Origin of the sequence: Flavobacterium bernardetii (assembly GCF_011305415.1) — a bacterium.
Taxonomy (GTDB): domain Bacteria; phylum Bacteroidota; class Bacteroidia; order Flavobacteriales; family Flavobacteriaceae; genus Flavobacterium; species Flavobacterium bernardetii.
The window spans coordinates 115,344-230,686 of sequence record NZ_JAANOQ010000001.1 but is presented as its reverse complement, the minus strand read 5'-3'; the positions used below and the strand labels follow the sequence as shown (position 1 = coordinate 230,686).

Annotated in this window: 113 protein-coding genes (2 of these 113 cut by a window edge); 64 read left to right on the top strand and 49 right to left on the bottom strand. The window is 30.8% G+C overall.

Going from position 1 to position 115,343, the window contains the following annotated elements:
- The 4 genes from cobT to G6N05_RS15745 all read right to left on the bottom strand — a co-directional run.
- Nucleotides 1–1,158, bottom strand: partial view of a nicotinate-nucleotide--dimethylbenzimidazole phosphoribosyltransferase gene (cobT, locus tag G6N05_RS01095; protein ID WP_166124722.1) — the 5' portion only. 522 nt of this gene lie to the left of the window's left edge; the window shows 1,158 of its 1,680 coding nt (coding positions 1–1,158); it begins with the start codon at nucleotides 1,156–1,158; its stop codon lies off the left edge, out of view.
- A gap of 5 nt (nucleotides 1,159–1,163) precedes the next feature.
- Nucleotides 1,164–1,814, bottom strand: coding sequence for a Dph6-related ATP pyrophosphatase (locus tag G6N05_RS01090; protein ID WP_166124721.1), 651 nt, complete (start codon nucleotides 1,812–1,814; stop codon nucleotides 1,164–1,166).
- A gap of 1 nt (nucleotide 1,815) precedes the next feature.
- The gene (locus tag G6N05_RS01085) at nucleotides 1,816–2,322 is read right to left on the bottom strand and encodes a bifunctional adenosylcobinamide kinase/adenosylcobinamide-phosphate guanylyltransferase (RefSeq protein WP_166124720.1); all 507 of its coding nucleotides are present in this window, start codon (nucleotides 2,320–2,322) and stop codon (nucleotides 1,816–1,818) included.
- A 122-nt stretch (nucleotides 2,323–2,444) separates the two neighbouring features.
- A complete protein-coding gene (locus tag G6N05_RS15745; protein WP_166124719.1) occupies nucleotides 2,445–2,828 on the bottom strand; it encodes a DUF5522 domain-containing protein in 384 nt (127 codons plus the stop codon).
- Nucleotides 2,829–2,904: 76 nt separating this feature from the next.
- Here G6N05_RS15745 and G6N05_RS01075 point away from each other — a divergent pair, with 76 nt between their 5' ends.
- The 4 genes from G6N05_RS01075 (at nucleotide 2,905) to G6N05_RS01060 (ending at nucleotide 6,429) form a co-directional block, all read left to right on the top strand.
- Nucleotides 2,905–4,035 carry an ABC transporter substrate-binding protein gene (locus G6N05_RS01075; RefSeq protein WP_166124718.1) on the top strand — a complete coding sequence of 377 codons (1,131 nt, stop codon included), beginning with the start codon at nucleotides 2,905–2,907 and terminating at the stop codon, nucleotides 4,033–4,035.
- On the top strand, nucleotides 4,036–5,064 hold the full coding sequence (locus tag G6N05_RS01070) for an iron ABC transporter permease (RefSeq protein ID WP_166124717.1): 1,029 nt from the start codon (nucleotides 4,036–4,038) through the stop codon (nucleotides 5,062–5,064). It begins immediately after the preceding gene.
- Nucleotides 5,065–5,152: 88 nt separating this feature from the next.
- A complete protein-coding gene (locus G6N05_RS01065) occupies nucleotides 5,153–5,563 on the top strand; it encodes a GxxExxY protein (RefSeq protein WP_166124716.1) in 411 nt (136 codons plus the stop codon).
- A gap of 86 nt (nucleotides 5,564–5,649) precedes the next feature.
- On the top strand, nucleotides 5,650–6,429 hold the full coding sequence (locus G6N05_RS01060; protein ID WP_166124715.1) for an ABC transporter ATP-binding protein: 780 nt from the start codon (nucleotides 5,650–5,652) through the stop codon (nucleotides 6,427–6,429).
- Here G6N05_RS01060 and G6N05_RS01055 read toward each other — a convergent pair.
- Complete coding sequence (locus G6N05_RS01055; protein ID WP_166124714.1) at nucleotides 6,416–6,877, bottom strand: hypothetical protein; 462 nt, start codon at nucleotides 6,875–6,877, stop codon at nucleotides 6,416–6,418. The two genes, G6N05_RS01060 and G6N05_RS01055, sit on opposite strands and share 14 nt — an antisense overlap.
- Entirely contained in the window at nucleotides 6,870–7,442 is a 573-nt protein-coding gene (locus tag G6N05_RS01050) for a pseudouridine synthase (protein ID WP_166124713.1), read from the bottom strand. Before G6N05_RS01050 ends, G6N05_RS01055 begins: the two co-directional genes overlap by 8 nt.
- Before the next feature lie 262 nt (nucleotides 7,443–7,704).
- Here G6N05_RS01050 and rmuC point away from each other — a divergent pair, with 262 nt between their 5' ends.
- Genes rmuC through G6N05_RS01020 form a run of 6 tightly spaced genes read left to right on the top strand, consistent with a single transcriptional unit; the run spans nucleotide 7,705 to nucleotide 15,045 of the window.
- The gene (gene rmuC / locus G6N05_RS01045) at nucleotides 7,705–9,051 is read left to right on the top strand and encodes a DNA recombination protein RmuC (protein ID WP_166124712.1); all 1,347 of its coding nucleotides are present in this window, start codon (nucleotides 7,705–7,707) and stop codon (nucleotides 9,049–9,051) included.
- 22 nt (nucleotides 9,052–9,073) lie between these two features.
- Entirely contained in the window at nucleotides 9,074–9,451 is a 378-nt protein-coding gene (locus G6N05_RS01040; protein WP_205729721.1) for a 6-phosphogluconate dehydrogenase, read from the top strand.
- Nucleotides 9,451–9,996: an acyl-CoA thioesterase gene (locus G6N05_RS01035; protein WP_166124711.1), complete on the top strand. Its 546-nt coding sequence runs from the start codon at nucleotides 9,451–9,453 to the stop codon at nucleotides 9,994–9,996. Before G6N05_RS01040 ends, G6N05_RS01035 begins: the two co-directional genes overlap by 1 nt.
- Nucleotides 9,996–10,973 carry a hypothetical protein gene (locus G6N05_RS01030; RefSeq protein ID WP_166124710.1) on the top strand — a complete coding sequence of 326 codons (978 nt, stop codon included), beginning with the start codon at nucleotides 9,996–9,998 and terminating at the stop codon, nucleotides 10,971–10,973. The genes G6N05_RS01035 and G6N05_RS01030 overlap by 1 nt, the downstream gene beginning before the upstream one ends.
- Nucleotides 10,974–12,878: a transglutaminase-like domain-containing protein gene (locus G6N05_RS01025; RefSeq protein WP_166124709.1), complete on the top strand. Its 1,905-nt coding sequence runs from the start codon at nucleotides 10,974–10,976 to the stop codon at nucleotides 12,876–12,878.
- A gap of 10 nt (nucleotides 12,879–12,888) precedes the next feature.
- Nucleotides 12,889–15,045 carry a DUF3857 domain-containing protein gene (locus G6N05_RS01020; RefSeq protein WP_166124708.1) on the top strand — a complete coding sequence of 719 codons (2,157 nt, stop codon included), beginning with the start codon at nucleotides 12,889–12,891 and terminating at the stop codon, nucleotides 15,043–15,045.
- Between the two features lie 32 nt (nucleotides 15,046–15,077).
- On the opposite strand, the gene G6N05_RS01015 is transcribed toward G6N05_RS01020, so the two are convergent.
- The 5 genes from G6N05_RS01015 to G6N05_RS00995 are packed head-to-tail and all read right to left on the bottom strand — an operon-like array spanning nucleotide 15,078 to nucleotide 18,603.
- Nucleotides 15,078–16,034, bottom strand: coding sequence for an ion channel (locus G6N05_RS01015; protein ID WP_166124707.1), 957 nt, complete (start codon nucleotides 16,032–16,034; stop codon nucleotides 15,078–15,080).
- A 51-nt stretch (nucleotides 16,035–16,085) separates the two neighbouring features.
- Nucleotides 16,086–16,859 carry a T9SS type A sorting domain-containing protein gene (locus G6N05_RS01010; RefSeq protein ID WP_166124706.1) on the bottom strand — a complete coding sequence of 258 codons (774 nt, stop codon included), beginning with the start codon at nucleotides 16,857–16,859 and terminating at the stop codon, nucleotides 16,086–16,088.
- Nucleotides 16,849–17,364: an ankyrin repeat domain-containing protein gene (locus G6N05_RS01005; protein WP_166124705.1), complete on the bottom strand. Its 516-nt coding sequence runs from the start codon at nucleotides 17,362–17,364 to the stop codon at nucleotides 16,849–16,851. Before G6N05_RS01005 ends, G6N05_RS01010 begins: the two co-directional genes overlap by 11 nt.
- Nucleotide 17,365: 1 nt before the next feature.
- Entirely contained in the window at nucleotides 17,366–18,220 is an 855-nt protein-coding gene (locus G6N05_RS01000) for a DUF5777 family beta-barrel protein (protein WP_166124704.1), read from the bottom strand.
- Nucleotides 18,221–18,225: 5 nt separating this feature from the next.
- Nucleotides 18,226–18,603 (bottom strand): OB-fold protein, encoded by a 378-nt coding sequence (locus G6N05_RS00995; RefSeq protein ID WP_166124703.1) that lies wholly within the window; start codon nucleotides 18,601–18,603, stop codon nucleotides 18,226–18,228.
- 105 nt (nucleotides 18,604–18,708) lie between these two features.
- Here G6N05_RS00995 and G6N05_RS00990 point away from each other — a divergent pair, with 105 nt between their 5' ends.
- Genes G6N05_RS00990 through G6N05_RS00980 form a run of 3 tightly spaced genes read left to right on the top strand, consistent with a single transcriptional unit; the run spans nucleotide 18,709 to nucleotide 20,332 of the window.
- Nucleotides 18,709–19,062, top strand: a complete 354-nt coding sequence (locus G6N05_RS00990; RefSeq protein ID WP_166124702.1) for a c-type cytochrome domain-containing protein — start codon at nucleotides 18,709–18,711, stop codon at nucleotides 19,060–19,062.
- 42 nt (nucleotides 19,063–19,104) lie between these two features.
- Nucleotides 19,105–19,644 carry a YceI family protein gene (locus G6N05_RS00985; protein ID WP_166124701.1) on the top strand — a complete coding sequence of 180 codons (540 nt, stop codon included), beginning with the start codon at nucleotides 19,105–19,107 and terminating at the stop codon, nucleotides 19,642–19,644.
- A 31-nt stretch (nucleotides 19,645–19,675) separates the two neighbouring features.
- Entirely contained in the window at nucleotides 19,676–20,332 is a 657-nt protein-coding gene (locus tag G6N05_RS00980) for a hypothetical protein (protein ID WP_166124700.1), read from the top strand.
- A gap of 62 nt (nucleotides 20,333–20,394) precedes the next feature.
- Here the strand turns inward: G6N05_RS00980 and G6N05_RS00975 are convergent, their stop codons facing one another.
- From G6N05_RS00975 to tgt, 9 genes are all read right to left on the bottom strand, one after another.
- Entirely contained in the window at nucleotides 20,395–21,588 is a 1,194-nt protein-coding gene (locus tag G6N05_RS00975; protein ID WP_225875108.1) for an asparagine synthetase B, read from the bottom strand.
- A gap of 528 nt (nucleotides 21,589–22,116) precedes the next feature.
- Nucleotides 22,117–22,794 carry a response regulator transcription factor gene (locus G6N05_RS00970; RefSeq protein WP_166124698.1) on the bottom strand — a complete coding sequence of 226 codons (678 nt, stop codon included), beginning with the start codon at nucleotides 22,792–22,794 and terminating at the stop codon, nucleotides 22,117–22,119.
- A gap of 3 nt (nucleotides 22,795–22,797) precedes the next feature.
- Entirely contained in the window at nucleotides 22,798–23,589 is a 792-nt protein-coding gene (locus G6N05_RS00965) for a sensor histidine kinase (RefSeq protein ID WP_166124697.1), read from the bottom strand.
- Between the two features lie 647 nt (nucleotides 23,590–24,236).
- Nucleotides 24,237–24,536, bottom strand: a complete 300-nt coding sequence (locus G6N05_RS00960) for a hypothetical protein (RefSeq protein ID WP_166124696.1) — start codon at nucleotides 24,534–24,536, stop codon at nucleotides 24,237–24,239.
- Between the two features lie 81 nt (nucleotides 24,537–24,617).
- Nucleotides 24,618–26,180, bottom strand: coding sequence for a replicative DNA helicase (gene dnaB, locus G6N05_RS00955; protein ID WP_166124695.1), 1,563 nt, complete (start codon nucleotides 26,178–26,180; stop codon nucleotides 24,618–24,620).
- A 136-nt stretch (nucleotides 26,181–26,316) separates the two neighbouring features.
- Nucleotides 26,317–27,273 carry an acetyl-CoA carboxylase carboxyltransferase subunit alpha gene (locus G6N05_RS00950; RefSeq protein WP_166124694.1) on the bottom strand — a complete coding sequence of 319 codons (957 nt, stop codon included), beginning with the start codon at nucleotides 27,271–27,273 and terminating at the stop codon, nucleotides 26,317–26,319.
- A gap of 79 nt (nucleotides 27,274–27,352) precedes the next feature.
- Nucleotides 27,353–28,273 carry a DMT family transporter gene (locus G6N05_RS00945; protein WP_166124693.1) on the bottom strand — a complete coding sequence of 307 codons (921 nt, stop codon included), beginning with the start codon at nucleotides 28,271–28,273 and terminating at the stop codon, nucleotides 27,353–27,355.
- Nucleotides 28,260–29,336, bottom strand: coding sequence for an LptF/LptG family permease (locus tag G6N05_RS00940; protein WP_166124692.1), 1,077 nt, complete (start codon nucleotides 29,334–29,336; stop codon nucleotides 28,260–28,262). Before G6N05_RS00940 ends, G6N05_RS00945 begins: the two co-directional genes overlap by 14 nt.
- A 98-nt stretch (nucleotides 29,337–29,434) precedes the next feature.
- Nucleotides 29,435–30,565, bottom strand: coding sequence for a tRNA guanosine(34) transglycosylase Tgt (gene tgt, locus G6N05_RS00935; protein ID WP_166124691.1), 1,131 nt, complete (start codon nucleotides 30,563–30,565; stop codon nucleotides 29,435–29,437).
- 219 nt (nucleotides 30,566–30,784) lie between these two features.
- Between tgt and rplS the strand changes: the two genes are divergently transcribed.
- From rplS to G6N05_RS00905, 6 genes are all read left to right on the top strand, one after another.
- Nucleotides 30,785–31,135: a 50S ribosomal protein L19 gene (rplS, locus tag G6N05_RS00930; protein WP_166124690.1), complete on the top strand. Its 351-nt coding sequence runs from the start codon at nucleotides 30,785–30,787 to the stop codon at nucleotides 31,133–31,135.
- A gap of 215 nt (nucleotides 31,136–31,350) precedes the next feature.
- Nucleotides 31,351–33,561 carry an NADP-dependent isocitrate dehydrogenase gene (locus G6N05_RS00925; RefSeq protein WP_166124689.1) on the top strand — a complete coding sequence of 737 codons (2,211 nt, stop codon included), beginning with the start codon at nucleotides 31,351–31,353 and terminating at the stop codon, nucleotides 33,559–33,561.
- Between the two features lie 127 nt (nucleotides 33,562–33,688).
- Entirely contained in the window at nucleotides 33,689–36,067 is a 2,379-nt protein-coding gene (locus tag G6N05_RS00920) for a TonB-dependent receptor (protein ID WP_166124688.1), read from the top strand.
- A 4-nt stretch (nucleotides 36,068–36,071) separates the two neighbouring features.
- Nucleotides 36,072–36,890 (top strand): DUF4249 domain-containing protein, encoded by an 819-nt coding sequence (locus G6N05_RS00915; protein ID WP_166124687.1) that lies wholly within the window; start codon nucleotides 36,072–36,074, stop codon nucleotides 36,888–36,890.
- A gap of 186 nt (nucleotides 36,891–37,076) precedes the next feature.
- Nucleotides 37,077–37,739 (top strand): thiamine diphosphokinase, encoded by a 663-nt coding sequence (locus tag G6N05_RS00910; RefSeq protein WP_166124686.1) that lies wholly within the window; start codon nucleotides 37,077–37,079, stop codon nucleotides 37,737–37,739.
- A 41-nt stretch (nucleotides 37,740–37,780) separates the two neighbouring features.
- The gene (locus G6N05_RS00905; protein ID WP_166124685.1) at nucleotides 37,781–39,028 is read left to right on the top strand and encodes a T9SS type A sorting domain-containing protein; all 1,248 of its coding nucleotides are present in this window, start codon (nucleotides 37,781–37,783) and stop codon (nucleotides 39,026–39,028) included.
- A gap of 173 nt (nucleotides 39,029–39,201) precedes the next feature.
- On the opposite strand, the gene G6N05_RS00900 is transcribed toward G6N05_RS00905, so the two are convergent.
- Nucleotides 39,202–40,071 (bottom strand): PPK2 family polyphosphate kinase, encoded by an 870-nt coding sequence (locus G6N05_RS00900; protein ID WP_166124684.1) that lies wholly within the window; start codon nucleotides 40,069–40,071, stop codon nucleotides 39,202–39,204.
- A gap of 167 nt (nucleotides 40,072–40,238) precedes the next feature.
- Here G6N05_RS00900 and G6N05_RS00895 point away from each other — a divergent pair, with 167 nt between their 5' ends.
- From G6N05_RS00895 to G6N05_RS00875, 5 genes are all read left to right on the top strand, one after another.
- Nucleotides 40,239–41,060, top strand: a complete 822-nt coding sequence (locus G6N05_RS00895; RefSeq protein WP_166124683.1) for a DUF6929 family protein — start codon at nucleotides 40,239–40,241, stop codon at nucleotides 41,058–41,060.
- A gap of 2 nt (nucleotides 41,061–41,062) precedes the next feature.
- Nucleotides 41,063–41,647, top strand: coding sequence for a phospholipid scramblase-related protein (locus tag G6N05_RS00890; RefSeq protein ID WP_166124682.1), 585 nt, complete (start codon nucleotides 41,063–41,065; stop codon nucleotides 41,645–41,647).
- A gap of 212 nt (nucleotides 41,648–41,859) precedes the next feature.
- Nucleotides 41,860–42,396 carry an RNA polymerase sigma factor gene (locus tag G6N05_RS00885; protein WP_166124681.1) on the top strand — a complete coding sequence of 179 codons (537 nt, stop codon included), beginning with the start codon at nucleotides 41,860–41,862 and terminating at the stop codon, nucleotides 42,394–42,396.
- Nucleotides 42,397–42,475: 79 nt separating this feature from the next.
- Nucleotides 42,476–43,471 carry a hypothetical protein gene (locus tag G6N05_RS00880; RefSeq protein WP_166124680.1) on the top strand — a complete coding sequence of 332 codons (996 nt, stop codon included), beginning with the start codon at nucleotides 42,476–42,478 and terminating at the stop codon, nucleotides 43,469–43,471.
- Between the two features lie 30 nt (nucleotides 43,472–43,501).
- The gene (locus tag G6N05_RS00875) at nucleotides 43,502–45,598 is read left to right on the top strand and encodes a vWA domain-containing protein (RefSeq protein ID WP_166124679.1); all 2,097 of its coding nucleotides are present in this window, start codon (nucleotides 43,502–43,504) and stop codon (nucleotides 45,596–45,598) included.
- 52 nt (nucleotides 45,599–45,650) lie between these two features.
- On the opposite strand, the gene G6N05_RS00870 is transcribed toward G6N05_RS00875, so the two are convergent.
- Together G6N05_RS00870 and gyrA are read right to left on the bottom strand one after the other, a co-directional pair.
- Entirely contained in the window at nucleotides 45,651–46,730 is a 1,080-nt protein-coding gene (locus G6N05_RS00870) for a tetratricopeptide repeat protein (RefSeq protein WP_166124678.1), read from the bottom strand.
- A 57-nt stretch (nucleotides 46,731–46,787) separates the two neighbouring features.
- Entirely contained in the window at nucleotides 46,788–49,376 is a 2,589-nt protein-coding gene (gyrA, locus tag G6N05_RS00865) for a DNA gyrase subunit A (RefSeq protein WP_166124677.1), read from the bottom strand.
- Nucleotides 49,377–49,621: 245 nt separating this feature from the next.
- Between gyrA and G6N05_RS00860 the strand changes: the two genes are divergently transcribed.
- Entirely contained in the window at nucleotides 49,622–52,171 is a 2,550-nt protein-coding gene (locus tag G6N05_RS00860) for an ATP-dependent Clp protease ATP-binding subunit (RefSeq protein ID WP_166124676.1), read from the top strand.
- Nucleotides 52,172–52,202: 31 nt separating this feature from the next.
- Here the strand turns inward: G6N05_RS00860 and gcvT are convergent, their stop codons facing one another.
- The 4 genes from gcvT to thrA form a co-directional block, all read right to left on the bottom strand.
- Nucleotides 52,203–53,285, bottom strand: a complete 1,083-nt coding sequence (gcvT, locus tag G6N05_RS00855) for a glycine cleavage system aminomethyltransferase GcvT (RefSeq protein ID WP_166124675.1) — start codon at nucleotides 53,283–53,285, stop codon at nucleotides 52,203–52,205.
- Nucleotides 53,286–53,371: 86 nt separating this feature from the next.
- Nucleotides 53,372–54,661, bottom strand: coding sequence for a threonine synthase (thrC, locus tag G6N05_RS00850; protein WP_166124674.1), 1,290 nt, complete (start codon nucleotides 54,659–54,661; stop codon nucleotides 53,372–53,374).
- Nucleotides 54,662–54,678: 17 nt separating this feature from the next.
- Nucleotides 54,679–55,602, bottom strand: a complete 924-nt coding sequence (locus tag G6N05_RS00845; protein WP_166124673.1) for a homoserine kinase — start codon at nucleotides 55,600–55,602, stop codon at nucleotides 54,679–54,681.
- Between the two features lie 40 nt (nucleotides 55,603–55,642).
- The gene (gene thrA, locus G6N05_RS00840) at nucleotides 55,643–58,084 is read right to left on the bottom strand and encodes a bifunctional aspartate kinase/homoserine dehydrogenase I (protein WP_166124672.1); all 2,442 of its coding nucleotides are present in this window, start codon (nucleotides 58,082–58,084) and stop codon (nucleotides 55,643–55,645) included.
- 397 nt (nucleotides 58,085–58,481) lie between these two features.
- Between thrA and hutH the strand changes: the two genes are divergently transcribed.
- On the top strand, nucleotides 58,482–59,978 hold the full coding sequence (hutH, locus tag G6N05_RS00835; protein WP_166125413.1) for a histidine ammonia-lyase: 1,497 nt from the start codon (nucleotides 58,482–58,484) through the stop codon (nucleotides 59,976–59,978).
- A 113-nt stretch (nucleotides 59,979–60,091) separates the two neighbouring features.
- On the opposite strand, the gene G6N05_RS00830 is transcribed toward hutH, so the two are convergent.
- The 9 genes from G6N05_RS00830 to G6N05_RS00790 all read right to left on the bottom strand — a co-directional run bounded on the left by G6N05_RS00830 (nucleotide 60,092) and on the right by G6N05_RS00790 (nucleotide 67,426).
- Nucleotides 60,092–60,454 carry a DUF1304 domain-containing protein gene (locus G6N05_RS00830; RefSeq protein ID WP_166124671.1) on the bottom strand — a complete coding sequence of 121 codons (363 nt, stop codon included), beginning with the start codon at nucleotides 60,452–60,454 and terminating at the stop codon, nucleotides 60,092–60,094.
- Nucleotides 60,455–60,457: 3 nt separating this feature from the next.
- Nucleotides 60,458–60,655 carry a gliding motility protein GldL gene (locus G6N05_RS00825; RefSeq protein ID WP_166124670.1) on the bottom strand — a complete coding sequence of 66 codons (198 nt, stop codon included), beginning with the start codon at nucleotides 60,653–60,655 and terminating at the stop codon, nucleotides 60,458–60,460.
- The gene (locus G6N05_RS00820; RefSeq protein WP_166124669.1) at nucleotides 60,652–60,837 is read right to left on the bottom strand and encodes a DUF1272 domain-containing protein; all 186 of its coding nucleotides are present in this window, start codon (nucleotides 60,835–60,837) and stop codon (nucleotides 60,652–60,654) included. The genes G6N05_RS00825 and G6N05_RS00820 overlap by 4 nt, the downstream gene beginning before the upstream one ends.
- Before the next feature lie 3 nt (nucleotides 60,838–60,840).
- Nucleotides 60,841–61,023: a GldL-related protein gene (locus tag G6N05_RS00815; protein WP_166124668.1), complete on the bottom strand. Its 183-nt coding sequence runs from the start codon at nucleotides 61,021–61,023 to the stop codon at nucleotides 60,841–60,843.
- Nucleotides 61,023–61,523: a DUF421 domain-containing protein gene (locus G6N05_RS00810; protein ID WP_166124667.1), complete on the bottom strand. Its 501-nt coding sequence runs from the start codon at nucleotides 61,521–61,523 to the stop codon at nucleotides 61,023–61,025. Before G6N05_RS00810 ends, G6N05_RS00815 begins: the two co-directional genes overlap by 1 nt.
- On the bottom strand, nucleotides 61,523–62,881 hold the full coding sequence (gene rimK, locus G6N05_RS00805; RefSeq protein WP_166124666.1) for a 30S ribosomal protein S6--L-glutamate ligase: 1,359 nt from the start codon (nucleotides 62,879–62,881) through the stop codon (nucleotides 61,523–61,525). The genes G6N05_RS00810 and rimK overlap by 1 nt, the downstream gene beginning before the upstream one ends.
- 59 nt (nucleotides 62,882–62,940) lie before the next feature.
- Nucleotides 62,941–64,812 carry a M1 family metallopeptidase gene (locus tag G6N05_RS00800; protein ID WP_166124665.1) on the bottom strand — a complete coding sequence of 624 codons (1,872 nt, stop codon included), beginning with the start codon at nucleotides 64,810–64,812 and terminating at the stop codon, nucleotides 62,941–62,943.
- Between the two features lie 84 nt (nucleotides 64,813–64,896).
- A complete protein-coding gene (locus G6N05_RS00795; RefSeq protein ID WP_166124664.1) occupies nucleotides 64,897–66,492 on the bottom strand; it encodes a S8 family peptidase in 1,596 nt (531 codons plus the stop codon).
- 76 nt (nucleotides 66,493–66,568) lie between these two features.
- Nucleotides 66,569–67,426, bottom strand: coding sequence for an MBL fold metallo-hydrolase (locus G6N05_RS00790; RefSeq protein ID WP_166124663.1), 858 nt, complete (start codon nucleotides 67,424–67,426; stop codon nucleotides 66,569–66,571).
- A 139-nt stretch (nucleotides 67,427–67,565) separates the two neighbouring features.
- On the opposite strand from G6N05_RS00790, the gene G6N05_RS00785 reads away from it, so the two are divergent.
- The 6 genes from G6N05_RS00785 to G6N05_RS00760 all read left to right on the top strand — a co-directional run bounded on the left by G6N05_RS00785 (nucleotide 67,566) and on the right by G6N05_RS00760 (nucleotide 72,788).
- Nucleotides 67,566–67,895, top strand: a complete 330-nt coding sequence (locus G6N05_RS00785) for a HesB/IscA family protein (RefSeq protein WP_166124662.1) — start codon at nucleotides 67,566–67,568, stop codon at nucleotides 67,893–67,895.
- 50 nt (nucleotides 67,896–67,945) lie between these two features.
- Nucleotides 67,946–69,394 carry a Fe-S cluster assembly protein SufB gene (gene sufB, locus G6N05_RS00780; protein WP_166124661.1) on the top strand — a complete coding sequence of 483 codons (1,449 nt, stop codon included), beginning with the start codon at nucleotides 67,946–67,948 and terminating at the stop codon, nucleotides 69,392–69,394.
- A 132-nt stretch (nucleotides 69,395–69,526) separates the two neighbouring features.
- Nucleotides 69,527–70,291 carry a Fe-S cluster assembly ATPase SufC gene (gene sufC / locus G6N05_RS00775; protein ID WP_166124660.1) on the top strand — a complete coding sequence of 255 codons (765 nt, stop codon included), beginning with the start codon at nucleotides 69,527–69,529 and terminating at the stop codon, nucleotides 70,289–70,291.
- Between the two features lie 9 nt (nucleotides 70,292–70,300).
- Entirely contained in the window at nucleotides 70,301–70,669 is a 369-nt protein-coding gene (locus G6N05_RS00770) for a four helix bundle protein (protein WP_166124659.1), read from the top strand.
- Between the two features lie 85 nt (nucleotides 70,670–70,754).
- The gene (sufD, locus tag G6N05_RS00765) at nucleotides 70,755–72,074 is read left to right on the top strand and encodes a Fe-S cluster assembly protein SufD (RefSeq protein WP_166124658.1); all 1,320 of its coding nucleotides are present in this window, start codon (nucleotides 70,755–70,757) and stop codon (nucleotides 72,072–72,074) included.
- Between the two features lie 87 nt (nucleotides 72,075–72,161).
- On the top strand, nucleotides 72,162–72,788 hold the full coding sequence (locus G6N05_RS00760; RefSeq protein ID WP_166124657.1) for a hypothetical protein: 627 nt from the start codon (nucleotides 72,162–72,164) through the stop codon (nucleotides 72,786–72,788).
- A 49-nt stretch (nucleotides 72,789–72,837) separates the two neighbouring features.
- On the opposite strand, the gene bcp is transcribed toward G6N05_RS00760, so the two are convergent.
- Entirely contained in the window at nucleotides 72,838–73,287 is a 450-nt protein-coding gene (bcp, locus tag G6N05_RS00755; RefSeq protein ID WP_166124656.1) for a thioredoxin-dependent thiol peroxidase, read from the bottom strand.
- Nucleotides 73,288–73,498: 211 nt separating this feature from the next.
- Between bcp and G6N05_RS00750 the strand changes: the two genes are divergently transcribed.
- Nucleotides 73,499–74,161 (top strand): endonuclease III domain-containing protein, encoded by a 663-nt coding sequence (locus G6N05_RS00750; RefSeq protein WP_166124655.1) that lies wholly within the window; start codon nucleotides 73,499–73,501, stop codon nucleotides 74,159–74,161.
- A 260-nt stretch (nucleotides 74,162–74,421) separates the two neighbouring features.
- Here G6N05_RS00750 and G6N05_RS00745 read toward each other — a convergent pair whose 3' ends face one another.
- Complete coding sequence (locus G6N05_RS00745) at nucleotides 74,422–75,009, bottom strand: RNA polymerase sigma factor (RefSeq protein WP_166124654.1); 588 nt, start codon at nucleotides 75,007–75,009, stop codon at nucleotides 74,422–74,424.
- A 254-nt stretch (nucleotides 75,010–75,263) separates the two neighbouring features.
- Here G6N05_RS00745 and uvrA point away from each other — a divergent pair, with 254 nt between their 5' ends.
- The 9 genes from uvrA (at nucleotide 75,264) to G6N05_RS00705 (ending at nucleotide 84,065) form a co-directional block, all read left to right on the top strand.
- The gene (gene uvrA / locus G6N05_RS00740; RefSeq protein WP_166124653.1) at nucleotides 75,264–78,074 is read left to right on the top strand and encodes an excinuclease ABC subunit UvrA; all 2,811 of its coding nucleotides are present in this window, start codon (nucleotides 75,264–75,266) and stop codon (nucleotides 78,072–78,074) included.
- A 21-nt stretch (nucleotides 78,075–78,095) separates the two neighbouring features.
- A complete protein-coding gene (locus tag G6N05_RS00735; protein WP_166124652.1) occupies nucleotides 78,096–78,323 on the top strand; it encodes a hypothetical protein in 228 nt (75 codons plus the stop codon).
- Nucleotides 78,308–78,610 carry a type II toxin-antitoxin system RelE/ParE family toxin gene (locus G6N05_RS00730; RefSeq protein WP_166124651.1) on the top strand — a complete coding sequence of 101 codons (303 nt, stop codon included), beginning with the start codon at nucleotides 78,308–78,310 and terminating at the stop codon, nucleotides 78,608–78,610. The genes G6N05_RS00735 and G6N05_RS00730 overlap by 16 nt, the downstream gene beginning before the upstream one ends.
- A 34-nt stretch (nucleotides 78,611–78,644) precedes the next feature.
- Nucleotides 78,645–79,856, top strand: coding sequence for an acyloxyacyl hydrolase (locus G6N05_RS00725; RefSeq protein ID WP_166124650.1), 1,212 nt, complete (start codon nucleotides 78,645–78,647; stop codon nucleotides 79,854–79,856).
- 122 nt (nucleotides 79,857–79,978) lie between these two features.
- Nucleotides 79,979–80,341, top strand: coding sequence for a four helix bundle protein (locus tag G6N05_RS00720; protein WP_166124649.1), 363 nt, complete (start codon nucleotides 79,979–79,981; stop codon nucleotides 80,339–80,341).
- Between the two features lie 96 nt (nucleotides 80,342–80,437).
- Nucleotides 80,438–82,426, top strand: coding sequence for an excinuclease ABC subunit UvrB (gene uvrB, locus G6N05_RS00715; protein WP_205729719.1), 1,989 nt, complete (start codon nucleotides 80,438–80,440; stop codon nucleotides 82,424–82,426).
- An 83-nt stretch (nucleotides 82,427–82,509) separates the two neighbouring features.
- Nucleotides 82,510–82,638 (top strand): hypothetical protein, encoded by a 129-nt coding sequence (locus G6N05_RS15680; protein WP_262887779.1) that lies wholly within the window; start codon nucleotides 82,510–82,512, stop codon nucleotides 82,636–82,638.
- 138 nt (nucleotides 82,639–82,776) lie between these two features.
- A complete protein-coding gene (locus G6N05_RS00710; RefSeq protein WP_166124648.1) occupies nucleotides 82,777–83,364 on the top strand; it encodes a hypothetical protein in 588 nt (195 codons plus the stop codon).
- Between the two features lie 227 nt (nucleotides 83,365–83,591).
- Nucleotides 83,592–84,065: a hypothetical protein gene (locus tag G6N05_RS00705; protein ID WP_166124647.1), complete on the top strand. Its 474-nt coding sequence runs from the start codon at nucleotides 83,592–83,594 to the stop codon at nucleotides 84,063–84,065.
- Between the two features lie 336 nt (nucleotides 84,066–84,401).
- On the opposite strand, the gene G6N05_RS00700 is transcribed toward G6N05_RS00705, so the two are convergent.
- Nucleotides 84,402–85,619, bottom strand: coding sequence for an IS4 family transposase (locus G6N05_RS00700; RefSeq protein WP_166124646.1), 1,218 nt, complete (start codon nucleotides 85,617–85,619; stop codon nucleotides 84,402–84,404).
- A gap of 281 nt (nucleotides 85,620–85,900) precedes the next feature.
- On the opposite strand from G6N05_RS00700, the gene G6N05_RS00695 reads away from it, so the two are divergent.
- The 10 genes from G6N05_RS00695 (at nucleotide 85,901) to G6N05_RS00650 (ending at nucleotide 94,979) form a co-directional block, all read left to right on the top strand.
- On the top strand, nucleotides 85,901–86,251 hold the full coding sequence (locus G6N05_RS00695; RefSeq protein WP_166124645.1) for a DUF2200 domain-containing protein: 351 nt from the start codon (nucleotides 85,901–85,903) through the stop codon (nucleotides 86,249–86,251).
- An 86-nt stretch (nucleotides 86,252–86,337) separates the two neighbouring features.
- The gene (locus G6N05_RS00690) at nucleotides 86,338–86,793 is read left to right on the top strand and encodes a DMP19 family protein (RefSeq protein WP_166124644.1); all 456 of its coding nucleotides are present in this window, start codon (nucleotides 86,338–86,340) and stop codon (nucleotides 86,791–86,793) included.
- Between the two features lie 58 nt (nucleotides 86,794–86,851).
- On the top strand, nucleotides 86,852–87,745 hold the full coding sequence (locus G6N05_RS00685; RefSeq protein WP_166124643.1) for an ABC transporter ATP-binding protein: 894 nt from the start codon (nucleotides 86,852–86,854) through the stop codon (nucleotides 87,743–87,745).
- Nucleotides 87,746–87,838: 93 nt separating this feature from the next.
- On the top strand, nucleotides 87,839–88,693 hold the full coding sequence (locus tag G6N05_RS00680) for an ABC transporter permease (RefSeq protein WP_166124642.1): 855 nt from the start codon (nucleotides 87,839–87,841) through the stop codon (nucleotides 88,691–88,693).
- A gap of 16 nt (nucleotides 88,694–88,709) precedes the next feature.
- The gene (locus tag G6N05_RS00675) at nucleotides 88,710–90,701 is read left to right on the top strand and encodes a T9SS type B sorting domain-containing protein (RefSeq protein ID WP_166124641.1); all 1,992 of its coding nucleotides are present in this window, start codon (nucleotides 88,710–88,712) and stop codon (nucleotides 90,699–90,701) included.
- The gene (gene crcB / locus G6N05_RS00670) at nucleotides 90,698–91,069 is read left to right on the top strand and encodes a fluoride efflux transporter CrcB (RefSeq protein ID WP_205729718.1); all 372 of its coding nucleotides are present in this window, start codon (nucleotides 90,698–90,700) and stop codon (nucleotides 91,067–91,069) included. Before G6N05_RS00675 ends, crcB begins: the two co-directional genes overlap by 4 nt.
- Complete coding sequence (locus G6N05_RS00665) at nucleotides 91,069–92,091, top strand: DHH family phosphoesterase (protein ID WP_166124640.1); 1,023 nt, start codon at nucleotides 91,069–91,071, stop codon at nucleotides 92,089–92,091. Before crcB ends, G6N05_RS00665 begins: the two co-directional genes overlap by 1 nt.
- Nucleotides 92,092–92,104: 13 nt before the next feature.
- Nucleotides 92,105–92,653 (top strand): gliding motility-associated peptidyl-prolyl isomerase GldI, encoded by a 549-nt coding sequence (gene gldI / locus G6N05_RS00660; protein WP_166124639.1) that lies wholly within the window; start codon nucleotides 92,105–92,107, stop codon nucleotides 92,651–92,653.
- Between the two features lie 12 nt (nucleotides 92,654–92,665).
- Nucleotides 92,666–93,742 (top strand): peptidylprolyl isomerase, encoded by a 1,077-nt coding sequence (locus tag G6N05_RS00655; RefSeq protein ID WP_166124638.1) that lies wholly within the window; start codon nucleotides 92,666–92,668, stop codon nucleotides 93,740–93,742.
- 10 nt (nucleotides 93,743–93,752) lie between these two features.
- Nucleotides 93,753–94,979 carry a peptidylprolyl isomerase gene (locus G6N05_RS00650; protein ID WP_166124637.1) on the top strand — a complete coding sequence of 409 codons (1,227 nt, stop codon included), beginning with the start codon at nucleotides 93,753–93,755 and terminating at the stop codon, nucleotides 94,977–94,979.
- 76 nt (nucleotides 94,980–95,055) lie between these two features.
- On the opposite strand, the gene G6N05_RS00645 is transcribed toward G6N05_RS00650, so the two are convergent.
- A complete protein-coding gene (locus tag G6N05_RS00645; RefSeq protein WP_166124636.1) occupies nucleotides 95,056–95,499 on the bottom strand; it encodes a gliding motility lipoprotein GldH in 444 nt (147 codons plus the stop codon).
- A gap of 171 nt (nucleotides 95,500–95,670) precedes the next feature.
- On the opposite strand from G6N05_RS00645, the gene ruvX reads away from it, so the two are divergent.
- The 3 genes from ruvX (at nucleotide 95,671) to G6N05_RS00630 (ending at nucleotide 97,056) form a co-directional block, all read left to right on the top strand.
- A complete protein-coding gene (gene ruvX, locus G6N05_RS00640; RefSeq protein ID WP_166124635.1) occupies nucleotides 95,671–96,084 on the top strand; it encodes a Holliday junction resolvase RuvX in 414 nt (137 codons plus the stop codon).
- 108 nt (nucleotides 96,085–96,192) lie between these two features.
- The gene (locus G6N05_RS00635; RefSeq protein WP_166124634.1) at nucleotides 96,193–96,585 is read left to right on the top strand and encodes an SRPBCC family protein; all 393 of its coding nucleotides are present in this window, start codon (nucleotides 96,193–96,195) and stop codon (nucleotides 96,583–96,585) included.
- Between the two features lie 87 nt (nucleotides 96,586–96,672).
- Nucleotides 96,673–97,056 (top strand): DUF3887 domain-containing protein, encoded by a 384-nt coding sequence (locus G6N05_RS00630; RefSeq protein WP_166124633.1) that lies wholly within the window; start codon nucleotides 96,673–96,675, stop codon nucleotides 97,054–97,056.
- Between the two features lies 1 nt (nucleotide 97,057).
- On the opposite strand, the gene G6N05_RS00625 is transcribed toward G6N05_RS00630, so the two are convergent.
- From G6N05_RS00625 to G6N05_RS00605, 5 genes are all read right to left on the bottom strand, one after another.
- Nucleotides 97,058–98,092, bottom strand: a complete 1,035-nt coding sequence (locus tag G6N05_RS00625; RefSeq protein ID WP_166124632.1) for an o-succinylbenzoate synthase — start codon at nucleotides 98,090–98,092, stop codon at nucleotides 97,058–97,060.
- Nucleotides 98,093–98,182: 90 nt separating this feature from the next.
- Complete coding sequence (locus G6N05_RS00620; RefSeq protein WP_166124631.1) at nucleotides 98,183–99,373, bottom strand: tetratricopeptide repeat protein; 1,191 nt, start codon at nucleotides 99,371–99,373, stop codon at nucleotides 98,183–98,185.
- 42 nt (nucleotides 99,374–99,415) lie between these two features.
- On the bottom strand, nucleotides 99,416–100,093 hold the full coding sequence (locus G6N05_RS00615) for a metal-dependent hydrolase (RefSeq protein WP_166124630.1): 678 nt from the start codon (nucleotides 100,091–100,093) through the stop codon (nucleotides 99,416–99,418).
- A 44-nt stretch (nucleotides 100,094–100,137) separates the two neighbouring features.
- Nucleotides 100,138–101,028 carry a 1,4-dihydroxy-2-naphthoate octaprenyltransferase gene (gene menA, locus G6N05_RS00610; protein ID WP_166124629.1) on the bottom strand — a complete coding sequence of 297 codons (891 nt, stop codon included), beginning with the start codon at nucleotides 101,026–101,028 and terminating at the stop codon, nucleotides 100,138–100,140.
- A 73-nt stretch (nucleotides 101,029–101,101) separates the two neighbouring features.
- Nucleotides 101,102–101,941: a 1,4-dihydroxy-2-naphthoyl-CoA synthase gene (locus G6N05_RS00605; protein ID WP_166124628.1), complete on the bottom strand. Its 840-nt coding sequence runs from the start codon at nucleotides 101,939–101,941 to the stop codon at nucleotides 101,102–101,104.
- 142 nt (nucleotides 101,942–102,083) lie between these two features.
- On the opposite strand from G6N05_RS00605, the gene G6N05_RS00600 reads away from it, so the two are divergent.
- From G6N05_RS00600 to G6N05_RS00565, 8 genes are all read left to right on the top strand, one after another.
- Complete coding sequence (locus G6N05_RS00600; RefSeq protein ID WP_166124627.1) at nucleotides 102,084–102,515, top strand: PH domain-containing protein; 432 nt, start codon at nucleotides 102,084–102,086, stop codon at nucleotides 102,513–102,515.
- Complete coding sequence (locus G6N05_RS00595) at nucleotides 102,515–103,702, top strand: serine hydrolase domain-containing protein (protein WP_166124626.1); 1,188 nt, start codon at nucleotides 102,515–102,517, stop codon at nucleotides 103,700–103,702. The genes G6N05_RS00600 and G6N05_RS00595 overlap by 1 nt, the downstream gene beginning before the upstream one ends.
- A 251-nt stretch (nucleotides 103,703–103,953) precedes the next feature.
- Nucleotides 103,954–106,221: a S9 family peptidase gene (locus tag G6N05_RS00590; protein ID WP_166124625.1), complete on the top strand. Its 2,268-nt coding sequence runs from the start codon at nucleotides 103,954–103,956 to the stop codon at nucleotides 106,219–106,221.
- A 202-nt stretch (nucleotides 106,222–106,423) separates the two neighbouring features.
- Nucleotides 106,424–107,080, top strand: coding sequence for a hypothetical protein (locus G6N05_RS00585; protein WP_166124624.1), 657 nt, complete (start codon nucleotides 106,424–106,426; stop codon nucleotides 107,078–107,080).
- 57 nt (nucleotides 107,081–107,137) lie between these two features.
- Nucleotides 107,138–107,725 carry a peptide deformylase gene (gene def / locus G6N05_RS00580; protein ID WP_166124623.1) on the top strand — a complete coding sequence of 196 codons (588 nt, stop codon included), beginning with the start codon at nucleotides 107,138–107,140 and terminating at the stop codon, nucleotides 107,723–107,725.
- Nucleotides 107,726–107,797: 72 nt separating this feature from the next.
- Nucleotides 107,798–108,226 (top strand): DUF5606 family protein, encoded by a 429-nt coding sequence (locus G6N05_RS00575; protein ID WP_166124622.1) that lies wholly within the window; start codon nucleotides 107,798–107,800, stop codon nucleotides 108,224–108,226.
- A gap of 280 nt (nucleotides 108,227–108,506) precedes the next feature.
- Nucleotides 108,507–109,280, top strand: a complete 774-nt coding sequence (gene mazG, locus G6N05_RS00570) for a nucleoside triphosphate pyrophosphohydrolase (protein ID WP_166124621.1) — start codon at nucleotides 108,507–108,509, stop codon at nucleotides 109,278–109,280.
- A gap of 194 nt (nucleotides 109,281–109,474) precedes the next feature.
- Entirely contained in the window at nucleotides 109,475–110,545 is a 1,071-nt protein-coding gene (locus G6N05_RS00565; protein ID WP_166124620.1) for a serine hydrolase domain-containing protein, read from the top strand.
- A gap of 40 nt (nucleotides 110,546–110,585) precedes the next feature.
- Here the strand turns inward: G6N05_RS00565 and G6N05_RS00560 are convergent, their stop codons facing one another.
- The 4 genes from G6N05_RS00560 to hisS all read right to left on the bottom strand — a co-directional run bounded on the left by G6N05_RS00560 (nucleotide 110,586) and on the right by hisS (nucleotide 114,484).
- On the bottom strand, nucleotides 110,586–111,140 hold the full coding sequence (locus G6N05_RS00560; RefSeq protein WP_166124619.1) for a DUF4494 domain-containing protein: 555 nt from the start codon (nucleotides 111,138–111,140) through the stop codon (nucleotides 110,586–110,588).
- Nucleotides 111,141–111,278: 138 nt separating this feature from the next.
- Nucleotides 111,279–111,509: a hypothetical protein gene (locus G6N05_RS00555; RefSeq protein ID WP_166124618.1), complete on the bottom strand. Its 231-nt coding sequence runs from the start codon at nucleotides 111,507–111,509 to the stop codon at nucleotides 111,279–111,281.
- 138 nt (nucleotides 111,510–111,647) lie between these two features.
- Nucleotides 111,648–113,006: an MATE family efflux transporter gene (locus G6N05_RS00550; protein ID WP_166124617.1), complete on the bottom strand. Its 1,359-nt coding sequence runs from the start codon at nucleotides 113,004–113,006 to the stop codon at nucleotides 111,648–111,650.
- Between the two features lie 107 nt (nucleotides 113,007–113,113).
- A complete protein-coding gene (hisS, locus tag G6N05_RS00545; protein ID WP_166124616.1) occupies nucleotides 113,114–114,484 on the bottom strand; it encodes a histidine--tRNA ligase in 1,371 nt (456 codons plus the stop codon).
- A gap of 248 nt (nucleotides 114,485–114,732) precedes the next feature.
- Between hisS and G6N05_RS00540 the strand changes: the two genes are divergently transcribed.
- Nucleotides 114,733–115,343: the 5' end (the start) of an ABC transporter permease gene (locus G6N05_RS00540; RefSeq protein WP_166124615.1), read on the top strand. 631 nt of this gene lie beyond the right edge of the window; the window shows 611 of its 1,242 coding nt (coding positions 1–611); it begins with the start codon at nucleotides 114,733–114,735; the stop codon falls past the right edge of the window.

Sequence of the window (115,343 nt, the reverse complement as noted above, 5' to 3'; positions counted from 1 at the left end):
ACCCATTTCTCCAAAACCAATGCAATTACTTCCGTTTTGATGAATTTCATTTACCACTTCGGCACCATATTGAAAACATAAATTCATTTCATTGCTACTCATTGCTGAAGTAGTTAGAAAGGATTGCGTTCCTTTTGCAATTTTCTTATTCATGATTGGAGTATTCGTTGGAAAATCGTAATTAACACCTGCGTCAACAATCTTTAAATCGATATTGTTTTGTTTACAAAATACTGAAATTGCCGCGCCACCTTTTAAGAAATTTTCTACCATTTGTCGCGTTACTTCTTGCGGATAAGCACTTACACCGTGATTAGCAATTCCGTGATCAGCAGCAAAAACAACAATCGTTGGATTTACAATTTTTGGCGTTTCTGTTTGAAATACTAAACCAATTTGTAACGCCAATTTCTCTAAAACGCCTAATGAACCTAAAGGTTTTGTCTTCTGATTAATCTTATCATTCAATTGATCTTTTAAAACAGAAGAATGCGAATGTAAAACCGCAAAATTCTCTAATTCTAAATGATTAACTGGTGTGAAATTTTCAATTTTAGTAACGATTGGTTTATCCAATTTTTGTTTCCAATCTAATTGTTGTAACATCGGTTGTTTTCCGTAATCTGTTGCTGGTTTTCCGATACAGAAATAACCCAAAGGCTCAATATAATCGGGTAAATTTAATAACTTTTTAAAATGATGGTAATTGATAATCGAAACCCAACCCATAGAATAACCTTGTTCGGTCAACGACAACCAAATATTTTGAGCCGCACAAACCGAACTAAATTTTACAGATTCATTACTTCCAACAGTTCCAATAGTAAATTTATCTAAAACCGAACGGTCGTAAGCAATCACTAATCCGATTGGTGCTTCTTCAATCGCTTCTAACTTTAATTCTAAATATGATTTTTTTTGATTTTCAGAATCGGTTTGATTGGCTGATTTTTTATGATATGAAGTAAATAATTCTTTGACTTGCTTTTTAATTTCTTCAGATTCAATGATATAATATCTAGTCGCATCAGTTAATCCTACGGATGGTGCTTTGTGTCCGGCTTCTAATGCTTTTTCCAACACTTCAGCAGGAACTTCATCATTTGTAAAATGGCGTGTATCTCTTCGTTCGGAAATTATATCGTATAATGACTTCATTAAATTTATTTATTTTCTTGCCAAACGATAAAACAGTACTTTTCATACGTTTGTTTGTGATATTTTGGTAAATTAATTTTCTCTTTGAACAAAGGACAATTGATCACTAACGTATGATATTCTCCATTTTCTCCACAAGCATCAATTCCTTTTTGTTGTAAATCGAGTGCTAATTCTTTGGTTATGATTTTACCTAAATATGCTTCGCCCATTTCTAAATTACAGGAAACTATCATCGTTTCAATTCCAGCATCAATCATTTGAAAAACCAAATCTATTCTATCTTGTTGCCATAATGGTAAGAACGCTTTTAGTTCAGCCGCATTACAAACTTTTTCTTCCCATTCACGATGCGGTTCTAAATCTATATCACCAAAAACAACACCTTCAATTTCGTATTGTTTTTTTATATCGTGCAAAATTGCAATATAATTTTTCTCATAGTCATTCCAAGATGCCGGAACTGCTACTAAAGGCACACCAATTTGTTTAGCTTGTTGTTCTAATACAGAAAATGGAATACCGTGTGAACGCGAAACTTTTCCGTTTTCATTCATCATGTTTAGTAAAACGGTTGGCTTTAAACCTTGTTCAGCTGCTTTCATTAAGGCGAAACAACTGTCTTTTCCACCGCTCCAAGAACTTAGTACTCGCATCTTATTTGACTTGCATCGGTAAACCAGAAACCATAAAAGTCACTTTATCTGCTTTTTTAGCAATAAACTGATTGACCCAACCTTGTAATTCAACAAATTTTCTACCGATATGGGTTTCTGCATGAACGCCCATTCCGATTTCGTTTGTGATGATTAAGATGGTTGTATCTTCCATTAAAGCTAACTTTTCAATTTCAGCTTTAGCTAATGCTAAAGAAAGTTCTACATCATTTTTCGTATCTACAAAAAAGTTGGTTAACCATAAAGTCACACAATCTATAATGGCCACTCTTCCTTTAAAATCAATTTGAGACAAGTTTTTTTCTTCTTCAATATTAGTCCAATTTTCGTCTCTTTCACTTTGATGTCTGTCGATTCTTTTCTGAAAATCACCATCCCATTTTCGGGCTGTAGCCACATACATTGGGGTTGCAGAAAGTTCCAATGCTACATTTTGAGCATAACTACTTTTTCCAGAACGTTCTCCACCAGTAATTAAATATATCATAATTTTTTAAATATCAATGGCAATAACAATTTCAAAATTCAATGGCAATCACAATGGCAATGGCAAAATTCAATTTTAATAATGAAATTACTTTTTACTTTTTACTTTTTACTTTTTACTTTTTACTTTTTACTTTTTACAAAACCATATGGACAATGACGACAACCATTTTCGCAACACGTTCCTCTTTTTAAATGAAACCATTTTGTTAAAACATACTTTTCATTTTCGATATAATAATCAATATTTTCAATGAAATGAGTGGTGTTAGGTAAATCTTTCGCTTTGTTATCTTTCGCGTTTTCAGGAGTAATTGTTTCAATATATTCCTCAATTTTTGCAACAGTAGCATCTTTTAAACACGGCGGACATAAACAGTCAGAAATGCCATCTAAAGTAAATATAGGTGGTAAATCATTACACCAACATTTTTTTACTTCCGATTCATTTCCACAACCAAATGGAGATTCACAAACGGAGCAGTATTTTTGTCTAATTGTATTCACTTCGTAAAGATAGTATTTTTACGAATTTCAAAAATTAAACCCTCATTTTTTTTATACATTTGCAAAAACAACAACAATGAATCGCTTTTACTTATTTATTTTTACCTTTTTATCCTTATTCCTATTTAATTGTAAGAAAGAAACTTCTACAAATGAAATTGAACTTTCGAAAAACAACATCAAGTATGCTAAAAGTTTATCTATTGAAGAAGGTGATGATTTTACAATCGTAAAAGTTTCAAATCCTTGGCCGAATGCTAAAGAAACGTTTACTTATGTTTTAAGAAAAAATAATAGTAAAATCCCAAGTACTTATTCAAAATTTCCAGTTATTGACGTTCCTCTAAAAAATTCTATAGTTACTTCTACGACTATCATTCCATTTTTAGAGCAATTAGGAGTTGAAGAAAAATTAATTGGATTTCCTCATACCGATTACATTTCGTCAGAAAAAACAAGAGCGTTAATTGAGCAAAAAAAGATTGCTAATGTGGGTCAGAACGAGAGTTTAAATATTGAAAAAATCATAGAATTAAATCCGGATGTTTTAGTTTCTTTTTGTGTCGATAATGTAAATCCGACCTTAAAAAACTTAGAACGAAACGGAATCAAAATTGTCATTCAAGCGGATTGGATGGAACAAACCCCACTTGGAAAAGCAGAATGGATCAAATTATACGGCGCTTTATTCGGAAAAGAAAAAGAAGCCAATGATATTTTTAATTCGATTGAAAAAAATTATAATGAAACCCTAGCTTTAGTTCAAAATACAAAGAAACAACCTTCTATCTTTTTAGGTTCGTTGTATCAAGATCAATGGTTTGTGCCGAATGGAAATAGTTGGTTGGCGTATTATATGAAAGAGGCAAAAGGCGATTATTTATGGAAACAAACAGAAGGAACCGGAAGTACGCCTTTAGGTTTTGAAAAAGTTTTAGAAACCGCTCACTCCGCAGATAAATGGATAACAAGCAGTTTCAGTTCTTTAAATAACATGAAAACTACCAACCCAAATTATGCTGCTTTCGATGCCTTTAAAAAAGGAGAAGTATATAGTTTTGAAGTTAAGAAAGGAAAAACAGGTGGTGTAATTTATTACGAACAAAGTCCCTCTCGTCCTGACTTAGTGTTGAAAGATTTTATTAAAATTTTACATCCAGAATTGATGGAAAATTACGAATTTACCTTTGCTACAAAAATCAAATAAATGCAAAAAACTTTCAAAAACAGCTCGCTATTTATTGGATTGTTTACCATTCTTATTTTAGCTTTTCTAGCGAATTTAGCTTTAGGAAACGTATTAATTCCGTTAGGAGATGTGTGCGAAATTTTAATCCATCAATCTCATGAAAAGCAAACTTGGACGTATATCGTTTTAGAGTATAGATTTCCAAAAGCAATTGTTGCGATTTTAACTGGAGTTGGACTAAGCATTTCTGGGTTAATCATGCAAACACTTTTTAGAAATCCATTAGCTGGACCTTATGTTTTAGGTTTGAGTTCTGGCGCAAGTTTAGGCGTTGCCATTGTGATTATGGGTTCTTTCTTATTGCCCACTTTTGTAGCAGATTTTCTAGTCAATGATTACGGAATCTTAATTGGTGCTTTCTTCGGAAGTTTTTTAGTTTTATTATTGGTTTTCTTCGTAGCTTCAAAATTAAAAGACACCATGTCTATTTTGATTGTCGGATTGATGTTTAGCAGTTTAACGAGTGCAATTATCAATGTGTTAACTTCTTTTTCGAGTGCAGAACAATTACAAAAATTCACCTTTTGGACTTTAGGAAGTTTAGGTAATTTAAACCAAAATCAAGTGTACTTATTAGCTATCGTAGTTTTAATTGGTTTACTTTTAAGCTTTACGATTATCAAACCTTTAGATGGTTTATTATTAGGTGAAAATTACGCGAGAAGTTTAGGAATCTCAATCAAAAGAACACGAAATATCAGCATTATAGCTACTAGTATTTTAGCTGGAACAATTACCGCATTTGTGGGTCCAATTGCTTTTGTTGGATTAGCGATTCCGCATATGGCGAAGTTGATTTTTCAAACGAGTCAGCATAAAACACTTTTTGTAGCGACGTTGCTTTTAGGCGGAATAACGATGTTAGTTTGTGATACGATTTCGCAAATGCCCAATCAAGATTTCACTATTCCAATTAATGCGATTACTTCTATTTTAGGCGCACCGGTTGTGATTTGGTTAATTATTAGAAAAAAGGGAATTAGATAAATTTAATTATTTTTAACCACATAGGCACATAGATTTATTTAATAAATAAAAGCGCTTCGCTTAAAATAATAAACATAGAAAAATAAATATGATAACACAAAATTCTATTAATCAATTAACGTATGAAATAATTGGAGCAGCAATAGAAGTTCATAAAATTCTTGGTAAAGGTTTATTAGAAAGTGTGTATCACAAATGCATGATTGAAGAATTAAAAATAAGAAAGATAAATTTCAAATCAGAATTTAAAGTTCCAATTAATTATAAAGGAGTTGATTTAGACTTTGATTTTAAATGTGATTTATTTATAGAAGATCTGGTTATAGTAGAATTAAAAGCTGTAAATGAAATTTTACCAATACACGATGCACAATTATTAACTTATATGAAATTATTATCCGTTCCAAAAGGACTAATATTAAATTTTCATAGTAATAATATTTTTCGTGAAGGTCAAAAAACTTTGGTTAACGAACATTTTAAAAACATACCAAAATAGCTTATGTTTATTATTTAAAGCGGAGCGCCTTCCTTTAACCTCAATATAACTATGTGCCTATGTGGTTCAAATAAAAAAACTAAGTAATGAAAACCTCCATCTTAAAAACAGAAAATCTAAACATCGGATACACCTCTAAAAAAGGGAAAATCGAGATTGCTTCAAATATCAACATCGAATTAGAAGCCGGAAAATTAATTACTTTAATTGGAGGAAACGGAATTGGTAAGTCGACTTTATTAAAAACCATCACTTCCATTATTCCAGCATTGGAAGGCGAAGTTTTTCTTTCTGATAAAAAAATAGCGGAGTATTCTCCAGAAACTTTAGCGCAAAATTTAAGCATTGTTACGACTGAAAAATTACCAGCCAGTAATTTAACGGTTTCGGAATTAATTGCTTTAGGTCGACATCCTTATACGAATTGGATGGGTAACTATACAGAAACCGATTTGAATCATATTGAAGAAGCGATAAAAATCACAAATATTAGTCATTTACAATATAAAAAATACAACGAAATAAGCGATGGTCAATTGCAAAAAGTGATGATTGCAAGAGCTTTAGCACAAGATACACCGCTAATTATTTTAGATGAACCAACAACTCATTTAGATTTATTTCACAAAGTGACGGTTTTTAAATTGTTGAAGAAATTAGCCAACGAAAACAATAAATGCATCTTATTTTCGACACATGATATCGATTTGGCGATTCAATTAAGTGATGAAATGATTGTGATGACTGAAGATTTTTGCATTCAAGACCAACCTTGTAATTTAATAGAAAAAGGTATTTTTGATACTTTATTTAAAGATGAACATATCGTTTTTGATAAAACTTATGGTAAGTTTATTGTGAAATAGGGTTTTCAAAACGTTTTCTGTAAACTTTTAAAGCTGTTTCTAATTGCTTACTATCAAAATCTAAATCATCCGTTTTAAGTTTTATCTTTCTTCCCTCATAGTAGAAAGTTAAATATTGCACTGAAGTATCTCCATTTTGGATTATTTCAATTTTCTCACCACTTACATTTTGCCATTCATAACAATATTTTTCACGAATGTAAATTTCTTTATTTGAAATACTCAACAGAATAATATGTAACCTTTTCCTTTTTTTATTATTGAAAAATAAATTAATCAAAGAAATTAAAATAATTATTGCTCCTAAATAATTTTTATTTACAAGTTGATAAACCCCAAAAACGAAGAAAATTAGAGACAAAAGAAAACCCAACTGTATATTTGTCTTACTATAAAAAATATTTAATTTTTCAGGATACTGACTTTCGTTATAATATAAATTATTCATAATCAAATCCTTTAATCTCCTTCACTTCACCCGCTTTTAAATCTCCTAATTCAATATTTCCTACACGAACTCGGATTAATCGCAACGTTGGAAAACCAACAGCTGAAGTCATTTTTCGTACTTGACGGAATTTCCCTTCGGTTAAAGTTATCGAAACCCAACTTGTTGGACCATGACGTTCATCTCTAATTCTTCTACCTTCACCAATATGTGTTGGAACTGGAATTAACTTCGCATCACATTTTTTAGTGATGTATTTTTTACCGTGAAAACCGATTTCTACACCATTTTTTAATTGTTCGACAGCTTCTTCGGTAATAATTCCATCGACTTGCGCATAATATTCTTTTTCTACTTTTTTACTTCGAACTAATTCGCTCATCATGCCATCAGTGGTCAGTAATAACAAACCTTCCGAATCTTCATCTAAACGACCAATCGCCATAGTTCCTTCCGGAAAATCGTATAATTCACCTAGTTTTCGTTTGTTACGTTTTAGTTCGTAAATAAACTGACTGATAAATCCGTGTGGTTTGTGTAAAATAAAATGTTGATGTGACTCCATTTTGCAAAAATAGTTTTAATTTTTAATTTAAAACGCCACGAATTCACGAATATTTTTTGCCTCTTGGAATTAGTAAGATTCGAATTTCATCGAAAATGAACAAATTTCACAAATCAAGATTTTTTAATTCGATAATTCGTGGCAAACAATCATAAAAATAATTTCACGTAGATTAATAAAGATTAAAAAGGAAAATATAAAAACCTGCGGTAAAATTTAAAAAAAATACTATTTTTACTTTTTATAAAATTATATCCCAAAAATGAACACATCTATTCTCTTAGTATTCGCCATTTTAGTTTCGTTAGCCATTGGTTTTTACATTGGCAAACTGCTTTCAAAAACCCAATCTAATGCTGAAAAAAGCAATTTAGACGGACAATTAACTTCACAAAACAACCAACTTTCCGAATTAAAAATTACACTTCAGAATTTACAAATCGAGAAGCAAAAAGTACAAGCTGAAAAAGAAGAATTTGCCATTTTATTAGCGAAAAAGGAAAATGATTTCGATAATTTATTGGAAAGAAATAAAGAACAAAAACAAGAAGTAAACGAACTTCAAGAAAAATTCAGCAAAGAATTTGAAAACTTAGCAAATAAAATTCTAGAAGAAAAAACACAGAAATTTACCGAACAAAATAAAGAAAATCTAAAAAATATTTTATCGCCTTTACAAGATAAAATTTTACATTTTGAGAAAAAAGTTGAAGATACTCATAAAGAAAGCATTGATTATCATGCCGCTTTACGTCAGCAAATATTAGGCTTACGCGAAATGAATGCACAAATGAGTAAAGAAACCATCAACCTAACTAAAGCTTTAAAAGGCGATAGTAAAATGCAAGGAAATTGGGGCGAATTAGTTTTAGAACGTGTGTTAGAAAAATCAGGTTTAGAAAAAGGCCGCGAATACGAAGTGCAACAATCATTTACTAACGAAGAAGGAACTAGAATTTTACCTGATGTGATTATCAATTTACCTGATGGAAAAAAGATGATTGTAGATAGTAAAGTTTCGTTAACAGCTTATGAAAGATATGTAAATGAAGAAGACGATGCACAACAAAATATCTATTTAAAAGAACACGTAAATTCTGTAAAACGTCATGTGGAGCAATTGAGTGACAAACGTTATCAAGATATTTATCACATGGAAAGTCCGGATTTTGTCTTGTTATTTATTCCAATTGAACCCGCTTTTGCCTTGGCTTTACAAGAAGATTTAAATTTATACAACAAGGCATTTGAGAAAAACATTGTGATTGTAACACCTTCTACTCTTTTGGCGACTTTACGTACAATTGACAGCATGTGGACGAATCAAAAGCAACAAGAAAATGCGATAGAAATTGCGCGTCAAGCTGGAGCTTTATACGATAAATTTGAAGGTTTTGTTTCCGATTTAATTAAGATTGGAAAGAAAATGGATGAAGCCAAAGTAGAATATTCTTCAGCTATGAATAAGTTGACAGAAGGAAAAGGAAACTTAGTAATAAGTGCAGAAAAACTAAAGAAAATGGGTGCTAAAGCAAAAAAAGCTTTACCAGAAGCCATTTTAAAAAGAGCCGAAAACAACGAAGAATTACTAACTGAATCTGAAAACTAACTCAGATTAAAAACCAAACAATATGACTATAATACGAAAGATTTTAGTGTATGGAATATTAGCAATAGTTTTAGCTGCTTCAGCGTACATCGCCGCATTATATTACGCAACTTTTAGTGACGGAATTAGAACTGGCGAATTAATTAAATTTAGTCATAAAGGATATATTTTTAAAACTTGGGAAGGCGAATTAAGTCAAGGACTTTCAGGTTCACAAAAATTTGCATTTTCTGTAATGGACAATCAACCAGAAGTAATTGAACAAATGAAACTGAATCAAGGAAAATTTGTAAAAATTGAATATATCGAACGCTACGGAACCTTTTCATGGTGGGGCGAAACCAATTATTACATCACCAAAGTTACTCCAGAAAAATCACCTTATTTTAATGTCAAATAATGAATAAAACCAATACTGTTTCCGCTTCAAAAATCACATTATCGGAATTAATGTTGCCCTCACATAGCAATTTTAGTGGAAAAATTCATGGTGGTTATTTGCTAAGTTTGATGGATCAAATTGCGTTTGCATGTGCTTCCAAATATTGTGGAAGTTATTGTGTAACTGCTTCTGTTGATACCGTAAACTTTTTAAATCCAGTAGAAATTGGTGAATTGGTAACCTTAAAAGCTTGTGTGAATTATGTTGGAAATAGTTCTATGGTTGTTGGAATTCGAGTGACTTCGCAAAACATCCAAACTGGAAAAGTGAAGCATACTAATTCTAGCTATTTTACAATGGTTGCCAAAAACTCAGAAGGCGAAAATGTTCAAGTTCCGAAATTAATATTATCAAATTTAGAAGAAGTACGTCGTTTTTACGAAAGTATTAACCGAATTTCAGCTAAAAAAGCATCCTTACAAGACGAAATTACTTTAGATTTTTCATCGGATGAAGCATTAGAAAATTTAAAAAAATACAATATCATAATTAACCTAAAATAATGAAAAACGATACAATCAAAACTTTATTTCTTGCTTTGTTTCTTGTTTTTACTATAGAAAACTATTCTCAAACAAAAAAGGAAGTTGACACAACAAAGATTGCTTTTATTGCCTATTGGGCGAAAGGTGACAATCATAAATTTAAGATGGTTAAGTCTATAGAAAGACTTAAAAATGACAAATCAATTAGAAATGATTCTATAGTTTATGATGCGTTTTTTAAAGTTTTGGATTCTACTTCAACATCTTACAAAATAAGTTGGAAATATAATTGTGATATTTTGTATTCGTTAAATCTTCCAGAAAGACTTAAAAAAGATAAAAAATCAATTACTAATATTGAAGTTATTTACACAACTGATGAAACTGGAATGGGTGTTGATATTGAAAACTGGAAAACAATATCTGATATTTACACTAAAGTAATAAATGATGTAAAAAACAATCTAACTGCTGAAGAAGAAAAAATTTACACTAGCGTTTTAGATCCAATGCTAAATGCCTTATCAAAAAAAGAAGGAATTGAGGAATATTGTGCAAAAGAATTAAACTTGTTTCATTTTCCTTTTGGTGTAGAATTTGACCCAGAAGAAGAAATAACCTATGACCAAATTATTCCAAGTCCTTATTCAAAAGAAGGCTTAAAAGCTAAAACTAGAGTTTATTTTGAAGATCATAATTATAAAGACTCACATTGTACTTTTTATTCAGAATTAAATATCGACCCAGATGATTCTAAAAAAATGATTACTTCTTTATTTAAAAACATGGGAATAAAAGATGAAGAAATAAAAAAACAAATTAAAAAATCGAAGTATGAAATAAATGATTCTAATGGATTTGATTACATTTATAATCCAGGTGTTCCAATGTATATAATCAATACCAGAAGAGTTGAGATTGATATAAAAGACCAAAAAGAAACTAGAATTGATACTATTGAAATTGAATTTGTTGAACAAATTAATACAAAATAAATGAAAAAACTATCTTTGACTTTCCTGCTTTTTGGATGTATTACCTATGCTCAAAAACAATACGAACCAACTACAGAAGAAACTAAAAAAGCAGTAGCTTTAAGAGAACAATACAAGAAATCTGATATTGCTATTTTAGAAAGTTCGGAAAAAATAAAATTTAACGTTTCAAAAGATGAAAAAAACGTTGAAGTTACAAGTCAAATCAACGAAAAATTAATGAATATTAATCACCGTGCTGATATTCATAAATATGAGTTTTACGACAGTCAATCTGAAATAAATGCCTTCAAATTTAAATATAAAACGAACAAGGAAGTTTTCTTTCCTATTCATGATGAGTTTTATAAAAGCGACGACTTGTTTTACAATGATGCAAGAGTAAAATATGCTGTTGTTGACTTTCCACTTCAAGGTTATTCGTATAATTTTGAACAAGAAAAGAAAACAAAAGATATAAAATATTTCACTTCCATTTATTTTGTAGATGAATATCCAGTTCTGAATAAAGAAATTGTAATTGAAGTTCCGAAATGGTTAGAATTGGAAATTAAAGAAATGAATTTTGCTGGACATACTATTAGCAAAACTTCGTCAACTTTAGGTGAAATCACGACACACAAATATAAAATTCAAAACTTAGATCCTAACAGTACAGAAGACTTCACAAGTGGTCCAAGTTATTTATATCCGCATATTTTATTTGTGGCAAAATCTTTCACACATAAAACAAAAAAGAATACTTTATTTAGTACCACTTTAGACTTATATCAATGGTATAAATCTTTGGTTAACGATATGAAAGATGATTCTAAAGTATTTGAAAGCAAAGTGAAAGAGCTTATTGCTAACACAAAAACAGATGAAGAAAAAATTAAAAAAATATATTATTGGGTGCAAGATAACATTAGATATATTGCATTTGAAAATGGTATTGCCGGCTTCAAACCAGACGATTCACAGAATGTATTTAATAAAAGATATGGAGATTGTAAAGGAATGGCAAATTTAACCAAACAAATGCTGAAAATTGCTGGTTATGATGCGCGTTTGTGCTGGATTGGTACAAAACATATTGCTTATAATTATTCTATTCCTTCTTTATGTGTTGACAATCATATGATTTGTTCTTTACAGTTAAATGGTAAAAGATATTTCTTAGATGGAACTGAAAAATATAATCCTTTTGGTGAATATGCAGAGAGAATTCAAGGTAAAGAAGTTTTAATTGAAGATGGAGAAAAATATATTTTAGAGAAAATTCCTTTGCAAAAATCTATTGACAACAAAGAAAAAACCATCATTAATTATAGTGTTAATAACGATAACCTTGTTGGTCATATTACAAAAGAGTTCATTGGAGAAAGTAAATCGAGTTTTTTATATAGTTACAATGTAATTAAAAACGATAAAAAAGAAGATGCCCTAAAATTCTATTTAAACAATAATGATAAAAATTTCATCATTTCTGATATTGTAACTTCAGATTTAAATAACAGAGATCAAAAGCTGAATTTACAATACAAAGCAAATATTTTAAATAAAGTTTCCACTTTTGATAATGAAATGTATGTAGATTTAGATTACGAAAAAGAATACAGTTCACTAGATTTTAAAGAGCGAAAAAAAGATTTCGAATTTGATTTTAAAAAATACAATGATGTTGAAATAATCTTTCAAATTCCAGAAAATTATAAAGTTTCAAAATTGCCACAAAATATAAATATTACAACAGACGATTATTCTATTTCATTAACTTATGAAGTTGTTGGAAATACAATCAAATATAAAAAGATTTTTAACTTCAAAAATGGAATTATAAAATCGGCAAAATTTAATGATTGGAAAAATCATTTTGAATCTATCAACAAAAATTATTCTGAACAAATTGTCCTAACTAAATAACCTTAACCAAATGAAATTCAAATTATTAATAGTTTTATTTTTAAGTTCATTACTATCACATTCTCAAACAAAAGAAGAAATTAAAGAGTTTTTTTGGGGAAAAAATGACACTTACAAATCCGCAAACACCATACCCGAAAAATATAAAAATGAATCAGCTGTAATCATATATAAAAATCAAAATTTCGATTATCATAAATTTGGTAAAAGCGTTACTTTCATTTCTTCCAACAGAAAAAGAATCAAATTATTAGATCAAGCAGCGGTTAAAGAATTTTCAGAATTTTCATATGATGATAAATTCGTTTCAAGTAAAGGAAATTATTCGTTAAGATCTTCAACTTTAGTTTTAGGTGTAAAAGTTATAAAACCAGACGGAAAAGAAGTAGAAATTGATGTAGAAAAAGAAGCTGTAACGGAAGACAAATCTAAAAAAATTGCGATTTCAAATTTAGAAGTTAATGACATTATTGATTTCTATGTTCACATTACTGAACCATTTAAATCTTTTGAAGAATATGGTTTCGACCCAGTGGAAACTACTTTAGGTGAAACTTATCCTATTTTAGATTTAAAACTATCTTTCAATACTGAAAATGACTTTTTTGTGAATTTTGAAAGCTATAATGGTGCTCCAAAATTAAAACAAGTAGATACTGGAAAAAGTAGTGCAAGAAAATATGAATTACTTGCCAAAGATGTAGCTAAAAACGATTTCCCAAGATGGTTTTTACCTTTAGTAGAATTACCATGTTATAAATTTCAAGTGTTTTTTGCAAGATCTGGAAAATTTGAAAAATTAGCTGATGCCTTTTTATCTGACAAAGAAAGCGTTATTAAATCGAGAGTTTCAAAAGATGATGTTTACAACTATTACGATACGAAATTCAAACCTTTAGGTGATATCAAGGATATTGAAAAATTTTTAAAAGGAAAAACGTTTAAAAATGATGAAGAAAAAGTAAAAGAAGTTTATTATTTCTGTCGTCATCAATACTATACTAGATATGTAGAAGCTTTTGTAGTTGATGAAGCTAAAATTATGTATCCGTATGAATTGTTTGAATCGTACCCAATTTTCTTTACTTACGAACAACAGTTTATCAACTTTTTCATGCAATATTTAAAAAGTGAAAAAATAAATTTTGATATTATTATTGCAACAGATAGAGAAAACGGTCCAATTAGTGATATTTTAATTCAAAGAAATGCTAAAGTATTATTAAAAATTCAAACTGAAAATCCGTTAATTTTTGGCTTCTTTACTCCTTACTCTACGCCTGATATTTTTAATGCAAACATTGAAAACACTAAAGCATTTGCTTTAAAAGTTTCAAATAACAAAAAAGTAAATGCGATAGAAGAAATTACGTTACCAAAAACAACTCATAAAGACAACGTTTCAACTTCAACAACTTATTTAACTATCAATGCCGATTTTAATAAAATTTCTGTTAAGCGTGAAGAAAAGTTATTCGGACATAACAAAGAATTTGAAATTGAAGACAAAGTAAATTTTATTGATTTTGTAAATGAAGATTATAAAAAATATGGTACAACACCACTTTTAGATTTAGTAAAAAATAAAAAGAAAAAAGAGCAGTATAAAAAAGAATATGATGCCTTATTAAAAAAGATAAAAGACAATCAATTAGAAAGTACTAAACAAGGTATTGAAAGTGAATTCGGATTTAAAATTGAAGATTTAAAATATGAATTAGTAAATACAGGTCGTTTTGATAAAAACAATCCACTTCATTATAATGCAGATTTTACAATTTCTAATGAATTAATTAAAAAAGCAGGTTCAAATTATATTTTAGAAATAGGTAAATTCATCACTTCACAAGTAGAAATTGAAGAAAAAGAAAAAAATAGAACTAATAATATCTATTCTATTTTTCCAAGAACTTTTGATTATAATGTAACTTTAGATATTCCAACAGGATTTACTGTAACTGGAATTGAAAAATTAAATACATCTATTGAAAATGAAACTGGAGGATTTATTAGTACAGCAGTAATTAAAGATAACAAACTAATAATTAAAGCTAATAAATTTTACAAAAACAGCTACGAACCTTCGAGCAATTGGTCAAAAATGGTAGATTTTTTAAATTTATCTTATCAGTTTACTCAGGAAAAAATATTATTCAAGAAAAACTAATCTAATGGCTGTCTTTTAAGGCAGCCATTTTTTTATAAATCTACATTTACAAATTTATTTAGATAATCTAAATGTAAAATGGTTTTAGTGTTCGATTCGTTTTTGTCATACATAGGTAAAAACTTTGCACCATAAACAATCTCATCAAAAGTATAAGAAGTTCGTTTTACTACAGTTGCACTATACATATCGTCAAAAGCTTTCACATATACTAATACTTCCCCAATAGTTTGTTGATAATCAGTTATATTCAAATTAAACAAAGGACTTTCTTCATTAATTGGATGTACTAATGTCCAACTTAAAGTTAGGGAATTAATTTTTGTCATCTCTAATGGTAAACTATAAAACTTATTGGTAGAAATGCCGTTTTCTTCAATTAAAATACCAACTGTTATAAAAGCTTCTGCGTCTGTCAAATTCGTGTTTTTATGAGGAGCCATTCGCATCATTAAAGCTTTACCCTCTTTATATGGAGCAATTAATGCATTTTCTGAAAACTGAATATGAGCATTTGGTTTACTAAATCTTCCATAGAATAATCCTGTTGCAATAGCAAAACTCAACAATCCCGATAAAGCTTCTACAGCTGCTACAAAACTAGCTGCAAAACCGGAAGGACTAATATGACCATATCCAACTGTGGTAAAGGTTTGAATACTAAAGAAAAAAGCTTCTCCAAACTTATCCATTCTTGTGATTGAATCTACACCACGTAAATTTTCAACACCAATAAGCAAGTATATTGAAGCAAAAAATATATTTACAATAAAATAGAAAAGTATGATGATAAAAAAGAATTTCCATCTCGGAATTTTTAGCATAATATGATACCAACTGATATTATCTAGAAATCCAATACCTACTTTTTGAATGTTGGCATTTCCGTTTTTATTTATAAATCGGCCACCATAATTTTGAGAATTGGTTCCAAATCCCGTATTAGTTTCAGCTTTTGCTTTCTTATTTATTTTTTTAAGTAGTGCCATATATTAAAAAAGTCCCAAATTATGGGACTTTGTAAAAATAGTATAATCTTTTTATTCAATAACTAAATTTGTAGAATAAGACTTATCGTCTGAAGTTACTTTTACAATATAATTTCCTGAATTTAAAGTATTTGTTATAATTTTATTTTCCAACTTAGTAATAGTTTTTTCTAAAACAAGTTTTCCTAAAATATCATACAATTTAACTTCTACAGTTTCTGTCCCATTTGGTAAATCAATCGCAAATATTTCATCTGCAGGATTGGGATACATTTTAAAGCCAGCTAAATAAAAAGAATCTGTACTCAATACAAAATTTGCAGAAACACCATTACCTCTTGAACTGTGTGAAGTAAAAGTAATACTACTTCCAAGAGCCCAAATCAAATCAATAGTACTTGGTCCGTTTGTGAAAACAAAGTCTCCACCAGCAGTATCTCCTGTATTTAAAGCACGTGTTGCAATTAATGTTCTTACTCCAGATGCCACAACATTAGAGGTAACTGTCCAGTTATTTGGAGCGGAATCTAAAGCAGGTTGAGCACCAGAACCGCTAAATCTTCTATCGGATAAAGTTGCCGCTGCAACGCTTGCACCAGATACAAATGCACAATCTCCACCAGCAGTAAACATTGAAGTCATACCTAAACCAACTGCATAACCATTAGCGGAAGGACCAACCATTGTCATTGTAACCGTTGTAGGATTAGTATCAAATTTTACTCTAAAAGTTGTACCACTAAGTTCAATAAAATTTGTAGTGTAATTTTGAGCTGATGTAAATGCACAAAAAAGTAAAAAGCCTAAAAGTAATTTATTTTTCATAATTAAATAATTTTATTATAGTTTGGTTATTTGTATTTAAAGCATAATCTAATGCTTCTTTATTATTTTTATCTTTAATTTTTAAATCCGGCTTTGCTACTAAAATCTCTTTAATAATTTCTGTGTTCTGAACAGTTATAGCTAACATTAAAGCTGTAGTTCCGTTGTTATCTTGTATGTTTAAATTTGCTTTCTTACTAACAAACAACTTTATTAATTCTAAATTTTGTTTCATCACTGCTGCCATTAAAGCAGTTCCACTAGTAGAAATAAAATCAATATCTTTTACTTCATTTATTAAATATTTTGCAACTTCTGTATTGCCTCTATATGTAGCCAAAATCAATGGTGTATAGCCACTAGGACTTACTTCATTAATACAATTAGCATTTTCTTTAATTAATTGTTGCAACTCAACAACATTTCCTGTTCTAGCAACATCAAATACATCCTTTTGTGAAAAGACTAAATTGGTAATAAAAAAACAAATAAGTACTATACGCATTTTAAAAAACTCTAATTAAATTAAATCCAAAAGCAATTTGTCCTTTTCCCCAATCACCAGATGTACTTCCTAAATAACCTGATTCGTGCATGGCTTGTGAATTGGTAAAATGCATTTGAAAAACGTGCCCACCTGTTTCTAAATCAAACCCAATTGATAATGGATTTTTAAAATCAGATGTTTCAGTTCTATTTAAATGAGCCACATAATCCATATTAAATGACCAACGCTTCGTAAACTTATATCTTCCACCTAAACCTAAAGCAAATTGACTATTATCTTGAAAATTATTAGCAACATAATTTTCATGAAAATGTGTTGGGGCCAACTCCAATGACAAATTATCATTAAACTTTCTTGATACTAAAATTTGCGTAACATATGCTAATCTATCAGAAAATTCTATTTTGGGTAAAACAGTTTTTTCAAGTTCAGAATTTATAGTGACACTATTAAATCCAACAACATCAAAAGGAGAACCTGTTGTCTTTTGACTAATTAATTTATATTTTGCAGCAAATTCATAGGCTTTTTGAAATCCTGAACGCGATATTTGCAAATTTACTTTATCTGATAAACCATAAACAAATTGTAAACGAGTATTGGCATTATCTAAACCAAAAAAGTTATCAAAGCCTTTATCAAAATATCCAAAACGGTGAGCAACTACAAAAAACAAATCACCTTTAGAAGCTAATTTTGTTGATTCTAAGTTTACAATTTTCAACGATTTAAATGCTGAAGAAACACTTTCATTAGGCTGAGCAACTGTATCTATTTCATTTAACAAATCGCCTTGAGCAACCATTAATAAAGGGAAAACAAAAAACAATACTACTATATTCTTTTTAAACATAATTTCTATTTTATTTGGGCTTGGTCTATTTTAATTTCTTCTAATAAAGAATCAAATCCTATTAATCTACCTTGTACAGAAACATTAGAATTCAACTCTATTTTTGTTAATTCTGACATTATTACAAATACTTTATCATCTATAACAATTGTACTGTTTTTATCATCAATACTTGTAATTTTTCCTTTTATAGTAATTGCTTTATCTAAATATTTTCTATTGGCAGAACTTTCGTTAGCTAAAAATTCTTTCAAAAGATCTTTTACAGTTAAAGTATATAATGATTTTTCAGAAGAAATATCCCGATGATCATGATATAAATACTTATATGTAATAAATAATCCGAAAATTAAAATAAGAAAACCTGCAACTATTTTTTTCATACTCTTCTTTTTGTATTTGTGATTACAAACATAATGTTTTTTTTCATTTGTATATACAAACTTAATGTTTTTTTTGTAATATTGCTTAAATATTAAAAATTTAACATGAAAAAAGCAAAATACCTAATAATTCTGTCCGTATTTTCTGGAATTAGTTGTAGTAATAATTCAGAAGATGACTTAACAACACCTATAAATTCTGGTGAAATAACAACTTACAATAATTATGTAAAATCTGTAATTGACAATAATTGCATAAGTTGTCATGGTGCAACAAGCCCGTACGGTGGCTTGACATTAACAACATATAATCAAGTAAAAAACGCTGTATTGAACAATAATTTATTAGATAGAATTAATTCAAATGACGCATCATCTGTTATGCCAACTTCTGGGAAATTACCAGAAAACACATTACTAAAAATTTCAGATTGGAATACAGACGGATTACTAGAATAGTATTTGTATATAAAAAATTATAATAATTTAAAACAATAAAATATGAAAAAAATTTCATTATTAATATTGGTTACACTGTGTAGTTTTGTTCCAATACAAGAAAAAAAAATAACTAAAACAGGTACAATTACATTTGAAGCTTCTGTTCCATCATTCGAAGAAGTGAAAGGAAAAAATACGGCAGTAACATGTATTTTAAATACTTCAAATGGAGAAATTGCAGCATTGGCACTAATGAAAGGTTTCCGATTTAAAATCGCTTTGATGGAAGAACATTTTAATGAAAACTACATGGAAAGCTCTAAATATCCTAAAGCAACTTTTAAAGGAAAAATTGAAAATTTTGATATTTCAAAACTAACCGCAACAACGAAAGAGTTCACTCTTAAAGGAAAACTAGAACTTCATGGAAAAAGTAAAGACATTACCACTGTAGCAAAAATTAAAAAAATAGGAACTGATATTGAAGTAAAAACTACTTTTCCAGTAAATGTTTCCGACTTCGAAATTGAAATCCCAAGTGTTGTTTCAAAAAAGGTAGCCAAAAAAGTTTCTATAGATTGTAACTTTTTATTAAAATAGCACACTAATCTTAAAATTAAACCAAAAAAATATGAAAAATTTAAAACAAATTGCTCTAGTTGCATTCGCAATTTTCTCTACACAATTTTACGCACAAACAAAAACTGGTGCCGTAACTTATGAAATGTCAATGCCAGACAATGCAGAATTATCAGCAATGGGAACTAATACTATTAAGGTTTCATTTAGTGAAAAATCTACTGCTACACAAATGGATATGATGGGCGGAATGATTTCAATCAAAACCATTACTCCAGATAAAAGCAATGCAACTGACACTAGAATGTTGATGGACATGATGGGTAAAAAATATGAAGTAACTGGCGGTTCTCAGGGATTTGGAAACTCTGATATTGCTTCTTTAAAAGATGCTGTATCTGTTACTTATGACAAAAAAAATACTAAAGAAATTTTAGGATACAAATGCTATAATGCAACTGTTAAAATGACAGATGGAACGGTTTCTAATTTTTATGTAACGGAAGCCATTACAGTACAAACAAAAGCTGATGACAAAATAAAATTATCAGGTTTTCCATTAGAAATTGAAGTAAATAGTGAAAAAGGAAAAATAATATTGTTAGCAACTGCTTTTGATAAAGCACCAACTGCTAACTGTTTTGTAATTCCAGAAGGTTATAAAAAAGTAACTCAAGAAGAATTACAAAAAGAATTAGGTGGAATGTAATATTCAAAACCTTTAAAATTTAAAAATCCCATATTCAGTTTGAATATGGGATTTTTTATTTTCTATGTTTTCAATTTCTTTTTTCTAGCTGCTGGAAATAAAACATTATTAAGAATTAAACGATAACCAGGAGAATTAGGATGTAAGTCTAAAACTGTAGGCGCATCTCCTACTCTATGTTGATAATCTTCTGGATCGTGCCCGCCATAATAGGTAAACATTCCTTTTCCTTTTTGTCCATGAATATATCTTGCCTCACCATTTATTTTACATTCGCCCATTAATAGCACATTTGATTTAATTTTATCAGCAGCAAAAGCTGTAGTTTGACCCATAAAACCTTTTACAATTTGCGTATGATTTTGACATAACATGGTAGGAATTGGATCCCATTTTGCTGAAAAATCCATTAAAGTAAAATAATCAACTTCCATAGAAAAACTTCCTTTACCGTGTTCTTCTGTGGTGTCAATATCTGAAAATTCATATTTCATGGGTTGTTTTTCCAAAATATAATCTTTGAAAGCAAACGTGTTGTTATAATCGATTTTTGCTTGGTAATTGGGTTCACTTGCGTCACCATCAAACATTGGTTCACATATATCTGTACTTTCTGCAGAAAGTGCAATATCAAAACTATCAGTAGCAGAACACATCGCGAACATAAATCCGCCACCAATAACATAGTCTCTAATTTTTGTAGCTACTGCCAACTTTTCTTCAGAAACTTTACTGAAACCTAGTTTTTTAGCTAATGCTTCGGCTTCAAGTTTTTGTTGAATGTACCAAGGTGCATTTCTATAATTTCCGAAAAACTTACCATATTGTCCTGTAAAATCCTCATGATGTAAATGCAGCCATTCGTACAAAACCAATTGGTCAGAAAGTACTTCTTCATCATAAATTTCGGTATAAGGAATTTCAGCATAGGTTAAGACCATAGTTACGGCATCATCCCAAGGTTGCTTCCCTTTTGGAGTATAAACTGCAATTTTTGGTGCTTTTTCTAATACTACCGTTTCCATATTTTGAGATGGACTACTTATTTCTTCCAAAATTGACGCCGTTGCTCCATCTGTTAAAACTTCAAAAGAAACACCACGAATTTGACATTCTTTTCTAATATCGTCACCATCTGGTAATAAAAAAGAACCACCTCTATAATTTAACAACCAATTTACTTTATAACTTTTGGCTAATGCCCAATAGGTAATTCCGTAAGCCTTTAGATGATTTTGTTGTCCTTCATCATCCATGGGTAGCAATATAGAAGATGCCTTAGCTTGAAAGCTAGAGAAAACGAAACAAATTGCTAGTGCAAAAAACTTAAATTTTGAATTCATTAAATAGTTATAATTCGTTGATTTACTAATAACAAACCAAAGATAAGCAAAAGATAAAATAATTAAATGTTAAAGTGTAGGTAATTCTACATTTGCAAAACCAGGTATTTCTACCTGTATAAAAAATCAGGTAATTCTACTCTAAAATAATTAATTTAAACGCTATAATTTAGTAAAAAATTAATGATATGAATACTCTGCTCCCCATGTTTGAAAAAAAATACAACAATACGTTAAGACTAATTGGATTAGTTTTACTTGGTATAACGATATGTATCTATGCTGTTTTGGTAGCTAGATTTTTAATAATAAGTTAGTATATTTTTTTTGAATTCAGTTCGGATAATTTTCCTCTCCTAGTCCTTAGGAAAACCTGATTATTCAATTTATATTCAACAATTCTTTATGTATTTAAATTGTTCAAACTGAATTCAAAAAAAATTACAAATCTATTTCCTCTAATGTGATTATATTGTTTTGGATAGCGTAGACTACTAATCCAGCAATATTTTTTGTTTGAGTTTTTAATAACAAATTATTTCTATGTCCTTCTGCAGTCCTCGGACTAATGCTTAATTTCTCTGCTATTTCAACCGCATTATATTGTTTACAAATTAATTTTAACACTTCAATTTCCCTTGTAGTTAATTGCGTCGTATCAAAATCGCTTTTAGAAGGATGTTTTCCAGAAATAATATCTTTATAAATGACTTTCATTACTTCATCATTATAATAAAAACCTTTATTTGCTACTTCATTTATTGTCAGCACTACTTCTTCAGGTGATGCATTTTTAACAATATAAGAAACCGCTCCAACTTGAATCATGTTTGAAATAAACGATGGTGTATTATAACTTGTTAATGCAATAACTTTCAGTTCTGGAAATTCTGCATGTAAGATTTTTGTAGTTTCAACGCCATTAAGATTTGGCATTTTTAAATCGGTAATAACAATATCTGGTAAAACAGCTGTAGATTTTAAATAATCTACTAATTCTTGACCGTCATTGGCTTCAAAAACTATTTTAAAGTTGGGTTCACGTTGCAATAAAAAAGAAATTCCTTTTCTAAACAGCACCTCATCGTCTGCTAAAACAATATTTATTATAGTGCTCATATTTTAAAAATTAAATTCTATTAGAACACCTTTATTAATTTCCGATTGGACAGTTAATTTCCCACCTAAGTAATTTACTCTACTTTCAATATTTTGCATTCCGATTCCTCTTTTTTGATTACCTAAACTCGCATTAAAACCAACCCCATTATCTATATATAAACAAGTGTTTTGTTTGTTTTTACTTACAAAAGTAATTGAAATACTAGTTGCTTTTCCATGTCGCATTGAATTATTTAATACTTCTTGTAAAATTCTGAAAATGTGTAATTGCTTTTTGACTTCTAAAACACTGAATTCTAATTCGTTTTCATAATTAATTTTTACATTTTTAGCTGTTGAAAATTCTAAAACTAATTCTTCAATCGCAGCATGTAATCCAAATTTCTCAAAAACTGGAGGCAATAAATCGTGCGCAATTCTTCTCGAATTCTCTAATGCTTTCTTAGTTAAATCAATAATATTATTAGTAATTTCAGTATGTTCAGATTCTGATAAATTTGGTGTTTTTAGCAAATGTGTATTTAAAGAAACGATATTTAATTTAGAACTGATATCATCGTGTAAATCTTGAGCAATTCGCATGCGTTCTTCTTCCTGCGTTTGAATTACCGATTGCAATATTTCCTTTTGATACATAATTTCTTGATTTTTTTTTTCAACAGCAATTTTCACAATTTTCTTACGTGAAAAGTAAAAGAAAAGTACTAAAGTTAAAAAAACACTAAAAAAAGCAAATAATATAAACAGAAAAGCTTTTATAATTTGCTCAACAGCAATATGAGTAACTTCCATATTTATTTAGAATTTAGTTTTTTTAATTGATAAAGTAGAACAATTGAATAAATCACAGCAGTAAAGTGAGTCAGAAGTGAATTTAATCTACTAAAAACATTTCCAAACTCGATCATGTAATTATCATAGATAGAAATACTTTGCAGAGGCCAACTCAAATAACAAAAAAAATTAATTATAAAATGAATTAACAGGGCTAAATTTACATAGTATAATTCTTGAGGTTTATCGTATTCATTATATAGGTAAACCATACCATAAACAATAAGTGGAAATATTGTAATAAAAATGTCTTGATAATGAAAAACAAAAAAAGATTTAGGATAAATACTATATTTTATTATTAAATATGTTAAAACTAAAATAAGTAAAATTTCAACAATATTTCTCCATTTTTTACTTTCAAACGAATAAGAATAAAATAAACTCAATAAACCAAATTGAATCATAAATATAATATTTATAAAAAAATGATTATACATTTTAAACCAAGAATAAAGATGTTTACTTATAAAATCAAGAATAAATAAAACAATAAGATATATTGAAAATATCTTATAGGCTTTGCTTTTGTTTTTAAAGCCTATAAGATACATTATCGCAACAAAAAATGCTAATAATAAAAAATAGTATTTTGATTTCAAATCTTAAGGATTATAAAGCGGGCTTGTTATATCACAAGTTTGAGGACAAGGCATTGTGCCACTATAAATAGTATCAGTCATGTCATTTTCGTTTCTATCAACACCTACAAACATTAATTTTTGCATTCCAGTTGTGTCAACTCCCATATAAGCTCTAACATTTACAACTTCTGGAATGACAAGTAATTCTGTTAAAACATCTAATGGAATTAAATGTGCTTTTGCTAATGGTTTTGGCGGATTTGTTTGCCATGATTTTGCCCATGCTTCTGCATCGGATAGGGGGATGATGTAATTAGGCATAGTTGTTAATTTTTTATAGTTAATTTCCTAAAATTAATAAAAAAACTAACACAAAAAACAAAAAATTAACAAAAATTTCAATTAAAACGGAACATCACTATTTTCATCAAAGCTACTATTCATACTGCTACCAAAAGCATCATTTGGTGAAGGTAAATTTGGAGTTGCAAATGGGTTGGCTTGTGAGTCTAAATTCATTTTAGATGTAAAAGAATCATCATAAGACATTCCAAATTCATCTAAATTGTCAAACTTACCAAATTGTCCTAAGAACTTTAAACGAATGTTATCTAAACTACCATTTCTGTGTTTAGCTACAATAAATTCAGCCTGATTAGTGGTTGGAGCTGCTTCTTCATCATCCCAATTGTCAATTTTATAATATTCTGGACGATAAATGAACGAAACGATATCGGCATCTTGCTCAATCGCTCCAGATTCACGTAAATCGGAAAGTAAAGGTCTTTTACTAGAACCACGAGTTTCCACGGCACGAGATAACTGAGAAAGTGCAATTACTGGCACACTTAATTCTTTCGCTAAAGCTTTTAAACTTCGAGAAATCATCGAAATTTCTTGCTCTCTGTTTCCACCACCTTTTCCAGATTGACCAGCAGACATTAATTGCAAATAGTCAATTACAATTAGTTTAATTCCGTGTTGAGAAACTAAACGACGGGCTTTGGCACGTAAATCGAAAATTGATAACGAAGGTGTGTCGTCAATATATAAAGGTGCTTTTTCTAAATCTTTAACTTTAACGTTTAATTGTTCCCATTCGTGAGGTTCTAAATCTCCTTTACGAAGTTTTTCAGAAGTTAATCCGGTTTCACTTGAAATCAAACGCGTTATTAACTGTACAGATGACATCTCCAATGAGAATAAAGCAACAGGTTCGTTATTCGTAACAGCAATATTTCTTGCCATCGACAATACGAAAGCGGTTTTACCCATACCTGGACGCGCTGCAATAATAATTAAATCGGAAGGTTGCCAACCTGATGTTAAATCATCTAATTTTCTAAATCCTGTTGGAATTCCAGATAAACCTTCTTTGTTGGAAATTTCTTCAATACGTTGTTTAGCTTGGTTTACTAAACTCTGAGCCGTTTCGTATCCTTTTTTAAGATTTCCTTGTGTGATTTCGTATAAATTCGTTTCGGCTGTATCTAATAAATCGAAAACATCCATTCCTTCATCGTAACAATCTTCAATTAATTTACTTGAAATAGTAATTAAACTTCTTTGAATAAATTTCTGAAGAATAATACGAGCATGGAAAACAATATGCGCCGAAGAGGCAATTTTTTGTGTAAGTTGAATCAAATAAAAATCGCTACCTGCCATTTCTAATTTTCCGTTTCTTTTTAATTGTGCAGAAACAGTTAATAAATCGATAGGTTGCGGTGGTGTGCTATGGAATAATTGGTTAATCGCTTCGTAAATATATTTGTGTGCTTCTTTATAAAAAACATCTGGATTTAGTAAATCAATTACTTCACCTGGTGCTTTTATATCAATTAACATCGCTCCTAAAACTGCTTCTTCAATATCTACAGCTTGAGGAGGTAATTTTCCTTTTTCTAAATTAATAATAGTAGTTTTATCTACTCGAACAGGGTTTATATTTAACGATTTTTCCATACTGCGAATGTAATGTAATTAGTAGAAAAAATAAATTTTACTTGTTAATGAAAAACTGTTAACAACTTACTACTATTTGTTAACATGTCAAAAAAAACGCCTTGTGATTGACAAGGCGCTTTATAATATATTTTACTTATTTATCGGAGAATTCTCCCATATTACAGTATTTATCCATTCTTTGCGCTACTAAATCTTTTGTTGATAAGTCTTTTAATTCCTTATATGATTTGGTAATGTACTTTTCAACAGTTTTGAACATCGTTTCTTTATCACGATGAACTCCACCTAATGGTTCTGGGATAATATCGTCAATTAACTTTTGCTTTTTCATATCGATAGCCGTTAATTTTAAAGCTTCAGCTGCCTGTTCTTTAAATTCCCAACTTCTCCATAAAATAGAAGAACAAGATTCAGGAGAAATTACAGAATACCAAGTGTTTTCCAACATAAATACTCTATCTCCTACTCCAATTCCTAATGCTCCACCAGAAGCACCTTCACCAATAATGATTGAGATGATTGGTGTTTTTAAACGAGCCATTTCGAAAATATTTCTTGCAATTGCTTCACCTTGTCCACGCTCTTCCGCTTCTAAACCAGGATAAGCTCCAGGAGTGTCAATTAATGTTAACACAGGAAGGTTGAACTTCTCTGCCATTTTCATTAAACGTAAAGCTTTACGGTAACCTTCAGGATTCGCCATACCGAAATTACGCAATTGACGCATTTTAGTATTAATACCTTTTTGTTGTCCGATAATCATATACGACTGACCGTTGATTCTTCCTAAACCACCAACCATTGCTTTGTCATCTTTAAAATTTCTGTCTCCGAATAATTCTAAAAATGTACCGTCAGTTAAGTTTGTAATATATTCTAAGGTATAAGGTCTGTTTGGGTGACGAGACATTTGTACCCTTTGCCAAGCCGTAAGATTTTTGTATATATCTTTTTTAGTTTGTTCTAATTTTTCTTCTAGTTGTTTACAAGTTGCAGAAACATCAACATCGGATTCTTGCCCTAAAACAACGCATTTTTCCATTTGATCTTCCAGCTCTTTTATTGGCAATTCAAAATCTAAATATTCCATAAAAGTTAGTTTTGTTTAATTTGTTTGTAATGACAAAGATACTATTTAAAAATTATTTGAATAATTTTTGTACCCTTATCTAATTATTTTTTTTGTTATTTCGTATTAACCCATTCAAAATCACCGTCATAAGAATAATTGCTGCGCCTATATAAAAGGAGAAACTCATTTGTTCGTTTTTCTCGAAAATTAAGACGGCTAACGCTATTCCGTAAACAGGTTCCAAATTTATGGTAAGCATGACTGTATATGGAGAAATGAACTTCATTACCGCAACTGAAGCAATAAATGCATATGCTGTACAAATAGAAGCCAAAACAAACAACCACATTAAATCTGAAGCTGTTATGGTGAAAAATTCTGTAGTGAATTGTCCACTAAACAATAGAAATGCACTTAAAAATAACACACCACCAAACAATTCGTAAAACGAAACAATTGTAGCATCAATTCTTTGCGCAAATTTTCCATTGATGATAGAAAAACTCGCTGACAAAAATGCAGAAGTTAAGGCTAAAAGCACACCTTGCATGGTGCCCGACATATTATCACTAAAACTTTTCTGAATGAAGTTGGGTTCGGAAGATTCAATTACAAAATATAAACCTATAAGAACCACTAATCCAAAAACGATTTCGTACCAAACCATTTTTCGTTTGTAAAAAATAGGTTCTAAAATGGATGTAAAAAACGCACCGGTTGACAAACAAGCTAATGTGATGGATATGTTAGAAACTTTAATAGCTTTAAAAAACGTAATCCAATGCAGAGCAATTATTAAACCTGAAATCAGTAATAAAACAATGTCTTTTTTGGATAATTTGAAACTTGTTTTTTTATAATAAATATAGCCTAAAATTAGTAAAACCGCTAACGACATACGCCACCAAACTAATGGTAAAGCATCTAATGAAATTAGCTTACCTAGAACAGCTGTGAATCCCCAAATAAATACAATTAAATGAAGATGTAAGTTATGTTTTAAATTAACGTCTGGCATTTCTTAATAAGTAAAAAGCTAATATTCCGAAAACAAAATTTGGAAACCAAACCGCAACAATTGGCGGAATACTTGATTTTTCTGCTAGTGTTCCGAAAATTTTATCGAAAAACACAAATGAGAAAGCAACCAAAATACCAATAGCTAAGTTCACTCCCATTCCACCACGTCGTTTCATCGCAGAAACCGCTACAGCAATAATCGTTAATATAAAAGCTGATGCTGGAATACTAAATTTCTTATATAAAACCACCAAATAAACATCTAAATTAGAACTTCCTTTGGCTCTCTCTTTATCGATAAATTTAACTAAATCGAAAATATTCATGGTTTCAGCTACATATACTACTGGAGTCAAATCATCTGGTTCAAATTCAAATTTTCTGGTTAATTTTTCTTGTTTTTCAATGACATCTCCGTTCTTACCAACTGTTCTTTTAACATAATTAAACAACGAATAATCTTTGGTTTTTTCATTATATTTTACACGATTGGCGTATAATTTATATTCTAACTTATTGCCATTAAATTTTTCGTAAATAAAATCGAAACCTGTTTTAGACAACACATTATAACTACTTACATACATGTATTCATTTGGCGTAACTTGTCTGAAAATATCGGAAGTTTGCCTTGTTTCTACGTTCTTTTTTAGATAAGTATATCTAAAATCCCAATACTTTTCACTCGCATCAGGCAATATGAAGAACCCCATTAATAAAGTAATAAAAGAAACTAAAGTAGCACCAACAATATAAGGACGTAAAAATCGAGTAAATGAAATTCCAGAACTTAAAATGGCGATAATCTCACTGTTATTTGCCAGTTTGGATGTAAACCAAATGATGGATAAAAACAGAAAAATAGGAAATAATAAATTAGCAAAATAGATGGTAAATCCGTAATAGTAAACCAAAACATCTTTAAAAGCGACTTTATTTTCAATCATTCGATTGATTTTTTCCGACACGTCAATTATAATTCCAATAGGAATAAACATTAACAACATCGCTGTAAATGTGATTAAGTATCTTTTAAATATGTACCAATCTATTTTTTTCATATTTGTATTTTTTAGTTACATCTTCTGACTTCAATTATTTTGACTTCGAGTGCCTAAGTCAATTTCTAAATTCAGAATTCTAACTTCTAATTTTCAAATTATAATCTTGTTGTTACTTTTTTAACCATTGCTTCTTTCCATTCCCTGAAAGTTCCTGCTAAAATTTGTCGTCTTGCTTCACGAACCAACCACATATAAAAACCAAGATTATGAATCGTAGCAATTTGTTTTCCTAAAAATTCGTTAGCAATAAACAAGTGACGTAAATAAGCTTTTGAATAATCTGTATCAACATATGTATGAGCCATTGTATCAATTGGAGAAAAATCTTCTTCCCACTTTTTATTTTTTATATTGATAAAACCTTCCGATGTAAACAACATTCCGTTTCTTGCGTTACGAGTTGGCATTACACAATCAAACATATCAATACCTAAAGCAATGTTTTCTAAAATATTAGCTGGTGTTCCAACTCCCATTAAATAACGTGGTTTATCTTTTGGTAAAATTGCTGTAACAACTTCTGTCATTGCGTACATTTCTTCTGCTGGCTCACCTACAGAAAGTCCGCCAATTGCATTTCCAACTTGATTTCTACTTGCAATAAATTCCGCTGATTGTTGACGTAAATCTTTATACGTACTTCCTTGAACAATAGGAAAAAAAGCTTGAGAATATCCATATTTAAAAGGTAAAGTCTCTAAATGATTGATACATCTGTCTAACCAACGATGTGTCATGTGCATTGAACGTTGTGCATATCTGTAATCACAAGGATAAGGCGTACATTCATCGAAAGCCATAATAATATCGGCACCAATTGCACGTTGCGTTTCCATTACATTTTCTGGAGAAAAAAAGTGATATGAACCATCTAAATGCGATTTAAATTTCACACCTTCTTCTTTAATTTTTCTTCGTCCAGACAAAGAATAAACTTGGTATCCACCAGAATCGGTTAAAATATTTCTATCCCAATTCATAAATTTATGTAAACCACCCGCTTTTTCTAAAACGTCTAATTTAGGTCTTAAATATAAATGGTAAGTATTTCCTAAAATAATATCTGGATTAATATCGTTTTTTAATTCGCGTTGGTGCACTCCTTTTACAGAAGCTACCGTACCAACAGGCATAAAAATTGGTGTTTCAATAACACCGTGATCAGTAGTAATAAGCCCTGCTCTGGCTTGGCTTTGAGCATCTGTTTTTAATAAATCAAACTTCATGAGGTAATTTTAAGTGGCAAATATAATTTAAAAGATTAGAAGTTAGAAGTTAGAAGTTGGAAGTTTTTACAACTTTACAATAAAATTAACGCTTCAAAGCATTTTGCTTGAGAAATGTTTTGCAGAAATAAAAAATAGTATTACTTTTGCATCCACTTTAACTAACCTCTGGCGAAAGACGCGTATGTTACTTAAAATTAATGATTTATACATATTATTATGTCAAATTTAATGGATTTCGTTCAAAACGAAATGGTATCAAAAAAAGACTTTCCTAACTTTAGCGCTGGAGACACAATTACTGTGTACTACGAAATTAAAGAGGGTGAAAAAACAAGAACTCAGTTTTTTAAAGGAGTTGTAATTCAAAAAAGAGGATCTTCTTCTACTGAAACGTTTACAATTCGTAAAATGTCTGGAGCAATTGGTGTAGAGCGTATCTTCCCAGTTAACATGCCAGCTTTACAAAAAATTGAAATGAACCAAAAAGGTAAAGTACGTAGAGCTAGAATTTACTACTTTAGAGAACTTACTGGTAAAAAAGCAAAAATCAAAGAAAGAAGAGGTTAATCTTTTTATTTGTTATTATAAAAAATCCCGATTCTGTCGGGATTTTTTTTTATCCCTATTTTTCGTATATCAAAATTATCAATTCTGTATTTTTTCGAACTTAAATTATCAAATTCGAAAATGTAACGTTAATTGCATTTTAGTCTTTAATTTAGTCTTCGAATTTCTTATATTTGCTAACCTAAAATTTTAGAAACAAACAAACTACATAAATCATGTCAAAAATTTTTTATACCATTACGGATGAAGCACCAATGTTGGCAACTCACTCGTTTTTACCAATAATCAAAGCTTTTACGAAGACAGCAAATATTGAAGTGGAAACCAGAGATATTTCTTTGGCAGGTAGAATTTTATCTAACTTCCCTGAATATCTAAAAGACGACCAAAAAGTTGCCGACAATTTAGCCGAATTAGGTCAAATGGCAACTACACCAGAAGCAAACATCATCAAACTACCAAACGTTTCTGCTTCTATTCCTCAATTAAAAGATGCGATTACAGAATTACAAGCACATGGTTTTGCTATTCCAAATTTCCCAGAAGATCCACAAAATGATACCGAGAAAGAAATCAAAGCCAAATACGCTAAAGTTTTAGGTTCTGCTGTAAATCCGGTTTTACGTGAAGGAAACTCTGACAGACGTGCTCCAAAAGCTGTTAAGAATTACGCAAAACAAAACCCTCATTCAATGGGAGCTTGGAGTGCCGATTCTAAAACAGAAGTCGCACACATGAATGAAGGTGATTTCTATGGAACTGAAACTTCTACAACAGTAGAAAATGATTCGAAATTCAGAATTGTTTTTGAAGGAACTGATGGTTCAACAACTGTTTTAAAAGATTTTGCAAATTTAAAAGCTGGTGAAGTTATCGATAGTTCAGTAATGAATTTAAGAGCTTTAAAAGAATATACAAAGAAAACAATTGCTTACGCAAAAGAAAAAAACGTGATGCTTTCTGCACATTTGAAAGCAACGATGATGAAAATTTCTGATCCAATTATTTTTGGAGCTATTGTTGAAACGTATTTTGAAGATGTATACACTAAATATGCAAACTTATTCAAATCTTTAGACATTCATCCAAATAGTGGTTTACAAGATTTGTATAACAAAATTGCTGGAATTTCCGAAGAAGAAGCAATCAAACAAGATTTGGCAACTGCATTAGCCAACGGACCAAAAGTAGCGATGGTAAATTCTGATAAAGGAATTACTAATTTCCACGTTTCGTCTGATATTATTGTTGATGCTTCAATGGCTGCTTTAGCAAGAAGTGGTGGAAAAATGTGGAACAAAGAAGGAAAAGAAGAAGATACCATTACCATGATTCCAGATCGTTCGTATGCAGGTTTTTATACAGCAGTTATTGACGATATGAAAAAACATGGCGCTTTAGATCCAAGAACTATGGGTTCTGTACCAAATGTTGGTTTAATGGCTCAAAAAGCAGAAGAATACGGTTCGCATGATAAAACATTCCAAATGTCTGCAGCTGGAATTGTTAAAGTGGAAAACGAAAACGGAGCAACTTTACTTTCTCAAAAAGTAGAAGCTGGTGATATTTTCAGAATGTGCCAAACTAAAGACGCGCCAATCCAAGATTGGGTAAAACTAGCGGTTAACAGAGCACGTTTATCAGACACTCCAGCCTTATTTTGGTTAGATAAAGACAGAGCTCACGATAGAGAAATTATCAAGAAAGTTGAAAAATACTTAAAAAATTACGACACAACTGGTTTAGACATCAGAATTTTAGATGTAATGGACGCCATGTCGGAAACATTAAAAAGAATTAGAGAAGGAAAAGATACTATTTCAGTTTCTGGAAATGTTTTACGTGACTACTTAACAGATTTATTCCCAATTTTAGAATTAGGAACTTCAGCAAAAATGCTTTCTATCGTTCCATTAATGAATGGTGGTGGCTTGTTTGAAACTGGTGCTGGTGGTTCTGCTCCAAAACACGTAGATCAATTTGTAGAAGAAGGCTATTTACGTTGGGATTCATTAGGTGAAATTTTAGCGTTAGGTGTTTCTTTAGAACATTTAGGTCAATCTTTAAATAATGAAAAAGCATTAGTTTTATCAGATACTTTAGATCAAGCTACAGAAAAATTCTTAGCTAACGATAAATCTCCAGCTCGTAAAATTGGACAATTAGACAATAGAGGTTCTCACTTTTATATCGCTTTATATTGGGCACAAGCATTAGCGGCTCAAGATAAAAACGCAGAGTTAAAAGCGCACTTCACTCCTATTGCTACAGAATTGACAGCAAACGAAGCAAAAATTGACGCCGAATTAATTGACGCACAAGGTAAACCACAAGAAATTGGCGGGTATTACCAACCAAATGAAGACTTGTTAAACGCGGCTATGCGACCAAGCGCAACATTAAATGCTATTATAAATAAAATGTAATTTTTATTTTTTTAAATATTTAAAGGCGATGTGAATTAATTTCATATCGCCTTTTTTATTAACTACAACTTAACACATGTTTTGTAACATTTGTGCGAAATTTGCGTCAAATCAAAAACATATTATAATGAAAAAAGTCAATTTTCTTATTCTCCTATTCTCCTTATTTTTATCATCAGCCTTTTCTCAAGAAAAAGTTACTTTAAGTGGAATTGTAAAAGACCAAAAATCTAATGAAACCTTAATTGGTGTAACCGTTTCATTTGAAAACAGTACAACAATTCGAACTTCGTTAACCAACGAATACGGATTTTATTCCATTTCCTTACCAAAAGGTGAATACACAGTACAAATTAACTCCTTAAGTTATGCTGGATTTTCTGAAACCATAACTTTAGATGCCAACACTAAAAAAGATTTCATTTTAGCTGAAAAAAACAATGAAATTGAACAAGTTATAGTTACCGGAAATTCGAAAAAACTTCAAATTGACAAACCAGAAATGAGTGTCAATAAACTTTCTATCGCCCAAATAAAATCGATGCCTGCTATTTTAGGGGAAGTAGATGTCATAAAATCTATTTTAACTTTACCTGGTGTAACAAATGCTGGTGAAGGACAATCAGGTTTTAATGTTAGAGGTGGTGCTGCCGATCAAAATTTAATTTTATTAGACGAAGCTACCATTTATAATTCATCCCATTTATTTGGATTTTTCTCGGTTTTTAATGCTGATGCGATTAAAGATTTAAAACTTTATAAAGGTGGAATTCCAGCACGATTTGGAGGAAGAGTCGCTTCCGTTTTAGATATTTATCAGAAAGAAGGAAACAGTAAAAAGTTCGGTATGACGGGCGGAATCGGACTAATTTCGAGTAGACTTTTAGCCGAAGGTCCGATTGTAAAAGATAAAGGTTCTTTTTTAGTTGCAGGAAGAAGTAGTTATGCACATTTGTTTTTAAAACTTGCCGACAATAATAATTCCGCTTACTTTTATGATTTAAACACTAAAATCAATTACAAATTAAACGAAAACAACAATCTGTTTGTATCGGGATATTTTGGTAGAGATGTTTTTAGTTTAAACAAACAGTTCATAAACACCTACGGAAATTCGGTTTTAAACCTACGTTGGAATCACTTATTTAATGATAAATTATTCTCCAATGCTTCCTTCATTTATAGCGATTATTATTACGGTTTGACATTAGATTTCATAGGTTTCAATTGGGAAAGCGGTATTAAAAATTATAACTTCAAATACGATTTCAAACATTATTTATCAGATAATTTCAAATTGTTTTACGGTGCGAATGCTATTTATTACGACTTCAATCCAGGAAAAATTGAACCAATTGATTCAGATTCAGGAATAAATGAAAAACAATTAGCCAAAAAACACGCTTTCGAACCTGCTATTTATATTGATGCAGAACAAAAACTTTCAGATAAACTTTCAGTAAATTACGGATTAAGATATAGTATGTTTTATCGTTTAGGTGAAGAAACAGTAAATATTTATGCCAATGACCAGCCTGTAACTTATGATGCAGATTTAGGTATTTATGAAAAGGCCACTCCAATTGACACCAAATATTATGGTAAAAACGAAACTATAGCAAGTTTTGACAATTTAGAACCTCGAGTAGCAATAGCATACACAATTGATGACAATCAATCTGTAAAAGCGAGTTACAACCGTATGAGTCAGTATTTACATTTAATTTCCAATACGCAGTCGCCTACTCCATTAGACATTTGGACACCAAGTGATAACTTTTTGAAACCTCAAATTTTAGATCAGTTTGCCGTTGGATATTTCAAAAATATCAAAAATGGAGATTATACTTTGGAAGTCGAATCGTTTTACAAAACCGTAAAAAACCGATTAGACTATATTGATGGTGCCGATTTAATTGCCAACGAAGCCATTGAACAAGTTCTACTTACAGGAAAAACTCGTGCTTACGGATTAGAAGTTATGGTTAAGAAAAACGTAGGTAAACTTTCAGGTTGGATTTCCTACACACTGTCTCGTTCAGAACAATTAACAGAAGGAAGAACACCAATTGAAACCGGAATAAACAATGGAGATTGGTACAAAACAGGTTGGGATAAAACACATAATATTTACGTAACGGGAAGCTACAAACTCAATCAAAAATGGAGTTTTGGAAGTATTTTCACGTATCAAACTGGACAACCAGTAACTTTTCCAACAGCACAATATCAATATCAAGGTATAAATGTTCCAGTTTATGGAAATAGAAACCAAGATAATTTACCAGCATATCATCGTTTAGATGTTTCAGCTACTCTAAATCCAACCAAAAACAAAGATAGAAAATGGCAAGGCGAATGGGTTTTCTCAGTTTATAATTTATATGGACGAAAAAATGCAGCTTCTATCAATTTCAGACAAAATCAAGATACAGGATTAAATGAAGCCGTGAGATTATCTATTTTCGGAATGGTTCCAAGTATCACCTATAATTTTAAATTTTAAGACGATGAAGACAATTATAAAATATTCCATTTTAGCAATTAGCTTTGCTTTTATTAGCTGCGAAGAAGTGGTTGATGTAGATTTAAACAATAGTGAACCAAAATTGGTTATTGACGCTTCCATTAAATGGGAAAAAGGAACAACTGGAAACGATCAAACCATACGTTTAACAACTACTGGCGAGTATTTTAACAATAGCGTTCCTGTAGCAAATGGAGCAACAGTTACTATTACAGATTCGAATGCAATTGTTTATGCTTTTATCGAAGATGGAGCAACTGGATATTACAAATGCACCAATTTCAACCCTGTTATAAATGGGGTGTATACACTTTCTGTTAGTTACAAAGGACAAAACTATACGTCTACAGATAAATTATATCCAGTTCCAACGATTACTTCGATTGAACAAGATTTAAACGGGATTACAGGTAACGAAATCGAATTAAAATTTAATTTTCAAGATAACGGAGCCGAAGAAAATTTCTATATGGAAGAATATAAAGTGCCTTTCAGACCTTTTCCTCTTTTAGGCGTTTTTGATGATAATTTTACTAACGGAAATGAAATGTTCTCGTTAATTATTGATGAAGATTTAGCTGCAGGACAAAATATCAATTTTACGCTACACGGCGTTTCAGAACGATATCATAATTTTATGAATATTTTAATTGGTATTTCTGGCGGATTAAGTAATGGACCTTTCAGCACGCCACCAGCCTCTGTAAAAGGAAATATTATCAATCAAAGTAACGCATCAAATTTCCCTTTAGGGTATTTCAGATTGTCTGAAGTGGATGTGAGAAATTATACCATTCAATAGCAAAATCAACATTTATTTTAAACACAGATTTAAGAAATTATAGTAATTTTTATAATTTCTTAAATCTGTGTTTCTTTTTTTCGTCAAATTCCAAAAATCAATAAAAAAGAATATCTTTGAATTTAATATTTTCTAACTTCAAACTTCAAACTTGAAACCTGAAACCTGAAACCTGAAACAAAAAACATGTCATCACACCACATTGTTCGCGACGATCAAGAACCTGCTTTAATAATTGCGAATGGTTTAGAATGCAATAACGAATTATTAGGCCAACTTTTAGAATGGTCACCCTATGTAATTGTGTTAGATTCTGCCATAGAACGTGTGATTGAATTAGGCATAAAAGTGGATGTTTTATTAGGAGATTTTGACAGAGATTTTGACGCCCAATTTTACAAAGAAAATCATTTTCCGATTGAAATTGTTCATACGCCAGATCAAAACAAAACCGATTTACAAAAAGCATTTGACTTTCTGATTGAAAAAGGGCATAAAGCGGTAAATGTAGTTTGGGCAACTGGTAAACGTGCTGACCATACTTTAAACAACCTATCCACTTTAGCATCGTACCGAAATGATTTAAAAATTGTTTTATTCGATGACCATTCTAAAGTCTTTTTACTTTCAAATTCCTTCAAAAAATGGTATCCAAAAGATGCAATTATTTCGCTGATTCCTTTAGGAAAAGTGGAAGGAATTACAACAGAAAATCTTTTTTATCCTCTACAAAACGGAAGCTTAGAATTAGGCTATAGAACTGGAAGTAGTAACCATGTTTCCGAAGATGGAATCGTTACTATTACTCATGAAAAAGGAAATTTACTTTTGATTGAAAGTTTTGAGTAAATATCAGATTTTTTTTATTTTTTTAAAAAAAAATCTAAATTATGAAAATATTCTACTTATTTATACTTCTGACTTTCAGTACATTTTCATTTTCACAAATCATCAATATTCCTGACGCAAATTTTAAAGCAAAATTGTTACAAGCAGATGTTACAAATATTATTGCTCAAGATGACAGTGAAAATAATTTAAAAATTGATACAAATAACAATAGTGAAATTGAAGTTAGTGAAGCATTAACTGTTTATAATTTAACAATTTCAAACAGTAATATTTCGGATTTAACAGGAGTTGAAAGTTTTACTAATTTAGGTTTCTTAGATTGTAGTTATAATAATTTAAATCATTTCAACTATACAATACCAAATAATGTTTATGTAATTGCTACTCATAATCAAATAATAAATTTGTCAATTTCAGGAACAATGTTTAGCGAGTGTGATTTTAGTTATAACAATCTACAAACCGTAACATTAAACAATGTTACAGCTGGCGGTGGTGGTTTTAGTTTTAATCATAATCAAATTACATCTTTTAATATATCGGGAAATATTTATATAAGTCAGGGATTATATCTTCAAAGTAATTTAATAAATGAAATTGATATTACTGGTTTAAATTTTTATAGTGGATATTCAGCTATTTACCTAAATAACAACCCTTTAACGGAATTAATATCTACTGGACATGCTTTAAATTTAATAAATATTGAAAATATATCAAGTAGCTATTTAGACTTAACCGAATATAAAGATCCTGTTGGTGGAAATTCAGAATATAATAGTACTGCCATAGAATTTATTAACTGTACTAATTTACAAACAATTTATGCTAAAAATGAGCATAATTTTTTTATCAATTGCTGGCAAGTAATGGGAGAAACAGTTTGTAGTGAAAATGTTTTTGTAAGAATACAAAACTGTCCAAACCTAAACTTTTTTTGTGTAGATGAGGGCGAAAAACAATATATTCAAAATCAAATTAATCAATTAGGTTTACAAAACCAAGTGCAAGTAAATTCTAACTGTTCATTTCTTGACAACACATCTTTTGAAAATTCAAATATATTTAATATCTATCCTGTTCCTAGTTCTGATATTTTAAATATTTCAAACACCAATCAATATGAAATTCAAACCATCGAAATTTACAATCAATTAGGACAAATTGTACAAAAAGAATTAGGAAACGTTTTTCAAATAAATGTTTCGCAATTACAAAATGGAGCGTACTTCTTAAAAATTAAAACCGAAAATTCAGTTTATACTAAACAATTTATAAAAGAGTAAAAAGAAACGATGTTGTCTAAAAAATAATTATTTTGTCAATCTGAACTGCTTCAGATTCTAAATATTATTGATAACCATTTTTTTGAGATTCTGAAATAAATTCAGAATGACAGGTTTTCAGACCTTTTAGACAACATCGTTTTTTTTTAAAACATTAGTTGATTAATTCAAAATTATTTCAATTGCTCTTTATACATCGCAAAATTCGCTTTATCTTTTTCTGACAAAACAGGTTCATTGACTGGATATTGCTGTAATTCTTCCCACATAATTTTCGCTACTAAATAACGCGCCATATCTTTATCATCCGCTGGAATAATGTACCAAGGTGCGTTTTCTTTTGAACACTTGTTTAAAATTTCTTCGTAATGTTTCATGTAATCATCCCAAAATCCTCTTTCTTTTAAATCGCCAGAAGAAAATTTCCATTGATGATCTTCGTCTTCCAAACGTTTTAATAAGCGTTTCTTTTGTTCGTCTTTACTCATATAAAAGAAAAATTTCATCACAATGGTTCCATTTTGAGAAATGTGTTTTTCAAAATTATTGATTTGTTCGAAACGGTTTTCCCAAAATTCAGGTTGGATGTCTTCCACTTTTTCAATTCCGGGAATATTTTCATTTAAAATATATTCTGGATGCACGCGAGTGACTAATAAATTCTCATAATGTGTTCTATTAAAAACCGCAAACTTTCCTTTTTCTGGAAGTGCTAAATAATGACGCCATAAATAATCATGCTCCAATTCCGTACTATTTGGAGTTTTAAAACTATGCACCACTACGCCACGCGGATTAAATTCCTTAAAAACTTCCCGAATCAAGCTGTCTTTTCCACTCGTGTCCATGCCTTGTAAACCAACTAAAACACCATATCTATTATGCGCATACATAATATCTTGCCATTCGCTTAACTTGTTACGAAGTTGGTCTAACTCTTTTTCTTTTTTATCATCATCCCAAAAACTATCCAATTCTGTTTTATAATCCGATAATTGTATAGGTTTTGTAACTTTATAATCTTCTAAATTAAAATTTTCCATATTTTTATACCAATAATTTGAAGCTATATCCTGCTATCCGCTATATCTTTTTATTTTAAGTTACCTTCGCCACTTCGACACCGCTCAGTGTGACAATTCAAGCAACTTAAAATAAAAAGGATGCCGCTACTATCAGGGCTAGGCTTTCGTTTTCAAAACATAAATATATGCAAAATTTTCAATTAACAGAATTCTGTCACATTAAAGGAATTGGTTCCGCTTCAGGTTTAATTTATTATCAAGATGTACTTTTTATTATTTCAGACAACAGTACATTTTTATATCAATATGTCATTGATAAAGATGTGGTTTTGAAATTTCCATTAGTGGAGAATCCGCAAGAAAACATTGCCAAGAAAGACAAATTAGATTTAGAAGCGATGACAAGTTATGGCAATCAAATTTTTATTTTTGGTTCAGGTTCGACTTCGCAACGCAACACGATGTTTTCTTTAAATTTAGAAAATGATGGATTACATAAAAACGATTTGTCTCAATTATACCAACATTTAAGAAATTTAGCTACTTTAAAAGAAGATGAATTAAATATTGAAGGTGCCATTTGCATTAATAAAACTATGTTGCTTTTTCAAAGAGGAAATGGAGCAAATAACAAAAACGGAATTTTCATTGTACCAGATAACCCTGAACAACCACAAGGTTTTGTTGCCGTAAAACTTCCAGAAATTTCAAAAATTGAAACTACTTTTACCGATGCGATTTTAGTCGATAATTTTATTTATTTCTTAGCTTCTGCAGAAGATACAGTTTCGACATATGAAGACGGCGAAGTTTTAGGTTCGATTATCGGAAAAATGAATGCGGAAACTTTCGAAGTTATTGAAACACAAATCATTTCCATTTCTCATAAATTTGAAGGAATTACTTTATATGAAAACGATGATAATGAAATAAAATTCTTACTTTGCGAAGATACTGATACCGAAGTATTAGAATCAAAAATTTATAAATTAACTATTAAAAAATAAGAATGCATCCAATTTTCAATCAAAACATTTTTCTTGTCAAAGAACAAGTCGGCATGTTTAAAGCTTCCAATAATTTCGACATTTTTAATCCAGAAAATAACGAATTAGTTTTAACTTGTAGAGAACCTAACTTAGGCTTCTTTACCAAACTTTTCCGTTTTACAGATTACAAAAGAATGACACCATTTGATATTGAAATTAGAACTGCAACTGGAGAATTGGTTATTCAAATTAAAAGAGGCGTAACTATTTTTCGTTCAGATATTGATGTTTTTGATGGTGGAGGAAGAAAAATTGGTGTGTTTAAGCAACAATTCTTTTCTTTTGGTGGAAGATTTGAAATCCACGACCAACAGGATAAAAATTTATGTACACTTCAAGGTAAATGGACCGGATGGGATTTTAAATTCAGTAAAGACAACAAAGAATTAGCCAATGTTTCTAAAAAATGGGCTGGTTTAGGAAAAGAATTTTTTACAAGTGCTGATAATTATGTCATTAATATTTCAGATGTTCCACAAGATAATTCATTACGTCAATTGATGATTGCCGCTGTAATGTGTATTGATATGGTATTTAAAGAATAAATTTTAAATAAAATTGTATTTTTATAATCGTAAGTTTCACCACTTGCGATTTTTTTTTTAAAATAATTTAAAGTCGTCCCAACCTTTTGGTAAAAAAAGTCATCTATATAAGAAACAAACATTGAACAACGAATTTTGAATTTTGAATTTTGAATTTCGAAACTTGAAACCTGAAACTTGAAACCAAAAATTTAAAACCTGAAACAAAATAAATGATTGACATACAACTCATACAAGCCTGCAAAAAACAGCAACGCGATGCCCAACGGCAAGTGTACGAATTGCTCGCACGCAAATTGTACTATACGTGTTCACGTTATTTGAAAAAAGAAGAAGAAATTGAAGAAGCTATGGCCGATGCGTTTTACATCATTTTTACCAAAATTGACCAATTGAAAGAAGAATTAGCTTTTGAAGGTTGGGCGAAAAAAATTGCGGTGAATCAGTGTTTGATGCAATTGAAAAAGAATGTCAATTTTAATTTGTATTTGGAAGATGTGAGTTTAAAAGACCAGCCGTTAACAGATGAAATGTGTGAATTAGAGGAAGAAGATTTACTCAACTTGCTCAATTATTTGCCCGATGGTTGCAAAACGGTTTTCAGTCTGTTTGTAATAGAAGGTTTTTCACACAAAGATATTGCTGAGAAGCTTCAAATTTCGGAAGGCACCTCAAAATCGCAACTCAATGTGGCAAAAACAAAATTAAAAGATTTGGTAAATACGTTTTATTATCAAAAAGTAAATTAAAGAAAAGGCGATTTGGAGATGGAGTGATAAGGTGACTGAGGTTCTCGAAGTCAAATTATAATAAATTAAAAAACAAAAAATGAACTCAGAAGAAAAAATATATTGCAAAATAAAAAACGCTTCCCACAATGGCGAAAAAGACTTTCCTGGAATGGATAAGGTTTGGAATCGTGTGGAAGAGAAACTGGACAACACTATTGTGGTTCAGAAGAAAAACACTTGGCAAAAACTAGCTATTGCGGCAACGGTTTTATTAAGTTTTTCTATCATTTACCAATTTGTTTCCAATGATGAAACAATCAAAGGCAAAGTCATCAATAACACTACAAATCCAGTTATTGTTTCTAATGATTCTGTGAAGAAAATTATTGATGAAGCAAAAGAAGTTGTGGTTGACAATAACGATCCGAAAAAAGCGATAAATCCAAATTATAATTCTGGAGTAGCCTCTGCAGAAAGTAGTTTTTATCCAGAAGTACTTACATCATCAGAAGTAATTGATGATGCTGCCGCAAAAATGGAAATGAGAGAAGACAATTCTACTTTGGAAGAAAAAGGAATAATTTCAAACGAATTGAATAAAAATAGCACTACAGAAAACGAAGTTAGCTATAGAAATAGTGCACTTAACTCTTCGAGTTCAAATAATGGTTATTTGGCTCCAAACAAAAAATATGATGCAACTGCTAAAGAAGTAAAATCTAAATATAAGCCCGCTAAATCTAAAACGGCAGAAGTAGCTCCTGTTCAACAAAATAAAGATTTAGTGGTAATTGATGGCGTGGCTATGGACAAAAGCTACAATGCGAAAAAAGAATTAAACAAAATAAATGATGAAGATGTTGAGGAATTCACTTATTTACCAAATCCATTGTATATAATTAACGGAATAGAATATTCGGAAGAATCGTTATTTGGGAAAAACCCAACGAGTCCTTATGCGCCTTTAGATAAACAAAGAATAACTTCAACTAACATTTTAAAACCTGCTGATGCTACTAAAATTTATGGCAAAAAAGGTAAAAACGGAATTGTAATCATCACCACAAAAGACGGGAAACCGGCGGAAAAATAAAAATAGTCAAATTCAAAAAAACAAAACCTTATGACAAAACTAAAAATTTTAATCTTCGTACTATTAGTAGTAAATACCGTTTTTTCACAACAGAAAACAATCACTGGAACGGTGACTTCTGAAGGAGTGCCATTACCAGGTGCTATAATATCAATTGCTGGAACGCAACAAGGCACACAAACCGATGAAAAAGGAAAATACAGTTTAAAAGCCAATCAAGGTGATGTTCTAGAATTTTCTTTCTTGGGGAAAGAAACTAAAGCAATTACAGTTGGTACTGAAAACGTAATTAATGTAGTTTTAGCAACTTCTAGTAATGCTATTGAATGTTTGGTAGTGACAATGGGTTACAGCGGTAGCAAAAAAAGCAGCAAACATAGAGCACCCGCTAAAGCAACTAAAACATCTAATTCAACAATCGAAATTAGCGCAACTTTTTCTGATGAAATTACTAAATTAAGTAGTGAAGAATTTGAGACTAAAAACGAACCATTATTTTATATCGACGGTGAAAAAGCTTTGAAAAAAGAGTTGGATTTAATTGACAACAAAACAATAAACTCAATCAAAGTTATTAATGTTGAAGATGCCATAAAAGTTTTTGGACAAAAAGGTAAGAATGGTGTAATAATAATTACAACAGAAGTTAACAATTATAATGTTGTTGAAAAATTTTTCAATAAAATGGGTCGAAAAGGAGTAAATTTAAACGAATTAGATTTCGATAATTTAAATAATGAGTATGATGCGTTTCTAGAAAACCCATTTGAAAATTCAACTTCCAATCCACTTTCAACCTTTTCAATTGATGTTGACAATGCCTCTTATACCAACATTAGAAAATTCATCAACGACGGAAATGATGTTCCAAAAGATGCTGTAAGAATTGAAGAAATGATGAACTTTTTTAAATATTCGTATGCGAAACCAAAAAACGATGATCCGTTTTCTATACAAACAGAATATGGAGATTGTCCTTGGAATACGAACCATAAATTAGTTAAAATTGGTTTACAGGGAAGAGAAATCGCCACTGGAAATTTACCCAATTCAAATTTTGTGTTTTTAATTGATGTTTCGGGTTCTATGAGTGGCGAAAACAGATTGCCTTTAGTTATTGAATCTCTAAAAATTCTAACTAAACAATTACGCAAAGAAGACAAAATTAGTATTGTAGTATATGCTGGAGCAGCTGGTTTAGTTTTACCACCAACTTCAGGAAACGATAAAGAAAAAATTATTGCTTCATTAGAAAATTTAAAAGCTGGTGGAAGTACAGCTGGTGGTGCAGGTTTAAAATTAGCCTATAAGGTTGCAGAAGAAAATTTCATTAATGGCGGAAATAATCGTGTGATTATTGCAACTGATGGCGATTTTAATGTGGGAGCTTCTTCTGACAGTGATATGATTTCTCTAATTGAAGAAAAAAGAGAAAGCGATGTCTTTTTAACCTGTTTAGGTTACGGAATGGGAAATTACAAAGATTCGAAATTAGAAAAATTAGCTGATAAAGGAAATGGAAACTACGCCTATATTGACAATATGCAAGAAGCTAATCGCTTTTTAGTAAAAGAATTTAAAGGAAGTATGTTTGCAATTGCGAAAGATGTAAAAATTCAAATTGAATTTAATCCGAAACACGTTCAAAACTATCGTTTAATTGGCTACGAAAACAGAAAATTACGAAACGAAGATTTCACAAATGATACTATAGATGCTTGCGAATTAGGAAGTGGACATACCGTTACAGCTTTATATGAAATAATTCCAGTTGGTGTAAAAAGTGATTTTACTACAGAACCAATTGAACTAAAATATTCAAATACAAAAAACAATATAGTTTCTAACGAATTAGCAACCATAAAATTCAGATATAAAAAACCAGATGGAAATAAAAGTATTGAAATTATTCAAACTATTGAAAACAATGTTGTTAACCTTGAAAACTGCAGTGAAGATTTCAAATTTTGTTCAGCAGTTGCTTGGTTTGGACTTAAACTTAGAGATTCAAAATTAATAGTCAACAAAAATAAAACTGAAATTATAGAATTAGCAACTAAGTCAAAAGCTAAAGATATTGATGGCTATAGAAGTGAATTTATTCGATTAGTAGAAAGTGTGAATTAAAAATTATTTCCCAAAAAAAAAATGCCCTAATTTTCATTAAGGCATTTTTTTATTATTTCACAGATGCAGCTTTATCTTTCATACCTAATGTTTCGTAGGTTAATCTTAAGATTGTTTTAGTATCTTCATTAGCCGCATCTAATTGATGTGCTTTTTCAAAGTATGGTAAGGCAGTAGTAAACATTGCTTTACGTTTAGTCATTAACTCATCATATTTAGCTTTATTCTTTAAATTAGCATTAATTTCTTCTACTAATTTTTCATCATCTGATAATGCTAAAAAACCTACATTATATTGCAATTGTGCATTGTTTGGATCTTTTGCAATAACTGCTGTAATTAACTTTTTATATGATTCGATATCATTTAATCTGTAATACAAATTAGCGTGATCAATTTCTAACTGAAGATCGTCTGGATTTAAAGCTAAAGCTTCCTTGAAATCAATTTTTGCTTGCTCAATATTATTATTAGTTGAAGCTAAAGCTGCAATTGTTTTTAAAACTTCTGCTTCTTTAGAATGGAATTTACCTAAACCAGTTCCTTTGAAACCAACCGCTTTCATTTCTCTATAATATTTTTCGCCATCAACAAATTCTGATGCTTGTAAGGCAGTAATTCCAGCGTTTTCCAAATAAGAAACATCTTTTGGATCTAGTCTATAGCTGTTGTAAAATACTCTTGACGCTTCTTTATACTTTTTAGCATTATTGTAAGTCAAAGCCATTTGTGTGAAAATTGGCCTAAAAGATTTAATAGTTTCGTTAATTTCTGATGTAAAAACTTGTTTACCCGTTTTAGTTTCATAATCTAATGTCGAACGCATTCCATCAACCATTTTAGTAAATGCATCTGGATTTAATATTTTTGCAATTTGCATTGGCGCTGGCGTGGCTCCTAAAGTTGACATTTCCACTAATGGCGACATTGATTTGTAAAAGTTTGAAGCCGTTTTATCATCTTCAGTTGTAGCTACAGCTTCTAATTTCGTAAGCGTTTCTTTATACTTAGCAAACTCTTCTGCAGAAGGTTGTTCTTTATCGTATATTTTCTTTAACGATTTTAATTCGTCTTTTTGAGCAAAAGTAGTTGTTGCTACTAAAAGTGAAATTCCTAATACTAATTTCTTCATTTTAATTATTTTTTAAGTTAAAAAAAAGCCCAACGAATTGGGCTTTTAAAATTATTCCTATTCTTCTGTGTTGTCACTTTCAATATCCGTGCCATCGTTTTCTGTAGCATCGTCTTCTGAAGTTTCACTTTCCGATGTTACTATCGGATTGCCATCTTCATCTAAGTCAACTATTTCTTCGTCTTCACGTAATACTTTAGTTACCGCAGCAATAGAATCGTTTCCTTTAATATTGATTAATCGAACTCCTTGAGTGGCACGACCCATAACTCTTAAATCTGAAACCATCATACGAATTGTTAATCCAGATTTGTTGATAATCATTAAATCATCATCATCCGTAACATTGTTAATAGCAATTAACGAACCTGTTTTTTCTGTGATATTTAATGTTTTCACACCTTTACCACCACGGTTTGTAATTCTGTATACATCTTCACCATCTTCTTCTACTAATTTGGTACGTTTACCGTATCCATTTTCAGTTACCACTAAGATTTGAGTATCGTTTACATCTTCTTTATTTACAGTTACAATACCAATTACTTCGTCTGCTTCATCTTTTAAAGTAATTCCTCTAACTCCAGAAGCGGTACGACCCATTGGACGTGTTTTTTCTTCTTCAAAACGAACCATTTTACCAGATTTACCAGCAATTAACACTTGGCTAGAACCATTTGTTAACTTAGCTCCTAATAATTCGTCACCATCTTTAATTGTAATAGCTGCAACTCCGTTTATACGAGGTTTTGAATATTTCTCTAAAGATGTTTTCTTAACCTGACCTTGTTTCGTAACCATAATTAGATTATGACTCTTAATGTAATCTTGGTCTTTTAAGTCTTGCGTACAAATGTATGCGGCAACTTTATCGTCTGGTTCAATATTGATAATATTCTGAATGGCACGACCTTTACTTGCTTTTGTTCCTTCTGGAATTTCGTACACACGCATCCAGAAACATTTTCCTTTTTGAGTAAAGAATAATAAATATTGGTGATTGGTTGCTACAAATAAATGCTCTAAGAAATCTTGATCTCTTGTTCCTGCAGATTTCTGACCAACTCCACCTCTATTTTGAGTTTTGTATTCTGATAATGAAGTACGTTTGATGTAACCTGCATGAGAAATCGTAACTACTACATTTTCATCAGCAATTAAATCTTCAATACTTACATCTCCACCAGAATACTCAATTACTGAACGACGCGCATCTCCATATTTTTCTTTGATTTCAGCTAATTCGTCTTTAATCAATTGCATTCTTAATTCTTTACTAGCTAATAATTCTTTTAAGCCAGTAATTAACTTCATGATTTCGTCAAACTCAGCTCTTAACTTATCTTGTTCCAGACCTGTTAATTGACGTAAACGCATTTCAACGATAGCACGAGCTTGTAATTCAGATAATTTAAATCTTTCAATTAATCTACCTCTTGCTTCTTCTCCATCTTTCGAACCTCTAATGATTTTAATTACTTCATCAATATTGTCAGATGCGATAATTAAACCTTCTAAGATATGAGCTCTTTCTTCTGCTTTTCTTAATTCGTATTGTGCTCTTCTAACCACAACTTCATGACGGTGTTCCACGAAATGGTGAATTAAATCTTTTAGATTTAACATTTGTGGTCTTCCTTTTACTAAAGCAATATTGTTTACACTGAAAGAAGATTGTAATTGTGTATATTTATAAAGTGTATTTAAAACCACATTTGGTACAGCATCACGTTTTAATTCGTAAACGATACGCATACCTGTTCTATCCGATTCATCACGAATCGTAGAAATACCTTCAATTTTTTTCTCGTTAACTAAATCCGCCGTTTTCTTAATCATGTCGGCTTTGTTAACTTGGTACGGAATCTCTGTTACAATAATAGATTCTTTACCATTCACTTCTTCAAACATTGTTTTAGCGCGCATTACAATACGACCTCTTCCTGTTTTAAAAGCTTCTTTCACACCTTCATATCCGTAGATAGTTCCTCCCGTAGGAAAATCTGGTGCTTTTATATATTTAATTAATTCGTCAATTTCGATATCTGTATTGTCAATGTACGCTAACGTTCCATCAATTACTTCAGATAAATTGTGAGGCGCCATATTTGTTGCCATTCCCACCGCAATACCAGAAGCACCATTAATTAATAAAGTTGGCACTTTTGTTGGTAAAACTTTAGGCTCTTCTAAAGTATCATCGAAGTTTAACTGGAAATCAACTGTTTCTTTGTCAATATCAGCTAACATTTCTTCAGATATCTTTCTCATTCTAGCCTCGGTGTAACGCATTGCTGCAGGACTATCACCATCAACCGAACCAAAGTTACCTTGACCGTCAACCATTAAATAACGTAAACTCCATTCTTGCGCCATACGAACCATAGCATCATATACTGATGTATCTCCGTGTGGGTGATATTTACCCAAAACTTCTCCAACAATTCTGGCAGACTTTTTATGGGCTCTATTAGAAAAAACTCCTAACTCATACATTCCGAATAACACCCTTCTGTGAACTGGTTTTAAACCATCGCGCACATCTGGTAATGCTCTTGATACAATAACCGACATCGAATAATCGATGTAGGCTGACTTCATTTCATCTTCAATATTAATAGGAATTAACTTTTCTCCGTCAGACATAGGTATTTATTTAATTTTTACTCATTTTTTTTAAACGTGCCAATATACGATTTTTTGCGTTTTTTAAAAGGGTATTTTCCAACAAAATCTAAATACTTATCAACAATAACAGATGAAATTTTTAACAAATTATAACAGTTTTCGTTTTTATTTCTCAATTTTTTTTTGTCAATTAGCAATATGATAGTACTAATTTTAAATCGTACTATTCTATTTTGTATTTTTACAATAGATTTAAAAAATTTATGGAAGATAATTTTTCACCAAGAGTTAAAGATGTTATTCAGTTTAGTAAAGAAGAAGCCTTACGTTTAGGCCACGATTTTATTGGAACCGAACACTTACTTTTAGGTATATTAAGAGATGGGAATGGAAGTGCGATTGATATTTTAAACTTTCTAAATATCAATTTTGATATCTTAAGAAAAAAAGTTGAAGTATTGAGTCCAGCGAATCCAAGCGGAGTAACAAATAACAACAAAAAAAACCTACACTTAACTAGACAGGCAGAGAGAGCTTTAAAATATACTTTTTTAGAAGCTAAAGTTTTTAATACAACATCGATAAGCACAGCTTTATTACTATTATGTGTATTAAAAAATGATAATGATCCCACAACTAAGTTATTAAACAAGTTGAAAATTAATTATGATAACGTAAAAGATATTTATATGAGCCTGAACAACAGTGAAGATGACAATATTTTAAAAAATTCGCCAAGAGCAGAAAACTTTGACGATTCTGGCGATGATAATTTTAAAGACAGCGGTGCAACTCCGCCAAGTAATAGCGGAAGTAAAACCACTAAAAAATCTAAAACTCCTGTATTAGATAATTTCGGAAGAGATTTAACCGAAATGGCTGAAGAAGGAAAATTAGATCCAGTGGTTGGGCGTGAAAAAGAAATTGAACGTGTTTCGCAAATTTTAAGTAGAAGAAAGAAAAATAATCCGCTTTTAATTGGTGAACCAGGTGTGGGTAAATCTGCCATTGCAGAAGGTTTAGCCTTAATGATTGTAAAGAAAAAAGTATCTCGTATTTTGTTCAACAAGCGAGTTGTTACCTTAGATTTAGCTTCTTTAGTAGCTGGTACGAAATATCGTGGTCAGTTTGAAGAACGCATGAAAGCGGTAATGAACGAACTAGAGAAAAACGACGATATTATTCTTTTCATTGACGAAATTCACACTATCGTTGGTGCAGGTGGAGCAACCGGTTCGCTTGATGCAAGTAACATGTTTAAACCCGCTTTAGCACGTGGAGAAATTCAATGTGTGGGCGCAACGACTTTAGATGAATACAGACAGTATATAGAAAAAGATGGTGCTTTAGAACGTCGTTTTCAAAAAGTAATTGTAGAACCAACTACGGTTGATGAAACGATTATCATTTTAAATAACATTAAAGGTAAATACGAAGATCATCATAACGTAACTTATACTCCTGAAGCGATTGAAGCTTGTGTGAAATTGACAAGTCGTTATATGACCGACCGTTTTTTACCAGACAAAGCTATTGATGCTTTAGACGAGGCTGGTTCTCGTGTTCACATTACGAATATTGAAGTGCCAAAACAAATTTTAGAATTAGAAAAACAATTAGAAGAAGTTCGTGAATTGAAAAATTCAGTTGTTAAAAAACAAAAATTTGAAGAAGCTGCAAAATTACGTGACGACGAAAAGAAAATTGAAAAAGACTTAGCCATTGCTCAAGAGAAATGGGAAGAAGATTCAAAATCTAACCGAGTTGAAGTTTCAGAAGATAATGTTGCCGATGTAGTTTCTATGATGACCGGAATTCCTGTTAACAGAATTGCTCAAACTGAAAGTAATAAATTAGCCCATTTACCTGAACTTATTAAAGGAAAAGTAATCGGACAAGATGATGCGGTGCAAAAAATTGCCAAATCAATACAACGAAATAGAGCCGGATTAAAAGATCCAAACAAGCCAATTGGTTCGTTTATCTTTTTAGGCTCAACTGGTGTTGGAAAAACGCAATTAGCGAAAGTTTTAGCGAAAGAATTATTTGATTCTGAAGATGCGTTAGTACGTATCGACATGAGTGAATACATGGAGAAATTTGCTATTTCTCGTTTAGTTGGTGCACCTCCAGGATATGTTGGTTACGAAGAAGGCGGACAATTAACAGAAAAAATCAGAAGAAAACCATACGCTGTTGTTTTATTAGACGAAATTGAAAAAGCGCATCCAGATGTGTTTAATATGATGCTTCAAGTTTTAGATGATGGTTTTTTAACAGATAGTTTAGGTCGAAAAATCGATTTTAGAAATACAATTATCATCATGACTTCTAATATTGGAGCACGCCAATTGAAAGATTTCGGTCAAGGTGTTGGTTTCGGAACTGCAGCAAAAGTGGCATCAGCAGACGAACACAACAAATCAGTAATTGAAAATGCTTTGAAAAAAGCCTTTGCTCCAGAATTCTTAAACAGAATTGACGATGTAATTGTATTCAACAGTTTAGAAAAACACGATATTGATAAAATTATCGATATTGAAATGGAAAAACTTATCTTAAGAGTAAAAGACTTAGGTTACACATTAAACGTTTCTGAAAAAGCAAAAGATTTTATTGCTGAAAAAGGTTTCGACAAACAATTTGGAGCACGTCCGTTAAAAAGAGCGATTCAAAAATATGTGGAAGATGCTTTAGCAGAAGAAATTATTACTTCAAAAATTCATGAAGGTGATATCATCTTTATGGATTTAGCTGACGAAGCTTTAGAACTCAATATCACAATAGAAAAAACAGAAAAACCTGCTAATTAGCAGGTTTTTTTTTATCTGTAAACTAAAAATCTTATTTCTTCAAGAATGGTGTTTTAACCACTTTTGCTTTAATATCTTTATTTCTAATTCTAATATAAATTTCAGAATCTGGAGTGGCTAATTCTGTTGGAACATATCCCATACCAATAGCAATTCCTAATGATGGTGATTGCGTTCCAGAAGTTACAATTCCAACAATATTTCCATTCGCATCAGCAATTTCATAATCATGACGAGGAATTCCTCTGTCCACCATTTCAAAACCAACTAATTTCTTAGAAACACCTGCTTCTTTTTGTTTTTTCAAGTTTTCCGAATTCGTAAATTCTTTGTCAAATTTCGTAATCCAACCTAAACCTGCTTCTAAAGGAGAAGTTGTATCATTAATATCGTTTCCGTATAAACAGAATCCCATTTCTAAACGTAACGTATCACGAGCCGCTAAACCAATTGGTTTAATACCGAAAGGCGCACCAGCTTCAAAAACTTTTGCCCAAATCGTTACCGCATCTTCGTTTTTAAAATAAATTTCAAATCCACCCGAACCTGTATAACCAGTTGCCGAAACAATTACATCTTGTTTACCAGCAAATTCCCCAATTTGGAAAGAATAATAAGGCATATTCACTAAATCAATAGCTGTTAAACTTTGCATAGCTTCAGCCGCTTTTGGACCTTGAATCGCTAATAAAGAATAGCCATCCGAAAGATTTTGCATATCAACTCCTAAATCATTGTGCGAAGAAATCCAATTCCAATCTTTTTCAATATTAGAAGCATTTACGACTAACATATAATGATTGTCTGCAATTTTGTATACGATTAAATCATCAACAATTCCACCGTCATTATTTGGTAAACATGAATATTGTGCCTTTCCATCTACTAATTTTGAAGCGTCGTTTGACGTTACTTTCTGAATTAAAGCTAAAGCATTTTCTCCTTTTAAGAAAAATTCACCCATGTGTGAAACATCAAAAACTCCCACACCAGTTCTCACCGTTTCGTGTTCTGCGTTTACTCCTTCATATTGCACAGGCATGTTGTAACCTGCAAACGGAACCATTTTTGCTCCTAAACTTTCGTGAATAGCTGTTAATGCTGTATTTTTCATTGTATGTAGTTATAAAATTTGAAGTTGCTAAAGTATTGCTTTTATTTTTCGTAACAAAGTATGCATCTGTCAATTTGAGAAAAATTTTAGTTCGTAATAAAATTTCTAAATTCATCATATGTTTTCAGCTTAATACTCGCTTTTTCTTTATTCATAACACTCATTATTTGATTAGGCATTTCGAGTTTTAAATTGATAGAATTTTCAACAATATCTAAAAACTTAATTGGATGGGCTGTTTCAAGAAAAACTCCAATTGAATTAGTGTGACTATTCATTTCTTTTTTAAGACCAAGATAACCAATTGCTCCATGAGGTTCTGTAATATATCCGTTTGTTTTGAATATTTCTTTTAAAGCGGATTTAGTTTCGATATCAGTAAATGAATACGAAGAGAAATCCTTTTTAATCATTTCTAAGTCATTATTATACAATTCTTGTATTCGTACAAAATTACTAGGATTTCCAACATCCATAGCGTTTGAAATGGTAGATACTGATGGTTTTGGATCGTATTGCCCATTTTCCAAAAACCTAGGAACTGTATCATTTGCATTTGTAGAAGCTACAAAATGCTCAACAGGTAAACCTAGTTTTTTAGCCATAATTCCAGCACAAATATTACCAAAGTTTCCACTTGGACAAGAGAATACTAACGATTTATTTTTTGATTTTAATTGTTTGTAAGCAAAGAAAAAATAAAACATTTGTGGCAACCAACGTGCAATATTTATAGAATTGGCAGAGGTTAAATTTTTATGACTTAAGCTTTTATCTAGAAATGCTTTTTTAACCATATCCTGACAATCATCAAAAACACCGTCTATTTCTAAAGCAGTAATATTTTGTCCCAATGTTGTGAGTTGTCGTTCTTGAATATCACTCACTTTTCCACTTGGATACAAAATAATAACTTCTAGATTTTTTACTCCTAAAAAGCCACTAGCAACAGCACCACCTGTATCTCCTGAAGTTGCTACTAAAACAGTGACTTGTTTGTTATTGTTTTTATTAAAATAACCAAGACAACGTGACATAAATCTGGCTCCAACATCTTTAAAAGCCATTGTAGGCCCGTGATATAACTCTAGTGAATAAATATTTTCTTCGACTGATACAACTGGGAAATCAAAACACAAGGTTTCTTTGATGATAGCTTTCAATTCGAGTTCTGGAATTTCATTTCCTACAAATTGTTGAATGACTTGGTAAGCGATTTCTTCATTACTTAAGTTTTCTATTTCGTCAAAAAAAGAGGCTGCTAATGGCGTTATCTCTTCAGGAAAATACAAACCTTTATCGGATGCTAATCCATGTATAACAGCTTCTTGAAAAGATATTTTTTGCAGTTTATTATTTAGACTATAATATTTCATTCTTAGTTTTGAAAAAATTAATTAATTATTTTTACCCCAATTGGATTAACTCGAGAAACATGAATATCAAAAGAAATACCTGTATTTTTATAGTTTTCGCTCATTGCAATAGAAACATTTTTGGCATTTTCTTCCCCTTTGCATAATGCAAAAATAGAAGGCCCAGATCCAGATATTCCTGATCCCAATGCACCAGCTTTTAATGCTGCTAGTTTTACATCGTCAAACCCTGGAATTAAAACTTTTCGTAAAGGTTCTACAATAACGTCTTGTAAAGAACGTCCAATTAATTCATAATCATTAGTACACAATCCAGCTATTAATCCACCAACATTTCCCCATTGTGTTATGGCACTTTTTAAAGAAATCATTGGATGTAATACCGCTCTAGCATCGACAGTTTTTACTTCAATCTGAGGATGCAAGGCAATGGCAAATAATTCCGATGGACTTTCTATTTGAACAATATCTAATGGTTCATAGCCACGAACTAAAGTAAATCCTCCTAATAATGCAGGCGCTACATTGTCTGCATGTTCACTTCCGCTGGCTAATGCTTCCCCTTTCATTGCAAAATAAACTAGTTCTTTTCTTGAGAATGGCTTGCCAAGTAATTCATTAATTCCAAAAACGGCACCAACTGCACTAGCTGCTGAACTTCCAATACCACTACCCGCTTTTATATTTTTATGAATTTCAATTTCAAAGCCACAACCAGGATTGATTTCATTTATCAATGCCAAAGCAGCCACTCCTGCAACATTTTTTTCCGTTTCTAATGGTAAATCAGCACCCGTTATTTTTGTTATTCGAATACCTCTTTCTGCAACTGTTCGAATAATCATTTCATCTCCTATATTGTCCAAGCACAAGCCAAGAACATCAAATCCACACGATAAATTTGCGATAGATGCTGGACAAAATATTTTTATTTCTTTCATTTTTTTTCTTTTTATAAAATGCTAATAAACATTTAAAACATTAATTATTTCCGATTCGGATTACATCGGCAAAAATTCCAGAAGCTGTTACTTCTGCTCCTGCGCCTGCTCCTTTAATTAATAAAGGTTGATCTAAATACCTGTTTGTAAAAAACAAAACAATATTGTCCTTACCTTCTAAATTATAAAAAGGATGATCTTTAGGTATAAACTGTAAACCAACACTAGCTTTGCCGTTTTCAAATTGAGCGACATATTTTAATCGGCAATCTTTGTCGTTTGCTTCTTTGTAAATATTTTCAAAATGCGAAGCCTTCGCTTTTAATGAAGCAAAAAAATCGTCATTGTTATTAGTTTCTAAACAAGATTCTGGCATAAACGATTCGTTTGTTATATCATTTAGCTCCATTTGATAACCACTTTCTCGGATTAAGATTAATATTTTTCTCATAACATCGACACCACTCAAATCAATTTTTGGGTCAGGCTCAGTGAATCCTAGAACTCCTGCTTCTTTTACCACATCATGGAAAGTACTATTTTCGTTGAAATTATTAAAAATAAAGTTCAAACTTCCAGACAAAACAGCTTGTATTTTATGTACTTTATCTCCTGATGCAATTAGGTTTTTTAGTGTATCTATTATTGGCAATCCAGCACCAACATTAGTTTCAAATAAAAAAGGTGTATTGTATTTTCTTGAAAGATTTTTTAAATTACTATAGTTCTCAAAATCAGAAGAGCAAGCTATTTTATTACAAGTAACAACAGCGATATTTTGCATTAAAAACTGATTGTAAGTTTCAGAAACACTTTTATTTGCAGTGATATCTACAAAAATACTATTGCGTAAATTGAATGCTTTGGTGTTGGAAATAAATTTTTCTGTATTGGCATCACTACTATTTTTTAATGTAGTTTTCCAATCTTTTAAATCAATTCCATCTTCATCAAAATGCATTTTTTTTGAATTTGAAATAGCGATTACTCGAATGTTGATTTTTAAATTATCTCTTAAGAATTTTTTTTGCTGATTAATTTGATTAATAAACTTTTCACCTACATTTCCGACACCCATTACAAATAGGTTTAATTGTCTAGTATTATCTTCAAAAAAGCGTTCGTGAAGTGTATTTAATGCTTTTTTAACATCTTTTTCATTTATCACAGCTGAGATATTTCTCTCGGAAGCACCTTGAGCTATTGCACGAATATTAACATTGTTTTTACCTAAAGTACTAAACATTTTCCCGCTTAATCCTTGATGATTTTTCATTCTTTCACCAACTATTGCTATAATACAAAGTCCTTTTTCAACAATACATGGATCTATTCTACCTTGTGAAATTTCTAAACTAAAAGCCTTGTCAATTGCTATTTTAGCTGCATCTGCATTATCGTTTAAAATTCCAACACAAATAGAATGTTCAGAAGAAGCTTGAGTAATAAAAATAACATTAATATTTTCGTTCGATAAAACTTCAAACAATCTCTTCGAAGAGCCTGAAACACCAATTAATCCTGAACCTTCAAGAGTTAATAATGTAATTTTATCTATATGAGTAATACCTTTTACAGGATTACCATTTGAGATCGTTTGCCTAGATATATAAGTTCCTTTGGCTTCAGGTTCGAAAGAATTTTTAATTATTATAGGAATATTTGATTTTAGCACTGGCTGAATTGTAGGCGCATACAATACTTTTGCACCAAAATGTGACAATTCCATAGCTTCTTGATATGAAATATAATCAATCGGTTTGGCTTGTTTAACAACTCTTGGATTAGCCGTGTAAATACCACTTACATCAGTCCAAATTTCTAATATTTCGGCATTTGCTCCATTTGCAATTATAGCTGCGGTATAATCTGAACCACCACGACCTAAAGTCGTAGTTTGTCCTTTAGAATCGGAAGCTATGAAACCTGGAAAAACTACTATTTGCGATTTGTTTTCATCAAAAAAAGCAGCTATACGTTGGTTGGTTGCTTCAAAATCGACAGATGCTTTCCCAAAAGAATCATCTGTAATAATTAATGACCTACTATCTTTAAAACTTGTGTTTCCAATTTCTTGATTTATAGCCTCAGCGACGATAAGTGAAGAGAGTAATTCCCCATAACAAACAATTGCGTCCGATGTTCTTAGAGACAATTCTCCGACAAGATAACATCCATCTAATAATGTTCTTAATTGACTTGTTTGGATATTTATTAGATCAAAAACAGTCTCTTGATGATTTTTGTTAATTAATTCTGAAATTGCATTAGAATGTTTTTGATTGACTTGTTGAAGACAAACTTTATAATCATTATCTAAAGCTGCAGCTTTTTGTGCTGCTTGAATTAACAAATCAGTGACTCCACTAAATGCAGAAACCACAACTACAAGTTTGTTTTTTTTATTTTTGAGTATATCAATAACTAATTTTATGTTTTGGGCATTGGCTACAGAAGTCCCCCCGAACTTTAATATGTCCATTTTTTTTATTTTTAAGAATAATTGAATTGTTTATTTTTTCAATTAAGAAAAAATATAATAGCTAGGATTATATAAAAAAGTATACCCCTAAGGGGTAGTAGTAGCTGTAGTTGTAGCTGTTTTTAAAGTTTGAGCAACACAAAAACCACCTAAGATTAGGCTTGAAGCGTTTTTAATATTTGTGTTTTTGTGACTCATTATTTTGTAAATGTAATTATTTTTTTTAGAATAATTTAAAATAATTCAAACTATTTAAATATTCTTCTAAAAAGAACCTTATTATAACTAAGTAAACATTTAAAATAGTTAATTCATTTGGTTATAAATCAATTATATTAAAATACTCGCAATAACACTTGCATTTTAAGAATTGTTTATGGAATTTTGGCATCTAAAAATTCGACAAATGCATTATATAGATTCATCATTACTTACCATAGATAAAGTTAGAGAAATTGTTTTCGAAGGCAAAAAATTAGGGCTTTCAGAAGAAGCTACTTCAAAAATTGAAAGATGTAGAACCTATTTAGATGAAAAAATGGCTTCACATGATGGTGCTATTTACGGAATTAATACCGGTTTTGGTTCGTTATACAATATTAAAATTTCGACAGAAAACTTAACGAAATTACAAGAAAATCTAATGAAATCTCACGCTTGTGGAACTGGTGACGAGGTACCACACGAGATTGTAAAAATAATGTTGTTGTTAAAAATTCAATCGTTGAGTTACGGACATTCAGGTGTGCAATTAGCAACTGTTACTCGTTTAATTGATTTTTACAATAATGATATTTTACCAGTAGTTTACACGCAAGGTTCATTAGGAGCAAGTGGTGACTTATCGCCTTTAGCCCATTTATGTTTGCCTTTAATTAATGAAGGTGAAGTATATTACGATGGATTCCGTCAGCCAGCTCATAAAGTTTTAGAAAAGTTAAACTTAGCTCCTATTACTTTAAAATCTAAAGAAGGATTAGCTTTATTAAACGGAACGCAGTTTATGAGTGCTTATGGCGTTTATAATTTGATTCAAGCGGATAAATTATCGCAATTAGCCAATATCGTAGCAGCAGTTTCTTTAGAAGGTTTTGATGGAAGAAAAGAACCATTCAATGAATTGATTCATTTGGTTCGACCACATAAAGGACAATTATCTACTGCAGCTCATATGTTAGAGTTGTTAGAAGATAGTGAGATTATCGCACAACCAAAAAAGCACGTACAAGATCCGTATTCTTTCAGATGTATTCCGCAAGTTCACGGTGCTTCTAAAGATGTGATTGACCATGTGAAAAAAGTATTCACAACGGAAATTAATTCGGTAACAGACAATCCGAATATTTTTGTAGGTGAAGATGAAATTATTTCTGGTGGAAATTTCCACGGACAACCTTTAGCGATGTCTTTAGATTATTTAGGAATAGCTTTAGCAGAATTAGGAAGTATTTCGGAAAGAAGAACGTATCAATTGATTTCTGGTTTAAGAGAATTACCTGCGTTTTTAGTAAGCAATCCGGGATTGAATTCAGGATTTATGATTCCGCAATATACAGCAGCTAGTATTGTGAGTCAGAATAAACAATTGGCAACACCAGCAAGTATTGATAGTATTGTTTCGAGCAACGGACAAGAAGATCACGTGAGTATGGGTGCGAATGCAGCAACAAAAACGTTAAAAATAGTAGAGAATTTAGAGCGTATTTTAGCAATTGAATTATTCAACGCTTCACAAGCAATTGAGTTCAGAAGACCTTTAAAATCAAGTGATTTCATTGAAATGTTTGTAAAAACTTACAGAGAAGATGTGCCATTGGTTACAGAAGATAGAATTTTACATTACGATATTGAAAAGTCGATTCACTTTTTGAAAAGTTTTCAAGTAGAAGCTTAAATTAAGGGGAAAGTTAAAAGGGAAAAGGCAAAAGTTTAATTAGAACTTTTGCCTTTTCCCTTTTTTTGGACTTTTTACTTATGCCTTATCCCTTATAACTTGACTTTTCTAAATTATCTCAAAAATACCAACACAATACCAATGATTGCAGGAATTCCTTGTACGAAAAAGATTTTCTTAGAAACGGAGTACCAACCATATAAAGCTGCGACTAAAACACAACCTAAAAAGAAGAAAGCGATGTTTTTACTCCAAATCGCATCGGAAATAAATAAAGACCAAAGTAAACCTGCGGCTAAAAATCCGTTATATAAACCTTGATTAGCAGCTAATGTTTTTGTGGGTTCGAATAAATGTTCAGGTAAGGTTTTGAATACTTTTTTACCAGTAGTTGTCCAAACAAACATTTCTAACCATAAAAAATAGATATGAAGTAAAACTACAATTACTATGCTAATTTTTGATAGAATTTCCATAGTTTATTGATTTAGTTTGCTATTAACATCTTTGTTATTTAATAACTTCACAATTAAAATAATAATAGAAATTATTTGAATAAAAGTTGAAAATGTAATTATTTCATGACCAAAAGGCCAATGCATTAGTCTTATTAAAGCTCCAATTAACCAAAAAACACAACCAATTAAAAAGAGAACGATTATGTGTTTATATTTCATAATACTTCTTTTTTACGTTTAGGTCTTTTAACCAATTCGCCTGTGCAATTCGGACAAATAAATTCCATTTTAGCAGAACAAGATTCACAAAAAGTACATTCATAACTACAAATACAAGCTTCAGATTGCATGTTTAATGAAGTGTCGCATTTCTCACAAACTGTTTTGTATTCTAAAGCCATTACTTATTTTTTATTTTTCAGTAAATAAACCATAATTGTAGCTCCGAAAATGATTTCTAAAACTACACCAACGTTGAAAATTAATGTCGCGCCTGGCCATTCCATAATTTTAAATAAAGCACCAATAGCTACAATAAAACTGCAAGCAATAATTATGAGTAATAATTTTCTAAATTTATCGTCCATTAACTTAGTGATTTATGAATTCTTTTATGTTTGGTTTGTATTAAATTGTCATTTCCTGAAATCACACTAATGCTTCCATTTATCTCAAACATAGCTAACTTTACGTGCTTATAATTTTCCAAACCATGCTCTCTAATTACTTCATCTAATTCATCTGAAGTGATGTCCAATCTTGATAATGCTTTAAAGTCGATTATTCCGTCGTGAATTAAAATCTCAGGTTTACTTTGTACCAATTGACTTAAAAAAGCAGATCTATTAACCGTTTTTTTAAATATAAAATTGACTAAAAACAGAGAAAATGCTGCTATAATTCCACCTTCTAATGAAATATCACTTCCCACCATGGCGTTTTGAACAGCGTTGCTAATCAATAAAATTAAGACAATGTCTGAAGCATTTAATTGTGATAATTCTTTTTTACCGAAAATGCGCAAAGCAATTACCATAAAAAAATAAACACAAATGCTTCTTATAACAATGTCTATATATGGATTCATTATTTAAAATTTTTCTCGATGGCTTTAATCATTTCTCCAGCAATATCTTTTTGAGTCGCGCCTTCAATTCCTTCTAATCCAGGAGAAGAATTTACTTCTAACAACAACGGACCTTTACTTGAACGAATAATATCAACCCCAGCGACTTTTAAATTCATCGCTTTAGCTGCTTTTATTGCAATTTTTTTCTCATCTGCAGTGACTTTCACAACAGAAGCCGTTCCGCCTAAATGGATATTGGCACGGAATTCTCCAGGAGCCGCTTCACGTTGCATTGCCGCAACCACTTTTCCATCCACCACAAACAAACGTAAATCTTTTCCGTTCGCTTCTTTGATGAATTCTTGCACTAAAATATTCGCATTCAAACTTTTAAAAGCATTGATTACAGATTCCGCCGCTTTCTTAGTTTCAGCTAAAACCACACCTTTACCTTGAGTCCCTTCTAATAATTTTACGATTAATGGCGAACCACCAACCATTTTAATTAAATCGTCCGTATCTAATGGTGAATTCGCAAAACCTGTTGTAGGAATATCTACTCCACTATTTAATAATAATTGTAAAGAAAATAATTTATCTCTGGATTGTGTAATCGCTGCGGCATTGTTCAAAGCAAAAACTTTTAATGCTTCAAACTGACGCGTTAATGCACAACCGTAATAGGTCATACTTGGACGAATACGTGGAATAATTGCATCGAAATCGTTCAAAACCAAACCACCACGATAATGGATTTCTGGATTCGAAGCACTCAATTTCATGTAACAATATTTCAGGTTTAAGAAATGCATTTCGTGTCCGCGCATTTCACCAGCTTCAATAATTCTTCTGTTGCTGTATAATTCAGGATTACTGGCTAAAAGTCCAATTTTTAATCCTTTTTTACTAGGTTCATTATAATAATATTCTTTCAAACTTTCTGTTGAAGGTTGTCCTAATTCGAACTTTTTTTCTGGGTCGACGATTAATCTTCCCACCATAGCTTCTCTACCTAACAACATTCTGAATCCCATGGAATCTCTGTTAGTTAACGTCACCTCAACTATCCAATTATGAGCTCCAAGCTCAACATCTGTTCGGATAACGTATCTTTTTTCTCGCGTTCCGTTAGAGCTTTTTACAATTCTTTGATCCACTAATTGTGCTTCACAATGAATAATTGATTTCGAGTTATTTTGGATCGGATTGATGTCGAATTTTAACCATTCTTCACCATTTCTATCAAAAATCTTGATATTGATAGCGTGTAACGCTGAAGTTTTTGCTCCAGAATCAACACGGGCTTTTATAGCTGGAATTCCTAATTGCGGAAACGAACACCATTCTTCACTACCAATTAATGTTTTATCTTGCATCTGTAAGTAATTTGAAATCTAATTTAATATTATTTTTTTAGAATATGTTGTTGTTTCTGTTATTTTTTTGGAAACACATTGTCTTCTTTTTTCACATCAGCCATTAAATCACTTGGATCAATAATTACAGATTTAATTGCACCTTTTTCTTTCGCAATTTCAATAGAATAAGTTGGTATTGCCCAATCCCATCCTGCTAATACGTTTCTTGTTAAAGTCGTATATGGATTTTCTTTTTCCCAACGCATTAACGTATTCGGAATGTAAAAATATTCTTTTTTACCATTTTCGAACTCAACAATTAAATCGATAGGCATTGGCATTCTACCTTTTCTTTCTAAAACAATTTTATTAGTCTCTACAGATTTTATGGCGTAATCAATTGTGTTTGTAGTTTGCGTCCACTCGTTTAAATACCAATCTAAATTCGCACCAGAAACTTTTTCAGCTGTTCTTTTAATATCGTTTGGAGTTGGATGCGTAAATTTATAATCAGAATAAAATCTTTTAACTGTTTTTTGAAGATTTTCCATGCCAATAATATAACCTAATTGCGCCAAGAAAACTTCACCTTTACTGTAAGCGCCAATTCCGTATGTTTGATTTAAATCGTATCTGTCGGCGTGAGTTGTTAAAGGTTGTTCTTTTCCAGAATTGGCCAAATAAACATAATTTTTATACGAATCTGCAAAGGGACTTTCTGGTTCTTTTGGAGGTAAAATTTTGTCCATTGCTAAATTTGAAATATAAGATGTAAAACCTTCGTCCATCCAACAATGTTTCGATTCGTTTGTAGCTAAAATATGTTGGAACCAGCTGTGTGCAAATTCGTGAGCGGTAACACCAACTAAACTTCCATAACTTCTGTTTCCAGTAATTAAAGTACACATTGCGTATTCCATTCCACCATCTCCACCTTGAATAACTGAATATTGCTTGTATGGATATTGCCCCACATTTTTATTGAAATAGGCCAATAATTCTGCTGTTTTTGGTTGCATTTTTTTCCAATTTTCTAAATTCTCTTTTTTATTTTTATAGAAAAAGTGCAATTCTGTTTCGTTTTCACCCATAATTTTATCGTGGATGTATTCTGGATCTGCTCCCCAAGCGAAATCATGCACATTAGGGGCTACAAAATGCCAAGTTAAGGTTTTAGCTTTTTTAGGATAAGTCACTACAACTCCAGCATCTTCATACCCTTTTCCAATTTCATTTTTATTTTGAAGATATCCTGTAGAACCAATTGTATAGTTTTTATCGATTGTAATTTTTACATCAAAATTTCCCCAAACACCGTGAAATTCTCTAGCGATATAAGTATCCGCATGCCAACCTTCAAAGTCATATTCTGCTATTTTTGGAAACCATTGCGTCATAGAAAGCGCTACGTTTTCCTCTGAATTTCTTCCTGAACGACGAATTTGTAAAGGAACTTGTCCAGCAAAATCCAAAGTTAAATTTGAAGATGATTTTGGTAAAATAGCTTGTGGTAAAGTTACTTCCAAAACAGTTCCTACTACTCTAGTTTGAGCTGCAACTCCGTTTTGTTTGAAATTAGTAACATTTAAATAGCCAATTTCGTTAGGCTCTAGAGTACTAATTCTACTTTCTTTAACTTCTTTATTTTCTTTAATAAATTTTCGAACCATACGCTTGTCTGGATCAGAAATCGCTTGCAATCGCATATCCATAGCACTTCCTGGTTGAAAAGCATTAGGATATAAATGATAGTATACTTTTCTTAAAGTATCAAGGGAATTATTTGTGTATACCAATTCTTGATTACCTTTATATTGGTATTTTTTGACATCCATATTTACGTTCATTTTATAATCAACGTGTTGTTGCCAATAGCCCGAATTTGGATTGTTTTGTGCAAACGAAAATCCTATAACAAGGACAAAAAAAGTAGTAAGTAAATTTTTCATAAATGATAATTTGGTAAAAATAAGAAAACCACAAAGATAAACGCGAAGTTTAAACTTTGTGGTTTTTTAACGATTTTATAAGAATTATTTTTTAGCCATTTTTTCAGCTAAAAGTAACGCATTGTATGCGTTTACAATTTTACCAGATTTAGAAACGTCAGCAAAACCTGCTTTATGTTTGTCTTCTCCAATAGAAACAGTATTTGTCAATGATGTTCCACTTTCCATAATCACTTGTTTTACTTGAACTGCAGTTAAACTTGGATAGTAAGAACGAACCAATGCTGCAACACCAGCAACATTTGGCGAAGCCATTGAAGTTCCTTGTAAATATTCGTAAGTATTTAAAGGTGTTGTTGCATAAATTTTGTCTCCAGGAGAGAAAATATCTACATTATTTTTCCCGTAATTAGAAAAACCTGCCACCATTTTCGAACCATATTCTGGAGAAAGAGCACCAATTATTAATACATTTTTAGCAAACTCAGGAGAATTATCATACGTATCATTTGGATATTTATTTGTAACATCTAAATCAAAAGATTCGTTACCTGCAGCAATTACTAAAAGTACATCTTTAGATTCTGCATATTTGATAGCATCGATAACCCATTCTTTATTTTGAGAAAAATATTTTCCAAAAGAACCGTTAATTACTTTTGCACCATTATCTACAGCATAACGAATTCCTAAAGCAATATCTTTATCGTATTCATCACCATTTGGCACCGCACGAACAGCCATAATTGCTACTGTACTTGCAACACCATCTCCACCTTTTTTGTTACCTCTAACTTGAGCCACAATTCCAGCAACGTGCGTTCCATGTTTTGCTTCTTTTGGTTCTGGACCTACAACATTATTGTTACCGTATTTCGTATCAGTCAAATCATTTGGATTATCACCAACAATTTTTCTACCATCAAAATCTACATTTAAATTATAGTTCAATTGACCGTAAACATGATCTTTAAAACCTTCAATTTCTTTATCGAATTCAACTTTTGTCATTCCAGTTAAAAACTGAGAAAACATTGCTTTTGCTTGCAATAAACTTTTATCAGTGGTTTCAATTTTTTTAACTTCTTCTAAAGTAAAATTATCTTTTTTCAAATGTGTTTTAATTGCTTTTTCAGCATTTAAAATCATATCTAATTGTTGCTTATTACCTTGTAAACCTTGAATTTCTTCGTCTAATTTCGCTTTAGCTTTAGCATATTCTGGAGTACTTGGTCCTTTTTTTACGATACGTGTCATTTCTAATTGCTCATGAACAGCATCTCCTAAAAAATTCCATCCATGAATATCATCTACATATCCGTTTTTATCGTCATCAATTTTATTACCTGCGATTTCTTTTGGATTTGTCCAAATTACAGCTTTTAAATCTTCATGATTGATATCTACACCAGAATCTACAATTCCAACAATAACTTTAGTTCCTTTTTTTCCTTTTAATAATTCAGTGTAAGCTTTGTCCACACTCATTCCCGGAACAGTATCTTTTACTAAATCTAAATGACTCCAACGTTGCAAATCTTTTTCTGCTAACGGAGTAGTTTTTAATGGCATTTTATCAATACTTTCAACTGGGGCTGAAACCATTTTAGCTGATCCACAACCTGTTAATGCTAACGCAATAGCTGCAGATAAAAACAAAGGTTTAAATTGTATTTTCATATATATTAATTTAATTATTCAAATTGTTTGATATTAGTAGGTCTAACTTGTATTCTGTTACACTTTAGTGCATTTTTTAAAAAATATCTTCGCAAGTAAAAACTTCTTTAAGTCTTACTCCTTTTTCAGTTCTTTCAACGGTAATGATTTGATTATGAGCATCGTGTTCTAAAAACAAATAGTAATTATTATCTGCTGCGGCATTCATAAACTTAGCTTTTTCGTCTAAAGTTAATAAAGGACGCGTATCATAACCCATAACATAAGGGATAGGAATATGTCCAGCAGTTGCTAACAAATCAGCGCAAAAAACAATTGTTTTTCCTTTATAATTAATATGTGGTAACATTTGTTTCTCAGTATGTCCATCAGCGAAGAAAATATCAAAACCAAGTTCAGATTTTTCTAAGAAATCTCCATTAGGACGATTAATAAATTTCAACTGTCCACTTTCTTGCATAGGAATTATATTTTCATGTAGAAAAGAAGCTTTTTCACGAGAATTGGGTTTCGTTGCCCATTCCCAATGGTTTTCGTTGGTCCAGAAATTAGCATTTTTAAACGCCACTTCATAACCCGTTCTGTCTTTATTCCAAACTACCGAACCTCCACAATGATCAAAATGTAAATGGGTCATAAAAACATCTGTGATATCATCTTTATGAAATCCAAGTTTGGCTAATGACTTATCTAAACTTTCATCGCCCCAAATCGAATAATAACCAAAAAACTTATCAGATTGCTTGTTACCCATTCCATTATCAATCAAAGTCAGTTTATTTCCGTCTTCTATTAACAAGCATCTTGCGGCAATATCTATTAAATTATTTTCGTCAGCGGGATTGGTTTTATTCCAAATTGTTTTGGGTACAACACCAAACATTGCGCCTCCATCTAACTTAAAATTTCCTGCTTCTATTGGATATAATTTCATTTTTATAATTTTTAGCCAAATTACAAAATTTTCAATAAATTGAAACTATCCTTATATAAGTTATAAAAATGTTATCAAACCTTGTAAAAAGCAATTTATGACTTATATTTGCAGTTAATTTAGACAAAATCAAAATAAAATGATAAAAGTATCTGAATCAGCAAGTAAAAAAATTGTCGATATGATGACAGACGAAGGTTTTGATGCTACCAATGATTACGTACGAGTAGGCGTAAAAAGTGGTGGTTGTTCTGGACTTTCTTATGAGTTAAAATTTGATAAAGAAATTTCTGAAAACGATAAAGTTTTCGAAGATAGCAATGTAAAAATTGCAGTTGAAAAAAAATCTTTTTTATATTTAGTTGGAACAACATTAGAATTTTCTGGTGGTTTAAACGGAAAAGGTTTTGTTTTCAATAACCCAAACGCAAACAGAACTTGCGGTTGTGGAGAAAGTTTTTCATTATAATTATATCAGCCCAAATAAGATTAAAACCCAATTGGGTTAAATAAATACATATGTCAAAATACACCGAAGACGACTTAAAAGTCGAATTAGAAAATAAAGAATACGAATACGGATTTTACACTGAATTAGAATCGGAGACGTTTCCTATTGGCTTAAACGAAGACATTGTGCGCGCTATTTCTAAAAAGAAAAATGAGCCAGAATGGATGACCGATTGGCGTTTGCAAGCATTCGCTGCTTGGAAAGAAATGTTAGAACCAGAATGGGCAAACGTGAATTATACGAAACCTGATTTTCAGGCTATCGCGTATTATTCAGCACCAAAAAAATCTGATCCAAACAAAACATTAGATGATGTGGATGCGGAATTATTAGAAATGTACAAGAAATTGGGTATTTCTCTTGATGAACAGAAAAAAATGAACAATATCGCCATGGATATTGTGGTAGATTCTGTTTCTGTAGCTACAACATTTAAAAAGACATTAGGAGAAAAAGGAATTATTTTTTGTCCAATTTCGGAAGCCATTCAAGAACATCCAGAATTAGTTAAAAAATATTTAGGTACGATTGTGCCTCAAAAAGATAATTTTTATGCCGCTTTAAATTCGGCCGTTTTCTCTGATGGAAGTTTCTGTTATATTCCGAAAGGCGTTCGTTGCCCAATGGAATTATCAACCTATTTCCGTATCAATCAAGGTGGAACGGGACAGTTTGAAAGAACGTTAGTTATCGCAGATGAAGGAAGTTATGTATCTTACCTAGAAGGTTGTACGGCTCCAAGTCGTGATGAAAATCAATTACACGCTGCGGTTGTAGAATTAATTGCTTTAGACGATGCGGAAATCAAATATTCAACGGTTCAAAACTGGTATCCTGGAAATAAAGAAGGAAAAGGTGGGGTTTTCAACTTCGTAACGAAAAGAGGTTTATGCGAGAAAAACGCAAAAATATCTTGGACACAAGTCGAAACTGGTTCAGCAGTAACTTGGAAATATCCATCTTGTGTATTAAAAGGTGACAATTCAATTGGTGAGTTCTACTCTATCGCAGTTACGAATAATTACCAACAAGCGGATACAGGAACAAAAATGATTCACTTAGGTAAAAACACAAGATCAACCATTATTTCTAAAGGAATTTCGGCTGGTAAATCGCAAAACAGTTACCGTGGATTGGTCCAAATTAGTAAAAACGCAGACAATGCGCGTAACTTTTCACAATGTGATAGTTTATTAATGGGTAATAATTGTGGTGCACATACTTTTCCATATATCGAAAGTAAAAACACAACTGCAAAAATTGAACACGAAGCTACGACTTCAAAAATTGGAGAAGACCAAGTGTTTTATTGCAACCAACGTGGAATTCCAACTGAAAAAGCGATTGCTTTAATTGTAAACGGTTTCAGTAAAGAAGTATTAAATAAATTACCAATGGAATTTGCAGTGGAAGCTCAGAAATTATTGGAAATTAGTTTAGAAGGTTCTGTTGGATAAATTTGTTTCAAGTTTCAGGTTTCAAGTTAAACCTGAAAAAAAAACAAGTATAAAGTAAAAAAATTAAAACAAGTATTTAAAGATCAAGGAACAAAAACAACTTGAAACTTTAAATCTGAAACAAAAATAAATATGTTATCAATAAAAAATTTACACGCTTCAGTTGAAGATAAGGAAATATTAAAAGGAATTAATTTAGAGATAAAAGCTGGAGAAGTTCATGCGATTATGGGACCAAATGGTGCTGGAAAAAGTACACTTTCTTCTATCATTGCTGGAAACGAAACGTATGAAGTTACTTCTGGTGAAATTCTTTTAGAAAACGAAGACATTTCAGAATTAGCACCAGAAGAAAGAGCACACAAAGGTGTTTTCTTATCTTTCCAATATCCGGTAGAAATTCCAGGTGTTTCGGTAACTAACTTCATGAAAACAGCTATCAACGAATCTCGTAAAGCACGTGGACAAGAAGATATGCCAGCAAATGAAATGCTAAAATTAATTCGTGAAAAATCTGAATTATTAGAAATTGATCGTAAATTTTTATCTCGTTCACTTAACGAAGGTTTTTCTGGTGGTGAGAAAAAACGTAACGAAATTTTTCAAATGGCCATGTTAGAACCAAAATTAGCTATTTTGGATGAAACAGATTCTGGTTTAGATATCGATGCTTTACGTATTGTAGCAAACGGTGTAAACAAATTGAAAAACGAAAAGAATGCGGTTTTAGTAATTACACACTACCAACGTTTATTAGATTATATTATTCCTGATTTCGTTCACGTTTTAATGGACGGAAAAATTGTAAAATCTGGTGACGCTTCTTTAGCATTAGAATTAGAAGAAAAAGGATACGATTGGATTAAAAACGAAGTAGTCGAAAGTCAAAAGTCGTAAAGTCAAAAGATGGGGAAATTTAATTCATTCGAGGAAATTAATTCATGGCAAAAATCAAGAATTTTTAATAAACGAATTTATCAAATTACAGAAAACATAAATTTCAAAAAAGACTTTGACTTAGTTAGACAAATTAGACGTGCTTCAATTTCTATATCATCCAATATTGCAGAAGGATTTGAAAGAAACACAGATAAAGAATTTATTTATTTTTTATATGTAGCCAAAGCATCTGCTGGAGAAGTTCGTTCACAACTATATTTAGCTATTGATTTAGAATATATTACAAAAGAAGAATTTGAAGAACTATTAGAATCAGTTTCCGAAATATCGAGACTATTAAGTGGTTTTATAAAATATTTAAGCCCAAAATTGTAAAATATTACATTTTCGATTTTAAAACAAAATTTGTCGATAAACTTTAGTCTTTATGACTTTCGACTTTCGACTTTAAGACAAAATTATGGAATTAAAAGAAAAATTAATATCGTCTTTTATGGCGTTCGAAGAAAAAATTGCTGATGTAAACAATGAGTTACACGACATTAGAACTTCGGCTATAAAAAACTTCGAAAATAAAGGTTTCCCAACTAAAAAAGAGGAAGCTTGGAAATACACTTCGTTAAACGCCATCTTAAAAAATGACTTTAGTGTATTTGCAAAAAATGAAAATTCTGTTGAATTTGCAGATGTAAAAAAATACTTCTTAAACGATGTTGATACGTATAAAGTAATATTTATTGACGGAAAATTCAGCTCGTATTTATCTTCAACAACTCACGATGGTTTAGATGTTTGTTTGATGTCTTCAGCATTAACTAAACCTAAATACAAAATGGTTATTGATGCGTATTTTAACCAAATTGCAAATAAGGAAGATAGTTTAACGTCATTAAATACCGCTTTTTCTCAAGAAGGAGCTTATATTCATGTTCCAAAAAGTAAAGTTGTAGAAAAACCAATTGAGATTATTTATTTTTCAACAGGTTCTGAAGCAGCTTTAATGACGCAACCTCGTAATTTAGTGGTTGTTGGAGAAAATTCTCATATCCAAATTGTAGAACGTCATCAGAGTTTAAATGACAATCCTGTTTTAACGAATTCGGTTACAGAAATTTTTGCTCAAAAACGTGCGATTGTTGACTATTATAAAATCCAGAATGATTTACAAACTGCGAATTTAATTGACAACACGTACATTTCTCAAAAACAAGACAGTCATGTTTCAGTTCATACTTTTTCTTTCGGAGGAAATATCACGAGAAACAATTTAAATTTCTACCATCAAGGGGAACATATCGATTCTACTTTAAAAGGAATTACAATTATTGGCGACAAACAACATGTGGATCATTATACTTTAGTACAACACGCAACACCAAATTGCGAAAGTCACCAAAATTATAAAACCATTTTAGATGGAAGTGCCACTGGAGTTTTCAATGGTAAGATTTACGTAGAAAAAGAAGCTCAAAAAACAGATGCATTTCAACAAAATAATAACATTTTATTAAGCGACAAAGCGACAATTAATGCTAAACCACAATTAGAAATTTTTGCAGATGATGTAAAATGTTCTCATGGTTGTACAATTGGACAATTAGACGAAAATGCAATGTTTTATATGCAACAACGTGGAATTGGTAAAAAAGAAGCTAAAGCCTTATTAATGTACGCTTTCACAAGTGAAGTAACAAATAGTGTAAAAATTCCTGAATTAAGAGCAAAAATTGCTCGTCTTATTGCCGATAAATTAGGCGTAAATATGGGATTTGATTTGTAAGAAATTCAAATAAACATAACTATATAAACCGTCTTTCACGACGGTTTTTACATATTAAACAAAACGTAAATTGTAATAAATAACAAAATGAAAAAAATCATATTCATATTATTCTTTTTCGTTACCATACTTAGTTTCGGGCAAATTTTTGAAGGAAAAGTAATTTATAATAACACTTTTAAAACTAAAGATCCATATTATACCGACCAACAATTGAGTATCAAGTTGGGATCAAAATTTGAGTATTCTATCAAAAATGGTAATTATAAAAACATATCAAATGGAACTATATTTCAATGGGAACTTTATAGAAATGAAGAAAATAAAATTTATACTAAATACAATAACACAGAAAAAGCAATATGGATTGATGCTAGCCTTGGTAGTGAGGAAATTCTAAAAACAGAAATCAATAAAAACTCAACATCAATTTTAGGATATGAATGTGACGAACTAATTTTGACTTGTAAAAGTGGTATTCATAAATATTACTACAATTCTTCAGTTTTAAAATCTGATACTAGTTTATTTTCAAATCAAAATTATTCGTATTGGTATCAATTAATGAAAATAACTAATTGTTTAGCACTAAAAACAATTATTGAAACAAATCAATATACCTTAGAGAGTATAGTTACTGAAATAATTCCAACAAAATTAGATTTAAAGACATTCGAAATTCCAGCAGGAATTCAAACAGTAAAACGACCTTAAAAAAGCCGTTCAGATTATATTTGAACGGCTTTTTTAATATATGTATTTTCTACAAAATCTGACTCGCGTGTTCTTTTGTTTTTACTTTCTCAATTACATCTGTAATGATTCCGTTTTCATCGATTACGAAAGTGGTTCTATGAATACCATCATATTCTTTTCCCATAAACTTTTTTGGTCCCCAAACACCGAAAGCTTCTATCACAGATTTATCTTCATCAGCTAATAAAGCAAAAGGAAAACTGTATTTCTCTTCAAACTTTTTTTGGGCTTTAGCACTATCAGCACTTACGCCTAGCAATTCGTAGTTATTAGCTTGAAAACGCTCGTAATTATCTCTCAAATCACACGCTTCAGCTGTACAACCTGGCGTATTTGCTTTCGGATAAAAGAAAACCACTAATTTTTTACCTTTATAATCTGCTAATGAATGTGCTTTTCCGTTTTGATCTGTTCCTGAAAAGTTTGGGGCGGTATCGCCTATTTTTAAATGTGTCATTATTTTGTGTTTAAAAGTTTAATGGTTTATAAGGTTAAAAGGATTGCGTTTAAAAATTGATTTCCTAAAAAATTTAAGTTGGCTGAGGCACTCGAAGCCAACATATTGAAAAATTTATTAATTAAAAAATTTATTGACTTTGATAACCTAAGTCAACAAATTTTGATATTGAACTTGAACTTTATAACTTTACGAATTCAAATATACTAAAATGACCAAAAAGGAACGCGCAACATTTGTTATAAATACGTTAAACAAATTATATCCTGAAATTCCAATTCCGTTAGACCATAAAGATCCATACACTTTATTGATTGCGGTTTTACTTTCGGCACAATGCACAGATGTTCGCGTCAATCAAATTACACCAATTTTATTCGCAAAAGCAGATAATCCATACGATATGATAAAAATGAGTGTGGAAGAAATTCAGGATATCATTCGTCCTTGTGGTTTATCGCCAATGAAATCAAAAGGAATTCACGGATTGTCACATATTTTAATTGACAAATACAATGGTGAAGTACCGCAAAGTTTTGAAGCTTTAGAAAGTTTTCCTGCTGTCGGACATAAAACAGCGAGTGTGGTGATGAGTCAGGCTTTTGGTGTTCCAGCATTTCCTGTCGATACACATATTCACCGATTGATGTACAGATGGAATTTAACATCAGGAAAAAATGTAGTAGAAACGGAGAAAGATGCTAAAAATATTTTCCCAGAAGAAACTTGGAACGATTTACATTTACAAATCATTTGGTATGGAAGAGAATATTCTCCTGCTCGTGGTTGGGATTTAGAAAAAGATATTATCACCAAAACTATTGGAAGAAAATCGGTTTTAAAAGAATACGATAAAAAAATTATCTCGAAATAATTTCAATCTTAATAAAATAAAAAATGCTTCGAAGTAATTCCGAAGCATTTTTATCAATTTACAATGTTTTCAAAAGTCAACTTACCGACCTTTACTATTTTCATTGCCTGCGAATAACTCAAAATAAAACTAACTGTTGCTGCACTGGGTTTCATTTCTTCAATTGATTTTCTTTTTTTAGAGTAGAGTTTTGCCATTTATATATTTAATTATTTATTAAACTATAACGTAAAAACTTCTCTGTTATTGTGTTGCAATATTTAATTTGTCAAAATAATGCTATTTTTTTCAATAATCTTTCTCAAATTGATAACCGCATAACGCATTCTTCCCAACGCTGTATTAATACTAACGCCAGTTATTTCAGAAATTTCTTTAAAACTTAAATCTTCGTAAAAACGCATTTTAATTACTTCTCTTTGGTCTTCTGGTAATTGTTCCACTAATTTTCTAACATCTAATTTTACTTGTTCTTCAATTAATTGATTTTCAATAGATAAAGTAGAATCTGTCATAAAATTAAAAATACTATACTCGTCAGTTTCTCTCTGAAATGGCATTTTTTTATTGTGACGAAAATAATCAATCACTAAATTAGAAGCAATACGCATCACCCAAGGTAAAAATTTACCCTCTTCGTTATAGCCTTTTGTTCTTAAAGTTTTAATGACTTTAATAAAAGTATCTTGAAAAACATCATCACAAACCGATCTGTCTTGGATTTTGGAATAAATAAATCCATAAATCTTAGATTGATGTCTGTCGATTAAAATTTGTAAAGCAGATTCATCTCCACTAATGTAGTTGTGCAATAAAACCGCGTCTGGATTTTGTACAATATTTGCCATAAATATACCTCTTAGATTTTGAGAATAATGTTTCTAAAAAAAGTATTTTTATGTTATAAGCAAATTTGTTTTTGAGATTAGTAAGAGCAAATATAATGTTAAATATTTCATAAATACAAATATTGTCTAAACATTTAACACTTTTTACACAATAAATCTAAATTTAACGCAAAACATTTTTATCAAATTTGGGATTTCATAATTCAAAAAATGGTACTTATTATTTGTATCTTTGCAAAAATTCGCTTTTTTGTATGATACCAAAAGACATTACAATACTAGAACCAAAGAAATTTATATTGATTAAAGGTGCGCAATTGCACAATTTAAAAAATATAGATGTTGCCATTCCGAGAAATCAAATGGTTGTCATTACTGGACTTTCTGGTTCTGGAAAATCAAGTTTAGCATTTGACACGTTATATGCTGAAGGACAACGTCGTTATGTCGAGAGTTTATCTTCTTACGCCCGTCAATTCCTAGGAAAATTAGACAAACCAAAAGTAGAATACATCAAAGGAATCGCTCCAGCTATTGCTATCGAACAAAAAGTAAACACTACAAATGCACGTTCAACAGTTGGAACCTCAACAGAAATTTACGATTACTTAAAATTATTATTTGCCCGAATTGGAAGAACGTATTCTCCTATTTCTGGCGAAGAAGTAAAAAAACATACGGTTTCAGATGTGGTCAAACACATTCAATCTTTAGAAATCGACTCCAAATGGTTATTGCTAGCTCCTATTCATTTAGAAGAAGGCCGAAAATTACACGACAAACTAAAAGTTTTATTACAACAAGGTTTTGCGCGTGTTTTAGTAGATAATCAAACGGTTCGTTTAGACGATTTTGTTTCGACTTTAGAAATGATTGACGAAAACACAATGGCCGACAAAGAAATTTTATTAGTTATTGACAGAATTGTTGTCAAAACCGATGAAGAATTCTTAAACCGAATTGCCGATGCGTTGCAAATTGCTTTCTATGAAGGAAAAGGCGAATTATATTTACAAGAACCTGTCAATTCGCACCGCTCAATATTTAATTCTAATTTCCAATTAGACGGTTTAGATTTCTTAGAACCTAACATTCACTTATTCAGTTTCAACAATCCATACGGCGCTTGTCCAACTTGCGAAGGCTACGGAAGTGTCATTGGAATTGATATCGAATTAGTCGTGCCCAATACCGCACTTTCTGTTTATGAAAATGCTATTTTCCCATGGCGTGGAGAAAGTATGGGTTGGTATCGTGATCAATTGGTAAACAATTCGCATCATTTTGATTTCCCAATTCATAAACCGTATTTCGAATTATCTGATGAACAAAAAGCTTTAATTTGGACAGGAAATAAATACTTTACAGGTTTAAACGAGTTTTTCGCCGATTTAGAAGCGAATAATTATAAAATACAAAATCGTGTGATGCTTTCTCGTTACAGAGGAAAAACAAAATGTCATACCTGTAATGGAAAACGTTTACGTCCAGAAACCAACAATATAAAAGTAGCTGGAAAAACCATTTCTGACTTAGTCGATTTGCCAATTATTAAATTAATTCCGTTTTTTAATACGATTGAATTATCGGAATATGATGTAAAAGTCGCAAAACGTTTGTTATTAGAAATCAGAAACAGATTAGACTTTTTAGATAATGTTGGATTAAATTATTTGAGTTTAAACCGACAATCAGCTACACTTTCTGGTGGTGAATCACAACGTATTAACTTGGCGACTTCATTAGGAAGTTCGTTAGTAGGTTCGATGTATATTTTAGATGAGCCAAGTATCGGTTTACATCCAAAAGACACCGAAAAACTAATCGAAGTATTATTAAATTTAAAGAAATTAGGCAACACCGTTATCATCGTAGAACACGACGAAGATATCATGAAAGCTGCCGATATGATTATCGATATCGGACCAGAAGCAGGAACTTTAGGTGGAAATTTAGTCGCACAAGGAACCTATGAAGAAATTCTAAAATCGGATTCGTTAACTGCGCAATATTTGAATGGAACAGCAGAAATATCAGTTCCAAAAACGAGAAGAAAATTCAAAAATCATATTGATGTGATTGGCGCTCGTGAAAACAATTTAAAAAACATAAATGTTACGTTTCCTTTAGATTGCTTAACCGTAATTACAGGAGTTTCTGGAAGTGGAAAAAGTACGTTGGTGAAGAAAATCTTGTTTCCAGCGATGCAAAAAAAATTAACTGGTTTAGGTGAAAAAGCAGGACAATTTACCGATTTAGAAGGTAGTTTTTCACATATTAAAAACATCGAATACGTAGACCAAAATCCAATTGGAAGAAGTTCGCGTTCAAATCCTGTTACATATATCAAAGCATACGACGATATTAGAGAATTATACGCCAAACAAACCACATCCAAATTAAGAAATTACCAAGCGAAACATTTCTCCTTCAACGTAGATGGCGGAAGATGCGAAACGTGTAAAGGTGACGGAGAAGTTACGATTGAAATGCAATTTATGGCCGATGTGCATTTAGAATGCGAAACGTGTAACGGAAAACGCTTCAAAAAAGAAGTCTTAGAAGTCAATTTCGAAGGAAAAAACATCGACGATTTATTAAAAATGACCATCGATGAAGCGGTAACGTTCTTCGAAACAAATGGTCAAGCAAAAATCACACAGAAATTACAACCACTAAAAGATGTTGGTTTAGGATATGTACAATTAGGACAATCTTCTTCTACACTTTCTGGTGGTGAAGCGCAACGTATTAAATTAGCTTCGTTTTTAGTGAAAGGTGCGACAAAAGAAAAAATGTTATTCGTATTTGATGAACCTACAACAGGACTGCATTTTCACGATATTAAAAAATTATTAAAATCATTCGAAGCGTTAATCGAAAAAGGACATTCTATCATCGTAATTGAACACAATTTAGAATTAATAAAATGTGCCGATTATATTATCGATATCGGACCAGAAGGTGGTGAAAACGGCGGACAATTAGTCGCATTCGGAACTCCGGAAGAAGTCTCAAAAAATAAAAAATCGTTGACAGGTAAGTATTTAGCAGAAAAATTGTAATTTCGATAAAATTTCAGGTGTATGAATACGTTAGAATTAAAAAACATATTAATTGAAGAAATAAATCAAATTGAAGACAAATCTTTTTTAAATGCTTTGAGAACAATAATTGAATCAAAAATTAAAAAAGAAAATCTTTATGAAGAATATAATTCAGAGATTTTAATGGCAGAAGAAGATATTGAAAAAAACCACACTATTTCTCACGACGATGTTAAAAATAAAATTAACGAATGGAAAAAGAAATAATTTGGTCTAAAACTGCTTTAGAACAATTAGAAAATATTTATTTCTTTTTAATAAAAAAAACAAAAAGTAAAACTACTTCTAACAAAGTTCTTGATACTATATATGATTCTGTAACAATTCTAAAATCAAATTGGGAAATTTATGAATTAGATAAAATGAAAAAATCTAATTCAGGGAATTTTAGAGCTTATGAAATTTATAATTACCGAATTTCATATAAAATTACTCCAAATGAAATTTTTATAGTTAGAATAAGACACACGAAACGAAACCCTAAAAGCTTATAAAAATTCATAGAGTTTTTAACAACTTAAACCTACAATGAACAAAATAATATTCTTTTTCTTATTAGGAATCACGAGTGTTTTCGCTCAAAAAAAACAACTTTTTACCGAATATTCTATTGGTAAAACTTCATCAGCAGATAATACTTTTATTACTTTAAAATCGAGTCAAACTTTTGGAATAGGTTTCGGAATACAACATAACGATTCTTTAAATTGGGTCAAGCAATTACGAAATCCATTTACAGGTGTGATTTTACAAGTTGCCAATCACGGAAATACAGAAAAAATTGGACATACCATTTCTTTACTTCCATATATTGAAACGCCAATTCTCTTTAAAAACGAAAAACTTAAATTACTTACTGCACTTGGAGTCGCTTATCATACCAAAAAATATGATTTAGAAGACAATTGGGAAAATAAAGCCATTTCAACCGATTTTACTTATGCATTCAGATTAGGATTGTATTACGATGTTTTCCAAAAAAGTGATTTTCATACAAGATTAAATGTAAACTATTTACATTATTCTAACGGACATATTCAATGGCCAAATAACGGAATTAATACTTTAGCTTTAGGTTTGAATATTACCTATGACGGATTTATTAAAAACACAAATCCAGTTAATAAAACGGTTACTCCAAAAGAGATTCAAAAAAGTAAACAATCTTTCTTTTCCGTGCAATCTGGAATTGGTGAACACGCTTTGTATCGCTTTTACAACTATAGAAGAAATGTATATTCTGTTGATTTCATGTATGGAAAAATCTATAATAAAACACATAAAGTCGGTTTAGGATTGTACATGAGACATTACACCAACAATTACAACTACATTAAAAAAGGAAATAATTTAGTTTCTGAAGAATATCCAGAACTACAAAAAAATCCTTTTTTAAATGCCAGCAGTCTAGGAATCGCATTAAATTACGAATTCTTAATGCAACATTTTTCAGTTGAAACAGAATTAGGCATAACTTTATTCCGACCATTTTTTGAAACTGAATACCGTTTGGATGCCACTTTAATCAACAAAAAAACTGGACTTTACGAAAATGGCAAAGCGGAAGGAATGAATTACACATTAAAACGTTTTGTTTCAGGAAAATTAGGAATGAAATATTACCTAATTAACACCAACAAAGCACCAAAAAACAATTTTTACGTTGGCGGACATATCGTTTCTAGACTAGGACAAGCGGATTATAGTGAATTTACTTTGGGTTATATTCATACTTTTTAATTTGGGATTTACGATTTACGATTTGGGATTTGCGATATGGGAATTACGATTTACGGACTTAAATTCTGATTTATAAATTTATTTTACGATTTTTGCTTTTGTATAAGCCATATAAAAAAATCATGAAAGAAATAATGAAACAAAGAACAAAAAAGTTCGCATTAGATTGTTGGATTTTATGTTCTAAACTTCCAAAATCAAGAGAATATAATGCATATGTTTCTCAATTAATTAGATGTTCTAGTTCTGTAGGAGCAAATTACAGAGCGCTTCAAAGAGCAAAATCTAATGCTGACTTCATTAATAAATTAAAAATTGTTGAAGAAGAAGCCGATGAAAGTCATTTCTTTTTAGAATTATTAAATGATGTTTCTAAATTGGAAAATCTACAATTTGAAAAACAATTCTTACCATTAATCCAAGAAGCAAATGAAATTACAGCAATAATCGTTTCAACACTAAAAACGGTAAGAAATAAATCATAAATTAACACCAAAATCGAAATTCCCAAATAGTAAATTGTAAATTCGCAAATCGTAAATCCAAAATCGTAAATCCAAAATCGTAACTCGTAAATCCAAATGAAATTCCAAGTAGTATCCGATTATGTTCCAACAGGCGATCAACCTCAAGCTATTGAAAAATTAGCCGCAGGAATTCGCAATGACGAAAAATACCAAACTTTATTAGGAGTTACAGGTTCAGGAAAAACATTTACGGTAGCGAATGTGGTTCAAGAAGTTCAAAAACCAACCTTAGTTTTAGCACACAACAAAACTTTAGCCGCGCAATTGTATTCGGAATTCAAGCAATTTTTCCCGAATAATTCCGTACAATATTTTGTTTCGTATTACGATTATTACCAACCAGAAGCCTTTATCCCGGTAACTGGAACTTACATAGAAAAAGATTTATCTATCAACGAAGAATTAGAAAAACTTCGTTTAAGCACCACTTCTGCCCTACTTTCAGGTCGTAGAGATATCATAGTGATTTCATCCGTTTCGTGTTTATACGGAATTGGAAATCCAGTAGAATTTCAAAAAAATGTAATTAATATCGAAAGCGGTCAAGCCATTTCTCGAACCAAATTATTACATCAATTAGTTCAAAGTTTATATGCCAGAACAGAAATGGAATTCACTCCAGGAACGTTCCGAATCAAAGGCGACACCGTGGAAATTTTCCCAAGTTATGGCGATGAACCTTTTCGAATTCACTTTTTTGGTGATGAAATTGAAGAAATTGAAGCTTTTGATTTTAAAACTTCTCAAGTTTTAGAAAAATACGAAAAGCTAAGCATCTATCCCGCAAACATGTTCGTGACTTCTCAAGACGTGCTACAAAAAGCCATCTGGGAAATCCAACAAGACATGGTGAAACAAGTGGAATATTTCCGAGAAATTGGAAAACATTTAGAAGCCAAACGACTAGAAGAACGAACGAATTTCGACTTAGAAATGATTCGTGAATTAGGTTATTGTTCTGGAATTGAAAATTATTCACGTTACCTTGATGGTCGTGAACCTGGAACGCGACCTTTCTGTTTATTAGATTATTTTCCTGACGATTATTTAATGGTTGTCGATGAAAGTCACGTTACCATTTCACAAGTTCACGCGATGTATGGCGGCGACAGAAGTAGAAAAGAAAATCTAGTAGAATACGGTTTCCGATTACCAGCTGCGATGGACAACCGACCTTTAAAATTTGAAGAGTTTGAAGCGTTGCAAAATCAAGTCGTTTATGTTTCAGCAACGCCAGCCGATTATGAAATGCAAAAATCGGAAGGAATATTTGTGGAGCAAATTATTCGTCCAACTGGACTTCTAGACCCCATTATAGAAATTCGTCCAAGTGCGAATCAAATTGACGATTTAATTGAAGAAATTCAATTGCGTTGCGAAGCTGACGAACGTGTTTTAGTCACTACTTTAACCAAACGTATGGCGGAAGAATTGTCAAAATATTTAACTAAAGTTTCTATCCGTTGTCGTTACATTCACTCGGATGTGGATACTTTGGAGCGTGTGGAAATCATGCAAGATTTACGTAAAGGCGTTTTTGATGTCTTAATTGGTGTCAACTTATTACGTGAAGGTTTAGATTTACCCGAAGTGTCGCTAGTAGCCATTTTGGATGCCGACAAAGAAGGATTTTTACGAAGCAAACGTTCACTTACACAAACTGTTGGTAGAGCTGCGAGAAACATCAATGGAAAAGCGATAATGTATGCTGATAAAATCACAGCAAGTATGCAACACACCATTGACGAAACCATTTACCGACGCGAAAAACAAACGGCTTACAATACCTTACACGGAAAAGTACCGCAATCTTTAAATAAAAGTTTAGGAAACGCGTTTAATGCTAATTCGGTTTCTACTCAATACTACGAAAACCAAGCCTACAAAGCCGCTGAACCCGAAAGTGAATACCTAAGCAAACCTGAAATCGAAAAGAAAATACGCGACAAACGCAAACTCATGGAAAAAGCCGCCAAAGAATTAGACTTCATGCAAGCCGCTAAGTTTAGAGATGAGATTAAGGAATTGCAGGAGAAGTTGTAGGATTTTTATATATTTGGAAAACGTTACCTGTAACAAATCGCGATAATTTATCCGCAAGACCAAAATTACATTTAAAAATTATTATGAGTATAGATTGGAATTGGTTTTTTAGCTCATTTTGCCAAAGTGCTGCTGCATTGATTGGTATTATTGGTGCTTTTATAATTTCAAGGTTGTTAGGTCTTGGAGAAAAAATAAATGCAACAATTTGACAATTTGACAATTATGTAATTGAATCAAATAAAATAATATCAAGTATATCAAACAGACGTTTCTATTGGTATACTAAAACTATAGTTCGTTATGATCAAGATATTAAAGACGGAATTAAAAATGGTGATTATGAGAACTTGACAAAGGACGAAATAATTAACAAAATTATTGAAGCTGATGAAAGACTTTACAAAGTTGACAATGCTATTATTGAGGCATTTGACGAACTATATAAAAACCATAAACCAGCTCCAAAAGGAGGATTTGCAATACTACCGCAAATAGATATTTATCCTGATGGAATTTGGACAAGGATAAATCAAGAAAAGGATAATATTAACCAACTTGAAGTAGAAGCAAATAGCTTAATAGAGTATTTCCATCAAAATCTACAAGAACTAAATTCATTTGAAAATACTATTAAACCATTAAAAATTATAATTAAGATGTTAATGATTGCATTTCCGTTAACAGTAATTTATCCATTGCATTTTATGCCAATTGCTACAAATCAAAATCCAGAAATAACATTTAATTTAATAACTATAGTTGAATCATTTTTTTCTCTAAAGTTTATTTTATTGTCAATTTTCTTTTTTACTATTGAGGGGATTTTTTATTATTTTTTAACCTTAACAAACGAATTGGCTAAATCACTAAAAAGCGCAAAAGAAAATAATTCTAATAATTTGAGAGATATAAAATATTATTCTGAATATTTCTAAATTTGAAATAGCCCGCTACCGCGCGAAATGAAATTCGACGAAGTCAATCTTTCGCGTGGCATAAAATAATCAAAAACAAATCCACGCGAAAGGGTTCAAGCGCCAGCGAACTTACGAAGCTATCTTTGCTAAGTTTGCCGCATTTCTTTAAACCATTAATTTGTTTTAAGTTGAAAAATCTTACATTAGCAAAAATTTAAAATAACATTTAAAAAATTATAGCTATTATGAGAAATTTTCTGTCAACCCTTATTTTTGCAATTTTACTATCAGGGTGTAATCAAGGCACACAATCAAAAGCTGCTAACGAAAGTAAATCGGTAACATTTTCTGGTATCGATTCTATTCACTCCAAATCAAAAACAGAAATTGAAAAATACCTAAAACAGCATGATTTTAAATTTCAAAGTTTAGAGGATAGTATTTATAGTTGGAAATCTAAAAAAGATAATGAGGCAATACATTTTAGTGGAACTGGTGCATTAACTTTCCAGACTGAATCTAAATCAAGATATGATTCCTTTATAAATGAAATAAAAAATATGAAATATGAAAATACTGATGTTCAAGACAATGAAACAATGAAGATATTAACTTTTACAAAAGGTGAAAAATCTTTACTCTTATCTTCTATGCAAGATTATGAAAATGGTAAGGGTATGTTTACTTTAACTTTTATGGACTTCGATTTAATAAAATAGAGGATTTACTTCTTCAGTTCGGCTAAAGTCTAAAAACAATCCCTACGCTAGCGCGAGCATCTTGCTCGTGCTTTTTTTATATCTACAAATTAAAACCTTGTAACAAAAAAATTAAAATTAAAAAAATGTTACAAAAATGGTAACAAAATTTTCAAAATAAAAAATTTGTTACCAAAAGTGTAACAAAAAATTTAAAAAAAATAAAAATGTTACAAATCTTGTTTCAAAAAAAAATAAAATAAAAAAAGGACACGTATTTTGTGTCCAAAAAATAAAAAATAAAAAAAAGACACAAAAAGTGTAGTCATGGTCGGAAGAAATTTCCGACCATTTTTTTTATGTTTTAAAAACTTTATCTGGGTCGCCACCTGCAAATATTATTAATATAACCGTTATCATATCTCGAAGTTCCATTGCAATACGTCTTTTTGCGGTTTTGTACCCTAGATTATTAGCTTTTTTATAGATTAATAGCAACATTGATGCAATCATGGTCATATAAACCATTACTTCAATACCATTTTTATTTAGCGAAACCAAATGACTTAGGTTTAGTTCCTGTTTCAGGAACCTGAAAAACACTTCAATATCCCATCTTTTGCGATAATAATCGGATACTTCTCTTGCAGAAAGCTCAAATTCATTGGTCAGAAACCACATTTCCTTGTTTTGTTTTTCGTTTTTGATAACCACTAAACGAAACTCTTTTTCTACTAACTCCTCCCGATAGTGTATCTTCCCACGCTTATTTTGTATGGGTTTTCCAGTATATAGTTTAACCTTGCTGTCTTTGATAACTTCCCAATCTTCCCATTTTTGAGTATTCTGGGGATCAAGAAAAGATGCGGTTTCTATAAATTTCCGGTTTTCTTTAGATCGAATAATGAATTTAACAGCTTTTTGTTCAAAGTTCTTCATTACGCGAGTGGACTGTAAACCTCTATCAATGATGTAAATATTATCATGATGCTCTTCTTTTTTTACTTGTTCAAGGATAGCTTCTGGTAAAGCAGTTTCTTCGGAAGAATATTTTTGAGCGTTAAACACTTGCACTGCTGAAGGCAAAATTCCGTCGAAGGAAAAACTGAACTTAACGAGTTTCTTTCCGCTTTTTTGTTCGATTCCTTCCTTCATTTTTGATGACGCTTCGGAAACAATCGTACTATCAACCCGTATTAAGTTATATTTTTCTATCTCAGTCTTATCATAAAGACCAGAAAATCGCTCATACATATGCTCGTAGATTTCTTTGAAATAGCTGGAATCTATTTTTGATAATCTTTCCGAGATTGAACTTCTTCGTATTTTTTCATCTTCACCTAAACCAAACAAAGCCTTGAATCCGCTACTATTAAAAGTATCTTCTAAAGTCCTTTGACTTAATTTTTCATTATCATACATACTAAATAACAACAGATAAAACATTTTTTCTCCATGGAGAGTTTTGCTGTAATAATCCACCTTTGTTGTAGCTGAAAGATGGCTCATTAAGGCTTTAGGAATAAACTCTAAAAGAAGTTTAAGTGAAATTTTATGGTCTTTGAAATTCGTCATAAATTACTAGTTTATGGTAATAAATATACGAAAAATTAAATATTAAAATAGGAAATATCTTGTTAAAAATTACAACAAAATACATTGCCTTAAAAGTACTAAGCAAAAAAAGTCGGAAGAATTTTCTTCCGACCATGACTACAAAAAGTGTGTCCTTTTTAAAATTTTTAAAAAAAAATCACAAGTATCTAAACACCTTGAAACAAACATATTGTTGACCATTGAAAAATAAAATTTCATAACTTTGTTTGGATTAGCAATTCGTTTAATTCAATTAAAATATGGACAAATCCAGAATATATCGACTACTTTTTTCAAGCGTTTACCCATTATACATTCAAAAAGTAGAAAAAAAAGGTCGTACTGTAGAAGAATTAAATGCCATTATTTATTGGCTAACAGGTTACAACGAGCAAACCTTACAACAACAAATTGATTTGAAGAATGACTTTGAAACCTTTTTCGCACAAGCTCCACAAATGCATCCAAATGCCTCTAAAATTACTGGTGTAATTTGCGGCTATCGTGTGGAAGACATTGAGGATAAAGTCGTACAACAAGTTCGTTATTTAGATAAATTGGTAGACGAATTAGCCAAAGGGAGAAAAATGGAAAAAATTTTAAGAGCATAAATAATGTTTAGAAATTAAAAAACAATTCGAAAACTTCGAAAATTCGTGGCTAATAAGCTACTTTTGTCCAAAATAAAACCATCATCATGCAAAACATTGAAACTGTATTAAAATTAGAAGACGAAATTGCAATTATTGAAGCAGTTGGAACGCACATTTGGGATAAAAAAGAAAAAACAGATTTAAACAAAGCTGAATTAACTTTCGTTTATGTTGACATTTTTGAAGCAGCAATGAATGAAGGCGGTTTACATTACTTTTTCGATAACGAAAGTGGCGATTTTGCTACTGAAATTATTCAAGCTTATAAAGATATTGATGCAACAAAAACGGCAACTTTATTAACTAAAGCCTTTCAATTATTTACGGTTAAATACACTACAAATACAGAAGATCGAAAAAAAGTAATTGAAAAAATGGACGAAAAAATCATCTCAGGTTGGGAAGATTTAGATGAAATTTTCTTCACAGAAGAAGAGGAAGATGTAGTTGGACTAATTGTGGAATACATCAAAAAGAATAAAACTAAGTTTCTGAACTAATTGATGTAACAAGTTTTAGTTTCCATCGTCTTACTATTAAATTTAATACGAAATCACTTTGGAAACTATATTAAAGATTACCAATTTACATAAAAAATACCGCAAAGTTCATGCGGTAAACAACGTTTCAGTTGAAATTAAAAAAGGAAATGTTTACGGAATTTTAGGACCAAACGGTTCTGGGAAATCAACCACCTTAGGAATTGTACTGAATGTTGTAAACAAAACGTCAGGAGAATTCGAATGGTTTGATGGAAAATATTCTACTCACGATGCTTTAAAAAAAGTAGGCGCAATCATTGAGCGACCAAACTTTTACCCATACATGACCGCAGAAGACAATTTAAAATTGGTCTGCAAAATTAAAAACATTCCATATACTAAAGTTTTTGAAAAACTTGAATTAGTTGGACTTTTAGAAAGAAAAGACAGCAAATTCAAAACGTTTTCTTTAGGTATGAAACAACGTTTAGCCATCGCTTCTGCCCTACTAAACGATCCAGAAATTCTAATTTTAGACGAACCAACCAACGGTTTAGATCCACAAGGAATCAGACAAATTAGAGATTTAATCCGAATTATTGCGAATCAAGGAACTACAATTTTATTAGCTTCTCACTTATTAGATGAAGTAGAAAAAGTGTGTTCACACGTAATTGTAATTAGAAACGGCGTGACTTTATACCAAGGAACGGTTGATGGAATTACAGCTAATGAAGGTTTCTTCGAATTAGAATCTGAAAATTTAGAGCAATTGAAATCGGCTTTACAACACTTTTCTCAAATTGAAAAAATAGAGAAAGACGAAAATAAATTATTAGTGTACTTAAATAATAATTTAGAACCAGCCGAATTAAATTCGTATTTATTCCAACAAAATATCACATTAACCCATTTAGTAAAACGCAAACACAGTTTAGAAGAACAATTTTTAGAATTAACAAAACATTAATTTTGTTGCCTGAGGTTCTCGAAGGCAACAAAATTAATTCAACAATTGCCTTCGAGAGCCTCAGGCAACTTTTAAACTAAATAAACTAAAAAAATGATACGATTACTTTCTATAGAATTACAAAAAATATGGCAAAACCGTTCAAGTAAAATATTAACTATTATTTACTTTTTGTCATTAACTTTATTAGCAACTATCGCCTTAGTTGAATTTGAATTTGGACCCTTTAAATTCAAAGCTGCTGAAAGTGGTTTTTTCAATTTCCCATATATTTGGCACTTTACCACTTATGTTGCTTCGTGGTTAAAAATATTTTTAGCCGTAATAATTGTTTCCATGATTGCCAATGAATACAGTTATGGAACTTTAAAACAAAACTTAATTGACGGAATGTCTAAAAAAGAGTTTTTACTCTCAAAAATTTACACCATCATTTTATTCTCTCTTATATCAACGATATTAGTCTTTGGAATAAGTTTGATATTAGGATTAAAATATTCGTCATTTACTGAAATGAGTATCATTTTTTCTGATTTAGAATATTTATTTGCTTACTTTTTAAAACATGTTGCTTTTTTCTCATTCTGTATGTTTTTAGCCTTATTAATAAAGCGTTCAGCGTTTACGTTAGGTTTCATTTTCGTTTGGTTTATGGCAGAAAACGTGGGACATGCTATTTTAAAATATAATATTTTAGGCTACAAACACGGTGATAAAGATACTGTTGTAATTGACTGGGTAAAAGATGCCTTACCTTTAGAATCTATGTCGAATTTAATTGTAGAGCCATTTACAAGATTGAACTTCATAAAATCGATAACAACAACCGTAGGAGCTAATTTTGAAAACAATTATGACGTGCAACCTATCACAGTTGCTATTGTAATTTTCTGGACAACTTTATTCTTATTTTTATCATTTTACATTCTTAAAAAACGAGATTTATAGTATCTTTGCAGATGCTATGAAAAAAATACTATTTATACTTTTTAGTTTTTCATTTACAGTTAGTTTTTCTCAAAATATAACTGTAAATGAAACTTTTACCCCTCAACAATTAATTGAAAACATTTTAGTAAACAGCGGTTGTGTTTCGGTTTCAAATTTTTCTACAAGTGGTGGAAATTTTGGTACTGGAGAATTAAGCTATGGCTATTTTAATGCCAATGGTTCCTCATTTCCTTTTCAAGATGGAATAATTCTTTCCACAGGTAAATTAAACTCAGCTGTTGGACCCAACTCAAATTTTTCAGATGATGGAAATGGAATTGGCTGGACAGGCGATTCAGATTTAAATACCGCCTTAGGTTTATCAAACACATTTAACGCTACAGCTTTAGAATTCGATTTTGTACCAAATGCCAATAACATTAGCTTTGAATACATCTTTTCTTCCGAGCAATATTTACTAAATCCGCAACCTAATCAATGTAATTTCACAGATGGTTTTGCCTTTTTATTAAAAGAAGCTACGGCCACAACTTATCAAAATTTAGCTTTAATTCCTGGAACATCAACTCCTGTTCGAGTTAACACTGTTCGCGGAAACGGAACGATTTGTCCATCTGCAAACGATGCCTATTTTGATGCTTTCAATACAGGTTCCTACCCAACTTCTTATGACGGACAAACCAAAGTTTTAACGGCACAATCCGTTGTAACTCCAGGAACTTTATATCATATTAAACTAGTCATTGCCGATGAAGGAAATGGGCGCTTCGATTCAGGTATTTTCCTAAGAGCTGGAAGTTTTATTTCTGAAAAAGATTTAGGTGCTGATAGATTAATTGCCACTGGAAATCCATTATGTAATGGACAAAACTTAACTTTAAATGCAACCCAAACTGGCGCAACAAATTATCAATGGTTTCAAAATGGAAATCCGGTTGGTACAAATAGCCCAACATATAATGTGACTTCAGCGGGAACATATGATGTACAAATTGACATCAATACAAGTTGTACTTTAACAGGTTCTATTGAAATTGAATATGCTCCAAATTTAGTAGTTCTTAAAGATAATTTTAAAGTTTGCGATACGAACAGTGATGGTTTAGCTCCATTTGATTTAGCTACAATTCAAACACAAATTTTCAGCAATTTACCAGCTAATTTTACAGTTGCTTTATTTGATTCGCCAATATCAACTACACCATTACCTTCAAGTTATTCCAATACAACACCTTTTCAGCAAATTATTTATGCTCGAATTATAAATATTCAAAATTGTTACGGAAACACTCCAATTACTCTAAACGTAAATGTATTTTCAGAAACTTTTAGTAATGAAACTATCGGAATTTGTAACAATACACCAACAAATATTAGTGCGCCAAGTGGTTTTTTTAGTTATAGTTGGAATACAAATCCAATACAAACTTCTCAAAGTATTACTGTTTCAAATTCAGGAACCTATATTGTAACGATTACGAATGCTGTTGGTTGTTCAAAAACTAAAACGTTTACTGTAGTAACTTCTGAAGTAGCTACAATTACAAATATTGATGTAACCGATTTTAATGAAGAATTAATAGCAACAATTTCAGTATCTGGAAACGGAAATTATGAATATTCATTAGATGGAATTACTTTTCAAAACAGTCCAATTTTCAATCTATTAGATGCTGGAGAATATACCATTTATGTTAATGATAAAAACAATTGTGGTGTTGTTTTCGAAACATTTTATGCATTAAGTTACCCTAAATTTTTTACACCAAATGGCGATAATTATAACGATACTTGGCAAATTAAAAACTTAGATAAAAAAGGTTTAGAAAATAATAAATTAACTATTTTTGATAGATTTGGAAAACTATTGAAGCAAATAAAAGTTAGCGAAACTGGTTGGAATGGAACATTTAATGGAAACCAACTTTCCTCATCTGATTATTGGTTTGTTTTAGAATTAACCAACGGAAAAACCATAAAAGGGCATTTTAGTTTAAAACGATGATTAGAAACCTACTTTTAGTATTACTTGGAGGCGGATTTGGTAGTATTGCCAGATATTTGTTAAGCTATTTTTTTACCAAAAATAATGCTATCCATTTTCCATGGGCGACTTTTATCGCGAATTCAATTGGTTGTTTACTAATTGGCTTACTTTTTGGTTATATACAAAAAAACAATTTACAAAACGAAACACTAAAACTTTTACTAATAACTGGGTTTTGTGGTGGATTTACCACTTTTTCAACCTTTAGTTTAGAAAATATACAATTCATTCAAAATCAAAATTATAACTTAGCCTTAATTTATACGTTAACATCCATAGTTGTAGGATTTTTGGCAGTTATTATAGGTTTTAAAATATTTAATTAATGACACATTTAAACGAAACTCAAATTACTGAGTTAAAACAACTTTTAGCTAATCCAAAAAAAATAGCCATCATTCCACACAGAAATGTTGATGGAGATGCTATGGGTTCCACTTTAGGTTTATATCATATTTTAAAACAATTAAACCACAATATTACAGTGGTTGTTCCAAATGAAATTCCAGATTATTTACAATGGATTCCAGGAACAAAAGAAGCAACTTTAGTTTACGAAGGTTCGAATGTTGGGCAAGCAATTAAAACATTAATAGAAGCGGATCTTATTTTTACTTTAGATTTCAACGCGTTTCATCGTACTGGCGAACAAATGGAAAGTGTTTTAAAAACGTTAGAAACAACTTTCGTAATGATTGACCACCACGAAAAACCGGATGGGTATGCCAAATATATATTTTCCGATATTGAATATAGTTCTACTTGCCAAATGGTGTACGATTTCGTTCAACAATTAGAAATTAGTCAATATATCAATTTAGATGCAGCAACTTGTTTATATACTGGAATTGCTACAGATTCAGGTAGTTTTCGTTTTCCAAGAACAACAGGAAATTTACACAGAATTGTAGCTGATTTAATTGATAAAGGGGTAAACAATTCGCAAATTCATGTCAATTTATACGATAATGGCGATTATAACAGATTGCAAATTTTAGGAAAAGCTTTAACCAATTTAAAAGTTTTACCAGAATACAAAACGAGTTACATTACGCTTTCGCAAGAAGAACAAAACGCGCTAAATGTAAAAAAAGGAGATACTGAAGGAATTGTAAATTACGGTTTAACAATTAAAGACATTGATTTTACAGCCTTTTTCACGGAAGTAAAAGAAGAAAATATGATTAAAATTTCTTTCCGTTCACAAGGAAATTTTGATGTAAATCAGTTTGCAAGAAATCATTTTAATGGCGGCGGACATAAAAATGCAGCTGGAGGAAAATCTTTTGACAGTTTAGAAGATACTATAACTAAATTTATTACTATTTTAGCAATCGAAAAAAAATAAATTTTTCAAAAAAATGAAAACATTTAAATATATATTAGTTGTTGGCTTAGGCACTTTCTTAACTTCATGTTCAGAACAACAAGCTCGTAAACCTATTTCTCATTCATCTGGTACTTTTATGAAAGAATCAATTGATAGAAATAAAAAAATGAATTCGCAAGAAAAAGAGGCTATTGCTAAAATCATAAAAAAAGATACCGCGCACATTTATAATATTTCTGAAAAGGGATTTTGGTATGCTTATAAAACTAAAAGCTCTGAAAATGTATTTCCAGTAAAAGGTGATGTAGTTACTTTTGATTACGAAGTAACTGATTTATATGGAAACACTATTTATTCTGTTGCCGAATTAAAAACACAAACTTATCACGTTGACAAACAAAATATCATGAGCGGTTTAAGAAATGGTATCAAATTAATGCATAAAGGTGATAAAGTGAAATTTATTTTTCCTTCACAATCTGCATATGGATACCACGGTGATGATAAAAAAATTGGTACAAATCAACCAATTATTTGTATCGTAACGTTAAACGAAATTAAAACAGTAACCCCAGAATAATTAGATTTTAAAATGAAGAGATTATTAATTGCCCTATTTTTTTTAAGTACGATATTACTTTCATGCAACAATAAAATAGAAAAAGGAGAATTACCTGATGGTTTATATGCCTTAATTGAAACCTCAAAAGGAGATATTACCGTAAAATTAGAATTCGAAAAAGTTCCTTTCACCGTTGCCAATTTTGTAACACTTGCAGAAGGAAAAAACAATTATGTAAGTCCAAACTACAAAGGAATTCATTTTTATGATGGGTTAACTTTCCACAGAGTAGAATCAAATCCGCCAATGATTCAAGGTGGAGATCCTACAGCTTCTGGACAAGGTGGACCTGGTTATAAATTTAAAGATGAATTTCATCCCGATTTAAATCACGGAAAAGCTGGAATCTTATCTATGGCTAATTCTGGACCTAACACAAATGGTTCACAATTTTTCATAACAACGGATCAAACATCCTATTTAGATGGTAAACATTCTGTTTTTGGAGAAGTGACTGATGGCATAGATATCGCAAGTACAATTGTAGTTGGTGATCAAATTAACAAAATTAAAATTGTTAGAATTGGTGAAGCAGCAAAAAAGTTTGATGCCGTAAAAGTATTTAAAGAATATTTTGAAAAACAAGCCGAATTACAAAAAGAACTTGAAACTGTAAAAGCAAAAAAAGTGGCTCTAATTGAAGATATTAAAGCTACTGGAACGAAAACAAAATCAGGATTAGTATACAAAATCATTAAATCTGGAACGGGAAAAAAACCAAATGCTGGGCAAAACGTTTTTGTACATTATGCAGGATTTTTTGTAGATGGTACATTATTTGATACCAGTTACGAAACTGTAGCAGAAGAAAACGGTATTTTAGATTTAGCGAGAAAAGAAGCTAATGAATACAAACCATTTCCATTCAGTTACGGAAACAAAACTGGCTTAATTCCAGGTTTTATTGAAGGATTAGAGAATATGAAAATTGGCGACAAAATGGCTCTTATTATACCTAGTCATTTAGGATATGGAGAACAAGGTTACGGAGCAATTCCACCAAATGCAACATTATTATTTGAAATTGAACTATTAGAAAAACAATAAATATTTACCTATGAGAAAGTTATTATTATTATTCTGTGCCTTGACTTTAACAGTTACAGTTGCACAAACAAAAAATGCAAAACCTAAAAAAGTAAATTTAGAAGGCATAATTGCTGAAATTTACACAAACAAAGGAAAAATTGCTTTGCAATTAGAATTCCAAAAAACACCAATTACAGTTGCTAACTTTATCACTTTAGCAGAAGGAACAAATACTTTCGTTACAAACGATAGAAAAGGAAAACCATATTATAATGGTTTAAAATTTCATAGAGTTATTGCTAACTTTATGATTCAAGGTGGTTGCCCATTAGGAAATGGTTCTGGTGATCCAGGTTACAAATTTAATGATGAATTTGATCCAAGTTTAAAACACGATAAACCAGGAATTTTGTCAATGGCAAATTCAGGAGTCAACACTCAAACTAATGGTTCTCAATTTTTTATTACACATAAAGACACACCTTGGTTAGACAATAAACACAGTGTTTTTGGACACGTTATTGAAGGTCAAGCTGTAGTTGATGCTATAGCTCAAGATGATGTAATTGAAAAAGTAGTTATCATAAGAAAAGGAAAATTAGCAAAAGGTTTTAACGCTGTTAAAGTATTTTCAGAATACATGAAATTGAAACCAGAATTAGACAGAAAATTAGCTGAAGAAGCTAAAGTTAAAGCAGACGCACAAGCAAAATTAGATTCAGAAAGAAGACAAAAAGAAGCGCAAGCGAAAGCAATTGCAGATGCGGAAACTAAAGCAAAATTAGGTCCAATTTTAACTGCAAAAGTTGCTGAATTTAAAGCTTTAAAAGCAAAATCTACTACTACGTCAACAGGTTTACAATATAGCATATTGAAAAAAGGATCTGGTGTAAAACCAACTGAAGGAAAAGAAATTTACGTTCATTATGCTGGTTATTTAGAAGATGGAACTTTATTTGATAGTAGCTACGAAGCAATCAATAAAGTATACGGAAAATTTGACCAAAATAGAGCTAATGCTAACGGATACCAACCTTTCCCTTTTCAATACGGAAACAAAGGTGGTTTAATCCCAGGATTTTTAGAAGGAATAAACAATATGAATTTTAATGATAAAGCTATTTTCTTCATTCCTGCAAATTTAGGATATGGTGAAAAAGGTGCTGGAAATGTAATTCCACCAAATAGTAACATTATTTTTGAAGTTGAAATTTTAGAAAGTTTACCAACTGCACCAACAGCTGTAAAACAATAAAACATATATAATTTTAAAAAACTCATCTTGTTCTTTTACGAGATGAGTTTTTTTATTTTATAAAAACAAGAAAGCACTATTCTTTAATTTCAACACTTAAACCCAAACCAATAATATTTGGTACAAATCCGAATTTAGATTTTGGAGAAAACCTTACCGTATATTTTCCTTTATTAAGTTGAACTTTCTCTTTTACTAAAAATTTCACATCACAAATATCTCCTAAACATTCCGTTTTTTTAAGACTCATCATAACTTCAGCTTTCTCAAGAGTTCCATCAGGTTTTGAAATTTCATATACTATTGGAAACTCATCCATTTCAGTTCCACGAACGTGACTAATCTCAATAAAAACATTATAGTTTTTAGCATCTTCTAAAATCTCAAAATCATGAGTTTTCACATCTTTTTCATTCCATCGTTGAGACTCGATATCATTTTCAAAATCACTATACACTTGTTTCTTATCACAAGATAAAGTAACAAACATCACAAAAATTGATACAATTGCTTTTTTCATATTTATAAAATTTATTTTTTAGTGGTCAAATATGGTATCGCCTTTTTATTTATTGGTGTTTGTTTGTAACAAACTTTTGTTAGTGGCGATTTCATAATTTGTAGGTTAAAGTTTGTACTAAAATAAGAAAAAGGCATTGTATTTGCTTACTTTTGTAATTAAATTTAAATAATGGCAAGAATTTTATCAATAGATTACGGATTAAAACGAACTGGGATTGCGGTAACAGACGATTTTCAAATTATTGCAAGTGGCTTAACAACTATTCCATCTGCAGATTTGATTGCGTTTTTAAAAACCTATTTTTCAAAAGAAAACGTAGAAACTGTAATTATCGGAGAACCCAAACAAATGAACGGTTTACCAAGCGAAAGTGCCGAAATTATTGAGAAATTCATAGTGCAATTTCACGCCGAATTTCCAACTATAAAAATGGAACGTGTGGATGAACGTTTTACCTCAAAAATGGCATTTCAAACCATGATTGATAGCGGTTTAAAGAAAAAACAACGCCAAAACAAAGGATTAATTGACGAAATTGCCGCAACAATTCTCTTACAAGATTATTTGAATTACAAGAAATAAATAGTAAATTTGAATTTAAGATTTACGAGTTTAGATTAACGAAACTTGAAACTTGAAACTTGAAACTTGAAACTTGAAACCTGAAACTTGAAACAAAAAAATAACATAATGAATTTAGAAAGCCCAAAAACAAACGTAGAAAAATCAGCAGAATATATTTTTAATGCGTTAACAGATATTAAAAATTTCGAAAAATTAATGCCAGAAAACATTGCAAAATTTGAAGTCATTGACGAAAATTGCTTCGAATTTGGTTTAAAAGGTATGCCAGAAATTAAATTGGTTAAAAAAGAAGCTACACCCAACTCAAAATTAGTATTAGGTGCAGCATCAAGTAAATTACCGTTTACTTTAACCGCAAATATTGACGCAATTTCAGAAAACTCAACTGACATTCAATTATTTTTTGAAGGTGAATTTAATGCGATGATGGCGATGATGATTAAAGGACCAATTACCAAGTTTATTGAAACTTTAGCAAGTAATATGACAAAATTGTAATTTTTTGATTTACGATTTACGAAAAGCGACTAAATTATTTTTGTCGCTTTTTTTGTGTGAATTTTGTATGTTTACAAAAACAAAATAATGAAAAAACTATTTGTAATTTTATTTTTAATAAGTAACTCAACTTTTTTGTTTGCTCAAAACGAAATACATCAGAAAACCATTGATACTTTTATTTCTAATTTTAACCAAGAAAATTTCGAAGCTATTTTCAATCAATATTCTGCAAAAATGCAAAAATACGTTTTAGATAAACGAAATTCTAAAACGAAATTCTTTGAAATGGTGAAAAGTCATTCTGGTAAAATAAATTTCCTTCAATTATTAGAACTAAAAGAAAAGCCGAATTATACCTATTATAGATATAATGGAACTTTTGAAAATGAAAATCTTTCTGTAGAATTTTATATTGATAAACTTGGTGTAATAACTGGTTTTTATATTAGAAAATTAAATTTAATGTAAATCAAACCACAAAATCCCAATTCAAATCCGTATTGTAAATTAACTGTCCTTTTTTAATTTCTAACGGGCAATTAAAATTATTGGTATATAATCCGCCAGTTCCTAATCCTTGAGGCATTTTATTATTTAAAGTATAAGTAAATTGTGCAATAGCATTTAAACCTACATTACTTTCTAAAGCGGAAGTTATCCACCAACCAATATTCATTTTCTCAGCAATTTCTATCCATTCTAAGCTGCCTTTTATACCGCCAATAAAACTAGGTTTCAAAATAATATATTGTGGTTGTATGGTTTCTAAAAGTTTTACTTTGTCTTCGTATGTATAAATTCCAATTAATTCTTCGTCTAAAGCAATTGGAAAAGGTGTTTGTTTGCAAAGTTGTTGCATCACTTCAAACTGGCATGCTTTTATGGGTTGTTCTATACTATGTAATTGATATTTTGATAGTAATTGCAATTTTTCCAACGCTTCATCTGGAGAAAATGCACCATTGGCATCTACTCGAATTTCAATTGTATTAGCATCAAAATGTTTTCTGATAAATGCTAATAAATCTAATTCTTGTTGAAAATCGATGGCACCAATTTTTAGTTTGATGCAAGTAAAACCATCAGCTAATTTCTCTTCAATTTGCTGTTTCATAAAGGTTTCTTCGCCCATCCAAACCAAACCATTAATTGTAATCGAATCTTTTCCTTTGATAAAATCGGAAGGAAATAATTCAAAAGTATTATCAGCTTGTAACGACAAAAATGCCATTTCAACTCCAAATTGAATCGAAGGAAATTCTATTAGTTCTTGCCAAAGCTTATTTTTTCCTAAATGAATATTTTGACAAACCCATTGTAGCTTTTCTTCATAATCTGGTCGGTCATCAACAGATAAACCGCGTAACAAACCACACTCTCCTATTCCTCTTTTACCATTTTCTTCCAATAGTAAAAACCAAGTTTCTTTTTCCGTCAAAACACCACGTGAAGTACCGCTTGGACGTTTAAAATTAAGGATGTGTTTTTTGTAGGTTACTTTCATTTTGTTACACAGAGTTACGCAAAGTTTCACAGAGATTCGCAAAAAAATTTGTGTGACTTTGCGCTTTCTTTGTGTTGCTCTGCGAAATTATTACTCTAGAATTCTTAAAATCTTTTTAAAATTATCGGTAGGAAAACCTCTTTTTTCAAAATCTTCAAAATCAGATTTAGTTTGAGCAATCCAACTTTTATTTGTCGAAATATTATTGTCTTTATACAATTTATGAATGTCTTTTGCTTGTCCAACTTTATCAGAAAACAAATAAACATGAGCCAATTTTAATTGATATTGTAATTCTGAAGAATTTTTTTCAATGGCTTTTTTGTACTGTTCTTCGGCTTTTACAAATTGTTTATTAAACAAATAAATATCTCCTAAAGCACTATAATCAATATCTTTGGCATATTTTTTCTCAATAATCTCCTTTTGAATTAATGCAATCGCTTCATCAGATTTACCTTTTTTATACAAATCCAAAGATTCACTTCTAATCTTATCTAAATAATTTTGCAATTCTCCTGACTGAATTAAACTTTCTATACCTATACTTTCTATAACATTTGTTTTCTCAATATCTAACAGTTGGTTGTATTCGCTAAACTTGTATTTTCCTGCAAATATTTTTAAAAAGGTAGCTAAAAAATTATTATTATGCCCCATTGTTTTTATAATTGATAACTTTTGAGCTTCAAGTAAAAGAACTTTTTTTGCTTTAGTATTCCAACCACGACTTGCATTATAGTCAACCCAAGAAACAACTTCCAAAACAATTTTGGTACTCATTACCCAATTTTTATTTTCAAAAGCAAACCAAATATTTGGAGCATTCGCAAAACACTTTGTATTTCTTATTGAAATCACTTTACTGTCTTTATTCACCGCTTCTTTAACAAAATAACAAGCTGTTTCTAATTTTCCGTCGATTAAAAACTGATTACCCGCTTTTTCAGAAGTATAAATTCCATACAAACACGTATCGTCACCAGAAAGTGAATTCGTTAAAGTAATAGCTCCAGCAGCGCCTTGACTCACACCAGATGGATCCGGAATGGCTTTTAAAATTGAAGCTAAACTTGTTGTGATTTTTCCGTTTTCATCAATTAATAAAATTCGGAATACAAATTCAGAAGCGCCTTCTGGCAAATCGTCAATTTTGACTAAAGTTCGGTTGCCCGATGATAGTTTAATTTCTTTTGTAAAAGCGCGTTCTTTATCCCAATAACCATCTTTTTGTGCGAAGGTAAATTGAGTAATCAATAATAATAGGAATATTTTTTTCATTAAATAATTTTTTCTTTTGTTAAGCAATTTTTATACCAAAGTTTATAAGTCAATACTTTGACCGATTTCTAGTAGCATTAAATCTTTTCCTTTTTGGAAGAATTTACGTTTGGCTTCTTCATGGTTGATTTCGATATATCCGAAAGTATCGTAATGATAACCTAAAACTTTATCGCAATCCACAAAATCAGAAGCAATAATTGCATCCTCAACATCCATAGTAAAATTACTTCCAATTGGTAAAATCGCTAAATCTAATTTAGTTCGCATTGGAATTAGCTTCATATCCATTGATAAAGCCGTATCACCAGCAATGTATATATTTTTATGTTCGCCTTCAATGACAAATCCGCAAGGTTGTCCACCATAACTTCCATCTGGAAAAGAAGAAGTATGAATAGCATTTACATATTTTACATTTCCGAATTCGAAATCCCAACTTCCACCGTGATTCATGGGATGATTTTGAAATCCTTTATTTCCGTAGTGAGTCGCAATTTCATAATTTGAAACAATCACAGCGTCGGTTCTTTTTGCAATTTTTTCCACATCTAAAATATGATCTTGATGGGCATGGGTTAACAAAATATAATCGGCTTCAATTTCATCTATATTAATGTGCGAAGCTTTTGCATTAGCCGAAATAAATGGATCTACCAAAATATGAATGTCATTGATTTGAATGCCTAAACAAGCGTGTCCGTAAAAGGTGATTTTCATAGTTATGTTGTTTTTGGTTTAATGATAGTATTCATGATTTATATTTAGTTTGCAACTAATTTCAACGCAATAAAAATAGATAAAAAGAAAGTTGTCAATGCAATTTTTTTTAACTCTGGGTCAAAATCTTTTGGATTTGTTACTTTTGAAATATAATTTTTGTGAACTAATAAATATCCAGCAAATAAGGCAAATCCAAAAGCAAGTTTATCGTTCATCATTAGAAAAAATACAACAACTAACATAATTGGTGTAAATATTAAAATGTTTTGATAAATCAACCCAAATTTCAATCCGAATTTCACAATTAAAGTATTTTTCTGGGCTACTCTATCATTTTCAATGTCGCGCATATTGTTTAAATTTAAAACAGCCATACTCAACATTCCAATGGAAATTGCAGGTAAAAACAGCTTTATATCAACAGTTTTTGAATACAAAAAATTACTTCCAATCACAGCAACTAAACCGAAAAAAATAAAAACGAAAACATCTCCGAATCCGCTATATCCGTAGGCGTTATTCCCAACCGTATATTTAATCGCTGCAGCAATCGAGGCTATTCCTAATACTAAAAAGGTTAAAGAATACACAAAATTTTCTTGTCCGAATGCGAAATAAATTAAAGCAACGGCTAAAACAAAAGCAATAATTCCAATGATAATAATCGCCTTTTTCATTTGAGCAGAAGTAATTTCTCCAGAAGCCACTAAGCGTTTTTCACCAATTCGGTTGGCATCTGTTCCTTTAATTCCATCGCCATAATCGTTCGCAAAATTAGATAAGATTTGAAAAGACAATGTGGTTAATAAAGCCAAAATAAAAATTATCCATTCGAATTTATGTTGATAATAGGCATACGCACTTCCTACCAAAATTCCAGAAATGGAAAGTGGTAAGGTTCTTAATCGTGCGGCTTGAATCCAGTGTTTCATGTGAAAAAGTTGAAAGCTGGAAGCTGGAAGACTGGAGTAACTTCTTACTTCCAACTTCCAGCTTCTAACTCATTTATGGTAAATATTTCTTTTCAAAATTGGGTTTACGTTTTTCTAAGAATGCATCTCTACCTTCTTTGGCTTCGTCAGTCATGTATGCTAAACGAGTGGCTTCACCTGCAAAAACTTGTTGTCCCACCATGCCATCATCGGTTAAATTCATAGCGAATTTTAGCATTTTGATTGAAGTTGGTGATTTGGCTAAAATTTCTTGAGCCCATTCAAAAGCCGTATCTTCTAACTCTGCGTGTGGAATTACAGCGTTTACCATTCCCATTTCATAAGCGTCTTGCGCAGAATAATTTCTTCCTAAAAAGAAAATTTCTCTAGCTCTTTTCTGACCTACCATTTTCGCTAAATAAGCAGAACCATAACCACCATCAAAACTCGTTACATCGGCATCAGTTTGTTTAAAAATAGCGTGTTCTTTACTCGCTAAAGTCAAATCACAAACCACATGTAAACTATGTCCGCCACCAACTGCCCAACCTGGAACGACACAAATAACAGCTTTTGGCATGAAACGAATCATTCGTTGCACTTCCAAAATATTTAATCTGTGATAACCGTCTTCACCTACATAACCTTGGTGTCCACGTGCTTTTTGATCGCCACCACTACAAAAACTCCAAATGCCATCTTTAGAACTTGGTCCTTCAGCCGAAAGTAAAACAACTCCAATTGAAGTGTCTTCTTGTGCATCATAAAATGCATCAATTAATTCTTTTGTGGTTTTTGGACGGAATGCGTTTCGCACATCAGGTCTGTTAAAAGCAATTCTGGCAACGCCATCACATTTTTTATACGTTATATCTTCGTATTCTTTTACGATTTTCCAGTTGATATTTGACATAATTTTATATTGAAATTGTCTCGAAATTTCGAGATTAGTATTGAAATTATATTTTATAATATTTTCAGTAAAAATAATTCATTTTTCTCTTATATTGCAATCGTTTTTTAGAATTAATTCAATCCGCACATATTATTTATTAATGCATTACAAATCAAGTGTTTCAAAAGTTTTTTATGTAATTTTTCCTCTATTTATTATTGGCGTTTTTATGTTACATTATTTAGCTCCGAAAAGAGAAGACGGAAATGAAACGCTAATTCCTATTATATTTTTACCTCTTATGATTGGAATTTTTATGTTAGCCATTTCAAAAACCAAATATTACATAGAAGATTCTATTTTAGTATGTCAGATTTTATTTTACAAGTATAAAGTTACTATTGAAACTATTAGAAAAATCGAATACAACCATACTATTTTTGTAAGTACAACTACAAAATTAGGCTGGGACAACAAAGGATTAATTGTTCATTTTAACAAATTTGACGACATTTTTATATCACCCGAAAACAAAGAACAATTTATTGCCCAATTACTAGAAACCAACCCCAACATTGAAATAAAAAAATAATGAAATTTTTACGTTTACTACTACTATCGTTCCTACTAATTGCTTGCAAAGACAAAGAAAAAGACTTTTCAAAGAAAAACGGCACTCAAAAAGAGCAAGGAGAATTTTTTGTAGAATTCAATCCTTTAGATTCAACATATTGCAAAAAACAGAAAAAAGAAATTGAATATCGATATAACCAATTAATCAACAAAAATGATTTTTATGGTCAGTTTTTAGTGGCCAAAAACGGGAAAATCTTATTTGAAGACTATGAAGGTTTTGCGTACAAAGAAAAAGACGATAAAAACAGAAAAGATAAGCCTTTACACATTGCTTCGGTAAGTAAAGTATTAACTGCCGCCGTTATTTTACGAATGGTCGACCAAGGAAAAATTGGTTTAGACGATAAAGTTTCTAAATATTTAAAAGGTTTTTATCACGACGATATTACCGTAAGAATGTTGTTAAATCACAGAAGTGGTTTACGTCATTATGGCTATTTCATTGAGCGCGATGTAAAATGGGACAAATCGAAACGCATTACCAATCAGGATATTTTAGATTTAATTAATTCCGGAAAAATTCATTTGGAAAGTAATCCAGGAACTCGTTTTGCGTATTGCAATACCAATTATTCTTTATTAGCATTAATCATTGAAAAAGTTTCAGGTATGCGTTATCATGAAGCTATGGACAAACTTCTATTTAAGCCTTTAGGCATGAAAAATAGTTTTGTTTTCGATTACGAAAAACATCACGATACGGTGAGTCAAACGTATAAAGCAAGTAAATTACGATTGGCTTTTGATCATTTAGATTTGGTTTATGGAGACAAAAACATTTATTCTACTGCACGCGATTTACTAAAATTTGATTTAGCTACCTATTCGAATAAATTCTTCAGTGATAAACTTCGAAAAGAAATTTTTAAAGGTTATAGCTATGAAGCTAAAGGTGAAAAAAACTACGGTTTAGGTATTCGTTTACGCGAATGGAAAGAAGCACCAACTTTAACCTATCATAACGGTTGGTGGCATGGAAACACATCTTCTTATATTACTCAAAAAACTGATTCAATTACAATTATTGCGTTGTCTAACAAAATGACCCATAAAACCTATCAAACTAAAAAATTCATCGCATTATTCAATAAAAAATATCCAATAAAACTAGACGATAGCGATGTTAGTGGCGCGAATGAGTAATTAGAATTTGAAATTTACGATTTTGGATTTACGAAGTTTGATAAATTAAATGAATAATAATTGTTAATTTAATTACTATTCTAAATAAAAAAAACATAAAAAAACGTAACATTTACAAATCAAAGACGTCAAATAAAACAAATGAATGATAATAATGTAATCGTACAGACTGTTTCATATTATTGCTTATTTATCAATAGTTTAAAAGTATTTTAATTTAGACTACTATAAAAACTTAAAAATTACATTTTATGAAAACAAGAAATCTAATCATTTTACTACTTGTGAGCATTACCTCTCAAGCCCAACAATTTGTTGGAGATTGGAAAGGAGAACTAGACGTTCAAGGGAAAAAATTGGAAATTATTTTCCATATTACAAAAAAAGACAATGTATATACTTCTACGATGGATGTGCCAATGCAAGGTGCTTCTGGAATAACCCTTGACAAAACAGAGGTTAACAACAATTCCATCACGTTAAAACTATCGCAAATGAGTATTGAATATGTTGGAACTATTGCTAACAATCAAATTGTAGGTGAATTCCATCAAGCTGGTATGAATCTTCCATTAACACTTACCTCATTTGAAAGTAAACTACCAGGAAACACAACATTACCTTCTTCTAAAGAAGAATTAGAAAAGCTAAAAGCCTTTGAAAAAGGTAATTTCAACTATTCTGTTTCCGATTATTTTGCAAAACCAAAAGCATCTAGTTTTCAACTATCTCCAAACGGAAAATATATGTCTTATCGCGAGAAAGATGAAAATAAAAAACGTCATGTATATGTTAAAGAACTAGCTACTGGAAAAGTAAAAAAAGCAATTGAAGAAAAAGAAGAATTAATTAGTGGTTATGGCTGGATAAATGATGAGCGTCTCTATTTTTCTATGGACAAAGGTGGAGATGAGAATTTTCATATTTATGGAGTAAATATTGATGGTAGCAATTTAAAAGACCTAACTCCTTTTGATGGTGTACAAGCAAGTATTGAAAACATATTAAAAGAACAGAAAGATTACATCATTGTTTCAATGAACAAAAACAACAAACAAGTTTTTGAACCCTTCAAACTAAATATTGTAACAGGAGATTTAGTCCAGTTATATAAAAATGAGGATATAGCAAATCCAATTCAAGGGTATCAATTTGATAAAGACGGAAATCTTAGAGGATATACTAAATTGGTTAATGGTGTTCAAAATCAGTTCTATTATAAAGATCAAAAAACAGGTGATTTTAAATTGCATACTACTACCGACTGGAATGATACTTTTAGCATAATCAGTTTTAATTATGCTTCTAAAAATAAAGATGAAGCTTATGCGTTAACCAATTTAGATAGTGATAAAACACGAATTGTTTTATATGATTTGGCTACCAAAAAAATCATCAAAGAAGTTTTTTCTAATCCTACTTTTGATGTAAGTGGATTAAACCTAGCTAGAAAGAGAAACTATGAAATCGATAATTTCTCTTATGAAGGTGAAAAAAATGAAATCATTCCTGTAAGTAAACTATACAAAGATATTTATGGTAGAATGCAAAAAGAATTCCCAAATAAAGAAGTCAGCATCGTTGATTATGATGATAATGAGACACAGTTTCTAATAACCGTTCAAAGCGATAAGCTATTTGGTACATATTATCAATATGATGCTAAAACGAAAAAATTCAAAATACTATACGATTTAATGCCTCAGTTAAAAGAAGCTGATATGGCAGAAATGAGACCTATTCAATTTAAAAGTAGAGATGGAAAAACCATTTATGGATACATTACCTTACCAAAAGAAGCATTGCAAGGTAAAAAAGTGCCATTAATTGTAAATCCACATGGTGGTCCGCAAGGCGTAAGAGATTCATGGGGCTTTAATCCAGAAACACAATTATTTGCTAGTCGTGGATATGCAACCTTACAAGTAAACTTCAGAATTTCTGGAGGTTATGGAAAAGATTTTTTAAGCGCTGGTTTCAAACAAATTGGAAGAAAACTTATGAACGATGTTGAAGACGGTGTAGCATATGCAATTGAACAAGGCTGGGTAGAAAAAGACAAAATAGCTATATATGGAGCTAGTCATGGTGGCTATGCGACTTTAATGGGCTTAGTAAAAACACCAGATTTATATACTTGTGGTGTGAACTATGTTGGAGTTTCTAATATTTTCACTTTCTTCGACTCGTTCCCAGAATATTGGAAACCGTATAAAGAAATTGTGAAACAAATTTGGTATGATTTAGACAATCCGAAAGAGGCAGCAATTGCCAAAGAAGTTTCTCCAGTGTTCCAAATTGACAAGATTAAGAAACCTTTATTTGTAATTCAAGGAGCTAATGACCCTCGTGTAAATATTGCAGAATCGGATCAAATTGTAACTGGATTAAGAAGCAAAGGTTTTGATGTGCCTTACATGGTAAAATACAATGAAGGACATGGTTTTGGTAAAGAAGAAAACTCTATTGACATGTATGAAGCAACTTTAGGTTTCTTTGCTAAGAATTTAAAAAAATAAAGAACTATAATTCAAAATATACAAAGGCAATTTCTTAATTGAAATTGCCTTTTTTTTATAAAAAACATCCAATAAAACTAAACAACAATAATGTTGGTTTTTGCCAATGTGTAGCTAAATTTTACTATTTGGGATTTACGAAGTTTGACTATTTAAAACAACAATAATTTTATAAAATTTTCGTTTTTAAATAAAAAACAAAATGTTACTAAAATCAGTTTTCACAATATTTTCGATTCTATTTATTAGCTATGCTTCGATAAAAAACAATATTAACACGAACAGAAAAAAATTGTCACAATCATATTCAAGCGCAACGAATAAAACAGAATTTCTTAATCAAATTAGAGACAAATTTACCAATCATTTAGTTGAGGATATTATTCCGCAATGGTATGGTACAAAATGGTCATTTGATGGCAATACTGAAACTCCAAAATCGGGAAGTATTGCTTGTGGCTATTTCGTTTCTACTACTTTAAGAGATGTTGGGATAAACATTAACAGGTATAAACTAGCTCAAAAAGCGCCTTATCATGAAGCTAAAATTATTGCTTGTGGTACAACAATTGAAACACTTCAAAACAAAACAAAAGAAGAATTAAAGTCTTATTTTATTAGTAATAAAAAAGACGGCTTATATTTTATTGGCTTAGATTTCCATGTAGGATTTATTCTAAAAAAAGATAAAAACATCTATTTTATTCACTCTAATTATCTTAATAATTCAGGACCAGTAAAAGAAAAAATTGAAGATTCTAAAGTTATGAAAAGTAACGTTTATCATTTTTGCAATATTACACATAACGATGTTTTTCTTAAAAAATGGTTAAATAATGAAGTTGTCGCTACAAATTAGACTTTTAAAATTCTAACAATAGAAGAAAATTTCCTAATTTTGCAAAAAATTTGAATCATGATTTTACCAATATACGGATACGGCGAAGCAGTTTTAAGAAAAGTTTGCGTTGATATTCCACAAGATCACCCAAACTTAACAGAAATTTTAAGCAACATGTATGAAACCATGTATAATGCTTATGGCGTTGGTTTGGCTGCCCCTCAAGTAGGTTTAGCTGTTCGAATATTTGTAATTGATACTACTCCATTTGCAGATAGCGACGAAGTTTCAAAAGAAGAAGCAGAACAATTAAAAGATTTCAAACAAACTTTTATTAATGCGAAAATTATAAAAGAAGAAGGTGAACTTTGGGGTTTTAATGAAGGTTGTTTAAGCATTCCTGATGTTCGTGAAGATGTTTTTCGTCATGATACCATCACAATTGAATATTTTGATGAAAATTTCGTTAAAAAAACGGAAGTTTATAACGGATTAATCGCACGTGTAATTCAACACGAATACGATCATATTGAAGGAATTTTGTTTACAGATCATCTTTCTATGTTAAAGAAAAAATTAGTAGGTAAGAAATTGCAAAATATTATGGAAGGTAAAGCCAGACCAGATTACCGTATGAAATTTGCCAATTTAAAAATTAAGTAAAAATTAAGAATTTCAAGTTTGTTTTTGAAATATTAAAATATATATTTGCCATCCTTTAAAAATTATAAAACTATGAGTTTTCAAAAAATATTAGCCATTTCTGGTAAACCAGGATTATATGAATTAAAAGTACAAACTCGTTCTGGATTTGTTGCTGAAGCTTTATTAGACGGTAAAAAAATTACTGTTGGATTAAGAAGTAATGTAAGTTTATTATCTGAAATTGCCGTTTACACATACAATGAAGAAGTAAAATTAATCGAAATCTTCAAAACTATTGCTGCCAAAGAAAATGGGGAACCAACAATTTCTCATAAAGAAAGCGACGATAAATTAAGAAGTTATTTCAGAGAAATTTTACCTGAATTTGATGAAGACAGAGTATATACTTCAGACATCAAAAAAATATTCAATTGGTATAACATTTTACAACCAAAAGGATATGTTTCAGTTGATGCCTTAAACACAGAAGTTAAAGCAGAAGAAACTCCAGCTGAGTAATTTATTACTGTTCAAAAATTATATAAAAATCCCATTCTTATTTAGATTGGGATTTTTTTTTGTAGCAGATACATTACTTTTCAAAACACTTATGTCGCGTCTTCCGCTATATCTTTTTCTTTTTTTTTCCTAAAGTTATCGAATGGAACAAAAGAAAAAGGATGCCGCTACAACCACGGCTAGATTACACGTGTATTTTTTCAAATCATATTTTATCCGTATTTTTATCAACACAAACCCTTTTAAACTCATAAACCTTTTAAACTTTTAAACTATCAAAATGAACACACGTCAACAACAACTACAAGCCTTTGAAAGATTATTGGACATCATGGACGATTTACGCGAAAAATGTCCGTGGGATAAAAAACAAACCTTAGAAAGTTTACGTCATTTAACCATTGAAGAAACTTACGAATTAGGTGACGCCATTTTAGATAACGATTTACCCGAAATTAAAAAAGAGTTGGGTGATTTGTTATTACACATTGTGTTTTATGCGAAAATTGGTTCTGAAAAAAACGCCTTTGATATTGCTGATGTGGCGAATAGTATTTGCGATAAATTAATTGATCGTCATCCACATATTTATGGCGATGTGGTAGTGGAAAATGAAGAACAAGTCAAACAAAACTGGGAAAAATTAAAACTAAAAGAAGGCAGAACTTCTGTTTTAGAAGGTGTTCCGAAAAGTTTACCTGCGTTAGTCAAAGCCAGTAGAATTCAAGATAAAGTAAAAGGTGTGGGATTTGATTGGGAAGAATCGCATCAAGTTTGGGAAAAAGTAGAAGAAGAAATTGCCGAATTACAAGTGGAAATTGCCGCGAACAATCAAGATAAAATTGAAGCCGAATTTGGTGATGTTTTATTTTCTATGATAAATTATGCGCGATTTTTAAATGTAAATCCAGAAGACGCTTTAGAACGTACTAATAAAAAATTCATTAAACGTTTTATGTACTTAGAAAGTAAAGCTTCCGAATTAGGAAAATCTTTATCAGACATGACTTTAGCAGAAATGGATGTATTTTGGGAAGAAGCAAAGAAAATGTAACTATAATTTATCATAACAAGATTATAAAAATTACATTAATTATTAAAATTTCTTAAATCTGTGTTGAAAAAAATTACCATATAATCAAAAGTAAACAGGATTATTTAGATTTCTCCAATCTTTGTTGTAAAACATATAAATACAACATTAAACCTTTTATGTAATTATAAGTCTAAATTATTAAACACTAAATCATGAGACTAAAACATCTATTTCTAATTAGCTTATTATCTTTTTTTATTTCATGTGGTAGTGATGACACTTCTACAGTATTACCAACTGAAGAAGCCATGTACTTTCCTCCAATTACTGGTACAACTTGGGAAACTAAAACACCAGAAAGTTTAGGATGGAATACAGCCAATATAGCCGCTTTAAACACTTACTTAAGTGATAAAAACTCAAAAAGTTTTATAGTATTACACAATGGTAAAATTGTAATGGAACAATACTTTAACGGTCATGATGCTATTACACCAAGATATTGGGCTAGTGCTGGAAAAACACTAACTTCAACTGTGACTGGAATTGCGGAACAAGAAGGTTTTTTAAATATCAATACTAAAGTTTCCAATTATTTAGGAACGGGTTGGACAAGTGCACCATTAGCCAAAGAAAATCTAATTACTTGTAAAAATTTATTAAGCATGAATTCTGGTCTAAATGATGCGTTAGGAGATGATGTTTCACCAGCAAACTTACAATATGTAGCTGATGCTGGAACACGATGGGCGTATCATAATGTTTATGTAAAACTACAAGATGTGGTAGCACAAGCAACTGGACAAACATGGAATGCTTATTTCAACACTAAATTAAGAGATAAAATTGGTATGACAGGATATTGGCTTCCGTATCAAGGATTAAGTGTTTACAGTAGTGATTCACGAAGTATGGCACGTTTTGGTTTATTAGCTTTAGCCAAAGGAAACTGGAACGGCACACAAATTATAAATTCAGCCTATTTAAATAGCGCCACAAATACTTCACAAACCATTAATCAAGCTTATGGTTATTTATGGTGGTTGAACGGAAAAACAAGCTATCACATGCCTCAAAGTCAATTACAAATTCCTGGAACTTTAATTCCAACTGCACCTTCAGACATGTATTGTGCTTTAGGAAAAAACGACCAAAAAATATATGTAGTGCCTAGCAAAAAATTAGTAATTATCAGAATGGGAGATGCTGCAGATACTTCAAACTTTGCTTTATCTGATTTTGACGAAACACTATGGCAAAAAATAAGCGCCGTGATTAATTAAAAAAAATCCCAATTTGAAATATTCAAATTGGGATTTTTTTTTAGGCTCTTTCTTGAAGTAGAGCTTCATCAAACTCCATATTATCTATAATTTCTTCTGAAATCTCAGGCTTAGATAATTTTAATAAATTAAACTTTTCGAATTGCTCTAATTTTTCATCTTCTCCATTAAAATAAGGAAAAACATCCATAATTGGCGATTCTGAAATCATAGGTATGGTATATTCACCCATCGTACCATTCATTACAGAAACGGTATTATCAAAAGCTTCTTTAATATCATTTGCTTGTAACAAGATATTGATATTCGATTTTCTTTCCTTTCCACTCTCTTCATCATAAGCCAATAAGGAAACTTTCGATTTAAACCAGCGATCAGCATTTTCAAAAGGATGAATTTCTGAATAGTTGGCAAATTTGATTGAAGTCACTTTAAATTCCTCGCTAACATAAGCGGACATTTCTTCATTAATTCTTGTTTCCGCTTCTGTATAAGATAAAGCATCTACTAAATAAGGTTCAGTGACTACTTTTTGCACACCAGAATCATCCATTTTTCTGTATTTCACTTTACATTCAAACCAAATTGCACTCATAATTTTTTCTGTTTTTTTATTTAAAAACCAAAGGTAAGATTTACAAAAAAAGTAAGGAAGTGTTTCGCAAATTAGATATTCACAATTTTAAAAAAAATAAAAAAACCGATACATTTTCATATATCGGTTTAAATTCTTTTATGCTTGTTCGTAGCGTTCCATTTCGCGGTCATAAAATTCACCAGCCAGTGTAATTAAATGTTCCATTTCTGCTTCTAATTCGGTCTGATCTTCTTCTTCAATATCTTCTAAAAACTCAACTGAATCATCTTTTAAATTGATGAAAAATCTAGGATATTCTAAATGAATGACAAAAATATCATCCGGAAAATCAGTGTTATCGCCTGTTACAAATTTTGGTAATTCCATGTTTTATATTGTATTATGTTTTTATTTTGTTTAATGTTACATCGAGCATGTCAAAATGCTATCAAATTCAAAGATACTAATTCTTAATTTAATCTAAATCCCAAATCGTAAATCCCAAATCGTAAATCGTAAATAAAATTATCGGTGATGTTTCAGCAAAAATCTGAATCGTAAATACAACATAATAGCAGCTGCTGTTAATCCTGCTAATAAGCCAATCCAAACGCCTTCTGCTTTCAATTCTGTGTATAATCCTAAATAAATTGAAATAGGAAAACCAATCATCCAATACGCAACAAAAGTTAAATACATAGGGACTTTCACATCTTGTAAACCACGTAAAGCACCTAAAACTACAACTTGAATTCCGTCTGAAATTTGGAAAAAAGCGGCAACAATTAATAGTTTGGAAGAAATAGAAAGCACTTCTTTAATTTCAATTGTAGATAATTTCATATTTAATGGAACAAAAAACATAGGAAAAAAATTACTTCCCAACATAAAGATAACAGCAAATACAATCTCAATAATTATTACCATTAAGAAAATAGAATGAGCAACTGTATTTAATTTTTTATATTCATTTAAACTTTTATGGGTGGCAACTCGAATCATAGCAGTAACACTTAATCCCATAGCAAACATAAAAGTTATCGAAGCTAAATTAAGAGCAATTTGATTGGCAGCCTGACTTGTTTTACCAATTATTCCACTCAACCAAATGGCTCCAGTGAATAATGCCACTTCAAAAAACATTTGCATAGAAGATGGAATTCCTAACTTAATGATTTTATCCGACATACTTTTTTGAAAAGATTGCCATCCGAAATTTTGGAAAAACGATTTGAATTTTTTGTTTTTAGATAAAATATAATGCATATAAATTACCATAAAAACACGAGCAATTAATGTTCCGATTGCCGAACCTACAATTCCCATTTTAGGAAACATAAACAATCCAAAAACCAATAAAGCATTAATTACTACGTTGATAATATTCCCGTAAATTGTAGCATACATAGAATATTTGGTTTCGCTCATTCCATCTGCAAACTGTTTGTAGGCTTGGAAAATCACAAGTGGAACCAATGAAAAACCAACAATATCTAAAAAAGGCATGGCTAATTTCACCACATCTTCTGGTTGATTCATGTAAGATAAAATCGGTTTGGCTAAAAACAATAAAAAGAACAATGCGAAACCTAAAATGGTACATAAAATTAATCCATTTTGAAAAGCGCTTCTTCCGCCTTCTCTATCTTTCGTACTATCAAATTCTGCAATAATTGGTGTGATCGCAGTTGAAAATCCAATTCCGATAGACATTCCAATAAATATGAAACTATTCCCTAAAGAAACCGCTGCTAATTCTGTAGTACCTATTTGTCCCACAAAAATATTATCTACTACTCCAACCAAAGTATGTCCAACCATACCTAAAATTACAGGCATAGCTAAGTTGAAGTTGTATTTGAATTCTTGGAAGTATTTTTTCATGATTGTTACACAGAGTTTCGCAAAGAATTCTCAGAGTTTCACAAAGTTTAAACTAAAAAGTTTTGCGTGTCTTTGTGTTTTTTCTCTGTGTATCTCTGCGTAATATCTTATTTTAATTTTTCTACTAATTCTTCTAACGAAACCGTTACTTGTTCTCCAGAAACTAAATCTTTGACTTTATACTGGTTTTGTTTGATTTCTTCTTCACCTACTAAAACGGCGAATTGAATTCCTTTTTTCTCTGCAAATTTAAACTGTTTGTCCATTTTTGCTTTATCAAGATACATTTCTACTTTAATTCCGTTTTGTCTTAAGTTCGAAATGGCTTTTAAAGAAAATAAGGTTTCTGCTTCTCCGAAATTAATGAATACTGCTTTTGATGTAGTTGAAACTGTTTCTGGAAACAAACCTAATTCTTCTAACACTAAATAAATTCTATCTAATCCGAAAGAAATTCCAACACCACTCATGTTTTTCAATCCGAAAATACCAGTTAAATCGTCATAACGACCACCGCCTCCGATAGAACCCATCGCAACACCTTCAGGCGCTCCAACTTCATAAATAGCGCCAGTATAGTAATTTAAACCACGAGCAAGCGTCACATCTAAATCTAAATTTGCGGTTTGCAAACCTAATTCGTTAATCGCGTTACAAATGAATTTTAATTCTTCTACACCTTTTGTTCCTTCTGTTGAGGAAGCTAAAAGTGTTGCTAATTTTTCAATTTTCTCATTGATTGTTCCTGTGAAGTTGAAAAGCGGTTGTACTTTTTCAATTGCCGATTCCGAAATACCTTTTTCAAGCATTTCTTTCTTCACACCGTCTTCACCAATTTTATCTAATTTATCTAAAGCAACTGTAAAATCAATTAATTTATCTGAAGCACCAATCACTTCTGCAATTCCAGATAATATTTTACGGTTGTTAATTTTTATGTTCACACCTTTTAAACCTAAAGCCGTGAAAATCGTATCGTATAATTGTACAAATTCTACTTCTTGCCAAAGTGAATTACTTCCTACAACATCCGCATCACATTGGAAAAACTCTCTAAAACGTCCTTTTTGTGGTCTATCAGCTCTCCAAACGGGTTGAATTTGGTAACGCTTAAATGGAAATTCTAATTCATTTTGGTGTTGCACGACATAACGTGCAAATGGCACGGTTAAGTCGTAACGCAAGGCTTTTTCCGAAATAGATGAAGTAATTTTTTTGCTATTTTTAGCCGCTAAATCTTCATCAGAAACTTTATCCAAATAATCACCAGAATTCAATATCTTAAAAATCAATCGATCACCTTCTTCGCCATATTTTCCCATTAAGGTATCTGAATTCTCAAAAGAGGGTGTTTCAATTGGTTGAAAGCCAAACTTTTCAAAATTAGATTTTATGATAGAAAAAATGTAGTTTCTTTTTGCTACTTCTGTAGAAGAAAAATCGCGAGTTCCTTTAGGAATACTTGGTTTTTGAGCCATTTTGTTAGGATTGTAAAGTGTACTTTGTGTAATATAATTTGTAATCGGTGCAAATATCTTACTTTTAAATGACAATACGAAAAGAGCCAAGGAAAAAGTAAAAAGAAACAAGTAAAAAGAAACAAGTAAAAAGTGGGAACAAAAAGCAATTTCTATAAAATTACAAACCAAAACTTTTACCTTTTTACTTTTTACTTGGTTCTTTAATTTTTTTTGTAACAAAAAGACAAAACCAACTACAAATAGTCATGGTTGGATTATATAAAGAAAATGCAAGAATAGCTATCGACTCGATTAGAAGTCAGGCTTTACGTACGTTTTTAACAGTATTTATTATTGTTATTGGAATAACTTTTTTGGTAGGAATTTTAACCTTAACCAAAGCCCTAGAAAACAGTTTGTTTGGGAATTTTGCTTCTATGGGAGCGAATACTTTTTCTATAAGTCAGTATGATTTTTCGGAAGAAATTAACCAAAATGACGGCGAACAAAAAGTAAATCCAATTATTAGTTATCCGCAAGCCAAAGCTTTCAAAGATAAATTTGAATTCCCTCTTACTACGACTTCCCTATCATTTACTGCTGCTGCCACTGCTGAAGTGAAATTTGATAATAAAAAAACCGATCCAGAAATTACTATTTTAGGTTCTGATGAAAATTTTATTCCAAATAATGGTTTCGAATTAGAATCGGGTAGAAATTTTAATTCTTTTGATGTGGATAACAACAATTATGTTTGTATTGTTGGTGCGAATTTTAAAGATGGTTTATTCGAAGGAATCAACCCAATTGACAAAACAATTTCTGTTCGTGGCGCAAAATTTAAAGTGATTGGTTTGTTGAAAGAAAAAGGAGCAAC

Coding starts and splice junctions, on each gene's coding strand:
- G6N05_RS01090 (WP_166124721.1), bottom strand. CDS start 1,814: ATGCGAGTACTAAGTTCTTGGAGCGGTGGAAAAGACAGTTGTTTCGCC.
- G6N05_RS01085 (WP_166124720.1), bottom strand. CDS start 2,322: ATGATATATTTAATTACTGGTGGAGAACGTTCTGGAAAAAGTAGTTAT.
- G6N05_RS01075 (WP_166124718.1), top strand. CDS start 2,905: ATGAATCGCTTTTACTTATTTATTTTTACCTTTTTATCCTTATTCCTA.
- G6N05_RS01070 (WP_166124717.1), top strand. CDS start 4,036: ATGCAAAAAACTTTCAAAAACAGCTCGCTATTTATTGGATTGTTTACC.
- G6N05_RS01065 (WP_166124716.1), top strand. CDS start 5,153: ATGATAACACAAAATTCTATTAATCAATTAACGTATGAAATAATTGGA.
- G6N05_RS01060 (WP_166124715.1), top strand. CDS start 5,650: ATGAAAACCTCCATCTTAAAAACAGAAAATCTAAACATCGGATACACC.
- G6N05_RS01055 (WP_166124714.1), bottom strand. CDS start 6,877: ATGAATAATTTATATTATAACGAAAGTCAGTATCCTGAAAAATTAAAT.
- G6N05_RS01050 (WP_166124713.1), bottom strand. CDS start 7,442: ATGGAGTCACATCAACATTTTATTTTACACAAACCACACGGATTTATC.
- rmuC (WP_166124712.1), top strand. CDS start 7,705: ATGAACACATCTATTCTCTTAGTATTCGCCATTTTAGTTTCGTTAGCC.
- G6N05_RS01040 (WP_205729721.1), top strand. CDS start 9,074: ATGACTATAATACGAAAGATTTTAGTGTATGGAATATTAGCAATAGTT.
- G6N05_RS01035 (WP_166124711.1), top strand. CDS start 9,451: ATGAATAAAACCAATACTGTTTCCGCTTCAAAAATCACATTATCGGAA.
- G6N05_RS01030 (WP_166124710.1), top strand. CDS start 9,996: ATGAAAAACGATACAATCAAAACTTTATTTCTTGCTTTGTTTCTTGTT.
- G6N05_RS01025 (WP_166124709.1), top strand. CDS start 10,974: ATGAAAAAACTATCTTTGACTTTCCTGCTTTTTGGATGTATTACCTAT.
- G6N05_RS01020 (WP_166124708.1), top strand. CDS start 12,889: ATGAAATTCAAATTATTAATAGTTTTATTTTTAAGTTCATTACTATCA.
- G6N05_RS01015 (WP_166124707.1), bottom strand. CDS start 16,034: ATGGCACTACTTAAAAAAATAAATAAGAAAGCAAAAGCTGAAACTAAT.
- G6N05_RS01010 (WP_166124706.1), bottom strand. CDS start 16,859: ATGAAAAATAAATTACTTTTAGGCTTTTTACTTTTTTGTGCATTTACA.
- G6N05_RS01005 (WP_166124705.1), bottom strand. CDS start 17,364: ATGCGTATAGTACTTATTTGTTTTTTTATTACCAATTTAGTCTTTTCA.
- G6N05_RS01000 (WP_166124704.1), bottom strand. CDS start 18,220: ATGTTTAAAAAGAATATAGTAGTATTGTTTTTTGTTTTCCCTTTATTA.
- G6N05_RS00995 (WP_166124703.1), bottom strand. CDS start 18,603: ATGAAAAAAATAGTTGCAGGTTTTCTTATTTTAATTTTCGGATTATTT.
- G6N05_RS00990 (WP_166124702.1), top strand. CDS start 18,709: ATGAAAAAAGCAAAATACCTAATAATTCTGTCCGTATTTTCTGGAATT.
- G6N05_RS00985 (WP_166124701.1), top strand. CDS start 19,105: ATGAAAAAAATTTCATTATTAATATTGGTTACACTGTGTAGTTTTGTT.
- G6N05_RS00980 (WP_166124700.1), top strand. CDS start 19,676: ATGAAAAATTTAAAACAAATTGCTCTAGTTGCATTCGCAATTTTCTCT.
- G6N05_RS00975 (WP_225875108.1), bottom strand. CDS start 21,588: ATGGATGATGAAGGACAACAAAATCATCTAAAGGCTTACGGAATTACC.
- G6N05_RS00970 (WP_166124698.1), bottom strand. CDS start 22,794: ATGAGCACTATAATAAATATTGTTTTAGCAGACGATGAGGTGCTGTTT.
- G6N05_RS00965 (WP_166124697.1), bottom strand. CDS start 23,589: ATGGAAGTTACTCATATTGCTGTTGAGCAAATTATAAAAGCTTTTCTG.
- G6N05_RS00960 (WP_166124696.1), bottom strand. CDS start 24,536: ATGCCTAATTACATCATCCCCCTATCCGATGCAGAAGCATGGGCAAAA.
- dnaB (WP_166124695.1), bottom strand. CDS start 26,180: ATGGAAAAATCGTTAAATATAAACCCTGTTCGAGTAGATAAAACTACT.
- G6N05_RS00950 (WP_166124694.1), bottom strand. CDS start 27,273: ATGGAATATTTAGATTTTGAATTGCCAATAAAAGAGCTGGAAGATCAA.
- G6N05_RS00945 (WP_166124693.1), bottom strand. CDS start 28,273: ATGCCAGACGTTAATTTAAAACATAACTTACATCTTCATTTAATTGTA.
- G6N05_RS00940 (WP_166124692.1), bottom strand. CDS start 29,336: ATGAAAAAAATAGATTGGTACATATTTAAAAGATACTTAATCACATTT.
- tgt (WP_166124691.1), bottom strand. CDS start 30,565: ATGAAGTTTGATTTATTAAAAACAGATGCTCAAAGCCAAGCCAGAGCA.
- rplS (WP_166124690.1), top strand. CDS start 30,785: ATGTCAAATTTAATGGATTTCGTTCAAAACGAAATGGTATCAAAAAAA.
- G6N05_RS00925 (WP_166124689.1), top strand. CDS start 31,351: ATGTCAAAAATTTTTTATACCATTACGGATGAAGCACCAATGTTGGCA.
- G6N05_RS00920 (WP_166124688.1), top strand. CDS start 33,689: ATGAAAAAAGTCAATTTTCTTATTCTCCTATTCTCCTTATTTTTATCA.
- G6N05_RS00915 (WP_166124687.1), top strand. CDS start 36,072: ATGAAGACAATTATAAAATATTCCATTTTAGCAATTAGCTTTGCTTTT.
- G6N05_RS00910 (WP_166124686.1), top strand. CDS start 37,077: ATGTCATCACACCACATTGTTCGCGACGATCAAGAACCTGCTTTAATA.
- G6N05_RS00905 (WP_166124685.1), top strand. CDS start 37,781: ATGAAAATATTCTACTTATTTATACTTCTGACTTTCAGTACATTTTCA.
- G6N05_RS00900 (WP_166124684.1), bottom strand. CDS start 40,071: ATGGAAAATTTTAATTTAGAAGATTATAAAGTTACAAAACCTATACAA.
- G6N05_RS00895 (WP_166124683.1), top strand. CDS start 40,239: ATGCAAAATTTTCAATTAACAGAATTCTGTCACATTAAAGGAATTGGT.
- G6N05_RS00890 (WP_166124682.1), top strand. CDS start 41,063: ATGCATCCAATTTTCAATCAAAACATTTTTCTTGTCAAAGAACAAGTC.
- G6N05_RS00885 (WP_166124681.1), top strand. CDS start 41,860: ATGATTGACATACAACTCATACAAGCCTGCAAAAAACAGCAACGCGAT.
- G6N05_RS00880 (WP_166124680.1), top strand. CDS start 42,476: ATGAACTCAGAAGAAAAAATATATTGCAAAATAAAAAACGCTTCCCAC.
- G6N05_RS00875 (WP_166124679.1), top strand. CDS start 43,502: ATGACAAAACTAAAAATTTTAATCTTCGTACTATTAGTAGTAAATACC.
- G6N05_RS00870 (WP_166124678.1), bottom strand. CDS start 46,730: ATGAAGAAATTAGTATTAGGAATTTCACTTTTAGTAGCAACAACTACT.
- gyrA (WP_166124677.1), bottom strand. CDS start 49,376: ATGTCTGACGGAGAAAAGTTAATTCCTATTAATATTGAAGATGAAATG.
- G6N05_RS00860 (WP_166124676.1), top strand. CDS start 49,622: ATGGAAGATAATTTTTCACCAAGAGTTAAAGATGTTATTCAGTTTAGT.
- gcvT (WP_166124675.1), bottom strand. CDS start 53,285: ATGAAAAATACAGCATTAACAGCTATTCACGAAAGTTTAGGAGCAAAA.
- thrC (WP_166124674.1), bottom strand. CDS start 54,661: ATGAAATATTATAGTCTAAATAATAAACTGCAAAAAATATCTTTTCAA.
- G6N05_RS00845 (WP_166124673.1), bottom strand. CDS start 55,602: ATGAAAGAAATAAAAATATTTTGTCCAGCATCTATCGCAAATTTATCG.
- thrA (WP_166124672.1), bottom strand. CDS start 58,084: ATGGACATATTAAAGTTCGGGGGGACTTCTGTAGCCAATGCCCAAAAC.
- G6N05_RS00830 (WP_166124671.1), bottom strand. CDS start 60,454: ATGGAAATTCTATCAAAAATTAGCATAGTAATTGTAGTTTTACTTCAT.
- G6N05_RS00825 (WP_166124670.1), bottom strand. CDS start 60,655: ATGAAATATAAACACATAATCGTTCTCTTTTTAATTGGTTGTGTTTTT.
- G6N05_RS00820 (WP_166124669.1), bottom strand. CDS start 60,837: ATGGCTTTAGAATACAAAACAGTTTGTGAGAAATGCGACACTTCATTA.
- G6N05_RS00815 (WP_166124668.1), bottom strand. CDS start 61,023: ATGGACGATAAATTTAGAAAATTATTACTCATAATTATTGCTTGCAGT.
- G6N05_RS00810 (WP_166124667.1), bottom strand. CDS start 61,523: ATGAATCCATATATAGACATTGTTATAAGAAGCATTTGTGTTTATTTT.
- rimK (WP_166124666.1), bottom strand. CDS start 62,881: ATGCAAGATAAAACATTAATTGGTAGTGAAGAATGGTGTTCGTTTCCG.
- G6N05_RS00800 (WP_166124665.1), bottom strand. CDS start 64,812: ATGAAAAATTTACTTACTACTTTTTTTGTCCTTGTTATAGGATTTTCG.
- G6N05_RS00795 (WP_166124664.1), bottom strand. CDS start 66,492: ATGAAAATACAATTTAAACCTTTGTTTTTATCTGCAGCTATTGCGTTA.
- G6N05_RS00790 (WP_166124663.1), bottom strand. CDS start 67,426: ATGAAATTATATCCAATAGAAGCAGGAAATTTTAAGTTAGATGGAGGC.
- G6N05_RS00785 (WP_166124662.1), top strand. CDS start 67,566: ATGATAAAAGTATCTGAATCAGCAAGTAAAAAAATTGTCGATATGATG.
- sufB (WP_166124661.1), top strand. CDS start 67,946: ATGTCAAAATACACCGAAGACGACTTAAAAGTCGAATTAGAAAATAAA.
- sufC (WP_166124660.1), top strand. CDS start 69,527: ATGTTATCAATAAAAAATTTACACGCTTCAGTTGAAGATAAGGAAATA.
- G6N05_RS00770 (WP_166124659.1), top strand. CDS start 70,301: ATGGGGAAATTTAATTCATTCGAGGAAATTAATTCATGGCAAAAATCA.
- sufD (WP_166124658.1), top strand. CDS start 70,755: ATGGAATTAAAAGAAAAATTAATATCGTCTTTTATGGCGTTCGAAGAA.
- G6N05_RS00760 (WP_166124657.1), top strand. CDS start 72,162: ATGAAAAAAATCATATTCATATTATTCTTTTTCGTTACCATACTTAGT.
- bcp (WP_166124656.1), bottom strand. CDS start 73,287: ATGACACATTTAAAAATAGGCGATACCGCCCCAAACTTTTCAGGAACA.
- G6N05_RS00750 (WP_166124655.1), top strand. CDS start 73,499: ATGACCAAAAAGGAACGCGCAACATTTGTTATAAATACGTTAAACAAA.
- G6N05_RS00745 (WP_166124654.1), bottom strand. CDS start 75,009: ATGGCAAATATTGTACAAAATCCAGACGCGGTTTTATTGCACAACTAC.
- uvrA (WP_166124653.1), top strand. CDS start 75,264: ATGATACCAAAAGACATTACAATACTAGAACCAAAGAAATTTATATTG.
- G6N05_RS00735 (WP_166124652.1), top strand. CDS start 78,096: ATGAATACGTTAGAATTAAAAAACATATTAATTGAAGAAATAAATCAA.
- G6N05_RS00730 (WP_166124651.1), top strand. CDS start 78,308: ATGGAAAAAGAAATAATTTGGTCTAAAACTGCTTTAGAACAATTAGAA.
- G6N05_RS00725 (WP_166124650.1), top strand. CDS start 78,645: ATGAACAAAATAATATTCTTTTTCTTATTAGGAATCACGAGTGTTTTC.
- G6N05_RS00720 (WP_166124649.1), top strand. CDS start 79,979: ATGAAAGAAATAATGAAACAAAGAACAAAAAAGTTCGCATTAGATTGT.
- uvrB (WP_205729719.1), top strand. CDS start 80,438: ATGAAATTCCAAGTAGTATCCGATTATGTTCCAACAGGCGATCAACCT.
- G6N05_RS15680 (WP_262887779.1), top strand. CDS start 82,510: ATGAGTATAGATTGGAATTGGTTTTTTAGCTCATTTTGCCAAAGTGCT.
- G6N05_RS00705 (WP_166124647.1), top strand. CDS start 83,592: ATGAGAAATTTTCTGTCAACCCTTATTTTTGCAATTTTACTATCAGGG.
- G6N05_RS00700 (WP_166124646.1), bottom strand. CDS start 85,619: ATGACGAATTTCAAAGACCATAAAATTTCACTTAAACTTCTTTTAGAG.
- G6N05_RS00695 (WP_166124645.1), top strand. CDS start 85,901: ATGGACAAATCCAGAATATATCGACTACTTTTTTCAAGCGTTTACCCA.
- G6N05_RS00690 (WP_166124644.1), top strand. CDS start 86,338: ATGCAAAACATTGAAACTGTATTAAAATTAGAAGACGAAATTGCAATT.
- G6N05_RS00680 (WP_166124642.1), top strand. CDS start 87,839: ATGATACGATTACTTTCTATAGAATTACAAAAAATATGGCAAAACCGT.
- G6N05_RS00675 (WP_166124641.1), top strand. CDS start 88,710: ATGAAAAAAATACTATTTATACTTTTTAGTTTTTCATTTACAGTTAGT.
- crcB (WP_205729718.1), top strand. CDS start 90,698: ATGATTAGAAACCTACTTTTAGTATTACTTGGAGGCGGATTTGGTAGT.
- G6N05_RS00665 (WP_166124640.1), top strand. CDS start 91,069: ATGACACATTTAAACGAAACTCAAATTACTGAGTTAAAACAACTTTTA.
- gldI (WP_166124639.1), top strand. CDS start 92,105: ATGAAAACATTTAAATATATATTAGTTGTTGGCTTAGGCACTTTCTTA.
- G6N05_RS00655 (WP_166124638.1), top strand. CDS start 92,666: ATGAAGAGATTATTAATTGCCCTATTTTTTTTAAGTACGATATTACTT.
- G6N05_RS00650 (WP_166124637.1), top strand. CDS start 93,753: ATGAGAAAGTTATTATTATTATTCTGTGCCTTGACTTTAACAGTTACA.
- G6N05_RS00645 (WP_166124636.1), bottom strand. CDS start 95,499: ATGAAAAAAGCAATTGTATCAATTTTTGTGATGTTTGTTACTTTATCT.
- ruvX (WP_166124635.1), top strand. CDS start 95,671: ATGGCAAGAATTTTATCAATAGATTACGGATTAAAACGAACTGGGATT.
- G6N05_RS00635 (WP_166124634.1), top strand. CDS start 96,193: ATGAATTTAGAAAGCCCAAAAACAAACGTAGAAAAATCAGCAGAATAT.
- G6N05_RS00630 (WP_166124633.1), top strand. CDS start 96,673: ATGAAAAAACTATTTGTAATTTTATTTTTAATAAGTAACTCAACTTTT.
- G6N05_RS00625 (WP_166124632.1), bottom strand. CDS start 98,092: ATGAAAGTAACCTACAAAAAACACATCCTTAATTTTAAACGTCCAAGC.
- G6N05_RS00620 (WP_166124631.1), bottom strand. CDS start 99,373: ATGAAAAAAATATTCCTATTATTATTGATTACTCAATTTACCTTCGCA.
- G6N05_RS00615 (WP_166124630.1), bottom strand. CDS start 100,093: ATGAAAATCACCTTTTACGGACACGCTTGTTTAGGCATTCAAATCAAT.
- menA (WP_166124629.1), bottom strand. CDS start 101,028: ATGAAACACTGGATTCAAGCCGCACGATTAAGAACCTTACCACTTTCC.
- G6N05_RS00605 (WP_166124628.1), bottom strand. CDS start 101,941: ATGTCAAATATCAACTGGAAAATCGTAAAAGAATACGAAGATATAACG.
- G6N05_RS00600 (WP_166124627.1), top strand. CDS start 102,084: ATGCATTACAAATCAAGTGTTTCAAAAGTTTTTTATGTAATTTTTCCT.
- G6N05_RS00595 (WP_166124626.1), top strand. CDS start 102,515: ATGAAATTTTTACGTTTACTACTACTATCGTTCCTACTAATTGCTTGC.
- G6N05_RS00590 (WP_166124625.1), top strand. CDS start 103,954: ATGAAAACAAGAAATCTAATCATTTTACTACTTGTGAGCATTACCTCT.
- G6N05_RS00585 (WP_166124624.1), top strand. CDS start 106,424: ATGTTACTAAAATCAGTTTTCACAATATTTTCGATTCTATTTATTAGC.
- def (WP_166124623.1), top strand. CDS start 107,138: ATGATTTTACCAATATACGGATACGGCGAAGCAGTTTTAAGAAAAGTT.
- G6N05_RS00575 (WP_166124622.1), top strand. CDS start 107,798: ATGAGTTTTCAAAAAATATTAGCCATTTCTGGTAAACCAGGATTATAT.
- mazG (WP_166124621.1), top strand. CDS start 108,507: ATGAACACACGTCAACAACAACTACAAGCCTTTGAAAGATTATTGGAC.
- G6N05_RS00565 (WP_166124620.1), top strand. CDS start 109,475: ATGAGACTAAAACATCTATTTCTAATTAGCTTATTATCTTTTTTTATT.
- G6N05_RS00560 (WP_166124619.1), bottom strand. CDS start 111,140: ATGAGTGCAATTTGGTTTGAATGTAAAGTGAAATACAGAAAAATGGAT.
- G6N05_RS00555 (WP_166124618.1), bottom strand. CDS start 111,509: ATGGAATTACCAAAATTTGTAACAGGCGATAACACTGATTTTCCGGAT.
- G6N05_RS00550 (WP_166124617.1), bottom strand. CDS start 113,006: ATGAAAAAATACTTCCAAGAATTCAAATACAACTTCAACTTAGCTATG.
- hisS (WP_166124616.1), bottom strand. CDS start 114,484: ATGGCTCAAAAACCAAGTATTCCTAAAGGAACTCGCGATTTTTCTTCT.